At 56.7% G+C, this 80,802-nt stretch carries 84 protein-coding genes (1 of these 84 cut by a window edge); 43 read left to right on the forward strand and 41 right to left on the reverse strand.

The window, feature by feature from the left end:
* Together grxC and ACILP3_RS00305 are read right to left on the reverse strand one after the other, a co-directional pair.
* On the reverse strand, positions 1–63 hold the beginning of the coding sequence (gene grxC, locus ACILP3_RS00300) for a glutaredoxin 3 (RefSeq protein ID WP_395614679.1). The gene continues 210 nt to the left of window position 1, outside the view; 63 of the gene's 273 nt are visible here — the first part of the coding sequence; its start codon is at positions 61–63; the stop codon falls past the left edge of the window.
* 31 nt (positions 64–94) lie between these two features.
* Positions 95–832 (reverse strand): ComF family protein, encoded by a 738-nt coding sequence (locus ACILP3_RS00305; RefSeq protein ID WP_395614680.1) that lies wholly within the window; start codon positions 830–832, stop codon positions 95–97.
* Positions 833–905: 73 nt separating this feature from the next.
* On the opposite strand from ACILP3_RS00305, the gene ACILP3_RS00310 reads away from it, so the two are divergent.
* The gene (locus tag ACILP3_RS00310) at positions 906–1,790 is read left to right on the forward strand and encodes a class I SAM-dependent methyltransferase (RefSeq protein WP_395614681.1); all 885 of its coding nucleotides are present in this window, start codon (positions 906–908) and stop codon (positions 1,788–1,790) included.
* A 23-nt stretch (positions 1,791–1,813) separates the two neighbouring features.
* Here ACILP3_RS00310 and ACILP3_RS00315 read toward each other — a convergent pair whose 3' ends face one another.
* A complete protein-coding gene (locus ACILP3_RS00315; RefSeq protein WP_395614682.1) occupies positions 1,814–2,221 on the reverse strand; it encodes a (deoxy)nucleoside triphosphate pyrophosphohydrolase in 408 nt (135 codons plus the stop codon).
* A 362-nt stretch (positions 2,222–2,583) separates the two neighbouring features.
* Between ACILP3_RS00315 and ACILP3_RS00320 the strand changes: the two genes are divergently transcribed.
* Positions 2,584–2,760, forward strand: a complete 177-nt coding sequence (locus tag ACILP3_RS00320; protein ID WP_395614683.1) for a Flp family type IVb pilin — start codon at positions 2,584–2,586, stop codon at positions 2,758–2,760.
* A gap of 88 nt (positions 2,761–2,848) precedes the next feature.
* Here the strand turns inward: ACILP3_RS00320 and ACILP3_RS00325 are convergent, their stop codons facing one another.
* From ACILP3_RS00325 to ACILP3_RS00340, 4 genes are all read right to left on the reverse strand, one after another.
* Complete coding sequence (locus ACILP3_RS00325) at positions 2,849–4,159, reverse strand: M48 family metalloprotease (RefSeq protein WP_395614684.1); 1,311 nt, start codon at positions 4,157–4,159, stop codon at positions 2,849–2,851.
* Positions 4,160–4,444: 285 nt separating this feature from the next.
* A complete protein-coding gene (locus tag ACILP3_RS00330; protein WP_395614685.1) occupies positions 4,445–5,389 on the reverse strand; it encodes an acetyl-CoA carboxylase carboxyltransferase subunit alpha in 945 nt (314 codons plus the stop codon).
* Between the two features lie 17 nt (positions 5,390–5,406).
* Positions 5,407–6,312, reverse strand: coding sequence for a tyrosine recombinase (locus ACILP3_RS00335; protein ID WP_395614686.1), 906 nt, complete (start codon positions 6,310–6,312; stop codon positions 5,407–5,409).
* 30 nt (positions 6,313–6,342) lie between these two features.
* The gene (locus tag ACILP3_RS00340; protein WP_395614687.1) at positions 6,343–8,124 is read right to left on the reverse strand and encodes a hypothetical protein; all 1,782 of its coding nucleotides are present in this window, start codon (positions 8,122–8,124) and stop codon (positions 6,343–6,345) included.
* Between the two features lie 251 nt (positions 8,125–8,375).
* Here ACILP3_RS00340 and ACILP3_RS00345 point away from each other — a divergent pair, with 251 nt between their 5' ends.
* Together ACILP3_RS00345 and aroB are read left to right on the forward strand one after the other, a co-directional pair.
* Positions 8,376–8,939, forward strand: coding sequence for a shikimate kinase (locus ACILP3_RS00345; RefSeq protein WP_395614688.1), 564 nt, complete (start codon positions 8,376–8,378; stop codon positions 8,937–8,939).
* Positions 8,936–10,036, forward strand: coding sequence for a 3-dehydroquinate synthase (gene aroB / locus ACILP3_RS00350; protein WP_395614689.1), 1,101 nt, complete (start codon positions 8,936–8,938; stop codon positions 10,034–10,036). Before ACILP3_RS00345 ends, aroB begins: the two co-directional genes overlap by 4 nt.
* Here the strand turns inward: aroB and ACILP3_RS00355 are convergent.
* The 4 genes from ACILP3_RS00355 to radA form a co-directional block, all read right to left on the reverse strand.
* Positions 10,033–11,820, reverse strand: a complete 1,788-nt coding sequence (locus tag ACILP3_RS00355) for a monovalent cation:proton antiporter-2 (CPA2) family protein (protein WP_395614690.1) — start codon at positions 11,818–11,820, stop codon at positions 10,033–10,035. The genes aroB and ACILP3_RS00355 overlap by 4 nt on opposite strands.
* Positions 11,820–12,251: an iron-sulfur cluster assembly scaffold protein gene (locus tag ACILP3_RS00360; protein ID WP_395614691.1), complete on the reverse strand. Its 432-nt coding sequence runs from the start codon at positions 12,249–12,251 to the stop codon at positions 11,820–11,822. The genes ACILP3_RS00355 and ACILP3_RS00360 overlap by 1 nt, the downstream gene beginning before the upstream one ends.
* On the reverse strand, positions 12,251–12,775 hold the full coding sequence (locus ACILP3_RS00365) for a CvpA family protein (RefSeq protein WP_395614692.1): 525 nt from the start codon (positions 12,773–12,775) through the stop codon (positions 12,251–12,253). Before ACILP3_RS00365 ends, ACILP3_RS00360 begins: the two co-directional genes overlap by 1 nt.
* Positions 12,776–12,866: 91 nt before the next feature.
* Positions 12,867–14,231: a DNA repair protein RadA gene (gene radA, locus ACILP3_RS00370; protein ID WP_395614693.1), complete on the reverse strand. Its 1,365-nt coding sequence runs from the start codon at positions 14,229–14,231 to the stop codon at positions 12,867–12,869.
* A 93-nt stretch (positions 14,232–14,324) separates the two neighbouring features.
* Between radA and ACILP3_RS00375 the strand changes: the two genes are divergently transcribed.
* Positions 14,325–16,661: a patatin-like protein gene (locus tag ACILP3_RS00375; RefSeq protein ID WP_395614759.1), complete on the forward strand. Its 2,337-nt coding sequence runs from the start codon at positions 14,325–14,327 to the stop codon at positions 16,659–16,661.
* Positions 16,662–16,680: 19 nt separating this feature from the next.
* Here ACILP3_RS00375 and dnaJ read toward each other — a convergent pair whose 3' ends face one another.
* Positions 16,681–17,808, reverse strand: a complete 1,128-nt coding sequence (gene dnaJ, locus ACILP3_RS00380; protein ID WP_395614694.1) for a molecular chaperone DnaJ — start codon at positions 17,806–17,808, stop codon at positions 16,681–16,683.
* A gap of 68 nt (positions 17,809–17,876) precedes the next feature.
* Positions 17,877–19,784, reverse strand: a complete 1,908-nt coding sequence (gene dnaK / locus ACILP3_RS00385) for a molecular chaperone DnaK (RefSeq protein WP_395614695.1) — start codon at positions 19,782–19,784, stop codon at positions 17,877–17,879.
* 226 nt (positions 19,785–20,010) lie between these two features.
* On the opposite strand from dnaK, the gene ACILP3_RS00390 reads away from it, so the two are divergent.
* Positions 20,011–20,484: a copper chaperone PCu(A)C gene (locus ACILP3_RS00390; protein ID WP_395614696.1), complete on the forward strand. Its 474-nt coding sequence runs from the start codon at positions 20,011–20,013 to the stop codon at positions 20,482–20,484.
* Between the two features lie 252 nt (positions 20,485–20,736).
* Here the strand turns inward: ACILP3_RS00390 and ACILP3_RS00395 are convergent, their stop codons facing one another.
* The 3 genes from ACILP3_RS00395 to hrcA all read right to left on the reverse strand — a co-directional run bounded on the left by ACILP3_RS00395 (position 20,737) and on the right by hrcA (position 23,919).
* A complete protein-coding gene (locus ACILP3_RS00395; RefSeq protein WP_395614697.1) occupies positions 20,737–22,134 on the reverse strand; it encodes an MATE family efflux transporter in 1,398 nt (465 codons plus the stop codon).
* 61 nt (positions 22,135–22,195) lie between these two features.
* Positions 22,196–22,771 carry a nucleotide exchange factor GrpE gene (gene grpE, locus ACILP3_RS00400; RefSeq protein WP_395614698.1) on the reverse strand — a complete coding sequence of 192 codons (576 nt, stop codon included), beginning with the start codon at positions 22,769–22,771 and terminating at the stop codon, positions 22,196–22,198.
* 101 nt (positions 22,772–22,872) lie between these two features.
* Complete coding sequence (hrcA, locus tag ACILP3_RS00405) at positions 22,873–23,919, reverse strand: heat-inducible transcriptional repressor HrcA (RefSeq protein ID WP_395614760.1); 1,047 nt, start codon at positions 23,917–23,919, stop codon at positions 22,873–22,875.
* Between the two features lie 348 nt (positions 23,920–24,267).
* On the opposite strand from hrcA, the gene rph reads away from it, so the two are divergent.
* The 4 genes from rph to ACILP3_RS00425 all read left to right on the forward strand — a co-directional run bounded on the left by rph (position 24,268) and on the right by ACILP3_RS00425 (position 28,102).
* On the forward strand, positions 24,268–24,981 hold the full coding sequence (gene rph / locus ACILP3_RS00410) for a ribonuclease PH (RefSeq protein ID WP_395614699.1): 714 nt from the start codon (positions 24,268–24,270) through the stop codon (positions 24,979–24,981).
* Positions 24,982–25,226: 245 nt separating this feature from the next.
* Complete coding sequence (rdgB, locus tag ACILP3_RS00415) at positions 25,227–25,853, forward strand: RdgB/HAM1 family non-canonical purine NTP pyrophosphatase (RefSeq protein ID WP_395614700.1); 627 nt, start codon at positions 25,227–25,229, stop codon at positions 25,851–25,853.
* A gap of 172 nt (positions 25,854–26,025) precedes the next feature.
* Positions 26,026–27,201 carry a radical SAM family heme chaperone HemW gene (hemW, locus tag ACILP3_RS00420; protein WP_395614701.1) on the forward strand — a complete coding sequence of 392 codons (1,176 nt, stop codon included), beginning with the start codon at positions 26,026–26,028 and terminating at the stop codon, positions 27,199–27,201.
* 13 nt (positions 27,202–27,214) lie between these two features.
* Entirely contained in the window at positions 27,215–28,102 is an 888-nt protein-coding gene (locus tag ACILP3_RS00425; RefSeq protein WP_395614702.1) for a tyrosine recombinase XerC, read from the forward strand.
* Here the strand turns inward: ACILP3_RS00425 and ACILP3_RS00430 are convergent.
* The 4 genes from ACILP3_RS00430 to rsmI are packed head-to-tail and all read right to left on the reverse strand — an operon-like array spanning position 28,059 to position 30,854.
* A complete protein-coding gene (locus ACILP3_RS00430) occupies positions 28,059–28,703 on the reverse strand; it encodes a DedA family protein (RefSeq protein WP_395614703.1) in 645 nt (214 codons plus the stop codon). The genes ACILP3_RS00425 and ACILP3_RS00430 overlap by 44 nt on opposite strands.
* Positions 28,703–29,665, reverse strand: a complete 963-nt coding sequence (gshB, locus tag ACILP3_RS00435) for a glutathione synthase (protein ID WP_395614704.1) — start codon at positions 29,663–29,665, stop codon at positions 28,703–28,705. Before gshB ends, ACILP3_RS00430 begins: the two co-directional genes overlap by 1 nt.
* Positions 29,666–29,676: 11 nt before the next feature.
* A complete protein-coding gene (locus ACILP3_RS00440) occupies positions 29,677–30,027 on the reverse strand; it encodes a YraN family protein (RefSeq protein ID WP_395614705.1) in 351 nt (116 codons plus the stop codon).
* The gene (rsmI, locus tag ACILP3_RS00445) at positions 30,024–30,854 is read right to left on the reverse strand and encodes a 16S rRNA (cytidine(1402)-2'-O)-methyltransferase (protein ID WP_395614706.1); all 831 of its coding nucleotides are present in this window, start codon (positions 30,852–30,854) and stop codon (positions 30,024–30,026) included. The genes ACILP3_RS00440 and rsmI overlap by 4 nt, the downstream gene beginning before the upstream one ends.
* A 33-nt stretch (positions 30,855–30,887) precedes the next feature.
* Here rsmI and ACILP3_RS00450 point away from each other — a divergent pair, with 33 nt between their 5' ends.
* Positions 30,888–32,048 (forward strand): penicillin-binding protein activator, encoded by a 1,161-nt coding sequence (locus ACILP3_RS00450; protein ID WP_395614707.1) that lies wholly within the window; start codon positions 30,888–30,890, stop codon positions 32,046–32,048.
* 37 nt (positions 32,049–32,085) lie between these two features.
* Here ACILP3_RS00450 and def read toward each other — a convergent pair whose 3' ends face one another.
* Both def and recR read right to left on the reverse strand, forming a co-directional pair.
* The gene (def, locus tag ACILP3_RS00455) at positions 32,086–32,643 is read right to left on the reverse strand and encodes a peptide deformylase (protein WP_395614708.1); all 558 of its coding nucleotides are present in this window, start codon (positions 32,641–32,643) and stop codon (positions 32,086–32,088) included.
* A gap of 31 nt (positions 32,644–32,674) precedes the next feature.
* The gene (recR, locus tag ACILP3_RS00460; protein ID WP_395614709.1) at positions 32,675–33,271 is read right to left on the reverse strand and encodes a recombination mediator RecR; all 597 of its coding nucleotides are present in this window, start codon (positions 33,269–33,271) and stop codon (positions 32,675–32,677) included.
* A 42-nt stretch (positions 33,272–33,313) separates the two neighbouring features.
* On the opposite strand from recR, the gene fmt reads away from it, so the two are divergent.
* On the forward strand, positions 33,314–34,219 hold the full coding sequence (fmt, locus tag ACILP3_RS00465) for a methionyl-tRNA formyltransferase (RefSeq protein ID WP_395614710.1): 906 nt from the start codon (positions 33,314–33,316) through the stop codon (positions 34,217–34,219).
* 226 nt (positions 34,220–34,445) lie between these two features.
* Positions 34,446–35,186 (forward strand): tRNA pseudouridine(38-40) synthase TruA, encoded by a 741-nt coding sequence (gene truA, locus ACILP3_RS00470; RefSeq protein ID WP_395614711.1) that lies wholly within the window; start codon positions 34,446–34,448, stop codon positions 35,184–35,186.
* 43 nt (positions 35,187–35,229) lie between these two features.
* Here the strand turns inward: truA and ACILP3_RS00475 are convergent, their stop codons facing one another.
* Complete coding sequence (locus ACILP3_RS00475; RefSeq protein WP_395614712.1) at positions 35,230–35,769, reverse strand: methylated-DNA--[protein]-cysteine S-methyltransferase; 540 nt, start codon at positions 35,767–35,769, stop codon at positions 35,230–35,232.
* Positions 35,770–35,777: 8 nt separating this feature from the next.
* A complete protein-coding gene (locus ACILP3_RS00480; protein WP_395614713.1) occupies positions 35,778–36,455 on the reverse strand; it encodes a dienelactone hydrolase family protein in 678 nt (225 codons plus the stop codon).
* Between the two features lie 221 nt (positions 36,456–36,676).
* On the opposite strand from ACILP3_RS00480, the gene ACILP3_RS00485 reads away from it, so the two are divergent.
* The 5 genes from ACILP3_RS00485 (at position 36,677) to ACILP3_RS00505 (ending at position 41,598) form a co-directional block, all read left to right on the forward strand.
* Positions 36,677–37,243: a F0F1 ATP synthase subunit delta gene (locus tag ACILP3_RS00485; RefSeq protein WP_395614714.1), complete on the forward strand. Its 567-nt coding sequence runs from the start codon at positions 36,677–36,679 to the stop codon at positions 37,241–37,243.
* 8 nt (positions 37,244–37,251) lie between these two features.
* Positions 37,252–38,781, forward strand: coding sequence for a F0F1 ATP synthase subunit alpha (atpA, locus tag ACILP3_RS00490; protein WP_395614715.1), 1,530 nt, complete (start codon positions 37,252–37,254; stop codon positions 38,779–38,781).
* Positions 38,782–38,865: 84 nt separating this feature from the next.
* Positions 38,866–39,747, forward strand: a complete 882-nt coding sequence (locus tag ACILP3_RS00495; protein ID WP_395614716.1) for a F0F1 ATP synthase subunit gamma — start codon at positions 38,866–38,868, stop codon at positions 39,745–39,747.
* Positions 39,748–39,774: 27 nt separating this feature from the next.
* A complete protein-coding gene (gene atpD, locus ACILP3_RS00500; protein WP_395614717.1) occupies positions 39,775–41,331 on the forward strand; it encodes a F0F1 ATP synthase subunit beta in 1,557 nt (518 codons plus the stop codon).
* 6 nt (positions 41,332–41,337) lie between these two features.
* Complete coding sequence (locus tag ACILP3_RS00505; protein ID WP_395614718.1) at positions 41,338–41,598, forward strand: ATP synthase F1 subunit epsilon; 261 nt, start codon at positions 41,338–41,340, stop codon at positions 41,596–41,598.
* Between the two features lie 24 nt (positions 41,599–41,622).
* Here ACILP3_RS00505 and ACILP3_RS00510 read toward each other — a convergent pair whose 3' ends face one another.
* Positions 41,623–42,108, reverse strand: coding sequence for an SH3 domain-containing protein (locus tag ACILP3_RS00510; RefSeq protein ID WP_395614719.1), 486 nt, complete (start codon positions 42,106–42,108; stop codon positions 41,623–41,625).
* 95 nt (positions 42,109–42,203) lie between these two features.
* On the opposite strand from ACILP3_RS00510, the gene ACILP3_RS00515 reads away from it, so the two are divergent.
* Positions 42,204–43,202 carry a 2-hydroxyacid dehydrogenase gene (locus ACILP3_RS00515; RefSeq protein ID WP_395614720.1) on the forward strand — a complete coding sequence of 333 codons (999 nt, stop codon included), beginning with the start codon at positions 42,204–42,206 and terminating at the stop codon, positions 43,200–43,202.
* 729 nt (positions 43,203–43,931) lie between these two features.
* Here the strand turns inward: ACILP3_RS00515 and ACILP3_RS00520 are convergent.
* Both ACILP3_RS00520 and ACILP3_RS00525 read right to left on the reverse strand, forming a co-directional pair.
* The gene (locus tag ACILP3_RS00520) at positions 43,932–45,335 is read right to left on the reverse strand and encodes an NAD(P)H-dependent flavin oxidoreductase (protein ID WP_395614721.1); all 1,404 of its coding nucleotides are present in this window, start codon (positions 45,333–45,335) and stop codon (positions 43,932–43,934) included.
* A 74-nt stretch (positions 45,336–45,409) separates the two neighbouring features.
* On the reverse strand, positions 45,410–46,558 hold the full coding sequence (locus ACILP3_RS00525) for a glycosyltransferase (protein ID WP_395614722.1): 1,149 nt from the start codon (positions 46,556–46,558) through the stop codon (positions 45,410–45,412).
* A gap of 37 nt (positions 46,559–46,595) precedes the next feature.
* Between ACILP3_RS00525 and ACILP3_RS00530 the strand changes: the two genes are divergently transcribed.
* The 6 genes from ACILP3_RS00530 to ACILP3_RS00555 all read left to right on the forward strand — a co-directional run bounded on the left by ACILP3_RS00530 (position 46,596) and on the right by ACILP3_RS00555 (position 51,943).
* Positions 46,596–47,987, forward strand: coding sequence for a protein adenylyltransferase SelO family protein (locus tag ACILP3_RS00530; protein WP_395614723.1), 1,392 nt, complete (start codon positions 46,596–46,598; stop codon positions 47,985–47,987).
* An 87-nt stretch (positions 47,988–48,074) separates the two neighbouring features.
* The gene (gene cobA / locus ACILP3_RS00535) at positions 48,075–48,842 is read left to right on the forward strand and encodes a uroporphyrinogen-III C-methyltransferase (RefSeq protein WP_395614724.1); all 768 of its coding nucleotides are present in this window, start codon (positions 48,075–48,077) and stop codon (positions 48,840–48,842) included.
* A complete protein-coding gene (locus ACILP3_RS00540) occupies positions 48,839–49,135 on the forward strand; it encodes a DUF2849 domain-containing protein (protein WP_395614725.1) in 297 nt (98 codons plus the stop codon). Before cobA ends, ACILP3_RS00540 begins: the two co-directional genes overlap by 4 nt.
* A gap of 1 nt (position 49,136) precedes the next feature.
* Positions 49,137–50,765 carry a nitrite/sulfite reductase gene (locus ACILP3_RS00545; protein WP_395614726.1) on the forward strand — a complete coding sequence of 543 codons (1,629 nt, stop codon included), beginning with the start codon at positions 49,137–49,139 and terminating at the stop codon, positions 50,763–50,765.
* Positions 50,758–51,180: a DUF934 domain-containing protein gene (locus ACILP3_RS00550; protein ID WP_395614727.1), complete on the forward strand. Its 423-nt coding sequence runs from the start codon at positions 50,758–50,760 to the stop codon at positions 51,178–51,180. Before ACILP3_RS00545 ends, ACILP3_RS00550 begins: the two co-directional genes overlap by 8 nt.
* Positions 51,173–51,943, forward strand: coding sequence for a phosphoadenylyl-sulfate reductase (locus ACILP3_RS00555; RefSeq protein WP_395614728.1), 771 nt, complete (start codon positions 51,173–51,175; stop codon positions 51,941–51,943). The genes ACILP3_RS00550 and ACILP3_RS00555 overlap by 8 nt, the downstream gene beginning before the upstream one ends.
* A gap of 244 nt (positions 51,944–52,187) precedes the next feature.
* Here the strand turns inward: ACILP3_RS00555 and ACILP3_RS00560 are convergent, their stop codons facing one another.
* Entirely contained in the window at positions 52,188–52,589 is a 402-nt protein-coding gene (locus ACILP3_RS00560) for an acyl-CoA thioesterase (protein WP_395614729.1), read from the reverse strand.
* Positions 52,590–52,757: 168 nt separating this feature from the next.
* Here ACILP3_RS00560 and ACILP3_RS00565 point away from each other — a divergent pair, with 168 nt between their 5' ends.
* The 7 genes from ACILP3_RS00565 (at position 52,758) to ACILP3_RS00595 (ending at position 57,325) form a co-directional block, all read left to right on the forward strand.
* A complete protein-coding gene (locus tag ACILP3_RS00565) occupies positions 52,758–53,099 on the forward strand; it encodes a hypothetical protein (protein WP_395614730.1) in 342 nt (113 codons plus the stop codon).
* A gap of 144 nt (positions 53,100–53,243) precedes the next feature.
* Positions 53,244–53,378, forward strand: a complete 135-nt coding sequence (gene rpmH, locus ACILP3_RS00570) for a 50S ribosomal protein L34 (RefSeq protein ID WP_125230634.1) — start codon at positions 53,244–53,246, stop codon at positions 53,376–53,378.
* 23 nt (positions 53,379–53,401) lie between these two features.
* Positions 53,402–53,812 (forward strand): ribonuclease P protein component, encoded by a 411-nt coding sequence (gene rnpA, locus ACILP3_RS00575; RefSeq protein ID WP_395614731.1) that lies wholly within the window; start codon positions 53,402–53,404, stop codon positions 53,810–53,812.
* Complete coding sequence (yidD, locus tag ACILP3_RS00580) at positions 53,809–54,021, forward strand: membrane protein insertion efficiency factor YidD (protein ID WP_395614732.1); 213 nt, start codon at positions 53,809–53,811, stop codon at positions 54,019–54,021. The genes rnpA and yidD overlap by 4 nt, the downstream gene beginning before the upstream one ends.
* Before the next feature lie 34 nt (positions 54,022–54,055).
* A complete protein-coding gene (gene yidC / locus ACILP3_RS00585; RefSeq protein WP_395614733.1) occupies positions 54,056–55,825 on the forward strand; it encodes a membrane protein insertase YidC in 1,770 nt (589 codons plus the stop codon).
* 150 nt (positions 55,826–55,975) lie between these two features.
* Positions 55,976–56,590 carry a ribosome biogenesis GTP-binding protein YihA/YsxC gene (gene yihA, locus ACILP3_RS00590; RefSeq protein ID WP_395614734.1) on the forward strand — a complete coding sequence of 205 codons (615 nt, stop codon included), beginning with the start codon at positions 55,976–55,978 and terminating at the stop codon, positions 56,588–56,590.
* Between the two features lie 72 nt (positions 56,591–56,662).
* Positions 56,663–57,325 carry a glutathione S-transferase family protein gene (locus ACILP3_RS00595; protein ID WP_395614761.1) on the forward strand — a complete coding sequence of 221 codons (663 nt, stop codon included), beginning with the start codon at positions 56,663–56,665 and terminating at the stop codon, positions 57,323–57,325.
* A 221-nt stretch (positions 57,326–57,546) separates the two neighbouring features.
* On the opposite strand, the gene aroC is transcribed toward ACILP3_RS00595, so the two are convergent.
* From aroC to ACILP3_RS00625, 6 genes are read right to left on the reverse strand one after another with little or no spacing between them, the layout of a single operon-like run.
* Positions 57,547–58,623 (reverse strand): chorismate synthase, encoded by a 1,077-nt coding sequence (aroC, locus tag ACILP3_RS00600; RefSeq protein WP_395614735.1) that lies wholly within the window; start codon positions 58,621–58,623, stop codon positions 57,547–57,549.
* On the reverse strand, positions 58,613–58,948 hold the full coding sequence (locus ACILP3_RS00605) for a hypothetical protein (RefSeq protein WP_395614736.1): 336 nt from the start codon (positions 58,946–58,948) through the stop codon (positions 58,613–58,615). Before ACILP3_RS00605 ends, aroC begins: the two co-directional genes overlap by 11 nt.
* Positions 58,948–59,775, reverse strand: coding sequence for an enoyl-ACP reductase FabI (gene fabI, locus ACILP3_RS00610; RefSeq protein WP_395614762.1), 828 nt, complete (start codon positions 59,773–59,775; stop codon positions 58,948–58,950). Before fabI ends, ACILP3_RS00605 begins: the two co-directional genes overlap by 1 nt.
* A 7-nt stretch (positions 59,776–59,782) precedes the next feature.
* Positions 59,783–60,745, reverse strand: coding sequence for a YihY/virulence factor BrkB family protein (locus ACILP3_RS00615; protein ID WP_395614737.1), 963 nt, complete (start codon positions 60,743–60,745; stop codon positions 59,783–59,785).
* On the reverse strand, positions 60,738–61,667 hold the full coding sequence (locus ACILP3_RS00620; protein ID WP_395614738.1) for a DnaJ C-terminal domain-containing protein: 930 nt from the start codon (positions 61,665–61,667) through the stop codon (positions 60,738–60,740). Before ACILP3_RS00620 ends, ACILP3_RS00615 begins: the two co-directional genes overlap by 8 nt.
* A gap of 54 nt (positions 61,668–61,721) precedes the next feature.
* The gene (locus ACILP3_RS00625) at positions 61,722–62,189 is read right to left on the reverse strand and encodes an ABA4-like family protein (protein WP_395614739.1); all 468 of its coding nucleotides are present in this window, start codon (positions 62,187–62,189) and stop codon (positions 61,722–61,724) included.
* A 51-nt stretch (positions 62,190–62,240) separates the two neighbouring features.
* On the opposite strand from ACILP3_RS00625, the gene pdxH reads away from it, so the two are divergent.
* The 4 genes from pdxH to ACILP3_RS00645 are packed head-to-tail and all read left to right on the forward strand — an operon-like array spanning position 62,241 to position 64,909.
* On the forward strand, positions 62,241–62,837 hold the full coding sequence (gene pdxH / locus ACILP3_RS00630; RefSeq protein WP_395614740.1) for a pyridoxamine 5'-phosphate oxidase: 597 nt from the start codon (positions 62,241–62,243) through the stop codon (positions 62,835–62,837).
* Positions 62,834–63,793, forward strand: a complete 960-nt coding sequence (locus ACILP3_RS00635) for a cation diffusion facilitator family transporter (protein WP_395614741.1) — start codon at positions 62,834–62,836, stop codon at positions 63,791–63,793. Before pdxH ends, ACILP3_RS00635 begins: the two co-directional genes overlap by 4 nt.
* On the forward strand, positions 63,783–64,583 hold the full coding sequence (locus tag ACILP3_RS00640) for a PhzF family phenazine biosynthesis protein (protein WP_395614742.1): 801 nt from the start codon (positions 63,783–63,785) through the stop codon (positions 64,581–64,583). Before ACILP3_RS00635 ends, ACILP3_RS00640 begins: the two co-directional genes overlap by 11 nt.
* 35 nt (positions 64,584–64,618) lie before the next feature.
* Complete coding sequence (locus tag ACILP3_RS00645) at positions 64,619–64,909, forward strand: hypothetical protein (protein WP_395614743.1); 291 nt, start codon at positions 64,619–64,621, stop codon at positions 64,907–64,909.
* Positions 64,910–64,988: 79 nt separating this feature from the next.
* Here ACILP3_RS00645 and ACILP3_RS00650 read toward each other — a convergent pair whose 3' ends face one another.
* On the reverse strand, positions 64,989–65,438 hold the full coding sequence (locus ACILP3_RS00650; protein ID WP_395614744.1) for a peptidylprolyl isomerase: 450 nt from the start codon (positions 65,436–65,438) through the stop codon (positions 64,989–64,991).
* Positions 65,439–65,639: 201 nt separating this feature from the next.
* Between ACILP3_RS00650 and mgtE the strand changes: the two genes are divergently transcribed.
* On the forward strand, positions 65,640–67,004 hold the full coding sequence (gene mgtE / locus ACILP3_RS00655; RefSeq protein ID WP_395614763.1) for a magnesium transporter: 1,365 nt from the start codon (positions 65,640–65,642) through the stop codon (positions 67,002–67,004).
* 24 nt (positions 67,005–67,028) lie between these two features.
* The gene (locus tag ACILP3_RS00660) at positions 67,029–67,433 is read left to right on the forward strand and encodes a DUF1489 family protein (protein WP_395614745.1); all 405 of its coding nucleotides are present in this window, start codon (positions 67,029–67,031) and stop codon (positions 67,431–67,433) included.
* A 12-nt stretch (positions 67,434–67,445) separates the two neighbouring features.
* Here the strand turns inward: ACILP3_RS00660 and ACILP3_RS00665 are convergent, their stop codons facing one another.
* Genes ACILP3_RS00665 through ACILP3_RS00680 form a run of 4 tightly spaced genes read right to left on the reverse strand, consistent with a single transcriptional unit; the run spans position 67,446 to position 71,376 of the window.
* Positions 67,446–68,117: a DsbA family oxidoreductase gene (locus ACILP3_RS00665; protein WP_395614746.1), complete on the reverse strand. Its 672-nt coding sequence runs from the start codon at positions 68,115–68,117 to the stop codon at positions 67,446–67,448.
* The gene (gene nudC / locus ACILP3_RS00670) at positions 68,117–68,986 is read right to left on the reverse strand and encodes an NAD(+) diphosphatase (protein WP_395614747.1); all 870 of its coding nucleotides are present in this window, start codon (positions 68,984–68,986) and stop codon (positions 68,117–68,119) included. Before nudC ends, ACILP3_RS00665 begins: the two co-directional genes overlap by 1 nt.
* A gap of 15 nt (positions 68,987–69,001) precedes the next feature.
* Positions 69,002–70,303: a serine hydrolase domain-containing protein gene (locus ACILP3_RS00675; protein ID WP_395614748.1), complete on the reverse strand. Its 1,302-nt coding sequence runs from the start codon at positions 70,301–70,303 to the stop codon at positions 69,002–69,004.
* Positions 70,300–71,376, reverse strand: coding sequence for an A/G-specific adenine glycosylase (locus ACILP3_RS00680; protein WP_395614749.1), 1,077 nt, complete (start codon positions 71,374–71,376; stop codon positions 70,300–70,302). Before ACILP3_RS00680 ends, ACILP3_RS00675 begins: the two co-directional genes overlap by 4 nt.
* Here ACILP3_RS00680 and ACILP3_RS00685 point away from each other — a divergent pair.
* Genes ACILP3_RS00685 through ACILP3_RS00705 form a run of 5 tightly spaced genes read left to right on the forward strand, consistent with a single transcriptional unit; the run spans position 71,375 to position 77,764 of the window.
* The gene (locus ACILP3_RS00685; RefSeq protein ID WP_395614750.1) at positions 71,375–71,938 is read left to right on the forward strand and encodes a DUF721 domain-containing protein; all 564 of its coding nucleotides are present in this window, start codon (positions 71,375–71,377) and stop codon (positions 71,936–71,938) included. The two genes, ACILP3_RS00680 and ACILP3_RS00685, sit on opposite strands and share 2 nt — an antisense overlap.
* 53 nt (positions 71,939–71,991) lie before the next feature.
* Positions 71,992–72,666, forward strand: a complete 675-nt coding sequence (locus tag ACILP3_RS00690) for a thioredoxin domain-containing protein (protein WP_395614751.1) — start codon at positions 71,992–71,994, stop codon at positions 72,664–72,666.
* Between the two features lie 28 nt (positions 72,667–72,694).
* Positions 72,695–73,432 (forward strand): DsbA family protein, encoded by a 738-nt coding sequence (locus ACILP3_RS00695; protein ID WP_395614752.1) that lies wholly within the window; start codon positions 72,695–72,697, stop codon positions 73,430–73,432.
* A 52-nt stretch (positions 73,433–73,484) separates the two neighbouring features.
* A complete protein-coding gene (locus ACILP3_RS00700) occupies positions 73,485–76,898 on the forward strand; it encodes a chromosome segregation SMC family protein (RefSeq protein ID WP_395614753.1) in 3,414 nt (1,137 codons plus the stop codon).
* Complete coding sequence (locus tag ACILP3_RS00705; protein WP_395614754.1) at positions 76,895–77,764, forward strand: alpha/beta fold hydrolase; 870 nt, start codon at positions 76,895–76,897, stop codon at positions 77,762–77,764. The genes ACILP3_RS00700 and ACILP3_RS00705 overlap by 4 nt, the downstream gene beginning before the upstream one ends.
* Here ACILP3_RS00705 and ACILP3_RS00710 read toward each other — a convergent pair.
* Together ACILP3_RS00710 and ACILP3_RS00715 are read right to left on the reverse strand one after the other, a co-directional pair.
* Positions 77,761–79,329: a cisplatin damage response ATP-dependent DNA ligase gene (locus ACILP3_RS00710; RefSeq protein WP_395614755.1), complete on the reverse strand. Its 1,569-nt coding sequence runs from the start codon at positions 79,327–79,329 to the stop codon at positions 77,761–77,763. The genes ACILP3_RS00705 and ACILP3_RS00710 overlap by 4 nt on opposite strands.
* A complete protein-coding gene (locus ACILP3_RS00715) occupies positions 79,329–80,336 on the reverse strand; it encodes a ligase-associated DNA damage response exonuclease (protein ID WP_395614764.1) in 1,008 nt (335 codons plus the stop codon). The genes ACILP3_RS00710 and ACILP3_RS00715 overlap by 1 nt, the downstream gene beginning before the upstream one ends.
* Between the last annotated feature and the right edge of the window lie 466 nt (positions 80,337–80,802).

Below are 80,802 nucleotides of genomic sequence, written 5' to 3' on the forward strand. Positions count from 1 at the left end.
ATGCTTGGCCCGCACACAATAAGGGCACGCGAATTTGGTGTAGATTTCAACATTTGCGGTCATGTCGTAGAAATGGTGTTCCCCGCCCTGCAAGTCAAGCGTCGAACGATATCGCCGCGTCTGCTTGCGTGCTGCCGCCGCGCAAAGCCCGCGCCCAGCAAAATAATTGCACCCAGTCCGCGCCGCCACGTTTCAGCACCGCGACGCAGCCGTCGCTGGTTGCACCTGTAGTCAGGACGTCATCGATCAGGATGATTTTTCGTCCCTTCAATCTGCCTTTATATTTTGGATGCAAGGCAAAGGCGCTAGCCACCGCCTGTCTGCGGCGTTTGTGGTCCAGCCCCCGCATGCTGGGCGTGCGCTTATGCCGTAATAATATATCGGGTGCGAAGGCGATGCCCGTTAAGGCTGCGAGCTGTTTGCCGATCAACGCCGATTGGTTGAAACTGCGGGACCATATCCGTGTCCAATGCAATGGCACGGGCGTAATGATCAGCTGGTCCGTCTCCTCCGGCACATGGCGCAATAAATGCTGCGCAATGACACGCGCCAAGCCGATTTTACCGCCATATTTTAGCCGGAGCGCCACTTGCGCCGACAAATCATCATATTTTACCGCGGCGCGAATGCCATCATGTCGGGGCGGATTTGCGATGCAGGGCGCGCAATAGGCGTCCGGCCCCCGGTCAAAATCAAAGGGGGTTGCGCATCCCCGGCACCAAGGTGGCCCCAGAAATTCCAACTTTTGCCAGCAGTAAACACAAAACTGCCCGCCCGCTGCGGTAATCGTACCGCAACAGGGGCAGCGTTCGGGTAATACCCAATTCAACATGCTATGGAAAATGTGGCTGCCTTTTGCCATAGCATAGTTGTCGGACAAAGATTGGGGCTGCACAAGGGCGCAAATGAACAATGATGTGAATCCACCGGAAATTTTTGACCGCCGCCGTCGTCATGCCCTGCGCGCGCGGGGCGCTGGGCGCGCGGGAGATCATTTCCTGTGGCACCATATCGCACAAGATATGGCAGAGCGACTGTCTGCGGTGACGCGCACGTTCGAACACGCCTTGATCCTTGGCCCTATCGGGCGCTGGCAGGGGGAAATCCTGCCACCCAATGTCACCTGCACCCTTGCCCCGCTTCGCGATGCAGCGGCGGAGGCAAAGGCTGGGGCAGGCGCGGCGGATGATGCGCCAGTTGCATTGGAAGAAGACCGCTTACCCTTCACGCCCGGCAGCTTTGATCTAGTGATTTCGGCAGGAACACTGGATAGCGTCAACGATCTTCCCGGTGCGCTGATTCAAATCCGCCGCCTCTTGCGGCCCGACGGGTTATTCCTTGGCCATATGTTTGGCGCTGGCACTTTGGGAACGCTCAAGGCGATGTTACTGGAGGCGGATGCCGATCGGGTTACCCCGCATATCCACCCGCAGATCGACCTGCGCAGCGCGGCGGACCTCATCGTGCGCGCTGGCTTCACTTTGCCTGTCGCGGATCAGGACATCTCGACCGTACGTTATGGTAACTGGCGCTCCATCATATCAGACATAAGGGACGCTGGCGTTGGCAATGCGCTTGCCGGCCCGCGTAATTATCTGGGCAAAGCCATGCCCGCACGGCTCGATCATGCCTTTGCCGCCCGTGCCGATGCGCAGGGCAAGGTTACCGAAAGCTTTGCGCATATCTATTTAAGCGGCTGGGCACCGTCCGAAAACCAACCGCGACCGGCCAAAAGGGGAAGCGGTCAGGTTTCGCTCGCGGACATATTGTCCAAGGATCCAGCGGGCTAGGGTCAGGACCTTGGGCCCTAACCCTAAATGCCCTGAAGCTTGCGGACCAGCGGATAATCGGCGGGGGGCATAGGCAAATCCGCCATGTCTTGCGGCAAAGTCCATTGAATATCGGACGCATAAATTGCAGTAGGCACACCCGACCATGTGGTGCAACGATAGAGCAGAAGCACAAGATTTCGCTCGCCCAATGGTTCGCTGGCGAAGGTTTCCGGCACCAAATCCTGCGCGGCAACGATAATGCCCAGCTCCTCCTCCAACTCTCGCACAAGAGCTATTTCCGGCGTTTCGCCAATATCTACTTTGCCGCCGGGAAACTCCCATAAGCCGCCCATTTGGGCATGCATAGGACGCTGCTGCAGGAGGATTTCACCCCTGTCATTGGTCAACGCGGCAGCAACTACGAACAATATATTCCGACTAATTTCCATATCCCCGTCACGCCGCAAGCTTTTGTTAACTTATGTGTGACATTTTAACCGAGCTCGCAACCAGGGAATGAAGTGAGACCGGTCATGTTGGAATTAATTCGTTGCATAAAAAAATGCGACCAGGGCACGGCATCTGTAGAATATAGTTTGATATCTTCAATAATTGTTATTGGAATTATTGCGTCATTAACGCAGGTTTCAATACATAATGATGATATATGGAATATTATATCAAGTAATTTCATCAAAAATAATAATTAGTTTTTACATTAACTAAATATTAAACATTTATCATTTATTTATGCTGCGACGACTTTTTTCAAAGAGTCGCCCGAGTGTATAGAATAGACTGGAGACCAAAAATGAAACTTAGCACAAAAATCTTCAAAAATGAAGACGGCGCGACTGCAATTGAATATGGCTTGATCGCCGCCTTAATCGCTGTTGCCGCCATTACTACAATGGGGACACTTGGCGACGAATTGTCCTCAACCTTTGGGAATGTAAGTGACGAACTCGTGGATGCACGAACACCATAAGCTGCTGCGGGATAGTTACTTTCAGACGATATTTGCGTTTTGACGCTAGGCACAAAAGCGGGGACTTCACGGTCCCCGCTTTTTTCGTTCAATAGGTCACAATTTTCAGCTTCTGCCCAGCGCGAATGGTTGCGTTGGATGACAAACCGTTCAGCGCCCTAAAGCGTTCGGTCTGCAAAGACGAATAAGCCATGCGCGCCGCAAGCGATGCGACATTATCTTGTGGCCCTGCGGTAACAACGCGCAGCTTACGTGGTTTTACGGTCGCGGCTTGCGCAGCGGTCAGACGCGCCATGCTGGCAAACATTCGGTCAAATGGGTTGGCGTTGCTCGCCGTGATCGTGACGAAATGATAGGCCGTGCCCGGCGCCCATTCATAGGCGAACACCGAAACCACGCGTTGCCCCTGCTGCGTATTCACGACGGCATTGGTATAAAAAGCCGGGATATCGTTCACCGTCGTTCGCCGGATTTCCCCCGCCGGAATGGTTCCACTGTCGCCCGACACCGCCTTTAACGCTTTGGCGATATAGCTGCTACGATTGCCATCAAACGCCCCGCTGGTGAATATGGCTTTCCCGCTATTGCCGTTAATTGTCACCGCATCACTGCTGTTTTGCATGCCAAAGCCATAAGGCGCGGTGAACTGCATCATCAGTTGCGGATGCCGGAAATCTTGCCCTTCGACCACACCTTGCGCGGGGTCATCGCCGTACAACATGCCGTCAATGGCCGCCAAATGGGCGTCCGCATTACGCAAGCTGCTGGCGGGATAGCTTTTGGACCGCGATGCCGCGCGCGAAACGCGCCTTGCTGGGTCAGGATGGGTGCTTGCCCACTCTGGAACGCGGTTATCGGCCAGGCCAGCCACCTGCGTGTCCACATTGGTCTGCAATGCCAAGGAATTGAGCATCGACGCCATTGCGCTTGGGTCATATCCGGCTTTGCTAAGATAGCGGATACCGTAATCATCGGCCTCCTCTTCTTGCGTGCGCGAATATTTAAGTGAGAAAACTTGTGCCAACGGACCTGCATATTGCTGTAATCCGCCGCCCAGCGCCCCCAATAAGCCACCCGAATTACCGAGCACTGCCCCCAATATGCTGCCACCTACACCCAAAAGGCCAGCAAGCGTGGCATTATTCTTGCGCTTTTCACTATGCCGCGCTGCGGTGTGCCCGACCTCATGGCCCAGAACGCCCGCCATTTCGGCTTCATCATTGCTCAAGGCAACTAGTTGGCGCGTGATGTAGACATAGCCACCGGGGAGCGCGAATGCGTTGTTCACCGACGAATTAAGCAATGTGACGTTAAAATCGCTTTGCGCGTTTCCAAGTCCCGATTGCATGGCAATATTCTTGCCAACGCGCACGACATAAGCGGTTTGCGGACTTTGCATGGGTCCGCCAAATTCTTTCAAAATTTCTGTGTGATATTTGGCGCCCTGATTTTTTTCTTGGGCGGTAAAGGGCTTGGGAACCGCGGGACCTGCTGTTCGCGACTGTGCGTCGGCGGGAATAGGACTGCCGATGACGCCTAGTCCGAAAATTGCAGCGCTCGTAATGAGAAGCGTTTTCGAAAACCGCATAAAATTCCTGCCTAGATTCACCGAACCCCGTTTAGCCGATTAAGTTTCAACGCGTCGAAATTTTAAAGCGTATCAACTGTCTATCGTGCGAAAAACTTAGGCGCCCATGGACAAGAATTTTGCGCGCCGCTGTTGAAGTAGTTCTTTAGACGAGAAACCGGACAATGCGTCCAACTCCTCATCTATCGCAGTCGCAAGCGCGGCCGCAGCCATGCCATGGTCGCGATGCGCGCCACCGACGGGTTCTGGCACAATCCGGTCAATGATGCGCAGCGCTTTTAGGTCATCTGCCGTCATTTTCATCGCTTGTGCAGCGTCGGCCGCCTTGTCGCCCGTGCGCCACAAAATCGAGGCGCAACCTTCGGGCGAGATCACCGAATAGACGGCATATTGAAACATCAAGATGCGGTCAGCAGCCGCCAGTGCAACGGCACCGCCCGAACCGCCCTCACCCACGATGCAGGCAATCATCGGCACGCCCAGCGCCAGGCAGGTTTCGGTGGAACGGGCAATTGCCTCTGCCTGCCCGCGTTCTTCGGCCTGAATGCCTGGAAACGCGCCCGACGTATCGACCAAACTCACCACCGGAATGCCGAACCGATCCGCAAGTTCCATCAGGCGAATAGCCTTGCGATAGCCCTCGGGCTTGCCCATGCCGAAATTATGGCGCAGGCGGCTTTGCGTGTCGTCGCCTTTTTCATGCCCAATAACCATCACGCGGCGGCCATTTAAGCGGCCAAGACCACCAATGATCGCTTGATCGTCGCCAAAGGCGCGATCCCCTGCCAAGGGCATGAAGTCTGTGAACATCGCTTCGATATAATGTTTGAAATGGGGACGTTCGGGATGCCGTGCGACTTGCGTTTTTTGCCATGCCGTCAAATTGGCATAAGTATCCTTCAACTGCTTGTCCGCCTTGCCGCGCAACTTGGCGATTTCGGCGCCCGCATCAACGTCGCTGTCACGCGCAGCATCTTGCAATTCAAGGATGCGCGCTTCGAGCGCAGCAACCGGCTTTTCAAAATCGAGATATACCATCATGCCTGCGGGTTAGAGCCTCAGGCGCGACGGGTCAATGTGCGCGTTGCCAATGGGTGACGCCGATTGACCAGTTCGACAAGCTTGCTGCTGTCCACATGCGTGTAAATTTGTGTCGTCGCGATGTCCGCATGGCCCAGCATGGACTGCAGCGCCCGCAGATTCGCGCCGCCCGCCAAAAGATGCGTCGCAAAGGCATGCCGCAGGACATGGGGGCTGACTTTTGCCGGGTCCAGCCCTGCATGCGCGGCAAGGTCCTTAATGATCTGGAACAGACGAATACGGCTGATATGTCCCCCGCGCGACGGAAAGAGAAAACGCGATTTTTCAGGAACAAAATCCAACCAAGCACTTACCGCTTGGCGCGCACGGTTGGAAATGGGGATCAAGCGTTCCTTGTCGCCTTTGCCTTTTACGATGATGAACGGCCTATCAGATACCACCGCATTTCGCGGCAAGGCGACCAATTCAGTCGCACGCAGCCCTGAACCGTACAGCAGCTCAATCAGCGCCGACAGCCGGTAATCACTCGATATCATATGCGGCTGCGCAAGCTTATCTGCAATCACCGCAAACAAGGTGTCTACTTCGTCTATATCCAGAATTTTAGGCAAGGGCCGCATCTGTGCTGGCTTTGGCAGCGCCGCCGATGGGTTGTCGGCGCGAAAGCCCTCCTCATGCAGAAACGCAAAAAAACGTCTTAATGCCGATGCCTTGCGCGCTACCGAACTGTTGGCAAGGTCGCGCCATTGGCGTGCCAGTTCCACAAGCGCATCAGGCCCAGCCACCGCCAGTTGCCCATGCAAAAGGCCGGATGCCGACATCAAGTCGCTTTGATATGCCAAAAGCGTATTCTTGGCGACGCCCTGCTCTGCTGCCAACATCTCTAGAAAACGCGCAATCAGATCACGGTCGGGTAAGCTCATTGCTGGCTGACGATCGTGATTGGCATATAGTCAGGCAAAAGTGACAGCTTCGGCGGCAATCATCCGAGCTTCAGCCTCCAAACCGACCTGACGCAAGGAACGGACGATATGATATAGATGATGGGTGGGCACAGCCGACCATGAAGGCGCCTGCAGCGCAGCCATCGCCATCAACGCAACCGTGCCCTGCTCGCCACGTCCGGCGGCAGCGGTTATCGCCTTTGACCATGGAGTTTGCCGGGAAATATTGACTTTGAGGTCGCTTGCAAACTCCCTGCGTGCATCGGTTTCGATACGGCCAAGCCCCGACAAGCCGGCAAGCAAAAGCCGCGATTTATGTCCGTCGATGCTCTCATCATTACCAAAAAAATCGTCAAGGCTACCATAATCAGCGGGCGCTACCCGTCCAGGAGCCGCCAGTGTCACCAGCGCCCAACCCAGCGATCCATCCGCCACAACGTCAATCCATCGCGCGGCGGAGCGGTCAAGACCAGCCGTCAGCATGGAAGAAATCAGCCGATCCGCCTCTGCCTGATGATCGGCATCTGGCACGATCAGCGCAGCCGCCCGCGCGGTCATCACCAACGAAGCGTGATAGTCCGCGCCAGCGGCCGCCGTGGTCCATAAAGACGTCATGGCCGCAACCCTGTCATCTTCACCTGATGCGATGTACGCATTGCCGAGGTTTTCCGCCCGTGCCCGCACAGCGTCGGGCGCGTCCGGATCATCAAGGACCTGCGCATAAAGATCGACCATATTCCGGTTCGACAATATACCAAGCGCCGCCGCATTGGATGCATATTTGGCCCGGACTGTCGGCGTAAACATCGGCAGTTGCACCCGCCAACCATCGACCTGACGCCCCGTGTTGGCAAATAAGCGTTCCGGGGGTTCAAGACCCACAGCCGCAGAGAAACCGAAGCGCCAAGGGTTCATGCCTTCCACATTTTCCCATTCGATTTTCACCGAACGCCGCCCATTAATGCCGGCCCCGACCGCTTTTTCAGCCAAGAGATAATCGACGCCGCGCACCCAACCTTGGTAGCGGCCCTGATTGATAAATGCCGTCGCGCTGCCTTGCTCTCCCGCCAAAGACGCACAAATGGCACGCGTCATTTTCCAGCGGCCATTGTTCACAAGGCGCACGCCGCTTTCGGTAATTGGGCACATGCCGGCCAAATCGCCATTGGCCAGATAGGCTTGCATCGCGACCTCATGGAGGCGTTTTGTATAATCTGCACCATCCACCTGCTGAACAAGGTTGCGCGCCACGACCGAGTCGCCCATCCGCAGCAACAACCACGCGCGCTCCGCTGTCCAATCCGCGCCGTTGACACCGGTTGGCGTGTTGGTGCGGCTGGCAAGTAAGCGCCGCGCCATGATCGTGCCCCAGCGCGAGGCAATAGGCCCAGATGTCCGCTCCATTATCTGGCGGAGAAAAGTCCCATCCAACGCACCAAAAGAGTCCGCCGGAAATCCGCCTGACGCTTCGGATAAAATCCCGATATCGTTTAAAGACTGGCGCGCGGACGGTGGCACATCAAAACGGACGGCCAATTCTGGCTCTTCTTCCGCTTCCTCTTCCGTCGCGCTTTCATCCCCCGTCAAAGGGGTAGCAGGCGCCGCGTCATTCGAAGATCCGGGCACATTCGGCGTGGGTCGGCCTGCGACAGGCGTCGGCGGGGGTGCTGGATCGCCAAAGCCCTCTGGCAACAAAGATTCAGGCCCCTGCTGCCCAAGCGCAGGCAAAGCAAATGCCAAGACCAGAGCACTGGCAACCAAAAGGCCGCGTTTTGATATCTTGTCAGTCAATGATGCGAACCTGTTTCCATATCTGCGAACAGCAATACGCTATGTCCATTATCATCCGTTGCCATTGCCGCAACCCTCTGCTGAGAATAGCAAGCCTATGCCCCTTGCCGCAACCGATAGAAACCGCAAAAACGGCATTTCACGAAAATATGCCAATTTGCCGAGCATATCATCCTGTATTTACACGAAAAATCTGAAAAGCGGCAAACTGCTTTCGGCTGACGCCAAGGCGATATATAGGCGATATCGTCATGGCTGAACATCTCGAACCCAAAAAACGTAAATCTGGCATGCAAGCCGCCTTGGTCATTGACCGTCCGGTGGTGCTTGTCGGGATGATGGGCGTTGGTAAAACCAGCATCGGAAAACGGCTCGCCGACCGCCTCCATACGCCTTTTGTCGATGCCGATGACGAAATTGAAAAGGCAGCGGGTCTGTCGATTACAGAAATATTCGCAAAATTTGGTGAGGCCTATTTTCGGGATGGTGAACGCCGTGTCATTGCCCGGCTGATTGAAGGCGCACCGAAGGTCATTGCGACGGGCGGCGGCGCTTTCGTCAACGACGAAACCCGCGCACTCATATTGGAACGCGCGACATCCATCTGGCTTAATGCCGATGTCCATGTGCTGGCCGACCGTGTGTCGCGACGCAACCACCGCCCTTTGTTGAAAGGCAAGGATCCAGTGACTGTCCTGACCGATCTTGGTACGGTGCGTAACCCCTTATACGCTGCAGCCAATATCCATATTCGTAGCGATACCTCGCCGCATGGGCGGACCGTTGAAAACATATTAAAGGCCCTTTGCGCATGACCGTGATACCCGTTGACCTGTCAAATAGCCCTTATGACATTCATGTCCGCGCCGGATTGCTGGCCGATGTCGGTGCTATTCTTCGGTCTTATGCCCGCGACAGCCGCTTGCTTGTGGTAACCGACGAAAATGTCGCGCACGCCGTTCTGCCGCAGTTTGCAGCGACATTAAGCAGTGCGGGCATTTCATGCGCGCATTTCATTCTGCCCGCTGGTGAAGCAGGGAAAAGCTGGGTGCAGTTGGAAAGACTGACGGATTGGTTGCTGGAACAGCATGTGGAACGCAGCGACCATATCGTCGCGCTGGGCGGCGGCGTGGTGGGGGACATTACCGGCTTTGCCGCGCATATCATCAAACGCGGCTGCCCCTTTGTGCAGATACCCACGACCTTGCTTGCCCAAGTCGACAGCAGCGTTGGCGGCAAGACCGCCATCAATAGCGCAGCAGGCAAAAATCTGGTCGGGGCGTTTCATCAGCCTGCTTTGGTCCTCATCGATCCAGAGATACTTTCAACCCTTCCCACCCGCCAACTTACAGCGGGATTTGCCGAGATCGTGAAATACGGCCTGATCGACGACCCGGCCTTTTTTGCGTTTTGCGCGGATAATCTCGACAGTTTTTTTGCAGGCGATCCAGATATCCGCGCGCAGGCCATTATCCGGTCCGTGCAGTCCAAGGCGCGGATCGTCGCCGCCGACGAAACCGAGCGCACCGGCACACGGGCGCTGTTAAACCTGGGCCACACTTTTGGCCATGCGCTGGAGGCGGACACAGGTTTTTCCGACCGGCTATTTCATGGCGAAGCGGTCGCCGCCGGCATGGCCTTAGCCTTTCGATATTCGGTACGACTGGGCCTGTGTCCTGCGGATGACGGCATGCGGGTTACAGCGCTTCTAAAACGGGCCGGCCTGCCCACGACTTTATCCGAAGCGGGTGTCACTGCCAATGGTGCGGCATTGGTCGACTATATGCGGCATGACAAGAAAATGAGCGGAGGCACGCTGCCCTTTTTGCTCGCGCGCGGTATCGGGCACACATTTTTGTCCAAAGATGTCGCACTGGACGACGTTGCCGCATTCCTCGACAGCGACGTTTAATCATCGGCAATCGGAAAGTCATCGGAACCATCGCCGCCGAAACTGTGGCGGGTTCCAGCATGCATATCGCCGCTCGTGAACTGCGCTTTCAGGCGGCTTTGGTCACGCCGCCGGAACTCTAAGAGAATGTCGTGGATCTTCGCACGATCCGTTCCAAAATATTTCAGCGCGTCCGCAGACATACGGATTGAGGATTCAAATAGCTCACGCATGATGCTGATGCCCGCATCCTGCATCAATAACAAAGCCTGCTCGCGCCCATAAGCGCGCACGAACAATTTTGTGCGCGGGAATGTTTCGCGCACAGGCGTCAACGATTCTGCAGTCATGTACCGGTCATCAATACAGAAGAATATCGCTTGGGCGTCTTCGCCCCCTGCCCGCTTCAGCAAGTCGACACGTGTGCCATCCCCATAAAAAACCTTGAAACCAAAGTCACCGCTAAGGTCGATGGTCTGCGGGTTGATATCAATCAACGTGACTGATCGTCCCGCCGCCTGCATGATCTGCGATACCTGCTGTCCGAAACGTCCATGCCCTACGATGATGACATTGGCTTGTGACGCCAATTCCGGGTCATCAAGCGCGACATCGCCCTTGACCTTTCGCGCCGCAAGCTTGCCGGCAAAGATCATCAGGAACGGCGTCGTTGCCATCGATAAGGTGACGACGGCGCCAAACAGGCTCGCCGCCTCCGGTTCAATCAACAGGGCCTGCTGCGCGGCGGCAAACAACACAAAGGCGAATTCACCACCTTGGCTCAACAGCATCGCCATGATGATCGACGGCTTGTTTTGAAGGCCAAAGCCCCGACCAAGCGCATAGATGACGGCGATCTTGACCGTGATCAGCGCCAGCGCCAGACCCGCGACGAAAAAGGGCCGCGAAAGAATGACATCAACGTCGAGCAACATGCCAACCGCGAGGAAAAACAGACCGAGCAAGATTGAACGGAACGGATCAATGTCGGCCTCCAACTCATGCCGATAGGGTGATTCCGCCAACATAACGCCCGCGACAAATGCGCCCAAGGCTGGCGAAACGCCAATCGCCTGCATCACCGCGGCGCTGACGCAGACGGTGAATAAGCCAGTGACGATGAACAGTTCGCGCTCTGAAATCTTGCCGACCAAGCGCAACAGCGGCGATAGCAGATAGCGGCCGGCCAACACCAAGCCGGCAATCGCCAACACGGCATATAATACCAGATACCATCCCCCAATCGCGCCTTCTTCGGCAGGCGCGCGCGACAAAGCGGCAACGATGGTCAGCAAAGGGACAATGGAAATGTCCTGAAACAACAATATGGAAAAGCTTTTTTCGCCATAATCGGTCTTCATCCGGCCGCGCGATTGCAGCAAGGGCAGCACCTGCGCAGTGGAAGACAAGGCCAATGGAAGCCCAAGGACTAAGGCGGCTTGCCAGCTAAAGCTGGGCATTGCGAAATGGATGACGGCAAACATGCCAAGCCCACATAAAATGACCTGCAACGGCCCAAAAAGCAGGATGTCGCGCCGCAACAGCCACAGCCTGCTCGGCGATAGCTCAAGCCCGACGAGGAACAGCAGCAAGATGATACCGATTTCGGAATAGGCCAATATGGTTTCTGGTGAGTCAATCAACGCAAGGCCATCGGGCCCAATGGCAATGCCCGCGACCAAATAGCCAAGCACCGCGCCAAGGCCGAGACGTCTGAAAATCAAAACCGCCAACAGTGCCGCGCCGAGCAACACCACCCCGCCTAACATGACATCAGCGACAAGATGGTGTGGCGCGGTTTCCATCAGCTTTTCTCTTTGGCCTGCACGGCAGCAGCAAGGATCGCGTCAAAAGGCAATAAGATCGCGGCATGACGCGACGGATAATCACATGCGGCGGCCAGCAAGGCGAGTTCAGGCCAGCAGCTTGGCATGTCGCCCTCCCGCTGCAACGCCTGCGCCACGCCATCGCGCAATTTGGCAATTTCGGTCATAGCTGTCCCAATGGCGTTGTGCGTCAAAATAGCCGCAGATGCCTGCCCAAGGGCGCAGGCATTGGCGCGCAGGGCAAGGCCGCGCAATATGCCCTCTGCGTCCGTCACAACATCCGCTTGAATGCGGCTGCCGCATAAGGGCGAACGCACTTCGGCACTGCCATCTGGCTCTAATAAGCGATGTTCAGCGACCAAAGACGTCGCCAACCGCAAGATGTCGCGATTGTAGAGCGCTGAGTCCATCAGTTTGCCGCTTCCGTGCCACTATCGGCAGCGAGGCGTTGTTCGCGGACAAATTCGGACAACGCATCCCCGCTGGCGTTGAGCAGAGGATAGGTGCGCGAACTGGTCATCCACTCGGGTCGCTCTTCATCCGCGCCATAGATTAAATCAAATGCCATCGCCAACAGCAGGAAAATGAGGGTCGCGATGATGAGACCCTTCACCATACCAAAGCCAAAACCAAGGACACGGTCAATCGGACCAAGCACGGACTTGCGCGATCTTGCGCCAATTGATTTCGCAATCCATTTACCCAATGCAAAAATCACGATGACCAGCGCCAAAAAGGCGAGCACAGCAGCCCCGGAGTCAGAACCCACCGCCTCTGCCAAAGCCGCAGTCGCGGGCGCGTGGAACATACGAACAGCCAAGATAATCAGCACCCATGCGATCATCGACAAAGTCTCTTGCACAAAGCCGCGCAGCGCGCCGAACACGGCCCCGCTGCCCAACATGAAAAAGACGATAATATCGAGTGCGGTCATCTATTCCTGTTGCCCCAATTACGTAAATGCGTCGAGATTCAAAGGCAGCGCGCGTCCTATTTCAACGCCCCTGCAACCACCTATATGAGATTTAGGGACGTCCCAGCATATGGTCAACGAGATTGGCAAGCGTGCGGAACTCTTGCGTTGAAATACCCGCCTGACCTTTCACCGACGGCGGCACCAATGCGCGGCTAAACCCGAGCTTCGCCGATTCCTTCAGTCGCAACGCACCATGGGCGACGGGACGGATTTCACCGGACAAGGCGACTTCACCGAACAATACCGCATCGGACGGCAATGGCCGTTCCGCCAAAGCCGAAACCAGCGCCGCCGCCACCGCAAGATCGGCAGCGGGGTCGGAAATGCGATAGCCGCCGGCGATGTTGAGATAGACCTCAGCGGTTGAAAAGCTTAGGCCACATCGCGCCTCCAGCACCGCCAATATCATCGCAAGGCGGCCACTGTCCCAGCCCACAACGGCGCGGCGCGGTGTTGCGCCACTGGATAGCCGCACGGTCAGCGCCTGTATTTCCACCAGCACTGGCCGCGTCCCCTCCAACGCCGGAAACACCGTTGCCCCCGTAACCTGTTCGGCCCGGTCGGTCAGGAACAAGGCGCTTGGATTACCAACCTCGGTCAAGCCTTCTTCTACCATCGCAAACACACCGATTTCGTCTGTCCCGCCAAAGCGGTTTTTGGACGCACGCAAAATGCGATATTGATGGCTGCGTTCGCCTTCGAACGACAATACGGTGTCGACCATATGTTCCAGCACGCGGGGTCCGGCGATCGTCCCGTCCTTGGTAACATGGCCGACAAGCATCAACGCCGTGCCGCGTTCCTTGGCAAAACGGATAAGCTCTTGCGCCGATGCGCGGACCTGGCTGACCGTGCCCGGTGCGCCTTCGATGAGGTCACTGTGCATGGTCTGAATGGAATCGATGACCAATAAAGCGGGCGGCGCGCCTTGGGCCATCGTCGTCAATATATCGCGCACAGAGGTTGCAGCAGCCAGCTGCACCGGCGCATCGCCAAGGCCCAGCCGACGGGCACGCAGGCGCACTTGGTCGACCGCTTCTTCGCCGGAAATATACGCAACAGACAGGCCGCGCCGCGCGAGGTTCGCGGCGGCTTGTAACAATAAGGTCGACTTACCAATGCCCGGATCACCACCAAGCAAGGTTGCCGAGCCCGGCACAAGCCCGCCACCCAAAGCGCGGTCGAATTCGGATATGCCCGTCGAGGCACGTTCAGGCAGTTTAATGTCCGTGTTCAATCCGGACAATTCAACCGCACGCCCGCCCGAGTGCAAATGATGCTTTAGCTCAAAAACAGTGGCCTTGGCCTCTTCCGCCAAGGTGTTCCATTCGCCGCAATCGTCGCACTGCCCCTGCCAGCGGTTGGATTCCGAACCGCATGCCTGACACACATATTTGCGCTTTGCTTTTGCCATGCCCGATAATTAACAGAACAAATCAAGAACTCAAGACATAACTGTTCTGTATCAGCGCTTGCGTGTGGCGCAGCCTAATGCCACATCATGGCTATGCGCGAAAAAGAACTCAGGCTGGCGCTTATTTGTTATGGCGGGGTCAGCCTTGCCATTTACATGCATGGCGTGACGCGCGAGATTTGGCACATGGTCCGCGCGAGCCGCGCTTTTCATGATGGCGCACCCCCCACCCGCCGCAGCGAGATTGTCTATCACGACCTGCTTGCGGAATTGTCGCGGGTTAGCGGCGTCAAGTTGAGGGTTTTGACAGACATTATTGCAGGGTCAAGCGCAGGCGGCATCAACGGCATATTTCTGTCGCAGGCTATCGTCACGGGCCAATCATTAGAGCCGTTGACCGATATGTGGCTTGAAATGGCAGATGTCGACATACTGCTTGATCCAGACGCCCGCCCGCTGTCGCGCTTCACCAAATTTTGGGCAACGCCGATTGCATGGATGATTTTGCGCCGACGCGGCGGCGCGGTTGAAAGGACAGTCGCGAAAGAGGCTCAGCAGGAAGTCGCCGCCAAGCTGTCCCGCTTTGTCCGCGCCCGTTGGTTTGCGCCGCCCTTTGGCGGGAATGTGTTTTCGAAATTGTTGCTTGATGCGCTGAACGCCATGGCCGCGAGCGCAGCAGCACCGCCACTTTTACCCACAAGCCAGCCGCTGGATTTGTTTGTCACGGTAACTGACTATTACGGGCATGATCGGGTGCTTCGCCTCAACAGTCCCGAAGAAGTTACCGAGTCCGAACATCGCATCACCGTCGATTTTTCAACACGCGGACGAACCGGACTCGCTGACATTCCCGAGCTGATTTTTGCAGCACGTGCCACGGCAAGTTTCCCCGGCGCTTTCCCGCCATTTTCTGTACGTGAACTTGACCGTTTGTTGGCGCGGCAAAATGTCCCTTGGCTTGGCCGGAGTGCATTTTTGAAGCGCATATTGCCGCAACAATTTGCCGCCAATGCCGCCGAAGATACGATGTTGATCGACGGATCGGTATTGGCCAATGCGCCGTTTAATCAGGCAATTTCCGCCTTGCGCAACCGCCCCGCACGCCGCGAAGTGGACCGGCGTTTTGTTTATATCGACCCAAAGCCAGGCCGACCCAGTTTTCGTTTTGGCAAACGCAATATGGACGGCACTGCCGATATCCCGCGCAAACCGCCGGGGTTCTTTTCGACTATATTGGGGGCGTCGTCCAACATTCCGCGCGAACAGCCCATTCGGGACAGCCTAGAGAAAATCACAGGCCGTTCGGAACGTATTGAACGGATGCAACGCGTCATCGACAGCCTACGGAGCGAGGTTGAAAATACCGTAGAGACGCTGCTGGGTAAGACATGGTTTCTCACCCAGCCAACCGCAAGTCGGATGCAAAAATGGCGAAATTCGGCGCAGGAAAAGGCGATTATTGCCGCCGGCTTCGGTTACCGCGCCTATACCCATCTCAAAATCGCTGGCGTCGTTGACGATATTGTCGCCACCGCACGCCGCAGCGTGCCCGATGCATCAAACGCGTTTTTCCGTAACTTGCGCGCTGCGCTTTGGACCGAAGTCGGTACCCGTGATCTCGACCATTTGCCGCCGCATAAGGGCAAGGCCACAGCGCGCCAAATTGCCTTTTTTCGGGCACATGATTTGCGTTTCCGCATCCGCCGCTTGCGCTTTCTCGCTCGGCATCTGACCGAAGAGGTCGAAAATATCGTCAATATGCCAGACGATGATATCGCCAAAATGCGCGATTCTATTTACAATTGCCTTGCCTTGTTCCTCGATCTGGAAACAGCAGAATATTTAGGCCCGGATTTCGCGCTGGCGGCCAAATCTGGCATTGACGATCCTGCCGGCGTGATGGACCATCTTGCGGCACGGCGCGATCTGGTGCGCGCCGATGCCAAGGTCGACAAAATATTGTGCGATGCCATGCTGACCCTGCCGGTTGAGGCACGCAGAATCATGCTGCTCGGCTATTTGGGCTATGCACTTTATGACATCGCCACCCTACCTTTGTTGCAGGATGAAGGCTTTGACGAATTCGACCCTGTCAAGGTGGACCGCATATCCCCCGACGACTGCGCCTCTATCCGCAAAGGCGGCGCAGCCACAACGTTAAAGGGCATAGAGTTTAACAATTTCGGGGCATTTTTCAGCCGCGCTTATCGGGAAAACGACTATCTATGGGGCCGTTTGCATGGCGCGGAACGGATGATCGATATCCTGATATCATCGCTCCCACCCGGCCATGAATTTTCGGCCAGCCGCGCGCAAAGTTACAAAAAGCAGGTATTTCACGCGATATTGGATGAGGAGGAGGATCGGCTGACGCATATCCGCCCCCTCATCATGTCCTTACGGACCGAGGTGGATCAGATGCAGATCTGAGCCTTTATCGCACGCCAGCCTAATCGGTGATGCCGTCCCAAATGCCCTTAAGCTTGTCAAAGAAACCCGTTGATTGCGGGCATTCTGCACCCGTTTCGGTTTCACGGAACTCGCGCAAGATTTCCTTCTGCCGCGCGGACAATTTGGACGGCGTTTCGACGTCGATTTGAATGACCATGTCGCCACGAGCACGCCCTTGCAACACGGGCATGCCTGCGCCGCGTTGGCGAAGCTGCTTACCCGATTGTATGCCCTCTGGAACGATGATGATATGCTCCGCGCCATCAAGGCCGGGGATGCGGATTTCGCCACCCAGCGCCGCTGTGGTGAAGCTGACGGGCACACGGCAGAATAATGTTGTGCCGTCGCGTTCGAACACCTTGTGGCGCGATAGATGGATGAAGATGTACAGATCACCTGCCGCCGCGCCATTTGGCCCAGCCTCACCCCGGCCAGCGACGCGAATGCGCGTGCCTTCATCAACGCCAGGCGGAATATTGACGGCGATGGTCTTGCGTTCATCCGCCCGCCCTTCCCCGCCGCAAGCGCGACATGGCGACTCAATCACTTCGCCGCGACCGTGGCAGGTCGGGCATGTGCGCTCGACCACGAAAAAGCCCTGCTGCGCGCGTACTTTGCCATGGCCAGCACACAGGTTACAGCGGCGTTTGCCCGACCCCGGCGTCGCGCCACTGCCGCTACAGGTTCCGCACGCGGTTGCGACGTCGATGGTGATTTCCGCGTCCTTGCCGTGGAAGGCCTCATCGAGCGAGATTTCGAGATCATAGCGTAAATCTGCGCCACGCGCAGGGCCACGCTGACGGCCGCCAAAGGCGTCGCCAAAAAAGCTTTCGAAGATATCGGAGAAGTCACCAAAGCCAGCACCGCCTTGGCCACCGCCACTGCCCATGCCGCCATTTTCAAACGCTTCCTTGCCGAACCGGTCATAAGCTGCGCGCTTTTGCGGATCTTTCAGGACGTCATAAGCCTGACTAATGGCTTTAAACTTGGCTTCGGATTTGTCGCAGCCGGGATTGCGGTCGGGATGGCATTCCATCGCGATCCGGCGATACGCGGTTTTCAGCGTCTTCTCATCCGCTGTCCGCTCGACTTCCAACAATTCATAATAATCAATGTCGAGATTCATGAATGACTAACCCCCCGGCTCCCCAACCGTCGCTGCAATTCGGCACCGACGGTCGGAGATATTCAACATCAGTCTTTCTTGTCGTCTTCGACTTCGGAGAATTCAGCATCGACAACATTATCGTCGGCTGGCGCTTCTTCCGATGCGGCATCTGCCGATGCGCCGGCAGCTTGCTCTTCTTTATAGATTGCTTCGCCAAGCTTCATCGCGATTTGGGCCAAGGCGGTTGCCTTTTCTTTCATCGCTTCTGCATCGCCGCCTTCGATAGCGGTCTTGGTTTCCGCCACAGCTGCTTCGATCTCGCCCTTCAACGCAGCGTCAATCTTGTCGCCATGCTCTTCCAACTGCTTCTCGGTGGAATGGACAAGGCTCTCTGCATTGTTCTTGGCTTCTGCCGATTCACGACGCTTTTTGTCTTCTTCGGCAAAGGCTTCGGCATCGCGGACCATCTGTTCAATATCCGCATCAGACAAACCGCCCGATGCCTGAATTTTGATCTGCTGTTCCTTGCCTGTGCCCTTGTCCTTGGCAGTCACGCTGACAAGGCCGTTGGCGTCAATGTCGAAGGTCACTTCAACCTGCGGCACGCCGCGCGGTGCAGGTGGAATGCCAACCAAGTCGAAATTGCCCAGCAGCTTGTTATCCGCCGCCATTTCACGTTCACCTTGGAATACGCGGATGGTCACGGCATTTTGATTGTCTTCGGCCGTCGAATATACTTGGCTCTTCTTGGTCGGGATCGTCGTGTTGCGGTCGATCATGCGCGTAAATACACCGCCCAGCGTTTCGATACCCAAGGACAATGGCGTCACGTCGAGCAACAACACATCCTTAACGTCGCCTTGCAAAACGCCCGCCTGAATGGCTGCGCCCATGGCAACAACTTCATCCGGATTCACGCCAGTATGCGGTTCCTTACCAAAGAAATTCTTCACGACGTCGCGCACCTTGGGCATGCGGGTCATGCCGCCGACCATTACGACTTCATCAATGCCATCGGCCTTGATACCCGCATCAGCCAAAGCTTTTTTGCATGGCTCAAGCGTGCGCTTGATCAGGTCATCGACCAATTTTTCAAGGTCGGCACGGGTGATGGTTTTCACAAGGTGCTTTGGACCATTTTGGTCAGCGGTGATGAACGGCAAGTTGACTTCGGTCGTCTGTGTTGACGACAATTCAATCTTCGCCTTTTCCGCTGCTTCCTTCAAACGTTGCAGCGCAAGCTTGTCCTTCGTCAGGTCAATGCCTTCGGCCTTGTTGAAATCGGCTGCCAAATGCTCGACAAGCACGCTGTCGAAATCTTCACCACCCAAGAATGTGTCGCCATTGGTCGATTTCACTTCGAACACGCCGTCGCCGACTTCTAGAATGGAAATATCGAACGTGCCGCCGCCAAGGTCATAGACCGCGATGGTTTTATTCTCATCCTTGTCCATGCCGTACGCAAGCGCCGCAGCGGTTGGCTCGTTGATGATACGCAGCACTTCAAGGCCCGCAATCTGGCCAGCATCCTTTGTGGCCTGACGCTGGGCATCGTTGAAATAGGCTGGGACGGTGATAACCGCTTGCGTAACAGTTTCGCCCAAATAGGCTTCGGCTGTTTCTTTCATCTTTTGCAAAATAAATGCCGAAATTTGCGATGGCGAATATTCTTCACCGCCGGCTTTGACCCATGCATCGCCGGTCTTGCCTTTGACAATGCTATAGGGGACGAGGCCCATATCCTTCTTGGTCATAGGGTCATCGAAGCGACGGCCAATAAGGCGCTTCACCGCATAAATGGTGCTTTCCGGATTGGTGACGGCCTGACGCTTGGCTGGCTGGCCGATGAGGCGCTCGCCGTCCTTAGCAAAGGCCACGATCGATGGCGTTGTTCGTGCGCCTTCTGCATTTTCGATGACCTTTGGCTTGCCGCCGTCCATTACCGCAACGCAGCTGTTTGTCGTGCCCAAGTCGATACCAATAACTTTAGCCATAAAAACTTACCCCGAAATTTTAAAAAATTGAACTATACCCTGTCGCGTTTCGCACCAGCCCTATCAGGCACTGGGGTTTCGCATAACGTGACGTTGTAGCGGCGATATAGGAGCCAATTCTCTTGGCACAAGACTTCGGCGTTCCTAGATAGGGAAAAAGTTAAGCGAAAACTCTGTATAGATTGGTCGCAAGAACGCGCGCACCTAACACCAAAAGGAGGACGTTATGAACCGACGTATATTCACATTCAGTGCCGCCGCGGCAGCCCTTTTGCTGGCCGGATGCGGCCCAACACCGCAGCTAAAAGTGAAAGAGGCAGTGTTGACGCTGTCACCTGTCGACAGCAACCCGTCGGTCATGCACTTCAACGTCTATGGCGGGCCGGAGGATGTGCATTTGCTGCGCGTAAGTTCCCCATCGGCCGTTCGCGTTGAAATGCACGATGTCGCGGTGGACCCAAAAACGGGTGCTGTGACCATGGCGCCTCTGGACCGCGTGCACATCCCGGCTGGTGAGAAAATTGCTTTCAAAAAAGGCGGCAAGCATGTGATGATCTGGGGCGTCAACGTCATCCCCCGTCGCTTGGGCGTGATTGAGACCGAATTCCTGTTTTCGAACAATGTCCGCATATTGGTAAAGGCGCGGGTCCAAGAAATCGACGGCAGTGACCCGGACGAGAAGAAAGCCATTGATGGTTGATGGCTGCGTGCCGGAACCAAAAGCGCACACTTTAGCTTTTCAGGGTACCCTCCAAGACCCGTCCTCCTGAACTTGTTTCGGGATAAGCTTCTAAGTCTCGTCATCCTGAACTTGTTTCAGGATAACGCATAAACGTCGCCTGTTATCCTGAAACAAGTTCAGGATGACGAATGTTGGTGCGAGTTCAGGATGACGAGTGTTGGTGCACGCTCAGGATGACGATTACTGGTGCAATCTAAGGATGGCGATGTTCTAATCTTCTAAGGGCAGCAGCCCAAGCCGCGCGCGCAACGACCAACGGACCAGCATAAGAACCGCGACAATGCCAAGTCCCGTCGCCAAGCCAACCCAGATGCCGACCCCGTTCCACCCTTGCGAAAACGCCAGCCATGCGCCGACGCCAATACCCACAACCCAATAGCCAAAGGCGGCAAACATCATGGGCACTGTTGTATCATGCAGCCCGCGCAGCATGCCAGCGCCCACAACTTGTGCGCCATCGACAATCTGGAACAAGGCGGCAATGGCAAGGAAGCTGACGGCCAGTCGCACAACCTCTGCATTGATCGCGGCATCGCGGTCAATGAACAAAGCAATCAACAATTCTGGTGACAGCCACATCAGCACCGCCATCGCCGCCATGAACCCCGTTCCCATGACGAAGCTGGTCCAACCGGCGCGGCGGATAAGCGCAAGATCGCGCCGGCCATAGCCAATGCCCACACGCACCGTTGCGGCCTGCGCAAGGCCCATCGGCACCATGAAAGTCACGCTTGCAACCTGAAGCGCGATGGCATGCGCCGCGACCGAGGCAGTGTCGATTAACCCCATCAGCATGACCGCAACGCCAAACACGCCGCCTTCCAAACCCATCGTCACGCCAATCGGCAGGCCCAATTTCCACAGCGCCCGAAACCGCGGCCAGTCGCTGCGCCACCAACGCCCAAACAGATGATATCGCCGGAATTTGGGATGATAAGTGATGACCGCCACCATGCCCAAAAACATGAAGATATTGGCCAATATGCTGCCAATGCCTGCGCCGATTATGCCCAAGGCTGGCACGCCCAGCTTCCCGAAAATGAGGACATAATTAAATGCCGCATTGGCAAAAACGCCCAATATGCCGATGACCAGCGACCATAAGGGCTGCTCCAGCGCCGACAGAAAATTACGCGCGATAATCAGCCACAAAAATGGCAGGATCGACCACATATAGGCGCGAACATAGCTTTGCGCCTTTACCGCAAGTTCGGCTTGCTGGCCAAGCGTCAGCAATATGGCTTCCGTCTGCCACAAGATCAGCCAGATCGGGATCATGACCGCAACCGCGACCCACAATCCTTGCCGGAATGTGCGGCGGATATCGCGCACCGAATGCGCCTTTGCGCCGCGCTCGCTCGCCATCATCGGCGCGGTCGCGGTAACGAGGCCCATGCAGAAAATCGCCGCCGTCATGCACAGGTTGAACCCCAAAGACGCGGCTGCCAACTCGGTCGGCCCAAGCCAACCCACCATCACCACATCGGTCGCGCCGATCAACGACATCGACAGGTTGGTCAGGATCAAAGGCCAGGCAAGCGACAAGGTCGCGCGAAGTTCATCGCGCCAAGGGGACTGACGGTCCGTGGGGATTGCCGCTATTGTCATGTGACGCGCTCGATAGCGGAGCGCGTTGGGTTAGACCACCCCCGGCGTGATGGTCCTGAACCTAATCCGCCGCCTTCGCCACCCCAACCAAAGCAGGGCGCAGCAAGCGGTCCTTAATCATGTATCCCGCCTGCATTTCGGCGACGATGATGCCCGGTTCGACATCAGCGCTGGGAATTTCAACCATTGCCTGATGCTGATTGGGATCCAGCGGCATGCCCATGGCGGCAATGCGCGTAATGCCGTTTTTGGTAAAGACGCTGTCCAGTTCACGGCCCGTCGCTTCAAGGCCGATGACAAGCGGTTTCATCGCCTCGCTCTCGCGCATTTCGGCTGGAATTGCATCCAAAGCGCGTGACAGATTGTCGGAGACCGAAAGCACATCGCGGGCAAAACCCGTCGCGGCATAAGCGCGCGCGTCCTGCGCCTCTTTTTCCATACGGCGCCGCACATTTTGCGTTTCGGCCTGCGCGTATAAAACATCCTGCTGCGCAGCGGCGAGCAATTCTTCCAGCGCCGCAATTTTGGTATCAGCAGCATCGCTTGCTTCTGGCGTATCGTCTTTCATATGTTCTGGCACGCCTTCAAGTTCTTGTTCTACAGCAGGATCGGCTGCGGCTGATTTCTTCTTTGTCATAAACCTGATTAACCCAATTACGTTGCGACTACATGGTCGTTTGTTGCTGCTCGCATATAGAAAGCAATTTTATTTCATCAACCCCCGCACCATTTAGGCGTTCACGGCCTAATTAAACGGCTGAGTGCCTGCGCGGTAAAGTCCACCATCGGCACAATGCGTGCATAATTCAGGCGTGTTGGACCAATGACGCCAATGACGCCAACGACCTTGCCCCCTGCCTCCCGATAGGGCGCGGCGATGACCGATGACCCCGAAAGCGAGAAAAGATTATTTTCCGAGCCAATAAAAATCCGCGTCGATTGCGCCTCACGCGCGCTGTCGACCAGCCGCGCAATTTCCTCTTTGCTCTCAAGCTCGTCAAGCAATTGCCGGACGCGGTCAAGGTCAGCGGCGGCGGCTTCGTCAATCAAGTTCGACTGCCCGCGCACGATCAGCACAGGCCGGTCATTGGCATCAAGCGACCAAATCGCCAGCCCGTCACGCACCAATTTTTGGCTGGCCACGTTCAGCTCCGCCTTTTCGGCGCGAATTTCGCTGTCGAGGCGCTCGAGCGCTTCGGACAGGGTTAAGCCCGATAGGCGCGCCGAAATATAATTCGCAGCCTCCACCAACATGGATTCGCTAATCGCTGGGTCAATCGACACCAGCCGGTTTTCAACGCTATTGTCGGATCCAACCATGATCGCGAGCACTTGTGATGGGGAAAGGCGCGCAAAGCTAAAGGCCTTTAGGATCGCGTCCCGCTTTGGCACCAGCACGATGCCGGCGCAGGCGGACAGGCCCGACAGTACCGACGTTGCGGCTGCCAGCGCCTCCTCAATCGGCCCCTCGCCCCGGATTTGCGATTCAATCGCGCGCTGTTCCTCAACCGATGGTGCCGCCGATTGCATCATGCCGTCGACGAATAAGCGCAGGCCGCTTTCGGTTGGCACCCGTCCAGCACTGGTATGGGGAGAGGCGAGATAGCCTGCTTCCTCTAGATCCTGCATGACATTGCGGATGGAGGCAGGCGACAGGTTTAACCCTGCAAATTTGGAAACGGTCCGCGACCCAACCGGCGCGCCATTATCCAGATAGCTTTCAACCACCATCCGGAAAATCATGCGTGTCCGGTCATTCAGTTCATGGATGGGCGTTTGGCTCACCATGACAGTGTAGCGCACCGCGCACTTGCAAAGCAAGCGGGGCAGGCTAAGGCCGTGAACTCATAAATATCACCTTCACGGTTTGAGGCCATATTGTTCAGTGCAAGGCGGCAAGCGCAGGGCTTAGTGGTTCTAAGTCCAAGCTTGCCAACGCAGCAATGGACAGTATGGGTCAAATCCGAAGGACGTCAAAATGGCTTCGATCTCGAGGCAAAATGCCCTTGCAGGCAGAGTGACTGCCTGCGGCGGACATTTTGCCTCGAGATCGAAGCCATTTTGACGCCGTGAAGGTGATATTTACGAATTCACGGCCTACTGCGGGCGGCAACTTGTTATCAGGAGATTATCATGCGTCCATCCGGCCGTGCGCCAGACGAAATGCGCGCCATTTCGATCGAAACCCATTTCACGAAGCATGCCGAAGGCAGCTGCCTTATCGGATTTGGCGACACCCGCGTGTTGGTAACCGCCAGCGTCGAAGATCGCATTCCACCATGGTTGCGCGGCAAGGGTGAAGGCTGGGTCACGGCGGAATATTCGATGCTGCCCCGCGCCACGCATACGCGCAGCCAACGCGAAGCGGCCAAGGGCAAGCAATCGGGCCGGACTCAGGAAATTCAACGTCTTATTGGCCGCTCGTTGCGCTCGGTCGTCGATTTGAAAAAGCTGGGCGAAAACCAAATCACTATCGATTGCGACGTGTTGCAAGCCGATGGCGGCACGCGCACCGCCGCCATTTCTGGCGCTTGGGTTGCGTTGCGGCTTGCCGTCAATGGTCTGATGGCCTCAGGCGCGATCAAGGAAGATCCGATCAGCGGACGGGTTGCAGCCGTGAGCTGCGGTATTTTCAAAGGCACGCCAGTTTTGGACCTTGATTATATCGAAGATTCCGACGCGGATGCCGATGCGAATTTCGTTTTGATCGAAGGTGGACAGATTGCCGAAGTGCAAGCCACCGCCGAAGGCGCAACCTATGACGAAGAAGGCCTTCTGCGCTTGCTCCGCCTCGCCCGCATGGGAACCGACCGGATTTTCGCCGCGCAGGCCGATGCGGTTAAGTAAAGAAGTCTTAGGGTCAGGACCACTTAAATTTCTGTGTCATTCCCGCGAAAGCGGGAACCCATGGCCCAACGGTTAGACCATGGATCCCCGATCAAGTCGGGGATGACACAATGACTTGAGGCGACGCTTATGATTCATTGCGAATTTTTATTACCCGTCACCCTGAACTCGTTTCAGGGTCTTACTTTTGAACAGCCCAGAATTAAGATGCTGAAACAAGTTCAGTATGACATGAGTTGGGCATTATGACTCACCGTAAACTCGAACCCGGCAAGTTGGTTATCGCCAGCCATAATGCGGGCAAGGTCCGTGAAATCCGCGCCTTGCTTGCGCCTTTTGGTATCGAACCAGTATCAGCAGGCGAACTTGGCCTGCCTGAGCCCGACGAGACCGGCACCAGCTTTGCCGAAAATGCGTTGCTGAAGGCCCATGCGTCGGCGCAAGGTTCCGGCCTTCCCGCGCTGGCCGATGACAGCGGCCTGTGCGTTGCCGCCTTAAGCGGTGCGCCGGGGGTCTACACCGCCGATTGGGCGGAAACCCAGGACTTCGAAGGCGGACCCGGGCGTGACTGGTATATGGCGATGGGCAAGGTTGAGGGCAAGTTAGCTGAACTTGGTCCCGCCACCGACCGGAGCGCTTATTTCATTTGCACTTTGGCGCTTGCATGGCCCGACGGACATCAGGAAATTTTCGAAGGCCGTGTGCAGGGCAGCCTGACTTGGCCGCCACGCGGGTTGCTAGGCTTTGGTTATGACCCTGTGTTCCTGCCCGAAGGCCGCAGCGAAACCTTTGCCGAGATTGATCCGCAAGAGAAACACGCCAAGAGCCATCGCGCGGACGCATTTCGCAAATTGGTTGCGGCAGTGTTTTGAACAAGCCCGCGCGCCTATACACCGCAGCCCTGAGCCGTCAGTGCGACAACGCTGACGAGAGTCTAAGGGCGCTTTTCAGAATAGCGTCTTGCCAGATGGCGACGCACCCTTCGACGGACGCAGCCGATCCTCGGCTGCTGCTCAGGGCTACGGTCGTTGTTGGCTGATGACGATGACACGCCAAACGCAGCCCGCCCCGCTCGCCCTGTACATCCATTGGCCATTTTGCGTTTCCAAATGCCCATATTGTGATTTCAACAGCCATGTCCGCGATACGGTGGACGATGCGGCATGGTGTGCGGCGTTGCTGGCGGATATGGCCTATGAGGCGGGGCTGACGGCGGATCGTAAGCTCACCTCCATCTTCTTCGGCGGCGGCACGCCATCGTTGATGCCCCCGTCCACCGTTGCCGCATTGATTGACGCGGCGCAGCGGCATTGGGATTTTGCCGAAGATATCGAGATCACTTTGGAAGCGAACCCGTCTTCGGTCGAGGCGGCGCGTTTCGCGGACCTAGCGGCAGCAGGGGTCAACCGCGTATCGCTTGGGCTTCAGTCATTGGATGATGCCGCGCTGACGTTTCTGGGACGCGCGCACTCGGTTGCCGAGAGCCTTGACGCGCTGGCCATTGCGCAGCGTCATTTTGGCCGCGTCAACATCGACCTGATTTACGCGCGCCCCGAACAAACCGCTGTCCAATGGGAGGCCGAGTTGCAACACGCCCTTTCCTTTAGCACCGACCATATCTCGCTATATCAACTGACCATTGAACCCGGCACGCGCTTTGAAACTTTGGTGCGCACCGGCCATTTCATCCCCGCCGATGATGATGATGCCGCGACATTATATGAACTGACCGGACAGATGACATCCGCCGCAGGCATTCCCGCCTATGAAATCAGCAACCATGCCCGCCCCGGCAGCGAAAGCCGCCATAATTTAAGCTATTGGCGTTATGATGATTATATCGGCATTGGCCCCGGCGCGCATGGACGGCGGCTTGAAGCCGCAACACAGCGGCATAAAAAGCCGGAGAATTTCTTGTCCGCTGTCGAACGTAACGCCCATGGCATCAGCAGCGAAGACCATCTTGATGCTGCGACACGCGCGACCGAAAGCTTGCTGATGGGATTGCGGCTGGCGGAAGGGATTGACCTCAGCCGCCTGTCGCAACGGACGGGCATCGCCGCTGCTTACTTATTGGACATGGATGCAGTGGACAAAATTGCACAGCTTGGCCTGATCACCCGCGATGCAGACCATATCACTGTCACGCCGCAGGGAATGCCGTTGCTCGACGCGATCCTGCCCCAGATAGTAAACGTTGAGGCGGATGCCGCCGCCTGATAGCATAAAGCTTATGCCGTCTTTGCTAACCGAATATTTAGCGTTCCTGACCGACAACCGCCGGATGTCGCCGCACAGCGTGCGCGCTTATCATGCGACGGCGGACCGGCTGGCAGGATTTCTGCAACTTTATTGGGGCGGCGATGTCACCCGCGTGACGCTGCGCAATATTTCATCGGCAGATATGCGCGCCTTTTTGGCCGACCGGCGCGGCGATGGCCTGACCAATCGTTCCACGGCGCGTGAACTGTCCGCCGCGCGCCATTTCTTGCGCTTTGCCTTAGGCGATGATGTGACTTTGCCTGTGATGAGAGGGCCGCGTGTGCAGCGCAGCCTGCCGCGCCCAGTGAACCCCGATGATGTTCTGGCACTCGCCGATGACGTCGCCGAAAATGCAAAAGACGGTTGGATCGGCGCGCGCGATTGGGCGTTGCTGTTGCTGCTTTATGGCAGCGGCCTGCGCGTCAGCGAGGCGACGGGCCTGATGGGCGACATATTGCCAATGGGCAGCACGTTAAGGGTTACCGGCAAGCGCAACAAGACACGCATCGTGCCCTTGCTGGAGCAAGTCAGGGCGGCCATTCAAGAATATCTCGCGCTCTGCCCTTATGCCGCCGATGCCGACCAGCCATTGTTTCGCGGCGCGCAAGGTGGGCCATTATCCCCCGCATTGGTGCGCCGCGCGGTTCAGGGCGCACGCACGCGATTGGGCCTGTCCGACCGGACAACGCCGCACGCGCTGCGCCACAGCTTTGCCACGCATTTGTTAGCAGGCGGCGCGGACTTGCGCAGCCTGCAGGAATTATTGGGCCATGCCAGCCTGTCGTCGACTCAAGTTTATACGGCTGTTGATACCGCTATGCTTTTGGATGAATATCAGAACGCGCATCCCCGGGCTTAAGCGCGGGTTTAGGTTTCCAGCGCAATAATCGCCACACATAAGTCAGAACGATGCCTGCGATCACTATGGTCGACACTGGCCCAAGCCATTTTTCCACATCGTCGAACTGCGATCCCAAGAAATAGCCTGCGCAGGCCAAGGCCGCGGTCCATCCGGCGGTCCCAATGGTCGAGAATATCATGAAGCGGCGAAGGGTCATGCCGAACAAGCCCGCCGGTATCGAAATCAGCGACCGTAATGTAGGCAACATGCGCGCCACCAATACAATGATCGATCCATGCTTGCGAAACAGGCTTTGGCCGCGCTCCACCTCATCCCAGTCGAGCGTCAACCAACGGCTGTAGCGGTCGATGAAGATTTGCATCCGTTTTTCACCAAATTTGACCGCTACCCAATACCATATCCAATTGCCCAGCATCGCGCCCGCCGTCCCCGCCGCAATGGTGCCAGCAAGGCTCATAGTGCCGCGCGCCGATGATAGGCCAGCCACGGTCATGATGATTTCGGACGGGATCGGCGGGAAGATGGTTTCGAGCAGCATGAGCACAGCGACGCCCCAATAATGGCCCCACTCAACCAAGCGAATGATCCAATCTTCCATTATTTCTGCTCCGACAATCTGCGTTCAATCGCGTCGAGAATGCGCGAAGGTGTGTCCGTTCCATTAAAGCGATCAATCGCGACAATGCCCGTGGGCGAGGTCACGTTTATTTCAGTCAAATATTGACCGCCGATAACATCAATGCCGACAAATATCAGGCCAAGTTGCTTCAAACGCGGGCCCATCGCGGCGCAGATTTCGCGTTCGCGCGCTGTCAGCTCAGTCGGCTCCGCGCTACCGCCAACGGCCAAGTTAGAACGGAATTCGCCTTCGCCCGGACGGCGGTTGATCGCGCCGGTTACTTCACCGTCGATCATGACAATACGTTTGTCACCCAATGCGACATCAGGCAGAAATGGCTGCACCATATGCGGTTCGGGCCATGTGTTGTTGAACACCTCAAACAAGGCGCCCAGATTGCTGCCGTCGGCGTCAATGCGGAAAATGGCTTTGCCACCATTGCCGTGCAATGGTTTCACGACGACTGCGCCATGTATTTTTTGGAAGTCGCGCACTTCGTCTGCGGAACGGGTGATGATCGTTGGCGGCATATATTGCCGATAATCGAGCACCATGACTTTTTCGGGCGCGTTGCGCACACTGGCGGGGTTGTTGACCACCAATGTCTCATGCGCGATGCGTTCCAGCAAATGGGTCGCGGTGATATAGCCGACATGAAAGGGCGGGTCCTGCCGCATCAAAACTACGTCAATGTCTGCGCCCAAGTCGATTTTCTTCGGTGCGCCAAAACGATAATGCGCGCCGTCCACCCTTTGCACATCATGCACCGGATGCGCCCAAGCCGTCAGCCGGTCATGGGCATCAAGTGTCAGCGTGCCGACATCATAATGCCAGATATCATATCCGCGCGATTGCCCCGCCAGCATCAGTGCAAAGCTGGAATCGCCATTGATGTTGATACCGTCCATAGGGTCCATCTGGACCGCCATTTTGATTGCCATTTCGCGAGTTCCTATCCGTGCCAGACATTTGGCAAATGCTGAGGGAAGCGCCACGGCGCAACCATAATCACATCAATCTGCATATTTTCACATTCTTTACCATATTTGGGCAAGAGAATTTCCGCCGCTGCGGCCACACGGCGCAACCGACTGGCATCAATCGCGGTGGCAAGGTCAGCGGCTTTCGTCCGCGCCTTCACCTCAACAAAGGCGATGCTTTTGCCGCGCCGTGCGATTAAATCCACCTCGCCGCGCGGGGTTTTCACGCGCGCGGCCAAGATACGCCATCCTTTCAGGCGCAGAAACCAAGCGGCAATCGCCTCCCCGCGCCGTCCGCGTTTTTCGGCGGCAAGGCGGCTCACTTTGCCTTCAATTCCGTGGCGCGGGCGTAGACGGCATTGCGTTCCAGCCCGAACCGCTTGGCAATAGCGCCAGCGGCCTTGGCAGCGGACATGATTTCCAACGCCGCTTGCAACGCCGCATCGACATCCCCCGTTTCCGTCACCACATCGTCGGCTGGCGGGCCAATGATGAGGACGATTTCGCCCTTGGGTTCCTGTTCGGCATAGCGCGCCGCCAGCTCTGCGGCTGTTCCAGTCACCACCTCTTCAAACTTTTTGGTCAACTCGCGGGCCACAGCAACTTCGCGGTCGCCATAGGTTTCTGCGATGGCAGCCAAGCTTGCGGCCAGACGCGGGCCGGCCTCGTAAAACACCAATGTCGCCTTGACCTGCCCCAGCTCGGTCAATGTCTCAACCCGCGCTTTGGCTTTATTGGGCAAAAAGCCTGCAAACAAAAAACGGTCTGTAGGAAGGCCGCAAATCGACAAAGCTGCTGTCACCGCACTTGCACCCGGAATGGTAAACACCGGCACGCCAGCGTCACGGGCGGCGCGGACAAGCTTATATCCTGGGTCGGAGATTAACGGCGTGCCAGCGTCCGACACCAAGGCGACAACGCCATTACGCGCGGCAGCGACCAAGGACTCGCGCTCAACGCCGCCGCTATGGTCGTTGTAGCGGCGCATTTTCTTTTTAATGCCCAAATGATGCAATAATTTGCCTGTCACACGGCTGTCTTCAACCGCGACTATTTCGGCGGCGGTCAGGAGGTCGATTGCCCTTTGCGATATATCTGCAAGGTTGCCGATGGGGGTCGCAACGACATATAAGCCTGATTCGAAAGTCATCGGAATATGCAGCTTCTTCCCAAGGAACCCAAAATGAGCGCAACCATTGCCGCAACGCGCGCGCAGCCGCAAGCTTTAGCAGGCCAATTCAAAAAGCTGCTAATATTAGCATCGGTCATCCTGCTAGCGGCCTGTAGCACAGTCCCGCGCAGCAAAGCACCGATTGTCGTCGCCGAACCGTCCGATGGCATGCACCGTGTCGCGCTTTTGCTGCCCGTGACTGGCCCTGACGCTGAAGTGGGGCAATCGATTGCCAATGCAACGGCACTGGCACTTGCCGATACCAAAGTCACCAACATCCGCATGGTCACTTATGACACGGGCCTTGGCGCGGCCGCCGCGACACAACGCGCGATTGCAGATGGCAACAAGTTGATCTTGGGCCCGCTACGCGCCGACAATGTCATTGAGGTCGCAGAAATTGCACGTCCAGCAGCCGTGCCCATCATCAGCTTCTCCAATGATGTCGGCGTTGCTGGACAGAATGTGTTCTTGCTTGGCCATTTACCGAACCAATCGATTGAACGCGTGGTGCTATATGCCAAATCGAAAGGCATGAACCGCTTTGCTGGCGTGGTTGCATCCAATGTCTATGGACAGCGTGCGCAATCCAATATCACGACAGCGGTGCGCGCAGCCGGCGGCGTTTTGGTGGGCATTCAAGAATCAAACGGAACAGCCGCATCAGCCGAAGCCGCCGCGCGTCGTCTGGCACAGATGGGCGCTATTGACGCCATCTTGGTTGCCGACAGCGGCCGCGCAGCCATCACAACAGTGCCTGCCTTGCGCCGTGGCGGGCTACGCACGGCCAAAATCTTAGGCACTGATTTGTGGAATATCGATGGCACGCTGGCGGGCAGTCCGCCCATGTATGGCGCGTGGTTCGCAAGTGTGTCGGACACGCTCTACACGCAATATGCGACCAAATATCGTGCCCGTTTTGGCAAGGCCCCCTTGCGCCTGTCGAGCCTTGGTTATGACTCGGTGTTACTGGTGGCCCGCGTCGCCCGCGACTGGCGTCCCGGGACACGCTTTCCCGTGGGGCAATTGACTGATCCGCAAGGTTTCATCGGCGTTGACGGCGCGTTCCGGTTCAACGCCAATGGCCTGACCGACCGTATGCTTGAGGTACAGGAAATTCAGGCCGGCAAGTTTGTAACGGTTAGCGCCGCCCCGTCACAGTTCGCAAAATAACGACACCCCGCCTAGAACGGGGTTTCAAACTACCGCATCAGTGGCGGCAATCCGGCCCATGCACATGACCGCCGCCCATTTTGCGGGCCTTCTCAATCTTCTTCAACACCATCTGACGCTTTAGCCGCGACAGATGGTCGATGAACAATATGCCTTCCAGATGGTCCATTTCATGCTGCAAACATGTCGCCATCAGGCCAGTCATCGTCTCTTCATGCACCTTGCCGTCTAAATCCTGCCAACGGGCGCGGATTTGGGCTGGGCGCTCCACCTCGGCATATTGGTCGGGGACAGACAGGCAACCTTCATTATACAGGCTATGTTCGTTGGACGGGTCCAAAATTTCGGGGTTCACAAAAACGCGCGGGTTGCGGACGGGTTCTTCGCCTTCGGCTTCCTCTTCCTGCAAGTCGATCACCAACAGGCGCTTTGGCACACCCACTTGAATGGCGGCCAAGCCAATGCCGGGCGCGTCATACATCGTCTCGATCATGTCATGGACGAGCGTTTTCAACTCGCCATCGAAGCTCTCAACAGGTTTCGAGATGGTTTTCAGCCGCGGATCGGGCACTTCAAGAATAGGTAATATAGCCATGGGTCGCAAATAGGGACGGTCTTTGGATAAATCAACCGACGGGTCGTCGCGCGCGCAATGCTTGCGCCAAAGTGCCGTCGTCGAGATAGTCCAGTTCCCCGCCCACCGGCACGCCATGCGCCAATTGGGTCAGGCGAATGGGGAATTGTTCCAACCGTTCGGCCAGATAATGGGCCGTTGTCTGCCCCTCAAGCGTTGCGTTCATCGCCAGCACCACTTCGTCAATGCCGCCTTCGGCAATGCGGCTGACCAATCCGTCGATGTTCAAATCCTCTGGCCGGACACCGTCCAACGCGGACAAGCGTCCGCCCAGAACATGATATTTGCCCGGAAAAAGCCGCGAGCGGTCAAGTGCCCACAGGTCCGATACATCCTCCACCACGCAAATGGACCGGATGTCGCGGCGCGGGTCGACGCAAATGCCACATGGATTGCCAGTGTCGATATTGCCACAGGTGCTGCAAACAACGAGCCGCTGCTCCACATTCTGCAACGCACGCAATAACGGCTGCAACACGCTCTCACGCTTTTTCATGAGGTGCAGCACGACGCGGCGCGCCGACCGTGGGCCAAGCCCCGGTAGCTTCGACAATGCTTGTGCCAATGCGTCTATTTCTTGCGATGCCATGCTTCGGGTCTTAGGGGGCTTTTGAACAAAGGAAAAGTGACGATGCGTCTTGCCTTCATGGGAACCCCGGAATTTGCCGTACCGACGCTCGATGCGTTGGTGGCGGCTGGGCATGATGTGGTCGCTGTCTATACGCAGCCGCCGCGCCCCGCCAATCGCGGCAAGAAGCTGACCCCGTCCGCTGTGCAACAACGCGCCGAAGAACTAGGGCTGCGCGTGCGATGCCCCCTGTCGCTGCGTCAGGCGGAGGCACAGGCTGATTTCGCTGCCCTGGGCGTCGATGTGGCTATCGTTGCGGCCTATGGTCTCATATTGCCGCCAGCGGTCTTGGACGCGCCTCTGCATGGCTGCCTGAATGTCCACGGATCCTTGCTGCCCCGCTGGCGGGGCGCCGCGCCTGTGCAGCGTGCGATATTGGCCGGCGATACCAATAGTGGCGTCATGGTCATGCAGATGGAGGCGGGCCTTGATACGGGCCCCGTCCGCGCGACAACGGAAATCGAAATCGGGCACAAAACAACGGGCCAGCTTACTATGGCGCTGGCGGAGCTTGGCGCGGAACTGATGGTCCGGGTTTTGGCGGATGTGGAGGCATTTCCCTGCGTGGCGCAGCCGGACGAAGGCGTTACTTATGCCGCCAAGATCGACAAGGCCGAAACGAAGCTGGATTTTTCCCAGTCTGCCGAAGCCGTCGAACGCCAAATCCGCGCCTTTAACCCCGCACCGGGCGCATGGTTCGAATTTGAAGGCGAACGTTACCGTGTATTGGCCGCTGACATCGTCGCAGCCCACGGCGCGGCAGGCAGGATTATCGACGACCAACTTACCATCGCCTGCGGCGTTCATGCCATCCGTCCAACACTTATCCAACGCGCTGGCAAGCCCGCTATGCCAACCGCCGACCTGCTGCGCGGCAAGGCCATTCCTGCTGGCACGATCCTAACATGACACCGCTCACTCTCAAATTCGTCACACCACAACAGGCTGGTGGGTATGGGGGGGAAGATTTACCTCTTACCCCTTCGGTCTTTGCGGCACGATGGATGCTGAAACAAGTTCAGTATGACGCGGCGAAAAGCATTCCTCTGCGCCTCTGCGTGAACCCAAATAACCGTCGCCCCAGCGTAGGCTGGAGCGACGGAGAAGTTGCCGCTTGCACGAAAGCGACCCGCAGTTGACTCGCTTCGCGCTCACCATCGAATTTGACGGCGGTCCCTATATGGGCTGGCAATGGCAGGACCATGGCCCCTCAGTCCAAGGGGCGATCGAAGAGGCCATATTCAAAACCACCGGCGAAAAAACTTTGGTCTACAGCGCTGGTCGCACCGATGCAGGGGTCCATGCGCTTGGTATGCGGGCGCATGTCGATGTGGAAAAAGGCCTTTCCGCCTTTCGCTTGATGGAGGCCATCAACGCCCATTTGCGCCCGCACCCCATCGCGATATTGGCATGCGAAGAGGTCGCTGATGACTGGCATGCGCGTTATAGCTGCATTGGCCGGTCTTATGCATATCGCATCCTCAACCGCCGCGCCTCGCTGACTTTAGAAAAGGGTCGCGTCTGGCGCGTCGGACCGGAACTGGACGCCGAGGCAATGCATGATGCCGCGCAGATACTTGTCGGCCTGCATGATTTCACCACCTTCCGTTCGACCGCGTGCCAATCTGCCAGCCCCATAAAAACACTCGACCGCCTCAACGTGCGGCGGGAAGGGCAGCATGTGATTATCGAGGCAGCGGCCTTGTCCTTCTTGCATCATCAAGTGCGGTCCATGGTCGGATGCCTTGTCGCCGTTGGGCTTGGGCGTTGGACAGCGGCAGACCTAAAGGCCGCGTTAGATGCGGCCGACCGCTCGGCTCTGGCGGAAAATGCCCCCCCTGAAGGGCTCTATTTCGTACGGGCGCTTTATCCTTAAAAATTGGCGACTGCGCGCCTGCCCGATTTCAGTGGTCCTGACCCTAAGCTAAAAACAGACCGCCCTGCCCGCTTTCCCACGCCAGCAAACGGCGCTTGCGTTCCAGCCCATAAGCATAGCCGCCAAGGCCGCCATCGGACCGGATGACGCGGTGGCAGGGTATGAGCACCGACACCGGGTTTGCGCCGTTGGCCGAACCTGTCGCGCGCACCGCATCGGGCTTTCCAACTGCCGCAGCGATTTCGGCATAATTGCGCGTTTCGCCCGCAGCTATTTGCAGCAACGCCTGCCATACGGCCATTTGGAAATCCGTGCCGCCGATATCCAGGGGTAATTGGGGCATCTGCCTTGGGTTTTGAATCGCAAAGACGGCGCCATCGATCAGGGCCGCGAGCGATCCGCCTTCACTCAACAGGGTCGCGTTTGGAAAGCGGCGCTTTAGCGTGCTTTCATTTTCGTCAAACGACAGGCGGCAAATCCCTTTGTCTGTCGCGGCCAGTAGCATCGAGCCAAGCGCGGTTTCAGCCACCGCCCAATAGATGGAAACGCCTGCACCGCCGTCGTTCCAGACGCTTTTTGTCATCGCCGCCGTCATCCACCACAGGCGCGAAAGAGCGCCAAGGTGCGCTCGCGTGCCAGATCGGCGCTGGCTTCATGATAATCCTTGCGTCGGTCGGAATTGAAACCGTGATTGGCATCGTAGACAAATATTTGCGCGGTCGGGTGCGCCTTTTCAATAAGTGCTTCGACGCCCTCCATCGGTATGCCCGCGTCATAACGGCCGAAATGGGCAATAGTCGCGCATTTGGGGGTATTGTCAGCGTACAGCGTTGGAACGAGACTGCCATAATAGCAGCTGGCTGCGGCAAGATCATCGCTGATCCCCGCCATTGCCCAAGCGACTGAGCCGCCATAGCAATAGCCGGTTATAAACACTGGCCCCTTGTCTTTGAGCGCATTTACGCAAACCTGCGCATCATCGAGCGATTGCGCGAACGGATGCAGGTCCCGGGCCAACTCGACAGCGCGGTGATAATCGGGCCCAGTATAAGCCGCCTCAAATCCCGGATGCTCGCGGTCAAAAATGGCCGGCGACAATATTTCATATCCATCGGCGGCATATTCGTCGCACAATTCGCGGATATGGTCAGTCACCCCAAATATCTCTTGAACAAGGACAAGCCCGCCGCGACGTTCACCCAATGCTTCGGCATGGTAAACCGCGATTTCCGCGCCATCCGACATCGTCATGCGAATCATTTTGCCCATTTCACTCTCCGTCATATCAACCTAAACTTGCTTCAGGAAAACGTCCTAAGGCAGTTTGTTATATTGAAACAAGTTCAGGATCACGATTCCATTTAAACAAGCGACAATCGCCATCTTGCATCGCAGCAAAACCCCTGCTAGGCGCGGCGCGACGCCAGCAAGGGGCAACCCTTCGGTGCGCTCGAATAGTTTTTCAGTCTCACATTTTAGGAATTCGACGCGTGGATCATTCCGGCGGCACAAGCGCTAATATTCAAGCCAGTCTTGCTGGCCGTTACGCGACGGCATTGTTTGAACTGGCCCGCGATGCGAAGGCGATCGATGCAGTTGAAAAGAGCATGCAGGCGATAGCCCAAGCCGTGCGCGAATCGGCTGATCTAAAAGCACTCACCAGCAATCCGGTGCTGAGCCGTAGTGATGCGAAAAAAGCCATCGCCGCTGTGGCAAAAGCCATGAAGCTTGATGCGTTGACTGCAAAGACATTGGGCGTGCTCGCCGACAACCGCCGCTTGAACGAAACAGCTGCCGTTGCCCGTGCATTTTCAACGCTTGCTGCGGCCCATCGCGGCGAAGTCACTGCCGAAGTGACCTCCGCCCACGCGCTCAGCGCAGCACAGACCAAGGCATTATTGGCCTCACTTAAAACACGCGTCGGCAGGACCGTCGCCATACAGACCAAAGTCGATCCATCACTTCTTGGTGGGCTGACCGTTAAAATCGGTAGCCAGATGATCGACAACTCCATCAAAACCCGTTTGAACACCCTCGCTAACGCGATGAAAGGCTAAGTAGCAACATGGATATCCGCGCCGCAGAAATTTCCAAGGTCATTAAGGACCAGATCGCCAATTTCGGCACCGAAGCTCAGGTTTCGGAAGTCGGCAGCGTATTGTCAGTTGGTGACGGCATCGCCCGTATTCACGGCCTCGACAATGTGCAGGCGGGTGAAATGGTCGAATTCGCCAATGGTATTCAGGGCATGGCGCTGAACTTGGAAGCGGACAATGTCGGTGTTGTTATCTTCGGTTCCGACAGCGAAATCCGTGAAGGCGACGTTGTAAAGCGTACCGGCACGATTGTGGACGTTCCTGTCGGCAAGGAATTGCTTGGTCGCGTTGTTGACGGCCTTGGCAACCCCATTGATGGCAAGGGCCCGTTGAAGACCACACAGCGCAGCCGCGTTGAAGTCAAGGCACCGGGCATCATCCCGCGCCAATCGGTTTCGGAACCTGTGCAAACTGGCCTTAAGGCGCTCGACGCACTTGTTCCCGTTGGCCGTGGCCAGCGCGAATTGATCATTGGCGACCGTCAGACGGGTAAGACCGCTGTCGCCATCGACACCTTCATCAACCAGAAGGAAGTGAACAAGGGCACCGACGAATCGAAGAAGCTATATTGCATCTACGTCGCCGTGGGTCAGAAGCGTTCAACCGTTGCGCAAATCGTCCGCGCATTGGAAGAACAAGGCGCGATGGAATATTCCATCGTCGTCGCTGCAACGGCTTCCGAGCCTGCACCGCTTCAGTATCTCGCGCCTTACACCGGCGTTGCGATGGGTGAATTTTTCCGCGACAACGGCATGCACGCTGTCATCGTCTATGACGATTTGTCGAAGCAAGCTGTGGCCTATCGCCAAATGTCCTTGCTCTTGCGTCGTCCTCCAGGCCGCGAAGCCTATCCCGGCGACGTTTTCTATCTGCACAGCCGCTTGTTGGAGCGCGCCGCCAAGATGTCCGACGCCAATGGCGGTGGTTCATTGACGGCATTGCCGATCATTGAAACACAGGCTGGCGACGTTTCGGCCTATATTCCAACCAACGTGATTTCGATCACCGATGGGCAGATTTTCTTGGAAACCGACCTGTTCTTCCAGGGTATCCGCCCTGCAATTAACGTCGGTCTGTCGGTTAGCCGCGTGGGTTCGGCGGCACAGACAAAGGCGATGAAGAAGGTTTCGGGCTCGATTAAGCTTGAGCTGGCACAATATCGTGAAATGGCTGCCTTCGCGCAGTTCGGTTCAGACCTTGATGCCTCAACGCAGAAGCTTTTGAACCGTGGTGCACGCTTGACCGAATTGTTGAAGCAGAAGCAATTCTCGCCGCTTCCTTTCGAAGAGCAAACCGCGTCGATCTTTGCAGGCACCAACGGTTATCTCGATGGCATTCCTGTCTCCGACGTGACCCGCTACGAAGAATCGATGCTTGCCGACTTGCGCGCCAATCATGCGGGCGTTCTGAAGACCATTCGCGACAGCCGCGACTTCAGCGACGACAGCAAGAAAGCGCTGATGGCCGCACTCGACACGTTCACGAAGAATTTTGCTTAACAATCACCCGTCATGCTGAACTTGTTTCAGCATCTTAATAAAGACTCTGAAACAAGTTCAGAGTGACGGTAAAGGGAAGAATAGATGGCGTCTCTTAAGGCCCTCAAAATGCGGATCAACTCGGTCAAGTCGACCCAGAAGATCACCAAGGCGATGAAAATGGTCGCCGCTGCAAAGCTGCGTCGGGCAACCGAAGCAGCCGAAGCATCGCGCCCTTATGCCGAGCGGCTTGAGGCAGTGGTGTCAAGCATCGCGTCCAAGGTTTCGGTTGGCCCGCAATCGCCAAAGCTGCTTGCAGGTAGCGGCAAGAATGACGTGCATTTGTTCGTTGTCGCGACCAGCGACAAGGGCCTTGCCGGTGCGTTCAACACCAATATCGTCCGCCTCGCCCGCCGTCAGGCCGAAGCATTGAAGGCCGAAGGCAAGACCGTCAAATTCTACACCATCGGGAAAAAGGGCCGCGATCAGCTGAGCCGCACTTTCCGTGGTGATATCATCCACAGCATTGAACCTGGCGATCTGGGCAAGCTGACCTTTGCCGATGTGCAAAATTGGGGCGAAGATTTGACCGCGCGGTTTGAAGCGGATGAATTTGACGTCGCACATTTATTCTTCAGCAAATTTGAAAATGTGCTGACACAAACACCAACCCAGATTCAGCTGATGCCCGTTGCAGTGACCGCTGATGAAGGTGACATGGTTGGCCTGTCGGCTACAGTCGAATATGAACCCGACGAAGAAGAAATTCTCGCCGAATTGCTGCCGCGCAATGTGGCCGTGCAGCTGCTGCGCGCAAACCGCGAAAATGCGGCGTCGGAGCAAGGTTCGAAAATGACGGCCATGGACAACGCAACGCGCAACGCGGGCGACATGATCAACAAGCTGACCATTCAATATAACCGCACGCGTCAGGCGGCGATTACGACTGAACTCATCGAAATTATTGCGGGCGCCGAAGCGCTCTAACGACATCCAAAGGCAAGGAAGAAACACATGGCTACCGCCCCTAAAAAGACCGCCGCTTCGAAGGCTGCTGCTGCCCCTAAGGCGAAAGCGCCTGCAACCAAGGCTCCCGCTCCAAAGGCAGGTGCAGGCCAAACCGTGATTAACGTCGCTGGCGCAACTGGCCGTATCAGCCAAGTCATCGGCGCTGTTGTCGACGTCACCTTCACTGGCCAATTGCCATCGATTTTGTCGGCACTTGAAACCGACAATAATGGCAACCGCTTGGTCCTCGAAGTTGCGCAGCATTTGGGCGAAAACACCGTTCGCACCATCGCCATGGACGCGACCGAAGGTCTTACCCGTGGTCAGCCAGTGCGTGACACCGGCGCGCAGATTTCGGTTCCAGTTGGCCCGATGACCCTTGGCCGCATCATGAACGTGATTGGTGAGCCAATTGACGAACGTGGCCCTGTTGGCGCGGCAAAGTCCAACCCGATCCACGCAGAAGCGCCATTGTTCACCGACCAGTCGACCGAAGCAGAAATTCTCGTCACCGGTATTAAGGTTATCGACTTGCTCGCGCCATATGCAAAGGGCGGTAAGATCGGCCTGTTCGGCGGCGCTGGCGTTGGCAAGACCGTTCTCATTCAGGAACTGATCAACAACATCGCAAAGGGCCATGGCGGCGTTTCGGTGTTTGCTGGCGTGGGTGAGCGTACCCGCGAAGGTAACGATCTCTATCACGAATTCCTCGACGCAGGCGTTATCGCTAAGGACGCCGATGGCAACCCAACCCCAGAAGGTTCGAAGGTTGCGTTGGTCTTCGGCCAGATGAACGAGCCTCCCGGCGCCCGTGCACGCGTTGCGCTGTCGGGCCTGACCATGGCGGAATATTTCCGCGATGAAGAAGGCCAGGACGTTCTGTTCTTCGTCGACAACATCTTCCGCTTCACGCAGGCGGGTTCCGAAGTGTCCGCACTTTTGGGCCGTATTCCTTCGGCTGTGGGTTATCAGCCAACTTTGGCAACCGACATGGGTCAGTTGCAGGAGCGCATTACGTCCACCACCAAGGGTTCGATTACCTCGGTTCAGGCCATTTACGTTCCCGCAGATGACTTGACTGACCCTGCACCAGCCACGTCATTCGCTCACTTGGACGCAACGACCACGTTGAACCGTGCGATTTCGGAACTGGGCATTTATCCAGCAGTTGACCCGCTTGACTCGGTCAGCCGCGTTTTGACACCTGCCGTTGTTGGCCAAGAGCATTATGACACGGCACGCCGTGTTCAGGAAACTTTGCAGAAGTATAAGTCGCTGCAAGACATCATCGCGATTTTGGGCATGGACGAATTGTCGGAAGACGATAAATTGACCGTAACCCGCGCACGTAAGATTCAGCGTTTCTTGTCACAGCCTTTCCATGTTGCGGAAGTCTTCACCGGCATCTCCGGCAAGTTCGTTCAAGTCGAAGACACTGTGAAGTCATTCAAGGCAGTCGTGGATGGCGAATATGACCATCTTCCAGAGGCAGCCTTCTACATGGTTGGCGGCATCGAAGAAGCGGTTGCAAAGGCAGCCAAAATGGCTGCGGAAGCGGCGTAAGCCATTATGCCGCTCCACTTCGAACTGGTAACCCCTGAGAAGCTCTATCGCTCGGACGACGTCTATATGGTCGTCGTTCCGGGCACTGAGGGCGATTTCGGCGTGTTGGAGGGCCATAGCCCAATGATGAGCACGCTACGCAATGATGCGGCGCTGGAGATTTACAAGACGCAAGGCGCAACGCCAGAGCGCTTGATGATCGCGGGTGGTTTTGCCGAAGTGAATGCAGGCGGCCTGACTGTGCTGGCGGAACGCGTCGAAGCTTAAGCTTCGCGCGTTTGTAGCGCTTATTTACAGCGCCTCATCGCCCCAAATACGCGCCGTTTCGATATAGCCGTACCGACCATTGGTTTCAAAACGGCAATAACCCTTTTCGCATTCATCAATGACCCCGACCACACCGGGTTGAACGCGCCATGAAATATGCGCGTTGGCTTGCGGCAAGTCCCGCAATGCGCCATTTTCTTTTCCAATAACGATGGCGGTCCGCTCGGGACTTAGCAACCGAACGTGCAGCCAGCCTTGCGCCCCATCGGGGTCTTGGACCTTGCGCCAGACGCTGTGGACGGCGACGACTTTCACCGGCAGATTCTGCCTTTTATACACCCAACTAACTGGAAATTCAGTACTCGGCCCTGAACGCATGCGGGCTTCAGACTTCTGAATAGACGCCCAATAAGGCGGCTTGCGCTGCGTCTGTCCAACGGCCGACGCCGCCCCGAAAAGCGCAAGCGCAACTGCGCCGTAGCGCAGGATCGATTTGTTCTGATGAGCCATATTCTTTACCATCGTTTGCATCTTATACGGCAAGCGTTGTGGCGAGCGCAACCATCCTGTCTTGACCTTATCGCAAATTCGGCTTTAGTCAGTCTATGCCAGAACTTAGCCGCATCGAACGTCCATCCATCCGCGTCACCCGCAGCTTGCTACCTGCGGTTGAAAAACGCATGGCGGAGTTGTTCGACGCAAGTTTCAACGCCGACGACACCCCATTAAGCCGTGACGCATTGGTCGCCGCAATGGCCGATTGCGACGTGCTTGTACCTACGGTCACAGACAGTATCGATGCAGAGATTATCGCGGCCGCCCCGCCGCGGCTCAAGCTCATCGCCAGCTATGGCGCAGGCGTCAACCATATCAACCTTGCCGCTGCCAAGGCGAAGGGCATCATGGTCACGAACACGCCCGGGGTGTTTACGGACGATACCGCTGACCTCACCATGGCCCTCATCCTCAACGTCCCCCGCCGCCTTGGCGAAGGCCAGCAAGTCATGCGCAACGGCGAATGGCGTGGCTGGAGCCCAACGGGCATGCTTGGCCACCGAATTGGCGGCAAGACCTTGGGCATCATCGGGCTGGGCCGTATTGGTGAGGCCGTAGCGGTGCGCGCCAAGGCCTTTGGCCTCAACATCCTCTACAATAAACGCCATCGCTTGCCGGCCAGTGTCGAGGATGAATTGGGTATCGTCTTTGAACCTGACATTGACCGGATCATGGCGCGGTCAGACATCATCAGCCTGCATTGCCCGTTAACCGCAGAAACCGACAAGATCATCAATGCCAACCGCATCGCGCAGATGAAAGCGGACGCTTATATCATCAACAGCTCGCGCGGTGAGCTGATCGACGAGGACGCGTTGATTGATGCGTTGGAAACGGGCCGCATCGCGGGCGCCGGATTGGACGTATATACGCATGAACCAGCGGTGGATTCGCGGCTGTTCAACATTCCCAATGTCGTATTACTGCCCCATCTGGGCAGCGCGACCTTTGAGGGCAGAGAAGCTTCGGGCGAACGCGTGATTACCAACATCCGCATGTGGGCAGACGGCCACAGACCGCCAGACCAAGTCTTGGAAGGCTGGCAATAAACGAAGCGCCGCCTTCTATGAAACCAGCGGCGGTGCATCTGCCATCACGCGGTTTGCGTATGACGGGGATAAGGTGATTTTCACGGTAATTCGTCCGTAATTCGTCGCCCCAGCGCAGGCTGGGGCCTATCGCGCCTGTCGATCTAGCCAGACACACGTGATAGGCACCAGCCTTCGCTGGTGCGACGACGTTTTTTGCTAAGCGGGTTAGTTTAGGGGATGATGCAATGGTCACGGTAATTGCGTATTTTTGCAGTCCCTAAGTTTACAAACTTATACGCAAAACGCGGTATTTCTGTAAACTTACCGCAACCTTGCGAAGTTGGTTTGCCGGGCCCAAAAGCCGGACTGGGGTTCAACAGGTTCAAAGAGCCGGTCGCCCAAATATTGCGGACGTAGCGCACAGAATCTCAAACCAAATCCTACATTACAAGCGAAAGCTATTTCGGGGATGTCGCAATTGTCACCGGAATTCCGAAGTCCGAATTCCACCGTAATTCGCCACCCTTTCGTCATCCTGGGGCCGTAGGCGTGCAGAGCACAACTTGTTTCAGGATAACGAACCACGGTCGCATGTTATCCTGAAACAAGTTCAGGATGACGAAAGAGTGGGCTATTCCTGAAACAGGAATTACGGTGACAGCGCACTAAATTAGATTCCGCCAACAGGCCCGTCATCTCCAAAACAGCCCTGCGCTATGAGACCCATTGGGCCTCACATCACCAACATCAATCGCCCGTTAAAATACGGTCCATCAATTGCTGCACCGTCGGTACAAAGCCGTTTGAATAAAACGGGTCTTTCCCGAACAGATAGGCGCTGTGTCCGGCGAACATCAGATTTTCGTCAATGGGCGCGCCATGGGCGATGTTCTGCAGCGCCTTTTGAATGCAAAAGCTGCGCGGGTCGGCAAGGCGGCCTGTGGAGTTATTGTCATGGTCCTTCCACGACGAAAAACCGCAATGCGACAAACAACCCATGCAGTCCTTTTGGTCTTTCCGGATAACATCACCCGATGATGGCGTGACGAACACAAGCGAATTGTCCGGCGTTTTCAGCGCCACGGTAAACCCGCGGGCATCCCATTCGCGTGCCTTCATTAGGTCAGCTTGGGTAACCCAGAAATTCTTACCCTTCACGCCCACATCCAATTGCGCGGTATGTTCCGCGTCGGCGGCCTGCACAAAGGAAATTTGACGTTCCGAACGCGCCTGAAGCTCCAAAAGAAATGGATTGATGACCGCGCTGGAATAAAAGCCCGTTGGCGAAAATTGATGCAACAAAACGCCGTCTTCCGGAATTTTCGTAAGCGCGTCTTTCCAACCCGCAGGAATGGGGCTTTCTTGCGTCAACAGCGGGCGTGTGCCCAATTGGAACGCAATCTGCCCCAGTTCGGGGTTATCAATCCAGTTGTTCCAGTCGCGCAAGAACCAGACGCCGCCTGCCATGACAATCGGCACATCGTCCGAAATGCCTTCAACGCGCATGACATCACGCAGTGCCTTTACGCGGGGATAGGGGTCTTCGGGGCTACGCGGGTCTTCGGCATTGGACAGGCCGTTATGGCCACCGGCGAGCCATGGATCTTCATAGACAACCGCACCAAGCCATTCAGGCACCTTATGATAGGCACGCTTCCACAAAGCGCGGAACGCGCGGGCGGAACTGACGATGGGAAGATAATAGACGCCATATTGCGCCGCAATTTCGGACAGCTTGTACGGCATGCCAGCGCCGCAGGTGACGCCCGTGACCATGCCCTTGGTAGCTTCAAGGATGCCGTGCAAGATGCGTTGGGCACCGCCCATTTCCCACAGCACGTTGATATTGATGGCGCCGCGTCCATTGGAGATTTCATGCGCAAGCTTCACCTGCGCAATACCGCCGCGAATGCCATATTCGACAAGTTCTTCGTGCCGTTCGGCGCGCGTTTTGCCCAGAAAGACTTGCGGGATCATGTCCCCATTTTCGTCGTAACTGTCGGCATTTACGGCTGATACTGTGCCGATGCCGCCAGCCGCAGCCCATGCGCCGGAGCTTGCATGATTAGTCGCCGCAACGCCCTTGCCGCCTTCGACCAATGGCCATACTTCACGGCCACCATAGATAATGGGTTTGAGACCCTTGAACACAAATACCACCCCTAAAAATTCTTGTCTAAAGCACCGTGGGGGGCGCTTATAGCGGTCGGCGCTATCGGAAATGTTCAGCTTTGTCGCGCAAAATCGGCACGTTTCATGGCAGAACCATAAAGCTGCCGATAGCGCGCGAACATCGTCTCCTCATCATATTGAGAACAGGCCAATAAGCGGTTTGCAGCAGCCAATGTTTCACGAAGTGCCGCATCCTTTGCCAGGCTCGCGATAGCCAAAGCCAGCGCATCCTCATCAGAGCGGGCAACGATAAATGGGCGATTCTCTCGCGATACGATGTTACGGACATCCCCCACATCCGTGGACAATATGGGCAGCGCGCTGGTCATCGCTTCAACCAATGAAATGGGATATTGTTCGCTATCCGACGACAAAGCAAAAATGTCGAACAGCCGAATATAGCGGGCCGGGTCTCGCAAATGGCCGGGCATCATCACGCGGTCGGCGATGCCAAGCCGCGTCGCCTCTGATAGGATGACGTCACGGTCCGGCCCTTCGCCAACAATAGCCAGCCGGACATTCGGGCCAGCCGCTGCGACCGCACGCAATAACCGCGGTAAATTCTTTACCTTATTCAGCCCAGCAATCGTGCCAACGACAATTTCTCCATCGCGTTTCTGGAACCCGGGAAAAGAGCCGCGTTGCGGGCGGCGGTTATAATGTTTGGTATCAATGCCGTTGGGAAAGCGCGCAATTTTCTCCAGCGGTTGATGCCAGACGGTTCGGGCAATGTGCTCGAGCGTTTTGGAGGGGACGACAAGCGCGTTAGACCGTTGCAGTGCGATCGTGCGGAACCAATTACGGTGCCATTTCAGCCGATCAACCTCATCATGTTCAAACCCGTCCTCATGATGGATCAACGGCGGCAATTTCATGCTGCGCGTGAACAAGGTATGCGCCATGACGCCATCCATCGCGCCGAAATTATAACTGAGCACAAGGTGAAATTTCTTCATATATCCCGCCAAGCGCCGATAACGGCCCATGCTGGGCATTCCGCTGAGCGAAGGTGCTGCGTCTTTGGGGAAGCTGACCTTCACGCGCCGATCTAAGTCATGCGACGCGCCAAAGGCATCGGGAATGGCCGACAAAACCGTATGTTCAGCCTGATCGCCAAAATGATTCATCAGGCGAACCGTGCGCGCTTGCGGATCACCTAAATCAAAGCTGCTATGCAAATGCAGGATGCGAACCGCCGCCATACTTGTGTTTACCCCATGCACCGTCCAGATGCGTTAGATGAATATGAAACCGTCTCATTCCTCCTACCGCCCTGATCCGCAAATCGCCAGTCTTGGTGCAAAAATCGGCGATGTCGTCCGGCCTGCACATTTTCCGGAGACGATCTTGCGCTTTCGTAATGATCGCTGGGCGGCGACCGTCGGCCTAGCAGATTATGATGATACTGCATGGATCCGCCATTTTGGCCGCTTCGAACCGCTGCCCGACAATATGCCTGAGCCAGTTGCCTTGCGCTATCATGGCCACCAGTTTCGCGTCTATAATCCTAACATTGGCGATGGTCGGGGTTTCCTGTTTGCGCAGATGCGCGATGGCGCCGGCCGCTTGCTTGACCTTGCCACCAAAGGATCGGGCACCACGCCTTATAGCCGCCGTGGCGACGGCCGCCTGACGCTAAAAGGTGGGGTGCGCGAGATATTGGCGACCGAAATGCTAGAGGCGTTGGGCGTCAACACCTCCAAAACATTTTCGATTATTGAAACCGGCGAAGAATTGATGCGCGGTGATGAACCCTCACCCACAAGGTCGGCGGTGATGGTCCGGTTGAGCCATAGCCATATTCGCATTGGCAGTTTTCAACGCGTCGCCGCAGAGGGTGATGCCGAATTCATGCAGCAGCTTATCACTTACTGCCTGACGCAGCTTTATGATGTCGCCCCGGCGGAAAATCCTGCGGCGCAATTGCTTGGGCTAGCGGTCGAACGGGTCGCTGATCTTGCGGCGTCCTATATGGTCGCGGGCTTTGTCCATGGCGTCCTTAATACCGACAATATCAATATTACCGGCGAAAGCTTCGATTATGGGCCGTGGCGCTTCACCGAATATTGGGACCCGCAATTCACGGCGGCCTATTTCGACGAATCTGGGCTTTACGCCTTTGGCCGACAGGCCGAAGCGCTGCATTGGAATTTGGGGCAATTGGCGATTGCGCTGCGCTTGGTATCGGATGCGCCCCCGTTGATTGCGGCGCTGGAGCGTTTTCCCCTTCTGTATCAGCAAGCCGTCATCCGGCGCTTTCTCTGGCGTTTGGGCGTTGCGTCACGCGGAGAGGCATTGGACCGGCAATTGGTTGAAGCCGCAGAACGCAGTATGTCGCGCGAAAAAATTGCAATCGATCAATTCTTCTATCGCTATCGCCACGGCAATGCTGATGCGGGCGAAGCCCCCGGCGAATATGAGGCGGCATTTGCCGCTTTGCTGCGCGATTACGCGCCAGTGGCCGGTGATCGCCACGATTATTGGGCAAAAGGCGCGATCTGTTCGATGTTGATCAACGAAGTCGAAGATATCTGGCAGGCCATATCGCAAAAGGATGACTGGCAAGCGTTACAGCGCAAAATTTGTGATATTCGGGAGATGGGACAAGCCCATATTTCGCTTGTAATTTAGGGACAAAACGACCGGCTAAAGTTCTTCTAAGCCTTGGCCAACTTATCCTGATTTGATGCTGGCGACGATATTGTCCATCTCAGCAAGATGGAAAAAGCACGCGTATATTTGGTGGGCGCTGGCCCCGGCGACCCCGAACTGCTGACGGTGAAGGCCGTGCGGTTGATTTCGACCGCGGATATTGTGGTGCATGACGGCCTCGTCGATGACGCGATTATGGCGCTCATCAATCCCGCCGCACGGCTCATTTCCGTCGCCAAAAGCCGCTCACGCCATTCAGTGCCGCAAGACGGCATCAACGATATCCTCGTGCGTGAGGCACAAGCGGGCCATATGGTCGTGCGTTTGAAAGGCGGCGATCCATTCATTTTCGGACGCGGCGGCGAAGAGGCGGAAGCCTGCCGCGACGCTGGCATCGATGTGGAAGTTGTTCCTGGCATCTCTGCCGCGATGGGCGGTGCAGCAGCGACAATGTTGCCGTTGACCCACCGCGATGCCGCAAGCGCCGTGACCTTCGTCGCTGGCCAGTGCAAGGGCCTGACCGATCAGAATTGGGCGGGCCTTGCGGGCAAAGGCCGCACATTGGTCATTTATATGGGCATTGCGACGGCGGCGGACATTACCGAAAAGCTTATCTGCGATGGCCTATCACCCGATACACCGGTCGCAGTGTTGGAGCGCGCGACCCGGCCCGATGCCCGCGCCATGCGCACCATATTAACCGACCTTGGCGACATGATCGCGCGCGAAGGCGTTATGTCGCCCGCCATCATCATTGTCGGCGATGTCGTCCTGAAATCCGATGCCGAAGACCGGTTGTTCCATTTTGCCAAGCAGGCGGAGAAAATTGCGTGAAATTACTGACGGGAAATGATTTGGTTTCTGGCGCCGTGACCTGGTGGACGGGCAATGGTTGGTCCATCCATGTCGAAGATGCCGCCGATGTTGGCGAACATGGTGAGGCGATACTCCACGCCGAGGAAGGCGCACGCCGTGTTAACGCACCTTATATCATTGACGCGCTGCCAACCAAAGGCGGCCCGCGCCCTGCGCATATTAAGGACCGCATCCGCGCGCTGGGACCAACCGTGCGCACCGACCTCACACTCAAGCCTGCCGACCCTGCGGCCGGTGACTGGATAATCTGATATGTATAAATATGACAATTATGACCAAGCGATGGTGGACGCGCGCGTCGCCGAATTTCGTGACCAGATAAACCGCCGCATCGCAGGTGAGATCACCGAGGATCAGTTCAAACCTCTGCGATTGATGAACGGCCTTTATCTCCAATTACACGCCTATATGCTGCGCGTTGCCATTCCTTATGGCACGCTCGATTCACGGCAAATGCGGATGCTGGCGCATATCGCGCGCAAATATGACCGCGATTATGGCCATTTCACCACGCGCCAGAATATTCAGTATAATTGGATCAAGCTGGAAGATTGTGCCGATATCCTAGAAGAGCTGGCCACGGTCGAAATGCATGCCATTCAAACGAGCGGCAATTGCATCCGCAACATTTCGTCTGACCAATATGCGGGCGCTGCGGCTGACGAAGTCACGGACCCGCGCCCTTGGGCCGAATTGCTGCGCCAATGGTCCACCTTCCATCCGGAATTCAGCTACCTACCCCGCAAGTTCAAAATTGCGGTGATTGCCTCGTCCGAGGACCGCGCAGCCATGCGTTTACACGACATCGGGCTTGAGCTGGTCCGCCAAGATGGCGAATTGGGCGCGCGGGTCTTTGTCGGCGGCGGCATGGGCCGCACGCCGATGATTGCGCCCGAAATCAATCCCTTTGTGAAAGCGGACGATCTGCTGAGCTATTTGGAGGCGTGCCTGCGCGTGTACAACCGCTACGGACGGCGCGATAATATCTATAAGGCGCGGATCAAGATCCTGATCCATGAAATCGGCGCGGACGCATATCGTCGTCAGGTCGCAGAAGAATTCGCGCATGTAAAAACATTGGGGATCGACCCGCCTTTGGCCGAGCTGGAACGAATCAGCGCCTTTTTTGCGCCTCCGGCTTATGATGCTGCAAATGTAGAACCGGACCGCAATGATCCCGATTTTGCCCTGTGGCTTGACCAAAATGTAAAGCCGCACAAGCAAGCGGGCTATGCCATCGTCAACATCAGCCTGAAGCCTATTGGCGGCATTCCGGGCGATGCGACATCCGCGCAAATTGATGTTATGGCTGACCTCGCGGAAAAATATAGCTTTGACGAATTGCGCGTCACCCATGCACAGAATATCGTTCTGCCTTATGTGGCAAAGCGCGACCTTTATGCCGTGTGGCAGGGCTTGCGTGATGCCGAGCTGGCCGACGCCAATCTTGACCTGATCAGCGATATCATCGCCTGCCCCGGCCTTGATTATTGCAGCCTTGCCAATGCCCGTTCGATCCCTGTCGCGCAGAAAATTGCGACACGTTTTGCCGACATGGACCGGCAGCGCGATTTGGGCGAGTTGAAGCTTAAAATTTCCGGCTGCATCAACGCCTGCGGACATCATCACGCAGGGCATATCGGCATATTGGGCGTCGATAAAAAAGGCGTGGAAAATTACCAACTGACCTTTGGCGGTTCTGGCGCGGAAGACGTCAGCATCGGGAAAATCATTGGCCCCGGCTTTGACGAAGACGGCGTTGTCGACGCGGTGGAAAAGGCGACAGAGGTCTACAAAGCATTGCGGGAGGGCGATGAACGTTTCGTCGACACCTATCGCCGTGTCGGCCTCGAACCCTTTAAGGAGGCGATTTATGGTTGAGTTTCGTTATCGCACCGATGAGGTCACCGAACAGCCCTCGGTCACGCTAGATGCGTTTCTGGACCAGTCCAACGCGACCGCTGTCCGGTTGGAACCCGACGATGATGCACGGGCTTTAATCCCTTTCCTTGACCGGCTGACATTGATCGAAGTGGCCTTCCCCAAATTTCGCGATGGCAGGGGCTATAGCCCCGCACGCATATTGCGCGAGGCGGGATATAAAGGCGAATTGCGCGCGCAAGGCGACGTATTGGTTGACCAGATGGCATATATGCGCCGCTGCGGCTTTGACAGCTTCGCCCCAGAAGCTTCGCTGAACCCCGATGCGGTGGCACGTGCGCTGGCCAATTATGACCATGCCTATCAAGGGGCCGCCGATAGCGCCGTGCCTATTTGGAAGCTACGGCATGGTTAGCAAGGTCCGCATCGCAGATCGTATCAACTCCGCCCCGTTTTATACAGATGGCGACGCGGTTCGCCTGAATAATATGTTCCGGGGCCGCGATACATTTGAGATGCTGACCATCTTATTGCGCGAGAATATGTTGGGCGATGCGGCTGTGGTCTCTAGCTTCGGCGCGGAAAGCGCGGTTTTGCTGCACCTCATCGCAAGCATCGATCCGACGATACCGGTCTTGTTTTTGGACACGGGCAAGCATTTTCCAGAGACGATATATTATCGGGAGGAGCTCCGGTCCAAGCTCGGTTTGTTGGACCTACGCATCCTGACCCCCGACCCAATTTTGCTCCAGCAAAAGGACACAACTGGCCTGCGTTGGTCCTATGACCCTGATGGTTGCTGCGAAATCCGCAAAGTGCTGCCGCTAAATGCTGCTTTGGCTGGCTTTGATGCACAGTTTACGGGGCGCAAAGCGTTTCAATCATCCACGCGCCGCGCACTGCCCCGCTTTGAAATCGAAAATGGCCGTTTGAAGATCAATCCGCTCGCCGATTGGGACCAAGCCAAAATCGACGCTTATATGGCCGAACATGCTTTGCCTGCGCATCCTTTAGTGGAACTGGGCTATCCCTCGATTGGCTGCTCCCCTTGCACCACCAAAGTTGCACCAGGCGAAGACCCGCGTTCGGGTCGTTGGAAGGGTTGGGACAAGGTGGAATGTGGGATACACAATGCCGTGACGCCCATTGGCGATGGCGCAGACGACCCTATTTTCTGAGGCGACACAGCTGGTTTCGTCGGATGCGGACCTATGAACATCATACGCTTCATATCGTCACCCTGAACGCACCCCCTTCGTCATCCTGAACTTGTTTCAGGATAACAGGCAGCCGTAGCGTGTTATCCTGAAACAAGTTCAGGATGACGGGGCAGCAGCCGTAGCGTGTTATTCTGAAGCAAGTTCAGGATGACACGGCTTTGGCAAAACGCTTCAGCCAAAACGCCGCGCGGCCAATCCCAAATCAATCCCTACTGAAAAAATACGCCTGAACATCGGCCGCAATCCGCGCAGGCCGCAGTGTTTTTGCATCAATGCAACACCAGCTCGACTTTACCTCGGCAAGAACGTCCTCGCCACGCTTGATCACCGTATCGTAAAATGACCGCGCGCCTTGCACCTTTTCAAGCACAACCGATGCAATCACCTCATCATTGAGGAATGCGGGCCTGCGGTAGGTGATCTCATGCTTAAGCGCGACCCAAAGATATTTCGCCGCGGTTTCTGGCGGGGCAAGCTTGTTCCAATGCGCCAGCACCGCCTCTTGCACCCAGTTCAGATAACGTGCGTTGTTCACATGCCCCATGAAGTCGATGTCAGACGGCACAACGCCGATAAGGTGCAAATGGGAGAGGGCTTTTGTCATGAGACTTTCATCATAAGAGATCAGACAGGCTGTTGCAGCCTTATTGCGGTGAAATGATGAATAAATGCTGACGATAACGGACAAAGCTACAGATTATGTATTTCTGCGAAAACGGCTTGGTGCCGACATGAACTTGCAACATCCGCTCCTTCATCCCACATGACGCTTATGCACCGCTCGAAACGAAAAAATTGGAGCGATACGCCTGCCTATCGCTGGTCGATGGTCATTTTGGGTTGGGCGATAATCGTTGCGGCGCCGCTGGTCAGCTGGCTTCCGGGACCAGGCGGACTATTGCTGTTTATCATCGGACTCGGCGTGATCCTCAAACATTCGCGTTGGGCAAAGAAACGATATTCGCGGCTTTCAAAGCAACATCCCGAATATGCCCGCTGGGCAAATTGGGCACTGCGGCGCAACAAGATCTCAGGTCGCCCGCCATTTCCCGACGTCAAAGGCGATTTCCTGCACCTCTTTCGCCGCGACGACGTTGACATGAAAATGCCCTAGGGTCAGGACCACTTAAATCCTGACCCTAACCCATGTTGACTTTTCGCCTCCCTGACCGTATCGGCCACTGCAACAGAAAGGGTCGCTGCGCAGATTCGGCGACCATTTTCATTTCAAGACGCAAAAAATTTAAGGATTATAGTCATGAAGCGCACTTTTCAGCCGAGCAATCTCGTGCGTGCCCGTCGCCACGGTTTTCGTCTCCGTATGTCAACCGCTGCAGGCCGCAACATCCTGAACGCACGTCGCGCACGCGGCCGCAAGAAGCTGTCGGCTTAATAAGCGAGCAGGCGGACCGCGACATGCGCGGTTATAGCGTCATCAAAAAAAGGCCAGATTTCTTGGCCGCTAACCGGGGGAAGCGATATGCAACTCCCGGTTTTGTTTTGCTTGTGAAGGACAGGCAGGACGAAACCGCCGAGATTCGGCTGGGCATCACCATCACCAAGAAAGTCGGCAACGCCGTCGTCCGCAACCGCATGCGTCGCCGCTTTCGCGCCTTGGCGCAGGAAATGCTGGCGGACAAAGGCAAGGCAGGCGCGGATCATATCCTGATTGGCCGCGACAGCGGGATCGCGCGAGACTTTGACGCATTGCGCAGCGACATGGTCAAGGCGCTGGGGAAGTTATGTCAAAACCGCAGTGCTGAGCCTGTCGAAGCACGCCCAGACGATAAGCGCCCTTCGACAGGCTCAGGGCTTCGGTCGACATGATCGCGCGCATCTTCATCCTTGTCGCACGGGCGTGGCAGATCGGGCCATCGCGCATTTTGCCGCCGACATGCAGATATAGCCCAAGCTGTTCGGCTTATGCGATTCATGCGCTGCAAAAATATGGCGCAATTAAGGGTGGCTGGCTGGCCATCAAACGGCTATTGCGCTGCCAACCTTGGGGTGGGCACGGATATGATCCCGTGCCATGACGCTTCATTTACGGATTAACGGGGAATTTTAGACGTGGACGATAAACGCAACCTGATATTTGCAGTATTGCTGACGGGCCTCATCCTGTTCGGCTGGCCCTATGTCGCCAGCTATTTCTTCCCCACGCCTCCTCCAGTTGCCAGCACAGCAGCATCCGTCGCCAACCCCGCAGGCGCGGCGACGTCTGACGTGTCTGTCGAAGCGGCCCCCGCTGCGGTTCAGGCCATTCCACTCAGCACTGCGCTGAAATCTTCGGCCCGCATCATGGTCGAAACGCCAAAGCTGAAAGGCTCAATCAATCTTGAGGGCGCGAAAATCGACGACCTCGTGTTGCTCACCCACCGTACGGAGTTGGCCAAGGATTCGGCGCCGGTTCGCCTTTTTGCGCCATCTGGAACCAAAAACGCCTATTTCGCCCGCTTTGGTTGGGCTGGCACGGGCATCACAGCGCCAGATGACAAGACCGTGTGGACGCCCAGCAGCAATAAGCTGACGCCGTCCACGCCTGTGACCTTAAGCTGGACCAATGCCCAAAGTCAGACGTTTGAAATCGCATTGTCGATTGACGACAATTTCATGATCACATCAAAGCAGCGATTCGTTAATAATGGCACAACTGCCGTTGAAGTCGCTAACTTCGCGTTGCTTAGCCGCACCGGTAAGCCCGCCGACGCAACGTCCGGTGGCTCAATATTCACGCACATCCACATCGGCCCCATGGGCGTTTTTGATGACAAGCCCAATTATGATTGGGGCTATGTCGATGTGGTCGAAAACAAAGGCGAGGCTGCGTTCACCAGCACGGGCGGCTGGCTGGGCTTTACCGATAAATATTGGCTCGGCGCGCTGATTCCCGATCAAAAAACGCCTGTCTCGGCCAAGTTCCGCGCGAGCGGGGACGTCTATCAGGCGCAGGTTATCCCAACGCGTTATAATAATGTCGCCGCAGGGGCCACATATGACAGCAGCTCTCGTCTGTTTGCAGGCGCCAAGGAAATGGCTGTCCTCAACGCGTATTCGCAAGATTTGGGCATTCCCTATTTGGACTATGCCATTGACTGGGGTTGGTTCTGGTTCATCGCCATTCCGTTCTTCTGGATCCTCCATTGGCTGTTTGGCGTATTCGGCAACTTCGGCGTTGCGATTATTGGTCTGACCGTCATTGTCCGTCTGATCATGTATCCGGTCGCGCAAAAGCAATTTGCGTCGATGGCGCAAATGCGTGCGGTGCAGCCAAAGCTAAAGGCGCTGCAGGAACGCTGGAAAGACGACAAGCCGCGTCTGCAGCAGGAAATGATGTCTTTGTACAAGGAAGAAAAGGTAAATCCGCTCGCGGGCTGCCTGCCGATCTTGCTACAAATTCCAATCTTCTTCGCGCTGTATAAGATTCTCTTGCTGTCGATTGAAATGCGTCATCAGCCCTTTGTCTTATGGCTGAAAGATTTGTCCGCGCCCGACCCGTTGACGCCGATCAACCTGTTTGGATTGTTGCCGTTCGATCCGCCCTCTTTCATCGCGATTGGCATCTTGCCGATCTTGTTGGGCGTGACGATGTGGCTGATGCAACGGCTCAATCCGCAGCCGATGGACGAAATCCAAAAGCAGGTCTTTGCGGTCATGCCATGGTTCTTGATGTTCATCATGGCGCCATTTGCCGCGGGTCTTCAGCTCTATTGGGTGATGTCCAACATCGTGTCGATTGCACAGCAAAAATGGCTATATTCGCGCCACCCCATTTTGCGCGAGCAAATGGCCCGTGAAGCCCAAGAAAAGGCGCAGGCGAAAGCGAATGCCAAGGCGTGACACATAAAATGCAAAGGCGTGACACATAATCTGTTCGTCATCCCGAATTAAACCCATCGTCATCCCGAACTTGTTTCGGGATAACATGGGGCCGTCGCCTGTTATCCTGAACCAAGTTCAGGATAACGATTTTGGAATTAGTGACCAATAATGGACCATGTTAAAATCTTTTCAGGGCCCATAAGCTTCCTGAAATCCGCGCCGAAGCTTGAATTTCTGCCCGAACCAACGGTGCCAGAAATCGCGTTTGCGGGCCGGTCGAATGTCGGCAAATCGAGCCTGATCAACGCGCTCGTCAACCGCAACAATTTGGCGCGCGCGTCAAATACGCCGGGCCGCACACAGGAATTGAACTTTTTCGATGTGGGCGACCCTGCGGTATTTCGGATCGTCGATATGCCAGGCTATGGTTATGCCAAAGCACCGATCAAGACCGTGCAGCAATGGCGTTATCTGATTAACGATTATTTGCGTGGCCGCGTGGTGTTGAAACGTGTGTTCGTCCTGATCGACAGTCGCCACGGCATTAAAGAGGTTGATCATGACATCATGTCGATGCTCGATAGCGCAGCCATCAGTTACCGCATCGTGCTGACCAAGACCGACAAGATCAAGGCCAGCGACTTGGCCGCAGTTGAAACCGACACTATGGCAAAGCTGCGTAAGCATGTTGCGGCTTATCCTGACCTATCGGTGACCTCCGCCGAAAAGCGCGGCGGAATTGAAGAGCTGCGGACTGCCGTGTTGGAAGCCGTGGCCTCGTAAAAAATGTGTAAATTTTGCTTTTCTGCCCCCTCGACAGAAAAGCAAACAGCGGCGATGTAAGGTCATATGAGCCTGAAACTGATCATTGGAAACAAAGCCTATTCAAGCTGGTCGCTGCGCGGCTGGCTCGCGGCGAAACAATCCGGCCTGCATTTTGAAGAAGTCATTGTTCCTTTATTTGACCAGAACTGGGACGAACGCAAACGCGCGGCAGACCTTGCGCCATCGTCGGGCAAGGTGCCGATCTTGTGGGATGGAGAGGCGGTGGTCTGGGACAGCCTTGCGATCATCGATTATCTCGCCGATAAGGTTGGGCGTGACCGTTATTGGCCCAAGGACGCAGTCGCGCGCGGCATGGCGCGGTCGATGGCTGCCGAAATGCATTCGGGTTACATGTCCTTACGCCGCGAATGCCCGATGAACACGCGCAGGACGGTTACCGACATAAGCTTATCCGAAGAAACCCAGGCCGACGCGATCCGCATCTTGCAAAACTGGGCAGAGGCACGTTCGCGCTTTGGCAAGGACGGGCCATATTTGTTCGGCACCTTCAGCGCGGCGGATATCATGCTCGCGCCGGTGGTTACGCGCTTTGTGACCTATGGCTTCCCCTTACCGGGTTTCGCCCAAGCCTATGCCGACGCGATCATGGCGCATCCGTGGATGGAACATTGGTATGCCGCCGCAGCGCAAGAGCCGTGGACGATAGAGCGCATTGAGAGTGTTTTTACTTAGAACGGATTGAGCGCGCGGTTGCTTAGAACGGATTACGTTAAACCACGCGTTCGTCATCCCGAACTACGCGTTCGTCATCCCGAACTTGTTTCGGGATAACGTGCGACGCGGCTTGTTATCCCGAAACAAGTTCGGGATGACGATTCTGTTGGGGAGTGTTATCCCGAAAGTAGTTCGGGACGACGATGGTTTAAGCGAACGCGCTTTTACCTAATCCACCTCTAACCGCATTGCGCGCGGTGCAGCAGCTTTTGATCCGCTAGCACCAACGCCATCATTGCCGCGACAACGGGCGTGCCTCTGATGCCCACGCAAGGGTCATGGCGGCCCTTGGTGACGATGTCGGTGGCGTCCCCGTCGCGTGTGACAGTTTCAACGGGCGTAAGAATGGATGACGTTGGCTTGAACGCGACGCGCACCAATATCGGTTGCCCCGTTGAAATGCCGCCCGCGATGCCGCCTGCATTATTCGCCAGAAATTCAGGGTGGTTTGATCCTGCGCTGGCTGGCCGCATCCGGTCGGCATTTTCCTCACCGCGCAACCGTGCTGCGCCAAAGCCTGCGCCAATCTCCACGCCTTTGACGGCGTTGATGCTCATCATCGCCGACGCAAGCTCGCTGTCGAGTTTTGCGTAAAGCGGCGCGCCCCAACCCGGGGGAACGCCCGTGGCCACGCATTCGATGACCGCGCCGAGCGAGGAACCAGCCTTGCGCGCTTCATCCACCAATTTTTCCCAGCGACCCGCCGCCGCTTCATCAGGGCAGAAAAACGGGTTTTTATCAATTTGTGATGCTTCGAAATTGTCGCGATTAATCGCATCGCCCCCGATTTCGGCGACATAGGCCATGATGCCCACATCAGGAATGACGGCGCGCGCCACTGCACCCGCCGCAACCCGCGCCGCAGTTTCACGGGCGCTCGACCGGCCACCGCCGCGATAGTCGCGAAAGCCATATTTGGCGTCATAGCTATAATCGGCATGGCCGGGACGATAAGCCTTGGCGACGTCGGTATAATCCTTCGACCGTTGGTCGACATTTTCGATCATCAATGAAATTGGCGTGCCTGTCGTCCGGCCTTCAAATACGCCGGACAATATCCGCACCGCATCGGGTTCCTGCCGCTGCGTCGTGAAGCGCGACGTGCCGGGACGCCTTTGGTCCAGAAATGGCTGAATATCCGCCTCAGACAAAGCAAGGCCCGGAGGACAGCCATCGACCAACGCGCCCAGCGCCGGACCATGCGATTCGCCCCAAGTCGAAAAACGAAAGACGCGGCCAAAGGTATTAAAGCTCATTTATTGTTTCCGTTTTCTGCCCATTGCCCGAACGATAGCGGACTTGCTCCTTGCCCAACCAAGTCCGGATTGCACGGAAAATGATGAGTGCGATTGCGACACCCAGCACACGGGCGGCGTTGGGATAACCGTATATCATGCCAATACGACCGGCCCATACAAACGCGCCAATGATGACTAAAAAACCTGCCATCGAGACAAAGGCGTCCAACAAAGGCGGCAAACCCTCCCAATAGCGACGCGCGTGCAAATAGCCGTGGACGCCAACCAGCATGGCACAGCCTGCCAGAAGAAGAACCAACGCGTCGCTATGCCCCTCAAACATTAGGAGATAGCAATATCAGGAGCATCCTCCTGTTTCATGCCGACGGTGTGATAGCCTGCGTCAACATGGTGGATTTCGCCCGTTACCCCTGCGGCAAGATCGGACAGGAAATACAGCGCCGAGGAACCGACATCATCAATCGTGACATTACGGCGCAGCGGCGTGTTCAGCTCATTCCATTTCAATATATAGCGGAAATCGCCAATGCCCGACGCGGCCAGCGTCTTGATGGGGCCAGCCGAAATGGCGTTCACGCGAATGCCCTGCGGCCCCACGTCATTGGCCAGATATTTAACCGACGTTTCCAGCGCAGCCTTTGCCACGCCCATGACATTATAATGCGGCATAACCTTTTCCGCGCCATAATAGCTCAATGTCAGCAACGACCCGCCGCCTTCGCCCGTTTCGGGATCGAGCGGCTTCATCAACGCAGCGGCACGCTTGGCGACAGCGGTAAAGCTGTAAACGCTGATGTTCATGGTCATCAGGAAGTCTTCCAAACCGACCTCAAAATATTTGCCGCGCAACGCCTCTTTATTGGTGAAACCAATGGCATGAACGACAAAGTCGATAGTTGGCCATTTGTCCGCCAGCGTTTCAAACGCGCGGTCGAGATTGGCCATATCGGCGACATCGCAGTCGATCAGGAAATCGCAACCAAGCTGCGTCGCCAATGGCCGCACCCGTTTTTCCATCACTTCGCCTTGATAGCTGAAGGCCAGTTCGGCACCTTCGGCATGCAAACGCTTTGCGATACCCCATGCGAGCGACTTGTCATTGGCAAGCCCCATAATCAGCCCGCGTTTACCAGCCATCAATCCGGTCATAATATCCTCATTCATCAGCTAAATTTGCTTTGGCTTGCCTTAGTCCATTTTCATGGGCGTTGGCCAGCGCCGCGTTCAACTGCGCCCCTGTTACCAAGCCAAGGCCGATCAAGTAAAAGAAAATCAGCGCCAGCATCACCCCTGCTAGGCTGCCATACGCCAGATCATAATTGCTCACACTGGATAGGAACATGGGCAGCAACGCGGTTAGCCCCAGCCACCAAATGCTTACAAAGGCGGCCCCAGGCCATTTTGGAAAATCGGCAGAGCGATATTTAGACGGTGTGAGGCCTGCGAAAATGACGTAAATCGCCGCACATAAAACGATAAAAGGAATGATACGACCCCAGGCAAAATAGCTCGCCACCGTCTGCGCCGTGGGGATGTAGCGATAGACCAAATCTTCCGCCGCAGTGACCATCACCTGCGCGGAAAACGCGACCATCGCCAGAACAACCGAAGCGATAATCGCACCCAGCGAGCCCAAACGGTAATGCCAAAACGCGCGGCTGGGCGTTGCGCCATAAGCGCGATGCAAAACGTCGCGAAAGGTTTCGATAAGACTGGCCGCCGTCCACAAGCTGACCCCAGCGCTGAGCCACAATAAGGGGCCCGAACGCGCGGTCATGGCCGACTGAATGGGTTCGTGAAGGGCGTTGGCGACGCTGGGCGGCACAGTTTTAAAAAATGCGTCGATTAACGCAAGGCCAGACTCGGTTTGGCCAAAACCCCCCGCGATCGCAGCGGCCACGACGCAAAAGGCGAATAAGGACAGCAAGGACAGATAGGCAAAATTGCCGGCATGAATGAAGCCGTCACTATACACGCCCATGCCAACGCGCTTAGTCACTTCCATAACCTGCCCCGGAAGGCCAAGCCGCGCAAACCATGTGGCTTCGCTTATCTCGGCATGCGTTGTCGCCGGAAGATGCGCCCGCGCCTCCGGTGACAGAGGCGAAATTTCAGACACCCATATTCTCCCGGACAGGGCTGTCCGAAACAACATCACTTATCCGCGCAAGTTCCGCCGGGTCTGTCGGCAAATATATCATGAGCGCCACAAGCTGATCGCCCCGCGCGCCGGTCTTAGCGGTAAAGCCGCGCCCCTTGATCCGCAGGACAGCGCCAGAATTGGTGCGCGGCGGTACGGTCAACATCACGGCGCCATCAACCGTCGGCACTTTGACCTTACCGCCTGCCACCGCCTCTTTCAGTGAAATCGGCAGATCAATGCGGATATTGTCACCATCGCGCACCAAATGCGGATGCCTGCCAATTTTCAACGTTACTATCGCGTCGCCATGGCCGCCGGGGCCGGGCTGTCCCTTGCCAGGAATACGGATTTGCTGTCCCGCAACGATGCCAGCGGGCAGTTTGAATTCCACCGTCTTGCCATCGCCCAGTGTGATGCGTTGTGGCGCAAGCGTCGCGGCGTCCGTGAATGACACCAGATGCGCATAGGCGATATTCGCGCCCTTGGGCGGCGGTGCGTGCTGCGGACGTGGGCCGGGTCCAGCGCCGGGACGTGCACCGGCCCCGCCGCCAAACAGGCCATCAAAGATGTCGCCCAAGTCAATGCCGCCACTGCCAAAGTCGAAATTGCCACCTGCTGGGCCACCTTGGCTATAGCCGCCACCGCCGCCGCCAAAAGGATTGCCCGCAAAGCGCGGCTGCCCGTTTTCGTCAATCTCCCCGCGATCATATTGACCGCGTTTTTTGGCGTCGGACAATAGATCATAGGCCTGCGTCACTTCGCTGAACCGGTCCGACGCTTTGGGATTGTCCTTGTTCTTGTCGGGGTGCAATTCCTTCGCCAGCTTGCGATAGGCGACCTTAATCGCCTTGTCGTCCGCGCCCTTGGACACACCTAATATGGAATAAGGATCTGCCATTCTTGTCCCTGTTATCTTAATACCCGTTCTAGATTGGCATTAAAGCCCCGGGATTCAACTTGGAAGCACTGCATTATTGGGTTTTTCACCCTTTAATTGGCGTAGCAGAAGATAGAGCAGCAAGCCAATCGGCCCTGCCATCAAGGTAAAAAACAATATCGGGGCCTGCAGCCAGCGTGATATTTTATGCGCGTCGGCGTTACGCGCAATCCAGATGCCGACGAACAGGTCAAAGGCCAAATAATGGATCCAGCCAATCGTTGCGCCGCCAGGCGAGTCGAACAGCGCCATTATGCCCGCCAAAGTCGTAAAATCTGCTGGCGGACGGCCCAAAGGCCCACCATCCGAAATCCAGCCTGCCATCAACGGGATTATCAGGCCCGCATAAAGGCATGCCAGAAAGACCGAGCCTGCAAAAAACACTAAAGGCACAATAATCTCGCGTTTCGGCGCAAACGCCAAAATCACCCAGCCAAGCAAAGCCCATGCATTGGCGAACCCAAATATCATGTCCCAGTTCATTTTACCGTCTAGCCCCTTTTAACCCGCATCAGTCTAGCCTATCGGTGGATTATGGAAAGTCCTGATCCCTATAGCCTGTTCGACGACTGGTTTGCCGAAGCGCGGACGAGCGAAATAAATGACTCCAATGCCATGGCATTGGCCACCACAGGGGCCAATGGCCAGCCGTCGGTGCGGATGGTGCTGTTAAAAGGCCATGGCCGCGATCTTGGCACGCATGGCGGATTTGTGTTCTACACCAATTTCGAAAGCCGCAAGGCCATGCAATTGTTCGATAATAAGAATGTCGCTTTGCTGTTTCATTGGAAATCCTTGCGACGGCAAATCCGGATTGAGGGTGCGGCCAGTCCGGTCGATGATGCGACCGCTGATGCCTATTTCGCCACCCGCTCACGCAATTCCCAACTTGGCGCATGGGCATCTGACCAATCCCGCCCGCTTGCCGACCGCGCGACCTTTGAAGCACGATTTGCCGAAATAGAGGCCCGTTTTGAAGGTCAAGACGTCCCGCGCCCGCCGCATTGGTCGGGATGGATGGTCAGCCCGAACCGTATCGAATTTTGGCAAGACCGCGAATTCCGCCTGCACGAACGCTGGCTGTATGAACGGGATGACAATGGCTGGACCACTGGCATGCTGTACCCATGACATTAGGCCATGGGCATAATCACCATCATATTGCGCATGGCGATTTAACCAAGCGCGCGGCCATAGCCAGCGTATCGGTAGCGCTGTTTCTGTTGGCGCTGAAGATATTTGCGGCAACCGAAACCGGCTCAGTCGCCTTATTGGCCTCATTGGCGGATACCGGCTTTGACGTTTTGGCATCGGTGCTGACATTATTCAGCGTCCGTTATGCCGCCATGCCCGCCGATGATGATCACCGGTTCGGCCATGGCAAAGCAGAGGCGCTTTCTGCGCTGCTTCAGGTCGTGTTGATTACCGTATCGGCCATATTGATAGCATGGCGCGCCATCGTGCGCTTAGGCGCGCAGGAACAGACCGCCCACCCCGAATATGGCATTGGCGTTTCGGTCATTGCCATCGTCGCAACTCTGGCCTTGCTGGCCTATCAACGGCAAGTGGTCCGCAAAACCGGATCGGTGGCGATTCAAGCCGACCATGTGCATTATCAAAGCGACTTGTTGCTCAACGTGGCGGTGATCGTGGCGATACTGCTCGACACTATGCTGAATGTGCGCGGGGCAGATCCCTTATTCGGCATTGCGATTGCCTTATGGCTATCATGGGGCGCCTATCGCGCCGCACGTTTGGCGCTCGACCAATTGCTGGACCGCGAATGGCCGGAGGAGAAACGCCAGCGTTTCATTGATGTCGCGCTGCGCCATCCTGAATTGCGCGGCATTCACGATATGCGCACCCGTTCCAGCGGCGCACATGATTTCTGCCAATTCCATGTCTGGGTCGACCCGAATATGACCGTAGCAGCGGCACACCGCATCATGGATGAGGTGGAACAAGCATTGATGGACGCATTTCCGGGCGTCGAAGTCCTGATTCACCCTGACCCCGAAGGGCATAAGGATGAAATGGGTTATATCCCGGCGCAAACCATAGAACGTGGCGAGAAACATGACGACTGAACTGCCTTATTACCATGTAGATGCTTTCGCGGACCGTCCCTTCACGGGCAATCAGGCCGCCGTTATGCCGCTGACTGAATATTTGGATGACGCAGTGCTTCAGGCAATTGCGGAGGAAAATAATTTCGCAGAAACCGCCTTTTATGTGCCCGACGCAACGGGCGCGGCGGATTATGAACTGCGCTGGTTTACACCAGCCGTTGAAATTCGCCTGTGCGGTCATGCGACATTGGCAAGCGGCTATGTCATTTTAAGCCAAAACCCTGCGCTCGACCGCGTAACATTCCGCACGCGCAAGGCGGGGATATTGGAAGTGCGCCGCCAAGGCGATGCTTATGCCGTCGCCCTGCCCGCCATTCCCACACGGCAAGTCGACAATGCGGAGATGATGGCGGCGATGGGTGGCAAGCCTTTGTCGATGCGCAGCAACCCCGACAGCTATAATATGTTCGTCTATGCCACCGCAGCCGAAATATTGGCGCTAAAGCCAGATATGAAGGCGCTGGCGACCTTGGGCGATGACAGCTTCACCGCCACGGCACGCGGCGACGACACCGACATCGTCAGCCGCGTATTCGTACCCGGTGCAGGCGTAGATGAAGACAGCGTCACCGGCAGCGCCCATGCGGTCATCGCGCCTTATTGGGCATCAGTGCTCGGCCGCGACAGCTTCACCGCCTATCAGGCATCGGCGCGCGGCGGCTATTTGGGTTGCCAGCTAGAGAATGACAAAGTTTGGTTGTCAGGCCATTGTTTTACGGTAGTAAAGGGCATGTTCAGCTTGCGCTGACCATCAACGACATTCCATAGTTCAAAGGATAAAATATGCTCAAATCATTCGCCGCTTTGTCGGCACTCCTGCTTTCACCCGCTTTGATGGCGCAAGATGCACCACCGCCTCCGCCAAGCAGTGGCGGACCACAGGCAGAGCAGATTTTCGCGTTTCTCGATGCCAATAAGGACGGCTTCATTGCCAGAGACGAGGCGCAAGGCCCGTTGGTGCAATATTTCGCGAATATCGATGCCGATAAGGACGACAAGATTTCAATGGACGAATTGAAAGCCGCAATGGCCGCGATGCGTCCGCCTGAGGCCGCACAGGGCGGCAACGACTAATCACTGCCCCATTTGTAAGCAAATAAAACGCGCGGGAAGCCAATAAGCCTCCCGCGCGTTTTTGATTCCAAGCTTATTGTTAAGCTACGGTCGCCTTGCGGATTACGCCAGGGTTCGCAGGTGGCTCACCCTTTGGCAAGGCGTCAATATGCTCCATACCGCTGATCACTTGACCCCAGACGGTGTATTGACGGTCCAAAAAGCTGGCATCGTCAAAGCAGATGAAAAACTGGCTATTGGCAGTGTTCGGATCATTGGTCCGCGCCATGGAGCAAACGCCGCGCACATGCGGTTCTGCGTTAAATTCCTGCTTCAGATTTGGCTTCGACGATCCGCCCATGCCGGTGCCATTGGGGCAACCGCCCTGCGCCATGAAGCCAGGGATGACGCGGTGAAACTTCACGCCGTCGTAAAAGCCTTCACCGGCAAGTTCGGTGATGCGGGCTACGTGGTTGGGCGCCAGATCAGGGCGCAGCTTGATAACAACGTCGCCGTTGTCGAGCGAAAGGGTAAGTGTTTCATCGGCCATATTGATATTCCTTCAGGCTTTTAAAATGGATGATGGCCGCCCTAGGGGATGCATCGCATAGGTGCAAAGCCAAAATCATTGCTTTTTGACACCGCCTGCTTAGGAGGGGCGAATTCTTACTATAACGTCTCAGATGGAAAAACGGGAGGCCCGCAATTGACCAGCGACATCGCCAACCCGGCCATCATTGACCCCGAAATCATGGAAACGCTGGACGAAGACAATCGCCTGACGCGCGATTATGTCGACCGCGTTCTCGACGCTGTTGACGACGGCGACCTCGACGAAGTTTACCGGCTTGTTGAACCCCTGCACGAAGCCGACATTGCCGACCTTCTCGAACTGACGCCATCCGAACGGCGCGGCGTACTCGCCATCAGTCTTGGCGACCTGATGAGCGCCGAAGTGCTGGCCGAAGTGAATGATTATGTCCGTGAGGATATTATCGACGCCCTGCCTGCGTCCCAAGTGGCGGGGCTTGCCGGACAGTTGGATACCGATGACGCGGTTGCGATTATCGAGGATATGGAGGAAGAGGACCAGCAAGCCGTTTTGGCCGAGCTGGCCCCCGAAGACCGCGCCGTCATTGAAGATGCGTTGTCATATCCCGACGAATCCGCAGGCCGTATCATGCAGCGCGAATTGGTCGCGGTGCCGGAACATATGACCGTGGGTCAGCTCATCGACTATCTGCGCGATCGCCAAGACCTGACCACCGAATTCTGGGAAGTTTTCGTCGTCGATCCGCAGCATAAGCCCGTTGGCACATGCAAATTGAGCTGGATCATGCGCAGCCAGCGCAAGGTGCCGGTCAGCGAAATCATGATGCATGAACAAACGCTCATTCCGGTCGATATGGATCAGGAAGAGGTCGCGTTACGTTTCCAGAAATATGCCCTGATTTCCGCGGCTGTTGTCGATGGTTCTGGCCGGTTGGTGGGTGTCATCACCGCCGATGACATTGTCCATATTGTGCAGGAAGAGGCCGACGAAGATATCCTGCGGCTGTCGGGTGCAGGCGAAGGCGACATTAACGAGCCGATTTCGGACAGCTATAAGGCGCGCGTCCGCTGGCTGATTGCCAATTTGGGCACGGCGATGGTCGCAAGTTTCATCATTGCGCAATTTGGCGCGGCGATTGAAACGATGGTCGCGCTCGCGGTTCTGATGCCCATCGTCGCGTCGATAGGCGGCAATGCAGGGACGCAGACTTTGGCCGTGACGGTACGCGCGCTCGCCACCAATCAGCTGACCCAATCCAACACTATGCGCTCGATTTGGCGCGAAATCCGCGTGGCGCTGCTCATTGGTGCTACTGTTGCGGTTATTGCCGGTCTTGGCGCTGGCCTGATTTTCAGCAACTGGTTGCTCGCGAGTGTCATTGCGGCGGCAATATTGTGCAACATTTCGCTGGCTGGATTGTCCGGCGTCGCCATTCCGGTGCTGCTGGACCGGCTCGATCAGGACCCGGCGGTTTCAAGCTCCATCTTTGTCACCATGATTACCGATTCGATGGGTTTTCTCATCTTTCTGGGCCTTGCGGTCTTCAGCGGCCTTGCTGGTTAGCCGCGCAGGTCGCACATAATCCTTATGCCCTTGAACATGACCAAAATCGCCTTTGGCGCGCAAAGCCCGCAGCATCTGCGCGAACGGCTTGCGGCATATGCCCAAGACGGCGAAGTGCGGATTACCACCCGCTATTTGCCCAAGCGCGTCGCAGAAATGGCGGGTGGTTCGCTCTATTGGATTCACACGCACACGATCATCGGTAGAAGCCCGATCATCGGCTTTATGGAAAATGGTGCTGGTCGGCATTGGATCCGCATTCACCCCCAGCTCATCACCGTCCGCTCGACACCCAAGCGCGCACATCAGGGCTGGCGCTATCTCGAAGAAGCCAACGCCCCGCCGGATCTCGGCTCAGTAGAAACCGATGGCCGCGACGAAATGTCGCCGAAGATGTTGAATGAATTGATGAAAATGGGTTTGGTTTAGGGTCAGGACCACTTAACCCGCCGCCCGCTTCGCCAACACCTTGTTAATCACATCGGCAAAGGTCTCGGCGCTTTGGGCGCCGGGGACCATATATTTTTGGTCGAAGATGATTGCAGGAACGCCAGTGATATTCTGGTCGGCCCAATGCGCCATTTCTGCCCGTACGCTGGTCGTGAGCGCGGCATCATTGATCCATGCCAAAGCCACATCGCGGTCCATGCCTTGCGCCTCGGCAATGTCGCACAAGACGTCGGTGTCGCTGACATCGCGGCGGCCCTGAAAATAGGCCGTGAACAACGCCATTTTCAACGCGGTCTGCGCGCGCCATCCGCGCTCGCTGCCAAATATGGTCAACAATTTATGCGCGTTGAACGTGTTATAAATGCGCATGCCGTCGCCATAATTAAACGCAAAGCCGACATTGTTGCCGATGTCGGACAGCCTGTTCCGGTTCGCACGGCTTTGTTCGGGCGTGCTGCCATATTTGCGCGCGATATGCTCGGCAGTATCTTCGCCTTCGGGCGGCATGTTCGGGTTCAGTTCGAACGGATGCCAGTAAGTTTCGGCAGCAATGTCTTGGCTGACAAGCGTCAGCGCCTGCTCCACTTGCTTCAGGCCAATGATGCACCATGGGCATACCACGTCGGAGACGATGTCGATGCGTAGCGGCACGGCCTCAGCCATTATTGCGACACCCAATGGCGCAGCAGGCTATGCGCGATGGCAAAGGGTGGCGGCGCGTTGAAACGGCGGTCGGCGTCGCCCTTCAAAGCGGCAATCGCCTCCTCTTTGGTCACCCACATCGCATCTTCAATCTCGTCCGTGTCGAGCGTGAGTGCGTCCCCAAGGGCATCGGCGGTGCACGCAATCATCAATTGCGATCCGCCAAAGGGCCAGGGCTGGCTGGTGACATAACGCACCGCGCCGCAGGTTACGCCGGCTTCTTCATGGATTTCACGGCGGACCGCCTCTTCAATGCATTCGCCGGGCTCCAAAAAGCCCGCCAGCGCCGAATAATTGCCGGGCGGGAAACGGTTCTGCCGCCCGACCAAAGCCTTGCCTTCAAATTCGGCGAGCATGATGACCACAGGGTCAGTGCGCGGAAAATGTTCCTTTTGGCAATTGCCGCATTTGCGGCCCCAGCCTGCGCGAAACAGCACCGTCGCCGCGCCGCAGCGTCCGCAGAAACGATGGCCATTATGCCATTCGATCAGGCTGCGCGCCGTGCCATAGATCGCAGCATCCCCCGCAGGCAGCGTCGACAAAGCGCGCCAGATAGCAGGCGAACGAAACGCATCGCCCGTCGCATCAACCACGGCCACAAAATGCGGCTTACCGTCGGACAGGCCAAGCAGGATAAGCTCCTCCGACCCATCCAGCTCCGCCAAAGAATGCCAGTGCAATTCGCCTGCATCGGTGACGCGCGGATCAAGCCCGTCAAGGCCCAACACCCGCGCGCGCCAGTCGCCCAGCAGCAGGCCATAAGCCTCTATATCATTGCGGATGCGGTCCGCGCGGTCGAGCGGGGAGCCTGTAAAACCTGGAGCCATCATCGGATCAGCACCGCATCAAGCTGGCAGGCCCAAGTCCTTCAGGACCCATTTGGCGAAGTCTTGATGGAACGGATAGGCACTGCTTGGCATATATTGCGCCATGCAAACGGCGCGCAATTTGCGTCTTGGGTCGACAAAAGCCACAGTGCCAGCCGCGCCGCCCCAGCCGAACACACCGTCATTCGCGCCCTTACCGACGCGGCCACCCGCACCAAAGCCAGCGCCGTCGGCATAGGTGCCGTCGGTTGAAACCGCCGATGGTAGTAAATCGGACATGGCAAGTTTGGCGGTCGCCGTTGACATCACACGGACGCCATCCAACTCACCATAATTGGCGAGCATGTTGAGGAACCGGTCATAATCGCGCGCCGACGTCACCATGCCAGCACCGCCAAAGGCAAAGGCTGGCTTGTCGAGATAAATGCTCGTCGATGCGGGATCGATGGGGAACAAGATGCCGTTCACAGGCGCGTAATTGGATACAAAGCGCTTGGTTTCCGACTTAGGCACTTGGAAATAGCTGCTCGTCATCTTCAGCGGTTCAAAAATGCGCGTTTGCAAAAACGCCTCAAAATCCATGCCGCTCGCGACTTCAATCACACGGCCCAGCAAATCGAGCGAGATGGAATAGCTCCATTTCGTGCCCGGCTCGGCAATCAACGGTTGCTTTGCAAGCCGTTCGGAAAATGTCTTGAGATCAGGGGTCGGCGCGCTTGTCGGCTGGCCCGGAATGGGAAAGCGGCTGACGATGCCCGGCGTAATGCCATTATCCAGATAGGCCTTCAGCAATGGGCCTTTGGTGACAATCGAATAGCCTAAGCCAGCCGTATGGGTCAGCAAATGCCGCAATGTGATCTGCGTCTTGGCTGGCACCGCGTCCAGGCTTTTGTCTGGGTCGGTCAGCACGGTCATATTGGCAAATTCCGGTAAGAAGTCGGCAATCGGCTGATCCAGCTTCATCTTGCCTTCGTCGACAAGGATCATCGCGGCAATGCCGGTGACAGGCTTTGTCATCGAATAAATGCGCCACAATGTGTCGATATTCACCGGCGTCGTTTCGCCCAGCCCTTGCGTGCCTATGGCGACGACATCGGGCATCCCGGCCGCACGACCAATGGTGGCGAGAACACCGGGGAGCTTGCCCGACGAGACATAGCTTTCAAACTGCGTCCGGATGGTCGGATATAAATCGGCCGCTTGTGCCCAAGCGCGCGCAGGCACAAATGCGCTTATGGCGCCTGCTGCTGCCAATTGGCCGCCCCATGTCAAAAACCCGCGCCGACCAATCATGGCCTGACCGCTATCCTGCGTGTTCATATTCTCTCTCCTGCGTGCATCGCCGCCTCTGATGCTTTTCTGAATAGGGTCGGCAGACCAGCCTTGTCGAGCGATTTTAATGGCCACCATTCGCCGTCTTCGGGGTCGTCTGCGCCTGCTGGCCATGACGTAACGGCAATGTCGAGCAGAAGCGAAAAATGCGTGAAAACATGTGACACTTGCAGTGACAATTTTTGCCAATTGGCAGGTGCAGGGGGCGTCCCATGGCCATCCAGTCGCGCCGTCCATTGGTCATCTGGCAAAGCGCGCATGCCCGCCAAAAGGCCTTTGTCGCTGCGGCGCACCAGCCAGACATGTCCATCCCGCTCGATCCAATACACATTCCCTGTGCGCTGTGCTTTGGCGGCCTTGGGCGTTTTGGCAGGGTAAACTTCGGGATTGCCCAAATATTTGGCATCGCAGGCAAAGGCAAGGGGGCAAGCCGGACAAGATGGCGCGCGCACCGAACATATGCCCGCCCCTAAATCCATCATCGCTTGTGCAAAGTCGCCAGCGCGGCCATCGGGCGTAATGCTGTCCGTCGCCGCGCGAATAAGGGGTTTTGACTGCGGCAAAGGCGTCGAAATCGCAAACAACCGCGACACGACCCGTTCGACATTGGCATCGACGACAACCGCCCTTTGCCCGAACGCAATCGCGGCGATCGCGGCGGCCGTATAAGGGCCAATACCGGGCAACTTCAGTAATTCCGCCTCGGTCTGCGGCAAACGACCGTCATATTCCGCCACGACCACGCGCGCACATTTCAGCAAATTGCGCGCACGGGCATAATAGCCAAGGCCAGCCCATGCCGCCATGACATCCGCATCCTGCGCCGCCGCCAGCGCCGCAAAGTCGGGCCAGATGTGCGTAAACTTTTGGAAATAGGCCCCCACCGCAGCGACCGTTGTCTGCTGCAACATGATTTCGGACAGCCACACATGATACGGGTTGGCAAATCCCTGATCCGGCGGCGCGCGCCACGGCAGCGTCCGCGCGTGCACGTCATAATGCGCCAGCAAGCGCGCGGCGATATCCCCAGATTTATGGGTGGCGTGTTGGACGGCGGACATGAAAAATGGCATGGATGAGGGGATGGACAAAGGCAAGTCACCACCACCGCCAAAAGGCACCAAAAAGGCGCTGACGCCCAAAACATTTCAGCGCCCGCGCGGTGGCGAGGCAAAATCGGTATCGTCGCTCATGCCCGATATCGGCCGCGCCGCATTTCGAAAATTTGGCTTCGTGCAAAGCTCTGTCGTAAGCCGTTGGGATGAAATCGTCGGCGCACGTTATGCCGCTGTGTCCGCGCCGGAGGCGATCCGCTTTCCGATTGGTAAGAAATCCGACGGCACGCTGGAACTCACGGTGGAAGGCGCGCACGCGACTATGATCCAGCATGTGCTTCCCGAAATCATCGAACGTGTGAACCGCTTTTTTGGTTATGGGGCCGTGGCGCGGATCAAGGTCCGCCAAGGCCCCGTCGCCAAGCCAAAGCTACGCCAGCCAACCGCCGCGCCCATGCTGAAACCTGTGCCGATGGAATTGGGCGATTCCTTGCGCGAGATTGGCGATCCTGAACTGTTCGCCGTGCTCGAAAGCCTCGCAAAAAGCCTTGCCAAAGGCGGCGAGTGACAGCAAATGCGCAAGTGAAATTTCGAAATATAAGGTCCAACCATATGTCGCATATGAAAAAATATCTCGGCGCAGTTTTGGTGGGCGTAATGGCGCTGTCGACCGCGACCGTTGCCGCGCCTGCGCCAAGCAAATGGCTGTCGACGGTTACGGTCACCGACAAGGGCGCGCATATTCTTGGCAACCCGGCTGCACCAAACAAAGTCGTCGAATATTTGAGCTATACCTGCGGCCATTGTGCAGATTTTGAAATGAAAGAAGCACCCGCGTTCAAAACGCAATTTGTAGCCACGGGCAAGGCCAGCCTCGAAATTCGCAACATGGTACTCAATCCCGTCGATCTGACTGCGGCCATGCTGGCGCGCTGCGGCGGTAAGGCAAAGTTCTTCGGTAATCAGCGGCACTTGCTGGCGACTCAGGCCATCTGGTCTGGCAAAACCAAAAACATCAGCGCCGCCACGCGCGACAAATTGAAAGCGCAAGATTATACAGGGTTCATGGTCAGCACCTTTGATGAAATCGGCCTTGGCCCCATCATGCAACAACGCGGGATCACGCCAGCGCAGGCCAAAACTTGCCTGGCCGACAAAGCGGCGTTGAATTTCATCATTGGTATGACAGAAGCAGGCTCCGCGCTTGGTGTGCGCGGCACGCCAGCATTTTTGGTCAATGGCGTTTTGCAGGACCATATTCATAACGTTGCTGAATTACAGGCGGCAATGAAGTAAGCCGAGATTCCAGACAGAAGGATATCCTATGCGTATCAAGACATTCATTTTGACAACTGCCGCCGCCATGGCCCTTGCTGCTTGTGGCGGGGCAGATACGGCTGGCGCACCCAAGGGTGAACCGCTTGCCAAGGTTGCGGCCCCTGCCGATCAAGCGTGGGTCGATGTTGTCACCAAAACCGACTTTGGTGGCTATCAAATGGGCAACCCCAATGCAAAATTGAAGCTGGTGGAATATGGTTCAATCACCTGCCCCGGCTGCGCGCAATTTTCGATGCAGTCGACCGAGGAATTGCACAAGCTGGTTAATGACGGCACTGTCTCGATGGAGTTCCGGCCATTTCTCGTGCGCGGTATTCAAGACATTCCCGGCTTCCTTTTGGCGCAGTGCAGCGGGCCAGAGGCGTTCTTCCCGCTGACCGACCAGCTGTATGCCGAACAGGCGTCATGGCTTAGCAAAATTAGCACGGTGACTGAGGCGGACCAGCAAGCGATGCAGAAAATGTCGCCTGAACAAATCTCGACTTTGCTTGCCACGCGATTGGGCCTGATCGAATTTGTAAAATCACGGGGCATTAGCGAAGACCAAGCCAAAGCGTGTTTGACGGACAGGGCCGCGATTGATGCGCTGATCAAAACAACCGAGCGCGGGACGAAGGAAGACAATGTGTCTGGCACGCCATTCTTCTTGCTGAACGGTGCGAAGCTGGACGCCAGTTCATGGGTGCAAGTGAAGGGCAAGCTGGTCGAGGCCGGCGCACGCTAAACATGGCTTGGGGGAGCCATGACATTGCTTTAGCCGCAACGGGGTTCGCCCCTTGCGGATAAAGAAGCTGAAACTTGTCGGCTTCAAAAGCTTTGTCGAGCCTGCTGAACTGCGGATTGAGAGCGGGCTGACCGGCATTGTCGGGCCAAATGGCTGCGGCAAATCCAACTTGTTGGAAGCCATCCGTTGGGTGATGGGCGAAAGCAGCGCCAAATCGATGCGCGGCGCTGGCATGGAAGATGTGATCTTTGCCGGAACCGCATCACGCCCGCCGCGCGATTTTGCTGAGGTCACGATTATGGCCGAACGCAGCGACGAAGGCGGCGACAGTGACGCAGACGAAGAATTGGAAGTCACCCGCCGGATTGAGCGCGGAGCGGGCTCCGCTTATCGGTCCAATGGCCGCGATGTGCGCGCCAAGGATGTCGCGCTGATCTTCGCCGACGCCGCAACGGGCGCACATTCCCCTGCTTTGGTGAGCCAAGGGCGTATTGGCGCAATCATCTCGGCCAAACCGCAGGAACGCCGGCAGATGCTGGAGGAGGCGGCTGGCATCGCTGGCCTGCACGTCCGGCGCAAAGATGCCGAGCAAAAGCTGCGCGCGGCAGAGAGCAATTTGGCGCGGCTGGCGACCATCCTTGCCGATATGGACGCCCGCGCGAGCCAGTTACGCCGCCAAGCAAAGCAAGCCGAACGTTATCGCACATTGACCAAAGACATTTTGCAGGCAGAAGCCCGATTGATCTTTGTCCGCTGGCTTGAGGCCAAGGCAGCAGCAGATGCCGCACGCGCCGAGGCCAATATAGCGGCAAAGACGGTCGAGGACGCCGCCGTCGCTCAGCGCGTCCTGACCGAAAAGCAACAAGAGGCTGTGCAACAGCTTGCCGATGCGCGGGCACTGGCGATGGCGGCGCGCGATGCGGCCAGTGATCTGTCGAACAAGCTCGTGCAACTAACGGGCGAACATGAACGGATAATCCAGCGCCAATCCGACCTTGCAGCGCAAGCGGCGCGCATGGCCGAAGATGGCGCACGTGAAGGCAAGCTGACGCATGATGCGGCAGATGCGCTTGCCCGATTGCAGGCAGAAAGCTTCAAGCTGGCCGAGCAGATTAAAACGCAAGAGGAGGAGCGCCCTGCTTTGCTGCGCACGGCGGAAAATGCCGAACGGCAAGCGCGGGAGAGCGAAATAGCATTGGCCAATGCGTCGGCCGAACAAGCGCGCGCGGACGCCGAATTGCGCGTGGCCAATGCCGCGCTGGCGGCAGCAACAACGCGCGTAGTTCGGGCCGAACAGGCTTGCGCGCGGATGACATCGGAACGAGATGCTTTGGGGAATGAGGCGGAATATGCCGCATCCAAAAACCAAGCCGATGCGGACGTCCAAAGCTTGCAGACACAATTGCAAGCAGACAGCTATGCGCATGAAGCCGCCGAAGCGCAGCGCGCTGCTTTAATCTCCGCCCGCGACCTTGCCCAAGTCGCAATCGCAAGTGCCAAGGCTGAACTCGCCGCGTTATTGACCGAACAGAGCGCGCTGCAACGTTCCTTAACCAAAGGGCAAGGCAATAAGGCCATCGACCGCATATCGGTGAAGCCAGGCTATGAACGCGCTTTGGCCGCTGCACTGGGTGAAGATGCGGACGCGCGCATTGGCGGCGAGACGGGTCGCCGCTGGCTGGGCGGGGCGGCTGCGCTTGGCACCGTCGCCGACACCGCCCTCATTCATTTTGTCGACGCACCGCCGGAGCTTGCGGCGCGATTGTCTATGGTGCGCGTGACCGAAACGGATGATGGCCAAGCACTCGCGCCCGGCGAACGTCTGGTGACGCTGGCAGGCGGGCTGCGCCGCTGGGACGGCTTTGCAACCGATGGCGACGGCGCGACGATTGCAGAACAATTGGTCCGCGGCAACCGTTTGGCCGAATTGGATATGCTCATCGCACCTGCCCAAGCCGCGCTCGATGCGCAGGCACAAAGCATTTTGCAGATGACGGATAAGATTGAAGCGGCGCAGGACGCAGTCCGCACGGCTGCGGCGGCGCGTGTCGCCAAAGAAGGCCAGTTGCGCCAAGCATTGCGCGCAGTCGATCAAGCCGAAGACGCGTTGACGCGCCTAAAATCTGCAAAGGCCGCGCTTGGCGACCGAATGGCAGCCGCCGAGCAAGATCTGGCCGAGGCGCAAGCGGAGCGCACAACCGCCGACGCAGCACTTCATGCCCTGCCCGACGGGTCGCATCATGCCGCCCGCGTCCAAAATCTCGCTGCGGCACATGAGGCCACCCGCGACCTGTTGGCGCGCAATCAGGCGGACCTGTCGGGGCTGGAACAACGCATAGCGCAAAGCCGCGAGCACCGCGCCGTGACGATGGTCGAGATTCGCAGCTGGCAGGAACGCGCCGGCGAAGCCGAACGCCGGATCGCCGAAATGAACACGCGCAGCGCCGCCATCTCTAATGAGCAAGCAGAAATGGCGGGAAGGCCGGAAATACTGGCCCGCGACATCGCTACTTTGCGGGCAGACAAAGAGCAATTGGCCGAGAAGCTCACTGGCCTGCAAACCGCCGAAACGGCGCATGAAACAACGTTGCGCGCACTTGAACGCGAATTGTCGGTCGCCGCCGAGATGCTATCTGTTGCCCGCGAAGCCCGCGCAGGCGCGGAAGCCCGTGCCGAAAATCAGGAACAGCGCCGCGTCGAAATGGGCCGGATTTCGGGCGAAAGGTTCGAATGCCCGCCACCTGTCCTGCCCGAAAAACTGAACTTTGATGAAGATGCGATGGACGATGCGGGCTTGGAATCAAACCGCCTCGACCGCCTACAAAACGAACGCGAGCGCATTGGACCCGTCAACCTGATTGCCGCCGACGAACTGGCCGAACTGGAATTGCAGCAAGGCAGTGGCCTTGCCGAAAGCGAAGAGCTTACCCTCGCCATCAACCGCTTGCGCGGTTCCATCGGCAGTCTAAATCGCGAGGGCCGCGCGCGGCTGCTGACGGCTTTTGAGGCCGTTGACGGCCATTTCCGTCGCCTGTTTTCGACCCTGTTCAATGGCGGCCAAGCACATCTGGCGTTGATCGACAGCGATGATCCGTTGGAGGCTGGTCTTGAAATTTTCGCGCAACCGCCAGGCAAGAAATTGCAGTCGCTGACTTTGTTGTCGGGCGGCGAACAGGCGCTGACGGCTGTTGCGCTTATCTTTGGTTTGTTCCTCACCAACCCCGCCCCGATTTGCGTCCTCGACGAAGTCGACGCGCCTTTGGATGACGCCAATATCGAACGCTTTTGCGACTTGCTGGACGCGATGACGCAAGAGACCGAGACGCGATACCTCATCGTCACCCACAATGCCGTGACGATGAGCCGGATGCACCGTTTGTTTGGCGTGACGATGATTGAACAGGGTATCAGCCGACTGGTATCGGTTGACCTTGGGGGCGCAGAACAATTACTAGCCGCAGAATGACTTTGCATGGCCCCATCACCAACAGCTTTATTTCCCAACGCCTTCGGCTAAATTATGTCGACTGGGGCAACCCCGACGCACCGCCCTTGCTCTTGGTCCATGGTGGCCGCGATCATGCACGTAGCTGGGATTGGGTGGCCGAGGAATTGCGCCACGACTGGCATATCATTGCACCCGACTTGAGAGGCCATGGCGATAGCGCTTGGTCGCCCGATGGCAATTATGAAATGTCTGCGTTCGTGTACGACTTGGCGCAGTTGATCCATCAATTGAACCTTGCCCCCGTCAGCATCATCGCGCATTCCATGGGCGGCAATATCACGACCCGCTATGCTGGCCTCTTTCCAGATAATGTCCGCAAGATGGTAAATATTGAAGGACTGGGCCTGTCGCCAAAGATGCAGGCTGAGCGCGATGCCATCGGTATTCAAACCCGTTTCCGCCAGTGGATAGAGGATAAACGCAACGCCGCCGGTCGCACGCCAAAGCGTTACCCCAATATCGAAGCCGCGTATGAACGGATGAAGGCCGAAAACAGCTATCTGACCGACGAACAAGCGCGGCATTTGACGGTGCATGGCATCAGCCGCAACGAGGATGGCAGCTGGAGCTGGAAATTTGACAATTACCTCAATATCTGGGCGATCTTCGATATGCCGCGTGAGGATTTGTTGGCCATTTGGCAGTCGATCACCTGCCCGATGTTGATGATGTATGGCGCCAATAGCTGGGCCTCCAACCCCGAAAAGGACGGCCGCATCGCGCATTTCCCGACGGCAAAGGTCGTGGAATATGAAAATGCCGGCCATTGGTTGCACCATGACCAGTTCGACCGCTTCATGGCCGATGTCAGGGCATTCCTCTAACCAATCATAGCGCGTAAGGCGGCAATAGTGTCTGCCTCATCCGCTGGCTTATCACGGCGCAGGCGGGATATGCGCGGAAAACGCATCGCTATGCCCGATTTATGCCGCTTGGATTCGTGCACCGCGTCAAACGCGACCTCAAGCACCAATGACTTCTCCACCTCGCGCACGGGGCCAAAGCGCGCAACCGTGTTGTTGCGCACGAAACGGTCCAGCCATTTCAGTTCCGCATCGCTGAACCCGGAATAGGCCTTGCCCACGGGCAATAAGGTGCCGTCGGGCGTCCAGCAGCCAAAGGTATAATCCGAATAAAAAGACGAGCGTTTCCCGCTCCCGCGCTGCGCATACATCATCACGCAATCGGCGACGAGCGGTTCGCGTTTCCATTTGTACCAAAGGCCGACCTTGCGGCCTGCCAAATAAGGCGAATCGCGCCGCTTGAGCATGACGCCTTCAATCGCAGCTTCACGCGCACCTGCGCGTATTTCCGCAAGATGGTCAAAATCGCGCGCCGCGATGGTCGCGGACAGGTCGAACCGAACCGGCTCGAGACTAGCCGCGAAATATTCCAGCCGCTCCCGCCGCGCGCTCCAAGGCTGGCTGCGTAGATCCTCCGCCCCGTCGAACAAAATGTCGTATAGCCGCACGAACACTGGATATTCTGCCTGCATCGCGGCGGTCACATTTTTGCGTCCAAGGCGCTGTTGCAGCGCATTGAAACTGGCCGCCTCCCCCCCTTGCACATCGCCGCGCACCAATAATTCGCCATCGACCACGCCAATGCCGGTGAAGGCGGCGGCGATTTCCGGAAAGGCTGCCGTCACTTCATCGCCGCCCCGGCTGAATAACCGCGTCTCACCGCCGGTTGACGCAATCTGGATACGGATGCCATCCCATTTCCATTCGGCCACGAAATCTTCCAGATCCACATTTCCATCTTCCAACGGATGCGCGAGCATGAAGGGCCGGAAAAACGCGCTGTCGGCAGGGTCGGGACGCGCGGACTTGCCCTCGCCCCACGCAAACAACTCGGCATAAGGCGGACGAAGCGCGTGCCAGACCTCTTCAACATCATCCACGGACAGGCCAAAGGCCTGCCCAAAGGCGGTTTTGGCCAGCCGCGCCGATATGCCAACGCGCATGCCGCCTGTTGCCAGTTTCAGCAGCGCATAACGGCCATTGGCATCCAGCCTGTCCATCAGTTCCGCCAGCAATATCGGCGCACGCGCGCGGCTTGCGCTGTTGAGCAGGTCAATAACCTCCGAAACCGTTGGCGCGGCAACATCAGCATGAACGTCCGGCCACATCAACGCGACTGTCTCTGCCGTATCCCCCACATAATCGCGGCTCATGCGGAACAGCATGGGGTCAAAGCGTTCCTCGGCCATATTGCGGATCGCCGCCGATTTCACTGTCGCAATGCTAAGCGTGCCAGCCAGCGCGGCCAATGCCCAGCCACGATCTGGATCCGGCGTATCGCGCAGATAATCGGCGATCAACCGGACCTTTTGGTCGCGCGAGCGTGTGTAGATCAGCCCGTCGATCAACCCGGAGAAAGCCTGCATCAGCTCTCATCCTCCTCTTCGCGGCCAACCAGATCGAGCGCGCGTGCCTTCAATTGGTGCAGTTCACACCAGCGCCCAAGCGCATCGGTGCGGCCATGGGTGATCCATGTTTCTGTGGGCCGAAGCTCCAACAATGTGTCGGTCAGCTCGTTCCAATCGGCATGATCCGAAATGACTAAAGGCAGTTCCACATTACGTTGTCGCGCACGTTGCCGCACCCGCATCCATCCCGATGCCATGGCGGTTATCGGGTCGGGCAGACGCTGGGCCCATCGATCATTCAACGCCGATGGCGGCGCAATGACAATCGCGCCTTTCATCTCTGCCTTGGCAAGGCCCGTCGCCAGTATGAGTTCACCCAAAGGGACATCATGCGCCGCATATAGGTCGCACATTTTCTGCATCGCGCCATGAATGTAAATCGGCGCGTAATAGCCCGCGCGCCGCAATTCCGCGATCACCCGCTGCGCCTTGCCCAAGGCATAGGCCCCCACAACAATACAGCCATCCAAATTGGCCTCACGCGCCGCCAGCAATTTGGCGATTTCCCCCGCAATGGGCGGATGCGTAAACACAGGCAGACCAAAAGTTGCTTCCGTGATCAGGACATCGCAAGCCACCGCTTCAAACGGCGCACAAGTGGGGTCAAAACGGCGTTTATAGTCGCCCGTGACAATCACGCGCTCGCCTGCATGCTCCAGCAGGATCTGCGCTGACCCCAGAACATGCCCAGCGGGGTGAAAGCTAATCTTCACCCCATTTGCCTCAAAACCATCGCCATAAGGCATTGGCGTGCCCATTTCGGTGCCATAACGCAGCGCCATGATTGCCAGCGTCTCTGGCGTCGCCCAGACCGCCTTATGCCCGCTGCGCGCATGGTCGGCATGGCCGTGCGTCACCAAAGCACGTTCGGCGGGGCGCGACGGGTCAATCCACATATCCGCTGGCTTGACATAAATGCCATGCGCATGTGGCTCTATCCAATGTTGGGCATCAGTTTGGGAGATCGTGGCGGTCCTTTTCTAGGGTCAGGACCACTTATGCCGGATATGGGGCGCAGTGCAATTACGGTGACAGCAATTACGGTCAATTACGGTGACAGTGCACTTGAGGCTGGCTTAAAACCGTGATGCGCAGCTTGCTATAATTGAGTGCACTGTCACCCTAATGAGACGATCAATTAGACTTGGAGCTTAATTCCAAACAAATTGACGGATTACATTTTAGCTTACGATCAACCAGCTTTTTAAAATACGCAACTTTTTTCGGTGAAACAGCCTCGTCATAGGAGAGGATGAATTGGTCCTGTGGAGACATTTTCTCCGCAAGTACTCGTAAAAGAGTATTTATACCAACCTGCATTGATCACAACTCACTGGCCCATTTACGATGGCCGATGGTCATAATGCGCCAAGGCTGATCTATGAGTTTGTTCCACGCCTCGCAGCAGAGGTCGACGATATTGTCGTGGGA

The sequence above is a fragment of the Sphingorhabdus sp. genome (assembly GCF_044239665.1).
Lineage (GTDB): Bacteria > Pseudomonadota > Alphaproteobacteria > Sphingomonadales > Sphingomonadaceae > Sphingorhabdus_B.

Coding starts and splice junctions, on each gene's coding strand:
- ACILP3_RS00660 (WP_395614745.1), top strand. CDS start 67,029: ATGCCCTTGAACATGACCAAAATCGCCTTTGGCGCGCAAAGCCCGCAG.
- ACILP3_RS00625 (WP_395614739.1), bottom strand. CDS start 62,189: ATGAACTGGGACATGATATTTGGGTTCGCCAATGCATGGGCTTTGCTT.
- ACILP3_RS00430 (WP_395614703.1), bottom strand. CDS start 28,703: ATGGAAGATTGGATCATTCGCTTGGTTGAGTGGGGCCATTATTGGGGC.
- yidD (WP_395614732.1), top strand. CDS start 53,809: ATGATCGCGCGCATCTTCATCCTTGTCGCACGGGCGTGGCAGATCGGG.
- rsmI (WP_395614706.1), bottom strand. CDS start 30,854: ATGACTTTCGAATCAGGCTTATATGTCGTTGCGACCCCCATCGGCAAC.
- ACILP3_RS00650 (WP_395614744.1), bottom strand. CDS start 65,438: ATGGCCGATGAAACACTTACCCTTTCGCTCGACAACGGCGACGTTGTT.
- ACILP3_RS00635 (WP_395614741.1), top strand. CDS start 62,834: ATGACATTAGGCCATGGGCATAATCACCATCATATTGCGCATGGCGAT.
- rph (WP_395614699.1), top strand. CDS start 24,268: ATGCGTCCATCCGGCCGTGCGCCAGACGAAATGCGCGCCATTTCGATC.
- hemW (WP_395614701.1), top strand. CDS start 26,026: ATGACACGCCAAACGCAGCCCGCCCCGCTCGCCCTGTACATCCATTGG.
- yihA (WP_395614734.1), top strand. CDS start 55,976: ATGGACCATGTTAAAATCTTTTCAGGGCCCATAAGCTTCCTGAAATCC.
- ACILP3_RS00565 (WP_395614730.1), top strand. CDS start 52,758: ATGCACCGCTCGAAACGAAAAAATTGGAGCGATACGCCTGCCTATCGC.
- atpD (WP_395614717.1), top strand. CDS start 39,775: ATGGCTACCGCCCCTAAAAAGACCGCCGCTTCGAAGGCTGCTGCTGCC.
- ACILP3_RS00390 (WP_395614696.1), top strand. CDS start 20,011: ATGAACCGACGTATATTCACATTCAGTGCCGCCGCGGCAGCCCTTTTG.
- ACILP3_RS00605 (WP_395614736.1), bottom strand. CDS start 58,948: ATGTTTGAGGGGCATAGCGACGCGTTGGTTCTTCTTCTGGCAGGCTGT.
- pdxH (WP_395614740.1), top strand. CDS start 62,241: ATGGAAAGTCCTGATCCCTATAGCCTGTTCGACGACTGGTTTGCCGAA.
- ACILP3_RS00645 (WP_395614743.1), top strand. CDS start 64,619: ATGCTCAAATCATTCGCCGCTTTGTCGGCACTCCTGCTTTCACCCGCT.
- ACILP3_RS00425 (WP_395614702.1), top strand. CDS start 27,215: ATGCCGTCTTTGCTAACCGAATATTTAGCGTTCCTGACCGACAACCGC.
- ACILP3_RS00680 (WP_395614749.1), bottom strand. CDS start 71,376: ATGTCCGCCGTCCAACACGCCACCCATAAATCTGGGGATATCGCCGCG.
- gshB (WP_395614704.1), bottom strand. CDS start 29,665: ATGGCAATCAAAATGGCGGTCCAGATGGACCCTATGGACGGTATCAAC.
- ACILP3_RS00690 (WP_395614751.1), top strand. CDS start 71,992: ATGAAAAAATATCTCGGCGCAGTTTTGGTGGGCGTAATGGCGCTGTCG.
- ACILP3_RS00355 (WP_395614690.1), bottom strand. CDS start 11,820: ATGGAAACCGCGCCACACCATCTTGTCGCTGATGTCATGTTAGGCGGG.
- ACILP3_RS00315 (WP_395614682.1), bottom strand. CDS start 2,221: ATGGAAATTAGTCGGAATATATTGTTCGTAGTTGCTGCCGCGTTGACC.
- aroB (WP_395614689.1), top strand. CDS start 8,936: ATGACCGTGATACCCGTTGACCTGTCAAATAGCCCTTATGACATTCAT.
- rnpA (WP_395614731.1), top strand. CDS start 53,402: ATGCGCGGTTATAGCGTCATCAAAAAAAGGCCAGATTTCTTGGCCGCT.
- ACILP3_RS00360 (WP_395614691.1), bottom strand. CDS start 12,251: ATGGACTCAGCGCTCTACAATCGCGACATCTTGCGGTTGGCGACGTCT.
- def (WP_395614708.1), bottom strand. CDS start 32,643: ATGGCTATATTACCTATTCTTGAAGTGCCCGATCCGCGGCTGAAAACC.
- ACILP3_RS00525 (WP_395614722.1), bottom strand. CDS start 46,558: ATGGCGGCGGTTCGCATCCTGCATTTGCATAGCAGCTTTGATTTAGGT.
- ACILP3_RS00695 (WP_395614752.1), top strand. CDS start 72,695: ATGCGTATCAAGACATTCATTTTGACAACTGCCGCCGCCATGGCCCTT.
- ACILP3_RS00450 (WP_395614707.1), top strand. CDS start 30,888: ATGAGCGCAACCATTGCCGCAACGCGCGCGCAGCCGCAAGCTTTAGCA.
- ACILP3_RS00685 (WP_395614750.1), top strand. CDS start 71,375: ATGAAAAATGGCATGGATGAGGGGATGGACAAAGGCAAGTCACCACCA.
- ACILP3_RS00515 (WP_395614720.1), top strand. CDS start 42,204: ATGCCAGAACTTAGCCGCATCGAACGTCCATCCATCCGCGTCACCCGC.
- ACILP3_RS00365 (WP_395614692.1), bottom strand. CDS start 12,775: ATGACCGCACTCGATATTATCGTCTTTTTCATGTTGGGCAGCGGGGCC.
- ACILP3_RS00395 (WP_395614697.1), bottom strand. CDS start 22,134: ATGACAATAGCGGCAATCCCCACGGACCGTCAGTCCCCTTGGCGCGAT.
- ACILP3_RS00510 (WP_395614719.1), bottom strand. CDS start 42,108: ATGGCTCATCAGAACAAATCGATCCTGCGCTACGGCGCAGTTGCGCTT.
- ACILP3_RS00705 (WP_395614754.1), top strand. CDS start 76,895: ATGACTTTGCATGGCCCCATCACCAACAGCTTTATTTCCCAACGCCTT.
- radA (WP_395614693.1), bottom strand. CDS start 14,231: ATGGCAAAAGCAAAGCGCAAATATGTGTGTCAGGCATGCGGTTCGGAA.
- fabI (WP_395614762.1), bottom strand. CDS start 59,775: ATGACCGGATTGATGGCTGGTAAACGCGGGCTGATTATGGGGCTTGCC.
- ACILP3_RS00675 (WP_395614748.1), bottom strand. CDS start 70,303: ATGAACACGCAGGATAGCGGTCAGGCCATGATTGGTCGGCGCGGGTTT.
- ACILP3_RS00550 (WP_395614727.1), top strand. CDS start 50,758: ATGGTTGAGTTTCGTTATCGCACCGATGAGGTCACCGAACAGCCCTCG.
- rdgB (WP_395614700.1), top strand. CDS start 25,227: ATGACTCACCGTAAACTCGAACCCGGCAAGTTGGTTATCGCCAGCCAT.
- cobA (WP_395614724.1), top strand. CDS start 48,075: ATGGAAAAAGCACGCGTATATTTGGTGGGCGCTGGCCCCGGCGACCCC.
- ACILP3_RS00320 (WP_395614683.1), top strand. CDS start 2,584: ATGAAACTTAGCACAAAAATCTTCAAAAATGAAGACGGCGCGACTGCA.
- ACILP3_RS00555 (WP_395614728.1), top strand. CDS start 51,173: ATGGTTAGCAAGGTCCGCATCGCAGATCGTATCAACTCCGCCCCGTTT.
- rpmH (WP_125230634.1), top strand. CDS start 53,244: ATGAAGCGCACTTTTCAGCCGAGCAATCTCGTGCGTGCCCGTCGCCAC.
- ACILP3_RS00335 (WP_395614686.1), bottom strand. CDS start 6,312: ATGAGCTTACCCGACCGTGATCTGATTGCGCGTTTTCTAGAGATGTTG.
- atpA (WP_395614715.1), top strand. CDS start 37,252: ATGGATATCCGCGCCGCAGAAATTTCCAAGGTCATTAAGGACCAGATC.
- ACILP3_RS00475 (WP_395614712.1), bottom strand. CDS start 35,769: ATGACAAAAAGCGTCTGGAACGACGGCGGTGCAGGCGTTTCCATCTAT.
- ACILP3_RS00345 (WP_395614688.1), top strand. CDS start 8,376: ATGGCTGAACATCTCGAACCCAAAAAACGTAAATCTGGCATGCAAGCC.
- ACILP3_RS00305 (WP_395614680.1), bottom strand. CDS start 832: ATGTTGAATTGGGTATTACCCGAACGCTGCCCCTGTTGCGGTACGATT.
- dnaK (WP_395614695.1), bottom strand. CDS start 19,784: ATGGCTAAAGTTATTGGTATCGACTTGGGCACGACAAACAGCTGCGTT.
- ACILP3_RS00330 (WP_395614685.1), bottom strand. CDS start 5,389: ATGATGGTATATCTCGATTTTGAAAAGCCGGTTGCTGCGCTCGAAGCG.
- ACILP3_RS00505 (WP_395614718.1), top strand. CDS start 41,338: ATGCCGCTCCACTTCGAACTGGTAACCCCTGAGAAGCTCTATCGCTCG.
- ACILP3_RS00560 (WP_395614729.1), bottom strand. CDS start 52,589: ATGACAAAAGCCCTCTCCCATTTGCACCTTATCGGCGTTGTGCCGTCT.
- ACILP3_RS00545 (WP_395614726.1), top strand. CDS start 49,137: ATGTATAAATATGACAATTATGACCAAGCGATGGTGGACGCGCGCGTC.
- recR (WP_395614709.1), bottom strand. CDS start 33,271: ATGGCATCGCAAGAAATAGACGCATTGGCACAAGCATTGTCGAAGCTA.
- dnaJ (WP_395614694.1), bottom strand. CDS start 17,808: ATGAATCTCGACATTGATTATTATGAATTGTTGGAAGTCGAGCGGACA.
- ACILP3_RS00620 (WP_395614738.1), bottom strand. CDS start 61,667: ATGGCAGATCCTTATTCCATATTAGGTGTGTCCAAGGGCGCGGACGAC.
- aroC (WP_395614735.1), bottom strand. CDS start 58,623: ATGAGCTTTAATACCTTTGGCCGCGTCTTTCGTTTTTCGACTTGGGGC.
- nudC (WP_395614747.1), bottom strand. CDS start 68,986: ATGATGGCTCCAGGTTTTACAGGCTCCCCGCTCGACCGCGCGGACCGC.
- grpE (WP_395614698.1), bottom strand. CDS start 22,771: ATGACAAAGAAGAAATCAGCCGCAGCCGATCCTGCTGTAGAACAAGAA.
- ACILP3_RS00310 (WP_395614681.1), top strand. CDS start 906: ATGAACAATGATGTGAATCCACCGGAAATTTTTGACCGCCGCCGTCGT.
- ACILP3_RS00480 (WP_395614713.1), bottom strand. CDS start 36,455: ATGGGCAAAATGATTCGCATGACGATGTCGGATGGCGCGGAAATCGCG.
- ACILP3_RS00640 (WP_395614742.1), top strand. CDS start 63,783: ATGACGACTGAACTGCCTTATTACCATGTAGATGCTTTCGCGGACCGT.
- fmt (WP_395614710.1), top strand. CDS start 33,314: ATGCGTCTTGCCTTCATGGGAACCCCGGAATTTGCCGTACCGACGCTC.
- ACILP3_RS00325 (WP_395614684.1), bottom strand. CDS start 4,159: ATGCAAAGTCCGCAAACCGCTTATGTCGTGCGCGTTGGCAAGAATATT.
- ACILP3_RS00495 (WP_395614716.1), top strand. CDS start 38,866: ATGGCGTCTCTTAAGGCCCTCAAAATGCGGATCAACTCGGTCAAGTCG.
- ACILP3_RS00375 (WP_395614759.1), top strand. CDS start 14,325: ATGCGCGAAAAAGAACTCAGGCTGGCGCTTATTTGTTATGGCGGGGTC.
- ACILP3_RS00665 (WP_395614746.1), bottom strand. CDS start 68,117: ATGGCTGAGGCCGTGCCGCTACGCATCGACATCGTCTCCGACGTGGTA.
- ACILP3_RS00530 (WP_395614723.1), top strand. CDS start 46,596: ATGAATATGAAACCGTCTCATTCCTCCTACCGCCCTGATCCGCAAATC.
- mgtE (WP_395614763.1), top strand. CDS start 65,640: ATGGAAACGCTGGACGAAGACAATCGCCTGACGCGCGATTATGTCGAC.
- ACILP3_RS00710 (WP_395614755.1), bottom strand. CDS start 79,329: ATGCAGGCTTTCTCCGGGTTGATCGACGGGCTGATCTACACACGCTCG.